General features: G+C 72.3%; 95 protein-coding genes, 1 pseudogene and 1 riboswitch (1 of these 97 cut by a window edge). Of the genes and pseudogenes, 49 read left to right on the top strand and 47 right to left on the bottom strand.

The genetic code is table 11. From position 1 onward, the window contains the following. Window positions 1-251: hypothetical protein (locus tag ABZ459_RS17240; protein WP_357971219.1), on the top strand; the 251-nt coding region annotated here is incomplete at its 5' end. Between the two features lie 65 nt (window positions 252-316). Here the strand turns inward: ABZ459_RS17240 and ABZ459_RS17245 are convergent. Together ABZ459_RS17245 and ABZ459_RS17250 are read right to left on the bottom strand one after the other, a co-directional pair. Further along, window positions 317-1372, bottom strand: a complete 1056-nt coding sequence (locus tag ABZ459_RS17245) for an LLM class flavin-dependent oxidoreductase (protein WP_357971220.1) — start codon at window positions 1370-1372, stop codon at window positions 317-319. A 55-nt stretch (window positions 1373-1427) separates the two neighbouring features. After that, window positions 1428-2513 carry a helix-turn-helix domain-containing protein gene (locus ABZ459_RS17250; RefSeq protein ID WP_357971221.1) on the bottom strand — a complete coding sequence of 362 codons (1086 nt, stop codon included), beginning with the start codon at window positions 2511-2513 and terminating at the stop codon, window positions 1428-1430. Between the two features lie 100 nt (window positions 2514-2613). Between ABZ459_RS17250 and ABZ459_RS17255 the strand changes: the two genes are divergently transcribed. Together ABZ459_RS17255 and ABZ459_RS17260 are read left to right on the top strand one after the other, a co-directional pair. After that, entirely contained in the window at window positions 2614-3816 is a 1203-nt protein-coding gene (locus tag ABZ459_RS17255) for an MFS transporter (RefSeq protein ID WP_357971222.1), read from the top strand. Between the two features lie 68 nt (window positions 3817-3884). Further along, window positions 3885-4406 carry a carbonic anhydrase gene (locus ABZ459_RS17260; protein WP_357971223.1) on the top strand — a complete coding sequence of 174 codons (522 nt, stop codon included), beginning with the start codon at window positions 3885-3887 and terminating at the stop codon, window positions 4404-4406. 19 nt (window positions 4407-4425) lie between these two features. On the opposite strand, the gene ABZ459_RS17265 is transcribed toward ABZ459_RS17260, so the two are convergent. After that, window positions 4426-5901 (bottom strand): SDR family oxidoreductase, encoded by a 1476-nt coding sequence (locus ABZ459_RS17265; protein ID WP_357971224.1) that lies wholly within the window; start codon window positions 5899-5901, stop codon window positions 4426-4428. A gap of 268 nt (window positions 5902-6169) precedes the next feature. Between ABZ459_RS17265 and ABZ459_RS17270 the strand changes: the two genes are divergently transcribed. Continuing rightward, window positions 6170-7420: a deoxyribodipyrimidine photo-lyase gene (locus ABZ459_RS17270; RefSeq protein WP_357971225.1), complete on the top strand. Its 1251-nt coding sequence runs from the start codon at window positions 6170-6172 to the stop codon at window positions 7418-7420. Window positions 7421-7435: 15 nt separating this feature from the next. Here the strand turns inward: ABZ459_RS17270 and ABZ459_RS17275 are convergent, their stop codons facing one another. From ABZ459_RS17275 to ABZ459_RS17285, 3 genes are read right to left on the bottom strand one after another with little or no spacing between them, the layout of a single operon-like run. Continuing rightward, a complete protein-coding gene (locus ABZ459_RS17275; protein WP_357971226.1) occupies window positions 7436-7702 on the bottom strand; it encodes a DUF3303 family protein in 267 nt (88 codons plus the stop codon). 8 nt (window positions 7703-7710) lie between these two features. Beyond that, the gene (locus tag ABZ459_RS17280; protein WP_357971227.1) at window positions 7711-8097 is read right to left on the bottom strand and encodes a hypothetical protein; all 387 of its coding nucleotides are present in this window, start codon (window positions 8095-8097) and stop codon (window positions 7711-7713) included. Continuing rightward, window positions 8094-8495: a rhodanese-like domain-containing protein gene (locus ABZ459_RS17285; RefSeq protein WP_357971228.1), complete on the bottom strand. Its 402-nt coding sequence runs from the start codon at window positions 8493-8495 to the stop codon at window positions 8094-8096. Before ABZ459_RS17285 ends, ABZ459_RS17280 begins: the two co-directional genes overlap by 4 nt. Before the next feature lie 97 nt (window positions 8496-8592). Here ABZ459_RS17285 and ABZ459_RS17290 point away from each other — a divergent pair, with 97 nt between their 5' ends. The 3 genes from ABZ459_RS17290 to ABZ459_RS17300 all read left to right on the top strand — a co-directional run bounded on the left by ABZ459_RS17290 (window position 8593) and on the right by ABZ459_RS17300 (window position 12817). After that, window positions 8593-11067: a LuxR C-terminal-related transcriptional regulator gene (locus ABZ459_RS17290; protein WP_357971229.1), complete on the top strand. Its 2475-nt coding sequence runs from the start codon at window positions 8593-8595 to the stop codon at window positions 11065-11067. 77 nt (window positions 11068-11144) lie between these two features. After that, a complete protein-coding gene (locus ABZ459_RS17295; RefSeq protein ID WP_357971230.1) occupies window positions 11145-11684 on the top strand; it encodes a SigE family RNA polymerase sigma factor in 540 nt (179 codons plus the stop codon). Beyond that, window positions 11681-12817: a CU044_5270 family protein gene (locus tag ABZ459_RS17300; RefSeq protein WP_357971231.1), complete on the top strand. Its 1137-nt coding sequence runs from the start codon at window positions 11681-11683 to the stop codon at window positions 12815-12817. Before ABZ459_RS17295 ends, ABZ459_RS17300 begins: the two co-directional genes overlap by 4 nt. A 22-nt stretch (window positions 12818-12839) precedes the next feature. Here the strand turns inward: ABZ459_RS17300 and ABZ459_RS17305 are convergent, their stop codons facing one another. Next, window positions 12840-13427 carry an XRE family transcriptional regulator gene (locus ABZ459_RS17305; protein WP_357971232.1) on the bottom strand — a complete coding sequence of 196 codons (588 nt, stop codon included), beginning with the start codon at window positions 13425-13427 and terminating at the stop codon, window positions 12840-12842. A gap of 134 nt (window positions 13428-13561) precedes the next feature. On the opposite strand from ABZ459_RS17305, the gene ABZ459_RS17310 reads away from it, so the two are divergent. Further along, window positions 13562-14383 carry an MBL fold metallo-hydrolase gene (locus ABZ459_RS17310; protein ID WP_357971233.1) on the top strand — a complete coding sequence of 274 codons (822 nt, stop codon included), beginning with the start codon at window positions 13562-13564 and terminating at the stop codon, window positions 14381-14383. A gap of 43 nt (window positions 14384-14426) precedes the next feature. On the opposite strand, the gene ABZ459_RS17315 is transcribed toward ABZ459_RS17310, so the two are convergent. Then, window positions 14427-15356, bottom strand: a complete 930-nt coding sequence (locus tag ABZ459_RS17315; RefSeq protein ID WP_357971234.1) for a zinc-binding dehydrogenase — start codon at window positions 15354-15356, stop codon at window positions 14427-14429. Between the two features lie 76 nt (window positions 15357-15432). Here ABZ459_RS17315 and ABZ459_RS17320 point away from each other — a divergent pair, with 76 nt between their 5' ends. Next, the gene (locus ABZ459_RS17320; RefSeq protein ID WP_357971235.1) at window positions 15433-16074 is read left to right on the top strand and encodes a TetR family transcriptional regulator; all 642 of its coding nucleotides are present in this window, start codon (window positions 15433-15435) and stop codon (window positions 16072-16074) included. Between the two features lie 25 nt (window positions 16075-16099). Here the strand turns inward: ABZ459_RS17320 and ABZ459_RS17325 are convergent, their stop codons facing one another. Continuing rightward, the gene (locus tag ABZ459_RS17325) at window positions 16100-16657 is read right to left on the bottom strand and encodes a TetR/AcrR family transcriptional regulator (protein WP_357971236.1); all 558 of its coding nucleotides are present in this window, start codon (window positions 16655-16657) and stop codon (window positions 16100-16102) included. A gap of 134 nt (window positions 16658-16791) precedes the next feature. Between ABZ459_RS17325 and ABZ459_RS17330 the strand changes: the two genes are divergently transcribed. Beyond that, window positions 16792-18243 (top strand): MFS transporter, encoded by a 1452-nt coding sequence (locus ABZ459_RS17330; protein WP_357971237.1) that lies wholly within the window; start codon window positions 16792-16794, stop codon window positions 18241-18243. A 207-nt stretch (window positions 18244-18450) separates the two neighbouring features. Here the strand turns inward: ABZ459_RS17330 and ABZ459_RS17335 are convergent, their stop codons facing one another. After that, window positions 18451-18861, bottom strand: a complete 411-nt coding sequence (locus tag ABZ459_RS17335; RefSeq protein ID WP_357971238.1) for a hypothetical protein — start codon at window positions 18859-18861, stop codon at window positions 18451-18453. Window positions 18862-19166: 305 nt separating this feature from the next. Here ABZ459_RS17335 and ABZ459_RS17340 point away from each other — a divergent pair, with 305 nt between their 5' ends. Then, window positions 19167-19652, top strand: coding sequence for a hypothetical protein (locus ABZ459_RS17340; RefSeq protein ID WP_357971239.1), 486 nt, complete (start codon window positions 19167-19169; stop codon window positions 19650-19652). Between the two features lie 16 nt (window positions 19653-19668). Next, window positions 19669-20220, top strand: coding sequence for an NUDIX hydrolase (locus ABZ459_RS17345; protein ID WP_357971240.1), 552 nt, complete (start codon window positions 19669-19671; stop codon window positions 20218-20220). Between the two features lie 99 nt (window positions 20221-20319). Here ABZ459_RS17345 and ABZ459_RS17350 read toward each other — a convergent pair whose 3' ends face one another. Then, window positions 20320-21063 carry a GNAT family N-acetyltransferase gene (locus ABZ459_RS17350; RefSeq protein WP_357971241.1) on the bottom strand — a complete coding sequence of 248 codons (744 nt, stop codon included), beginning with the start codon at window positions 21061-21063 and terminating at the stop codon, window positions 20320-20322. A gap of 102 nt (window positions 21064-21165) precedes the next feature. Continuing rightward, entirely contained in the window at window positions 21166-21723 is a 558-nt protein-coding gene (locus tag ABZ459_RS17355) for a GNAT family protein (RefSeq protein WP_357971242.1), read from the bottom strand. A 320-nt stretch (window positions 21724-22043) separates the two neighbouring features. Between ABZ459_RS17355 and ABZ459_RS17360 the strand changes: the two genes are divergently transcribed. Continuing rightward, window positions 22044-22295 carry a MarR family transcriptional regulator gene (locus ABZ459_RS17360; protein WP_357971243.1) on the top strand — a complete coding sequence of 84 codons (252 nt, stop codon included), beginning with the start codon at window positions 22044-22046 and terminating at the stop codon, window positions 22293-22295. 328 nt (window positions 22296-22623) lie between these two features. After that, a complete protein-coding gene (locus ABZ459_RS17365) occupies window positions 22624-23475 on the top strand; it encodes a polyprenyl synthetase family protein (protein ID WP_357971244.1) in 852 nt (283 codons plus the stop codon). A 4-nt stretch (window positions 23476-23479) separates the two neighbouring features. Here the strand turns inward: ABZ459_RS17365 and ABZ459_RS17370 are convergent, their stop codons facing one another. Beyond that, window positions 23480-24433: a hypothetical protein gene (locus ABZ459_RS17370; RefSeq protein WP_357971245.1), complete on the bottom strand. Its 954-nt coding sequence runs from the start codon at window positions 24431-24433 to the stop codon at window positions 23480-23482. Window positions 24434-24677: 244 nt separating this feature from the next. Beyond that, entirely contained in the window at window positions 24678-26363 is a 1686-nt protein-coding gene (locus tag ABZ459_RS17375; RefSeq protein WP_357971246.1) for an RDD family protein, read from the bottom strand. A 252-nt stretch (window positions 26364-26615) separates the two neighbouring features. Between ABZ459_RS17375 and ABZ459_RS17380 the strand changes: the two genes are divergently transcribed. From ABZ459_RS17380 to ABZ459_RS17390, 3 genes are all read left to right on the top strand, one after another. Beyond that, complete coding sequence (locus tag ABZ459_RS17380; protein WP_357971247.1) at window positions 26616-28436, top strand: M4 family metallopeptidase; 1821 nt, start codon at window positions 26616-26618, stop codon at window positions 28434-28436. 148 nt (window positions 28437-28584) lie between these two features. Continuing rightward, window positions 28585-29343: a hypothetical protein gene (locus ABZ459_RS17385; protein WP_357971248.1), complete on the top strand. Its 759-nt coding sequence runs from the start codon at window positions 28585-28587 to the stop codon at window positions 29341-29343. 123 nt (window positions 29344-29466) lie between these two features. Then, a riboswitch (SAM riboswitch) is annotated at window positions 29467-29559 on the top strand. 7 nt (window positions 29560-29566) lie between these two features. Further along, entirely contained in the window at window positions 29567-29950 is a 384-nt protein-coding gene (locus ABZ459_RS17390; protein WP_357971249.1) for a GNAT family protein, read from the top strand. A 45-nt stretch (window positions 29951-29995) separates the two neighbouring features. Here ABZ459_RS17390 and ABZ459_RS17395 read toward each other — a convergent pair whose 3' ends face one another. Beyond that, window positions 29996-30859 carry an alpha/beta hydrolase gene (locus ABZ459_RS17395; protein WP_357971250.1) on the bottom strand — a complete coding sequence of 288 codons (864 nt, stop codon included), beginning with the start codon at window positions 30857-30859 and terminating at the stop codon, window positions 29996-29998. A 44-nt stretch (window positions 30860-30903) separates the two neighbouring features. Here ABZ459_RS17395 and ABZ459_RS17400 point away from each other — a divergent pair, with 44 nt between their 5' ends. After that, window positions 30904-31878, top strand: a complete 975-nt coding sequence (locus ABZ459_RS17400) for a DUF5937 family protein (protein WP_357971251.1) — start codon at window positions 30904-30906, stop codon at window positions 31876-31878. Between the two features lie 74 nt (window positions 31879-31952). Here the strand turns inward: ABZ459_RS17400 and ABZ459_RS17405 are convergent, their stop codons facing one another. Next, window positions 31953-32540, bottom strand: coding sequence for a TetR/AcrR family transcriptional regulator (locus ABZ459_RS17405; RefSeq protein WP_357971252.1), 588 nt, complete (start codon window positions 32538-32540; stop codon window positions 31953-31955). Between the two features lie 101 nt (window positions 32541-32641). On the opposite strand from ABZ459_RS17405, the gene ABZ459_RS17410 reads away from it, so the two are divergent. Further along, window positions 32642-33082, top strand: coding sequence for a DoxX family protein (locus ABZ459_RS17410; protein WP_357971253.1), 441 nt, complete (start codon window positions 32642-32644; stop codon window positions 33080-33082). Between the two features lie 49 nt (window positions 33083-33131). On the opposite strand, the gene ABZ459_RS17415 is transcribed toward ABZ459_RS17410, so the two are convergent. Beyond that, the gene (locus tag ABZ459_RS17415) at window positions 33132-33647 is read right to left on the bottom strand and encodes a hypothetical protein (protein WP_357971254.1); all 516 of its coding nucleotides are present in this window, start codon (window positions 33645-33647) and stop codon (window positions 33132-33134) included. Window positions 33648-33823: 176 nt separating this feature from the next. On the opposite strand from ABZ459_RS17415, the gene ABZ459_RS17420 reads away from it, so the two are divergent. From ABZ459_RS17420 to ABZ459_RS17445, 6 genes and pseudogenes are all read left to right on the top strand, one after another. Further along, window positions 33824-34666: a universal stress protein gene (locus ABZ459_RS17420; protein ID WP_357971255.1), complete on the top strand. Its 843-nt coding sequence runs from the start codon at window positions 33824-33826 to the stop codon at window positions 34664-34666. 62 nt (window positions 34667-34728) lie between these two features. Continuing rightward, on the top strand, window positions 34729-35118 hold the full coding sequence (locus ABZ459_RS17425) for a hypothetical protein (RefSeq protein WP_357971256.1): 390 nt from the start codon (window positions 34729-34731) through the stop codon (window positions 35116-35118). A gap of 90 nt (window positions 35119-35208) precedes the next feature. Further along, window positions 35209-36768: a multicopper oxidase family protein gene (locus ABZ459_RS17430; RefSeq protein WP_357971257.1), complete on the top strand. Its 1560-nt coding sequence runs from the start codon at window positions 35209-35211 to the stop codon at window positions 36766-36768. A 109-nt stretch (window positions 36769-36877) separates the two neighbouring features. Continuing rightward, window positions 36878-37090, top strand: a complete 213-nt coding sequence (locus tag ABZ459_RS17435; protein WP_357971258.1) for a hypothetical protein — start codon at window positions 36878-36880, stop codon at window positions 37088-37090. A gap of 11 nt (window positions 37091-37101) precedes the next feature. Next, window positions 37102-37173: pseudogene (locus ABZ459_RS17440) on the top strand (hypothetical protein); the annotation flags it as partial. A 118-nt stretch (window positions 37174-37291) separates the two neighbouring features. After that, the gene (locus ABZ459_RS17445) at window positions 37292-37651 is read left to right on the top strand and encodes a hypothetical protein (protein ID WP_357971568.1); all 360 of its coding nucleotides are present in this window, start codon (window positions 37292-37294) and stop codon (window positions 37649-37651) included. A gap of 88 nt (window positions 37652-37739) precedes the next feature. On the opposite strand, the gene ABZ459_RS17450 is transcribed toward ABZ459_RS17445, so the two are convergent. From ABZ459_RS17450 to ABZ459_RS17460, 3 genes are all read right to left on the bottom strand, one after another. Next, window positions 37740-38144, bottom strand: coding sequence for a hypothetical protein (locus tag ABZ459_RS17450; protein WP_357971259.1), 405 nt, complete (start codon window positions 38142-38144; stop codon window positions 37740-37742). Window positions 38145-38297: 153 nt separating this feature from the next. Beyond that, window positions 38298-39269, bottom strand: coding sequence for a helix-turn-helix domain-containing protein (locus ABZ459_RS17455; RefSeq protein ID WP_357971260.1), 972 nt, complete (start codon window positions 39267-39269; stop codon window positions 38298-38300). A 166-nt stretch (window positions 39270-39435) separates the two neighbouring features. Then, window positions 39436-40050 carry a TetR/AcrR family transcriptional regulator gene (locus tag ABZ459_RS17460; protein ID WP_357971261.1) on the bottom strand — a complete coding sequence of 205 codons (615 nt, stop codon included), beginning with the start codon at window positions 40048-40050 and terminating at the stop codon, window positions 39436-39438. A gap of 3 nt (window positions 40051-40053) precedes the next feature. Between ABZ459_RS17460 and ABZ459_RS17465 the strand changes: the two genes are divergently transcribed. Continuing rightward, a complete protein-coding gene (locus ABZ459_RS17465) occupies window positions 40054-40548 on the top strand; it encodes a carboxylesterase family protein (RefSeq protein ID WP_357971262.1) in 495 nt (164 codons plus the stop codon). Window positions 40549-40633: 85 nt separating this feature from the next. Then, window positions 40634-41062 (top strand): calmodulin-binding protein, encoded by a 429-nt coding sequence (locus ABZ459_RS17470; protein ID WP_357971263.1) that lies wholly within the window; start codon window positions 40634-40636, stop codon window positions 41060-41062. Window positions 41063-41156: 94 nt separating this feature from the next. Here the strand turns inward: ABZ459_RS17470 and ABZ459_RS17475 are convergent, their stop codons facing one another. Genes ABZ459_RS17475 through ABZ459_RS17485 form a run of 3 tightly spaced genes read right to left on the bottom strand, consistent with a single transcriptional unit; the run spans window position 41157 to window position 46448 of the window. Continuing rightward, complete coding sequence (locus tag ABZ459_RS17475; RefSeq protein WP_357971264.1) at window positions 41157-44171, bottom strand: WD40 repeat domain-containing protein; 3015 nt, start codon at window positions 44169-44171, stop codon at window positions 41157-41159. Then, window positions 44168-45394 (bottom strand): hypothetical protein, encoded by a 1227-nt coding sequence (locus ABZ459_RS17480; RefSeq protein ID WP_357971265.1) that lies wholly within the window; start codon window positions 45392-45394, stop codon window positions 44168-44170. Before ABZ459_RS17480 ends, ABZ459_RS17475 begins: the two co-directional genes overlap by 4 nt. Further along, entirely contained in the window at window positions 45384-46448 is a 1065-nt protein-coding gene (locus tag ABZ459_RS17485) for a hypothetical protein (RefSeq protein ID WP_357971266.1), read from the bottom strand. The genes ABZ459_RS17480 and ABZ459_RS17485 overlap by 11 nt, the downstream gene beginning before the upstream one ends. A gap of 147 nt (window positions 46449-46595) precedes the next feature. Here ABZ459_RS17485 and ABZ459_RS17490 point away from each other — a divergent pair, with 147 nt between their 5' ends. Continuing rightward, window positions 46596-47480, top strand: coding sequence for a hypothetical protein (locus ABZ459_RS17490; RefSeq protein WP_357971267.1), 885 nt, complete (start codon window positions 46596-46598; stop codon window positions 47478-47480). Window positions 47481-47492: 12 nt separating this feature from the next. On the opposite strand, the gene ABZ459_RS17495 is transcribed toward ABZ459_RS17490, so the two are convergent. Both ABZ459_RS17495 and ABZ459_RS17500 read right to left on the bottom strand, forming a co-directional pair. Further along, window positions 47493-47870, bottom strand: a complete 378-nt coding sequence (locus ABZ459_RS17495) for a hypothetical protein (RefSeq protein ID WP_357971268.1) — start codon at window positions 47868-47870, stop codon at window positions 47493-47495. Then, window positions 47867-48412, bottom strand: coding sequence for a TetR/AcrR family transcriptional regulator (locus ABZ459_RS17500; RefSeq protein ID WP_357971269.1), 546 nt, complete (start codon window positions 48410-48412; stop codon window positions 47867-47869). Before ABZ459_RS17500 ends, ABZ459_RS17495 begins: the two co-directional genes overlap by 4 nt. A 76-nt stretch (window positions 48413-48488) precedes the next feature. On the opposite strand from ABZ459_RS17500, the gene ABZ459_RS17505 reads away from it, so the two are divergent. Beyond that, window positions 48489-49517, top strand: a complete 1029-nt coding sequence (locus tag ABZ459_RS17505; RefSeq protein WP_357971270.1) for an acyl-CoA desaturase — start codon at window positions 48489-48491, stop codon at window positions 49515-49517. After that, the gene (locus tag ABZ459_RS17510) at window positions 49514-51040 is read left to right on the top strand and encodes an MFS transporter (RefSeq protein ID WP_357971271.1); all 1527 of its coding nucleotides are present in this window, start codon (window positions 49514-49516) and stop codon (window positions 51038-51040) included. The genes ABZ459_RS17505 and ABZ459_RS17510 overlap by 4 nt, the downstream gene beginning before the upstream one ends. Here the strand turns inward: ABZ459_RS17510 and ABZ459_RS17515 are convergent. Continuing rightward, window positions 51037-51573, bottom strand: a complete 537-nt coding sequence (locus ABZ459_RS17515) for a helix-turn-helix domain-containing protein (protein WP_357971272.1) — start codon at window positions 51571-51573, stop codon at window positions 51037-51039. The genes ABZ459_RS17510 and ABZ459_RS17515 overlap by 4 nt on opposite strands. Window positions 51574-51709: 136 nt before the next feature. Continuing rightward, window positions 51710-52318: a TetR/AcrR family transcriptional regulator gene (locus ABZ459_RS17520; protein WP_357971273.1), complete on the bottom strand. Its 609-nt coding sequence runs from the start codon at window positions 52316-52318 to the stop codon at window positions 51710-51712. Between the two features lie 62 nt (window positions 52319-52380). On the opposite strand from ABZ459_RS17520, the gene ABZ459_RS17525 reads away from it, so the two are divergent. Beyond that, window positions 52381-52521, top strand: a complete 141-nt coding sequence (locus ABZ459_RS17525; protein WP_357971274.1) for a hypothetical protein — start codon at window positions 52381-52383, stop codon at window positions 52519-52521. Between the two features lie 115 nt (window positions 52522-52636). Here ABZ459_RS17525 and ABZ459_RS17530 read toward each other — a convergent pair whose 3' ends face one another. The 4 genes from ABZ459_RS17530 to mppP form a co-directional block, all read right to left on the bottom strand. Next, window positions 52637-53086 (bottom strand): helix-turn-helix domain-containing protein, encoded by a 450-nt coding sequence (locus ABZ459_RS17530; RefSeq protein ID WP_357971275.1) that lies wholly within the window; start codon window positions 53084-53086, stop codon window positions 52637-52639. Between the two features lie 113 nt (window positions 53087-53199). Beyond that, a complete protein-coding gene (mppR, locus tag ABZ459_RS17535) occupies window positions 53200-54051 on the bottom strand; it encodes an enduracididine biosynthesis enzyme MppR (RefSeq protein WP_357971276.1) in 852 nt (283 codons plus the stop codon). 33 nt (window positions 54052-54084) lie between these two features. Then, window positions 54085-55323, bottom strand: a complete 1239-nt coding sequence (locus ABZ459_RS17540) for a PLP-dependent aminotransferase family protein (protein WP_357971277.1) — start codon at window positions 55321-55323, stop codon at window positions 54085-54087. Further along, window positions 55320-56444, bottom strand: coding sequence for an enduracididine biosynthesis enzyme MppP (mppP, locus tag ABZ459_RS17545; RefSeq protein WP_357971278.1), 1125 nt, complete (start codon window positions 56442-56444; stop codon window positions 55320-55322). The genes ABZ459_RS17540 and mppP overlap by 4 nt, the downstream gene beginning before the upstream one ends. A gap of 275 nt (window positions 56445-56719) precedes the next feature. On the opposite strand from mppP, the gene ABZ459_RS17550 reads away from it, so the two are divergent. After that, window positions 56720-58141 carry a glycosyltransferase family 39 protein gene (locus tag ABZ459_RS17550; RefSeq protein WP_357971279.1) on the top strand — a complete coding sequence of 474 codons (1422 nt, stop codon included), beginning with the start codon at window positions 56720-56722 and terminating at the stop codon, window positions 58139-58141. Between the two features lie 5 nt (window positions 58142-58146). On the opposite strand, the gene ABZ459_RS17555 is transcribed toward ABZ459_RS17550, so the two are convergent. The 3 genes from ABZ459_RS17555 to ABZ459_RS17565 are packed head-to-tail and all read right to left on the bottom strand — an operon-like array spanning window position 58147 to window position 61579. Then, complete coding sequence (locus ABZ459_RS17555) at window positions 58147-58686, bottom strand: flavin reductase family protein (protein ID WP_357971280.1); 540 nt, start codon at window positions 58684-58686, stop codon at window positions 58147-58149. Further along, window positions 58683-59990 carry a cation:proton antiporter gene (locus ABZ459_RS17560; protein ID WP_357971281.1) on the bottom strand — a complete coding sequence of 436 codons (1308 nt, stop codon included), beginning with the start codon at window positions 59988-59990 and terminating at the stop codon, window positions 58683-58685. The genes ABZ459_RS17555 and ABZ459_RS17560 overlap by 4 nt, the downstream gene beginning before the upstream one ends. After that, window positions 59987-61579, bottom strand: a complete 1593-nt coding sequence (locus ABZ459_RS17565) for a tryptophan halogenase family protein (RefSeq protein ID WP_357971282.1) — start codon at window positions 61577-61579, stop codon at window positions 59987-59989. The genes ABZ459_RS17560 and ABZ459_RS17565 overlap by 4 nt, the downstream gene beginning before the upstream one ends. Window positions 61580-62016: 437 nt before the next feature. Between ABZ459_RS17565 and ABZ459_RS17570 the strand changes: the two genes are divergently transcribed. The 3 genes from ABZ459_RS17570 to ABZ459_RS17580 are packed head-to-tail and all read left to right on the top strand — an operon-like array spanning window position 62017 to window position 64070. Then, window positions 62017-62922: a winged helix-turn-helix domain-containing protein gene (locus ABZ459_RS17570; RefSeq protein ID WP_357971283.1), complete on the top strand. Its 906-nt coding sequence runs from the start codon at window positions 62017-62019 to the stop codon at window positions 62920-62922. A 20-nt stretch (window positions 62923-62942) separates the two neighbouring features. Continuing rightward, entirely contained in the window at window positions 62943-63155 is a 213-nt protein-coding gene (locus tag ABZ459_RS17575) for an MbtH family protein (RefSeq protein ID WP_357971284.1), read from the top strand. A 3-nt stretch (window positions 63156-63158) separates the two neighbouring features. Continuing rightward, a complete protein-coding gene (locus tag ABZ459_RS17580) occupies window positions 63159-64070 on the top strand; it encodes a TauD/TfdA family dioxygenase (RefSeq protein ID WP_357971285.1) in 912 nt (303 codons plus the stop codon). Between the two features lie 11 nt (window positions 64071-64081). Here ABZ459_RS17580 and ABZ459_RS17585 read toward each other — a convergent pair whose 3' ends face one another. After that, window positions 64082-65125, bottom strand: a complete 1044-nt coding sequence (locus ABZ459_RS17585) for a hypothetical protein (protein WP_357971286.1) — start codon at window positions 65123-65125, stop codon at window positions 64082-64084. Between the two features lie 251 nt (window positions 65126-65376). Here ABZ459_RS17585 and gntD point away from each other — a divergent pair, with 251 nt between their 5' ends. Together gntD and ABZ459_RS17595 are read left to right on the top strand one after the other, a co-directional pair. Beyond that, window positions 65377-66405, top strand: a complete 1029-nt coding sequence (gene gntD / locus ABZ459_RS17590) for a guanitoxin biosynthesis L-enduracididine beta-hydroxylase GntD (RefSeq protein WP_357971287.1) — start codon at window positions 65377-65379, stop codon at window positions 66403-66405. An 18-nt stretch (window positions 66406-66423) separates the two neighbouring features. Next, on the top strand, window positions 66424-76017 hold the full coding sequence (locus tag ABZ459_RS17595; RefSeq protein WP_357971288.1) for an amino acid adenylation domain-containing protein: 9594 nt from the start codon (window positions 66424-66426) through the stop codon (window positions 76015-76017). Window positions 76018-76023: 6 nt separating this feature from the next. Here ABZ459_RS17595 and ABZ459_RS17600 read toward each other — a convergent pair whose 3' ends face one another. Continuing rightward, the gene (locus tag ABZ459_RS17600) at window positions 76024-77193 is read right to left on the bottom strand and encodes an MAB_1171c family putative transporter (RefSeq protein ID WP_357971289.1); all 1170 of its coding nucleotides are present in this window, start codon (window positions 77191-77193) and stop codon (window positions 76024-76026) included. After that, the gene (locus ABZ459_RS17605; RefSeq protein ID WP_357971290.1) at window positions 77186-77728 is read right to left on the bottom strand and encodes a hypothetical protein; all 543 of its coding nucleotides are present in this window, start codon (window positions 77726-77728) and stop codon (window positions 77186-77188) included. The genes ABZ459_RS17600 and ABZ459_RS17605 overlap by 8 nt, the downstream gene beginning before the upstream one ends. Before the next feature lie 330 nt (window positions 77729-78058). Between ABZ459_RS17605 and ABZ459_RS17610 the strand changes: the two genes are divergently transcribed. Genes ABZ459_RS17610 through ABZ459_RS17620 form a run of 3 tightly spaced genes read left to right on the top strand, consistent with a single transcriptional unit; the run spans window position 78059 to window position 93127 of the window. Further along, entirely contained in the window at window positions 78059-90553 is a 12495-nt protein-coding gene (locus ABZ459_RS17610; RefSeq protein ID WP_357971291.1) for an amino acid adenylation domain-containing protein, read from the top strand. Window position 90554: 1 nt separating this feature from the next. Then, window positions 90555-91904, top strand: coding sequence for a serine hydrolase domain-containing protein (locus tag ABZ459_RS17615; RefSeq protein ID WP_357971292.1), 1350 nt, complete (start codon window positions 90555-90557; stop codon window positions 91902-91904). Beyond that, a complete protein-coding gene (locus ABZ459_RS17620; protein ID WP_357971293.1) occupies window positions 91901-93127 on the top strand; it encodes an MFS transporter in 1227 nt (408 codons plus the stop codon). The genes ABZ459_RS17615 and ABZ459_RS17620 overlap by 4 nt, the downstream gene beginning before the upstream one ends. 109 nt (window positions 93128-93236) lie before the next feature. Here the strand turns inward: ABZ459_RS17620 and ABZ459_RS17625 are convergent, their stop codons facing one another. Next, entirely contained in the window at window positions 93237-93827 is a 591-nt protein-coding gene (locus tag ABZ459_RS17625) for an XRE family transcriptional regulator (protein WP_357971294.1), read from the bottom strand. A gap of 73 nt (window positions 93828-93900) precedes the next feature. Here ABZ459_RS17625 and ABZ459_RS17630 point away from each other — a divergent pair, with 73 nt between their 5' ends. Then, window positions 93901-95064: an MFS transporter gene (locus tag ABZ459_RS17630; protein WP_357971295.1), complete on the top strand. Its 1164-nt coding sequence runs from the start codon at window positions 93901-93903 to the stop codon at window positions 95062-95064. 45 nt (window positions 95065-95109) lie between these two features. Here ABZ459_RS17630 and ABZ459_RS17635 read toward each other — a convergent pair whose 3' ends face one another. Next, the gene (locus ABZ459_RS17635) at window positions 95110-95532 is read right to left on the bottom strand and encodes a hypothetical protein (protein ID WP_357971296.1); all 423 of its coding nucleotides are present in this window, start codon (window positions 95530-95532) and stop codon (window positions 95110-95112) included. A 122-nt stretch (window positions 95533-95654) separates the two neighbouring features. Between ABZ459_RS17635 and ABZ459_RS17640 the strand changes: the two genes are divergently transcribed. After that, window positions 95655-96491 (top strand): helix-turn-helix transcriptional regulator, encoded by an 837-nt coding sequence (locus tag ABZ459_RS17640; RefSeq protein WP_357971297.1) that lies wholly within the window; start codon window positions 95655-95657, stop codon window positions 96489-96491. 29 nt (window positions 96492-96520) lie between these two features. On the opposite strand, the gene ABZ459_RS17645 is transcribed toward ABZ459_RS17640, so the two are convergent. Further along, window positions 96521-97111 carry a TetR/AcrR family transcriptional regulator C-terminal domain-containing protein gene (locus ABZ459_RS17645; RefSeq protein ID WP_357971298.1) on the bottom strand — a complete coding sequence of 197 codons (591 nt, stop codon included), beginning with the start codon at window positions 97109-97111 and terminating at the stop codon, window positions 96521-96523. 73 nt (window positions 97112-97184) lie between these two features. Here ABZ459_RS17645 and ABZ459_RS17650 point away from each other — a divergent pair, with 73 nt between their 5' ends. The 4 genes from ABZ459_RS17650 (at window position 97185) to ABZ459_RS17665 (ending at window position 101742) form a co-directional block, all read left to right on the top strand. Continuing rightward, window positions 97185-98435: an FAD-dependent monooxygenase gene (locus tag ABZ459_RS17650; RefSeq protein WP_357971299.1), complete on the top strand. Its 1251-nt coding sequence runs from the start codon at window positions 97185-97187 to the stop codon at window positions 98433-98435. Window positions 98436-98568: 133 nt separating this feature from the next. Continuing rightward, window positions 98569-99561 (top strand): zinc-binding dehydrogenase, encoded by a 993-nt coding sequence (locus ABZ459_RS17655; protein ID WP_357971300.1) that lies wholly within the window; start codon window positions 98569-98571, stop codon window positions 99559-99561. Window positions 99562-99591: 30 nt separating this feature from the next. Further along, the gene (locus tag ABZ459_RS17660; RefSeq protein ID WP_357971301.1) at window positions 99592-100713 is read left to right on the top strand and encodes an RNA polymerase subunit sigma-70; all 1122 of its coding nucleotides are present in this window, start codon (window positions 99592-99594) and stop codon (window positions 100711-100713) included. Between the two features lie 123 nt (window positions 100714-100836). Then, the gene (locus ABZ459_RS17665; protein ID WP_357971302.1) at window positions 100837-101742 is read left to right on the top strand and encodes a S41 family peptidase; all 906 of its coding nucleotides are present in this window, start codon (window positions 100837-100839) and stop codon (window positions 101740-101742) included. Between the two features lie 75 nt (window positions 101743-101817). Here ABZ459_RS17665 and ABZ459_RS17670 read toward each other — a convergent pair whose 3' ends face one another. The 4 genes from ABZ459_RS17670 to ABZ459_RS17685 form a co-directional block, all read right to left on the bottom strand. Beyond that, window positions 101818-103869, bottom strand: a complete 2052-nt coding sequence (locus ABZ459_RS17670) for a serine/threonine-protein kinase (RefSeq protein ID WP_357971303.1) — start codon at window positions 103867-103869, stop codon at window positions 101818-101820. Between the two features lie 584 nt (window positions 103870-104453). Beyond that, window positions 104454-106118 carry a TROVE domain-containing protein gene (locus ABZ459_RS17675; RefSeq protein ID WP_357971304.1) on the bottom strand — a complete coding sequence of 555 codons (1665 nt, stop codon included), beginning with the start codon at window positions 106116-106118 and terminating at the stop codon, window positions 104454-104456. Between the two features lie 789 nt (window positions 106119-106907). Beyond that, complete coding sequence (locus ABZ459_RS17680) at window positions 106908-107744, bottom strand: serine protease (RefSeq protein ID WP_357971305.1); 837 nt, start codon at window positions 107742-107744, stop codon at window positions 106908-106910. Between the two features lie 29 nt (window positions 107745-107773). Then, window positions 107774-109270 (bottom strand): alpha/beta fold hydrolase, encoded by a 1497-nt coding sequence (locus ABZ459_RS17685; protein WP_357971306.1) that lies wholly within the window; start codon window positions 109268-109270, stop codon window positions 107774-107776. Between the two features lie 198 nt (window positions 109271-109468). Here ABZ459_RS17685 and ABZ459_RS17690 point away from each other — a divergent pair, with 198 nt between their 5' ends. Next, window positions 109469-109822, top strand: a complete 354-nt coding sequence (locus tag ABZ459_RS17690) for a hypothetical protein (RefSeq protein ID WP_357971307.1) — start codon at window positions 109469-109471, stop codon at window positions 109820-109822. After that, window positions 109819-110322, top strand: coding sequence for a MerR family transcriptional regulator (locus ABZ459_RS17695; protein ID WP_357971308.1), 504 nt, complete (start codon window positions 109819-109821; stop codon window positions 110320-110322). The genes ABZ459_RS17690 and ABZ459_RS17695 overlap by 4 nt, the downstream gene beginning before the upstream one ends. Before the next feature lie 62 nt (window positions 110323-110384). Here the strand turns inward: ABZ459_RS17695 and ABZ459_RS17700 are convergent, their stop codons facing one another. Together ABZ459_RS17700 and ABZ459_RS17705 are read right to left on the bottom strand one after the other, a co-directional pair. Beyond that, window positions 110385-111278: a LysR family transcriptional regulator gene (locus ABZ459_RS17700; protein WP_357971309.1), complete on the bottom strand. Its 894-nt coding sequence runs from the start codon at window positions 111276-111278 to the stop codon at window positions 110385-110387. A 106-nt stretch (window positions 111279-111384) separates the two neighbouring features. Beyond that, entirely contained in the window at window positions 111385-111954 is a 570-nt protein-coding gene (locus tag ABZ459_RS17705) for a TetR family transcriptional regulator (RefSeq protein WP_357971310.1), read from the bottom strand. A gap of 97 nt (window positions 111955-112051) precedes the next feature. On the opposite strand from ABZ459_RS17705, the gene ABZ459_RS17710 reads away from it, so the two are divergent. Next, window positions 112052-112744 (top strand): SDR family oxidoreductase, encoded by a 693-nt coding sequence (locus tag ABZ459_RS17710; RefSeq protein WP_357971311.1) that lies wholly within the window; start codon window positions 112052-112054, stop codon window positions 112742-112744. A gap of 61 nt (window positions 112745-112805) precedes the next feature. Here ABZ459_RS17710 and ABZ459_RS17715 read toward each other — a convergent pair whose 3' ends face one another. Further along, window positions 112806-113173, bottom strand: the 3' end of a protein-coding gene (locus ABZ459_RS17715) for an MFS transporter (protein ID WP_357971312.1). The gene runs 910 nt beyond the window's last position; only the last 368 of its 1278 coding nucleotides appear in the window; its start codon lies off the right edge, out of view; its stop codon occupies window positions 112806-112808.

Genomic DNA, 113173 nt, shown 5'->3' on the forward strand with positions numbered 1-113173 from the left:
GGCCCGACATGTCGGACATCTTCTGGCCGCTCCGCGATAACTTCATTGTTGCGTGTCCCTTCTCGGATCTGGCCCGCCGCCGGCACACATCCGCGGTTTGTCGTGATCAAGCGAGTCCACCGCATTCGCCGTCGCCGCACAAGACGGTGACGGTGGACGCACCGCTCGCAGCGCGGCCTGTCTCCTCACTCGTAGACCTCGCTCCGGTTGTCGACGAGCAACGTGGCCAGGAGCTGGGGGTCTCGCCGTGACCCTGCTCGGCTCGGGCCTCGCTCCCCGGGCCAATGTGTGTCGGTGACGTTCACGGCCGGGCCGTTCAGGTGAGGAGGTCCGCCAGCCGGGCCATCTCGGCGGGTGGGTCGATCACCGGCTGGATGAGCAGTTCGTCGACGCCGGCCCGTTCCAGGGTGGCGATGCGGGCGCGGAGGTCGTCGCGGGTGCCGACCAGGGCCAGGGTGTTCATCAGCGAGGGCAGGATCAGGTCGCGGTCCTCGGGCGCGATGCGTCCGAGGTAGCCGGGGTAGAGCTTGGTGTGCCGGTCGGGTGCGGTGGCGGTGGTGCCGCGCCGGTCGAGAAGTCGCCGTACGGCCTCGCGTTCCTCGGGGCCGAGACGCTCGGCGAAGGCGGCTGCGTCGGCGGCCGTGTCGGCGGCGAAGGTCAGCAGCGACAGGACGAGGTGGCCGGTCGCGTCCCGGGCCGCGTCGCCGTGAGGGTCTTCGTCCTCCTCCAGTACGTGCAGTGCGGTGACCACGTAGGAGGCGGGTTCGCGGGGTGCGCCGTGGGCGGCGTGGCGGCGGGCGTCGTGCAGGGCACGCCAGGCGGCGGGGTCGAGCAGGCCGAAGGAGATCAGGCCGGTGCCGCGGCGGCCGGCGACGGCGGCGGCCTTCGGCCCGGTCAGCGCGGCCACGACGAACTCGATCGGGTCGTCCGTGTTCACGTGCGCCCCGGCGTGCAGGAACCGGACGTCGCGGGCCCGGTCGCCCTCGCGGTACTCGATGCTCCGCCCCGCGCACAGGTCCTGCAGCGCGGCGGTGAAGGACTCCATCGCCGCCGCCGTGGCCGGCCGCATGCCCAGCGTGCGCCGGGCGGTGTTCCCGGTGCCGACCCCGCAGCTGATCCGGCCCGGCGCCAGCGCGTTGAGGCTGGCCAACCCGCTCGCCGCGGCCGGGGCCGAGCGCAGCGCCGGCGAGGTCACGCCGACGCCCAGCCTGATGCGGCTGGTGGCCTTCGCGCACAACCCCAGGGCGACGAAGGGGTCACCGTGAACCATCGGGCTGTCGTTGACCCAGAAACTGTGCAGGCCCAGTTCCTCGGCCCGCACGGCGAGATCCTCCACACCGGGGTGTGCGGTGACCACGACGCCTGCACGCATCCGACCTCCACCGAACGATCGACTCGAACGTACTCAGCCTGACAGCCGAAGCCGCTCAGCGCAGTACGGCCGTCAGCAGGTCCGCGCCCAGCGCCGTCAGATCGGCGACATTGACGGTGTAACGGACATAACGCCCGTGCCGCCGGGCCGTGAGCAGGCCCGCGCGGCGCAGGACGGCGAGGTGGCGGGAGACCTCCGGAGGTGAGAGTTCCCAGGCGTGGGCCAGCTCACCGGTGGTGTGCGGGCCGCGGGCGAGGGTGCGCAGCAGCCGCAGTCGTACCGGATGCGCGAGCGCCTCCAGCCGCAGCGTGACCGTTTCCAGCGACACCGGCTCCGACGGATCCGCCTCGGCCACGGGGTACTGCACCACCGGCTGCCATCCGGGCGCGTGGACCACCACCAGGTGCGGCCGGCCGAAGACGCTGGGGAGGAAGGTGACCCCGGTGCCGTGGGCGGTGGTCGCGTTGTCCTGCAGCTTGTCCACGATGATGCGGTCGCCGTCCGGGGCCAGGGCGACGGCGCCGGACACGGACGCGAGCGCCGCCCCGATGCCCTGGCGCTTCAGCAGGTCGTTCTTCAGGCGCAGGTCGGTGGCGAGTTGCGCGGCGACGCCCGTCCAGGCGGCGTCGAAGAAGGCCCCGGCGCACTGTTCGAGCGTGTCACGCACCCGCGCCCGCACGGCGGCCGGGTCCGCGAGCAGCCGTTCCGCGAAGGCCTCCTGGAGCGCGCCGCGGGCCTGGGCCAGGTCGAGCGCCCGCTCGCGCGCCGTCGTGTCGGTGAGCGGCGACGGCGTGCCGAAGTGCACCCGGTTGCTGCCGCACGTGGTGATGAGCGCGGCGGTCACGTAGGTCTCGTCGTCGATCCGGTCGACATCGTCCAGCTCCTCGGCGAGGGTCGGCCGGGGACGCGCGGGGACCAGGAAGTCGGCGCGCGAGGAACGCCAGAGGAACTCCGCCTCCCTGAGCCGCTCGGCCAGCTCCGGCCGCAGCCCGGCCCAGACGTCCCCGGCCCAGCCGGCGAGCTGCGGGTGATGCCCCGGTTCGGCCAGCACGTGCAGCATCGCGGTCAGCTCGGCCAGCGGGGAGGCGACGAACCGCAGCCGCCCGGACGGCAGGCCGCCGATGTCGATCCTCAGCGTCATCCCCACATCATCGCTGGTCGGGCGGGCGACGACCGCGTCGATTGACGGTGTCCGTCAACTGACGGACCCGTCCCGGCGGGCCGAACGCATCGTTGACGCCATGGCAACCACCAAGATCCGGCCGCGCGTTCTCGTCCGCGCCTCCGGAGGCCCCCGCTATGCCGTCGCCCTGGCCGTGGACGCGCTCGGCACCGGCCTGCTGCGGCCCTTCCTGCTGCTCTACGGGGTGACGGTGCTGAGGCTGTCCGCGCCGGTCACCGGCATCGCCATGACGGCCGGCGTCGTCGTGGGTCTGGTGTGCATGCCCGCGGTCGGCCGGTGGCTGGACCGGGGCGCGCGCAGCACGGTCGTGGCCGCGTCGATGCTGGTGCGGGTGCTGGGCGTGGCGCTGCTGCTGGCCGCCCCGGCGGGGCACGTCTGGCTGTTCGCGACGGCGGCGCTCTTCCTCGGCATCGGCAACCAGGCCTGGCCGGCCGCCCACGCGGCCCTCGTGGCCACGGTCGCCCACGGCCGCGAACGTGACGCCGCCCTCGCGGCAGGCCGCGCCCTGCGCAACGCCGCTCTGGGCGTGGGCGCCCTCCTCGCCACCGCGTGCCTGGCGGGCGGCACCACCGCGTTGCGGGCGCTGGCGGCCGTCACCGGGCTCGCCTGTCTCGCCGCGGCGGCCTTGGCGTGGTCGGTCCACCTGCGTGCGCGTCCGGCCGCCGCTCCGGGCAAGGACATGATCGGCGGGCCCGCGCCCCGGATGCGCGCGCTGCTGGCCGCCAACGTGGTGTACGTCTTCTGCCTCAACGTCCCCGAGATCGCGGTGCCCCTGGTCCTGGTGACACAGATGCACGCGTCCCCGGTGTGGCCGGCGGCCGTCTTCGTGGCCAACACGGTGCTGGTGGTCACCTTGCAGGTGCCGGTCACCGTCCTGCTGTCCCGCTTCTCCCGGCGGACCGTGCTGGCTCTCGCCGGCGTGGTGCTCGCCGCGTCCTACCTCGGCTTCCTCGCGGCCACCTCACTGGGGCCCGGCTGGGGTGCCCCGGCCGTTGCCATGGTGTCCGTGGTCTGCACCATCGGCGAGATCATCTACGCCGGCAGCGCGACGGCGCTCGTCACCGCCCTCGCACCGGCCCATCTCCTGGGACGCGCCCTCGCCCGCTTCCAGCTCTCCACGGGCTTCGGCCTCGCCGTCTCCCCGGCGGTCATCACCACACTCGCCTCCCACGGACCGACCGCCCTCTGGGGCACCCTCTCCGCCGCAACCCTCCTGTCCGCCTCCGCCGTCGCCGACAGGGGCTACACGGCGAGGCAATAACATGTACAGTCAGTAGGGAATGTGGATTATGGCCGCGGGCCGCGGCACGTGACAGGAGGGCGTCCCCCATGAGCGTCACCGACCAGCTGATCGCCAACTCCGAGCGCTACGCCGCCGCCTTCGACTCCGGCGACCTGCCGCTGCCGCCCGCCCGGGGTGTGGCCGTGGTGGCCTGCATGGACGCCCGGCTCAACGTCTACGGCCTGCTCGGCCTGCGCGAGGGCGACGCGCACGTGATCCGCAACGCCGGCGGCGTCGTCACCGCCGGCGAACGTCGCAGCCTGGCCATCAGCCAGCGTCTCCTGGGCACCCGCGAGATCATCCTCATCCACCACACCGACTGCGGCATGCTGACCTTCACCGACGACGGATTCAAGCACGACATCTACCAGGAGGTCGGCGTCAAGCCCGACTGGTCCGCCGAGGCGTTCCAGGACCTGGAGGCGGACGTGCGCCAGTCGGTCAGGCGCATCCAGGCCGACCCGTTCATCCCGCACAAGGACTCCGTCCGCGGGTTCGTCTACGACGTCGCCACGGGCCGGCTGAACGAGGTCAAGCTGGACGCCGCCGCGCAGAACTCTCACGACTGATCACTCGATCAGGCGCTGGTCAGCTCGTAGCCGGTGACTGATCCCTGCGCCGGGCCGCGGCGGCCACGTTGACCGGCATCCGGCCGAAGATCAGGCCGTGGAAGGGCGAGATCGCCCACCAGTACAGATGGCCGAGCAGGCCGTGCGGATGGAAGACGGCACGCTGCGTGTAGACCGTCCGGCCGCCGGAGCGGGTGACGCCGAGCTCCAGCCAGGCCAGTCCGGGCAGCCGCATCTCGGCGCGCAGCCGCAGCAGCCGTCCGGGTAGCACCTCCTCCACCCGCCAGAAGTCGATCGAGTCGCCCACCCGCAGCCGGGCCTGATCGCGCCGGCCGCGCCGCAACCCGACGCCGCCCACCAGCCGATCGGCCAAGCCCCGCAGCTGCCACGCCACCGGCAGCGAGTACCAGCCGTTACGGCCGCCGATGCTCTCGATCACCTGCCACAACGCCTCCGGGCTCGCCTGCACGACCAGGCGGCGATCGTCCACGAACAGGCTGCCGCCCGCCCAGTCGGGATCGGTGGGCAGCGGATCGCTCGGCGCGCCCGGCGTGGACGCCGAGGACCAGCGCGTGGCGACGTCGGCCTCCTTGATCTTCATCAGCGCCAGGGACACCGCCCGGCGGAAGCCGACCAGCCCGCCCTCGGGGTCGGGTACGTGGCGGGCGATGTCGTGCTCGCCGCACACGGCCTCGTTGCGCAGCGACTCCACCAGTGGGCGGGCGATGCTCGCCGGGACGGGCGTGACCAGCCCCACCCACAGGCTCGACAGCCGGGGGGTGAGCAGCGGCACCGGAATGATCAACCTCGGCGGCAGCCCGGCCACCGCGGCATAGCCGTGCATCATGTCGGCATACGTGAGGACATCAGGCCCGCCGATGTCGAACCCCCGGTTGACCGTTCCCGGCACCTCCGCCCACGCCACCAGATAACGCAGCACGTCCCGCACCGCGATCGGCTGCGTACGGCTGCGCACCCAGCGCGGCGTCGTCATCACCGGCAACCGCTCGGTCAGGTAACGCAGCATCTCGAACGAGGCCGACCCCGACCCGATGATCACCGCGGCACGCAGCACCACCGCCGGCACCGCGCCCCGCAGGAAGATCTCCCCCACCTCGGCCCGCGACGACAGGTGCGGCGAGAGCTTCTCGTCCGCGGTCGACCCGCCCAGATAGACGATCCGCCGCACTCCCGCCTCGGCCGCCGCGGCCGCGAACGTGCGCGCCGCCAGCCGGTCCCGTTCAGCGAACCGGCCGCTCGTCCCCATCGCGTGGATCAGGTAGTACGCGACGTCCACCCCGTCCAGCGCCCGGCGCGTGCGCTCGGCGTCGGTGGCGTCGGCCTCGACGGCCTCCACCCGGTTCGCCCACGGCAGATCGCGCAGGCGTCCGGCCGAGCGCACCATGCACCGCACGTCGTGACCGGCGGCCAGCAGCTCGGGCGCCAGCCGCCCGCCGATGTACCCCGTTGCCCCGGTCACCAGGCACAATGCCATGCCCACGCACCTTCCCCGTCCCTCGGGCCTCATGCCGGAGCGGTCCGGTCACCGCCCCTCCCACAGGCAATGCCCCCGCGCGCGTGCGGGCGCGGCCGGCGGGGCATCTGTGAGGCATGGCTGAGGTGCACGGTTGTGGCAGGCCGCGGGTGGCGGCGGCGCCGGGCTGCCCGCTCGGCGAGCCGGTCCGGAACGACGGCGGCCACGGCCGCGCCCGCTGCCGCACCGGCCCGCGACCGCATCCCGTCTCGTCGTGCAGGGGCCGTCGATGGACACGGTGATCGTCCTGTTCAACAGGGACCTGCGGGTGCACGACCACCCGGCACTGACGGCCGCCTGCGAGCGCGCCCGCGCCGTGCTCCCCCTGTTCGTGCTGGACGAGGCCGTTCCCGCCGGCAGCCGCCATGGCTTCCTGCTGGAGTGCCTGGCCGACCTGCGGGCGTCCTTCCGGGCACGCGGCGGGGACCTGGTCGTACGGCACGGCGACGTCGTGACCGAGACCATGAAGCTCGTCCACGGCACCGGGGCCGAGGCGGTCTTCGCCAGTGCCGACGTCAGCCTGCTGGCCAGGCGCCGGCAGGACCGGCTGGCCCGCGAACGCCTCTCCTACCAGCTCTTCCCCGGGGTCACGGTGGTGCCGCCCGGCACGCTCACCCCGTCCGGGGGCGGGGATCACTACCGGGTCTTCACGCCGTACTGGCGCTCCTGGAGCCGGCACCGGCGCCGTGCGCTGCTCGCGGCCCCCCGCCACGTGCCGACGCCCCACGACCTCGACGCCGGGCGGCTGCCGGTCCCGGCCCGGCCGGGACCCGTGCCCGGCGGCGAGACCGCCGCCCGCGACCGCGCCCGGCGGTGGATCCACCGCGCCCTGCCGGGGTACGCCGACGGCCACGACGATCTGGCCGGTGACCGCACCTCCCGCCTGAGCCCGTACCTGAGGTTCGGCTGCCTGTCCCCGCTGGAACTGGCCCACCTGGCCGCGGGCAGCGAGCCGTTCGTCCGCCAGCTGTGCTGGCGCGACTTCTACCACCAGGTCACCTACGCCTTCCCGCGCATCAACCGGGACGACTACCGCCCCCGTGGCCACCGCTGGCGCGACGACGAGGACGCGCTGCAGTCCTGGCGGGCGGGCATGACCGGGCTCCCCATCGTGGACGCCGGCATGCGCCAGCTCCTCGCCGAGGGCTGGATGCACAACCGGGCCCGCCTCATCGTGGCCTCCTATCTGGTCAAGGTCCTCGGGGTCGACTGGCGCGCCGGCGCCCGGCACTTCTTCGAGCACCTCCTCGACGGCGACGTGGCCAACAACTCGGGCAACTGGCAGTGGATCGCCGGCACCGGCAACGACACGCGTCCCAACCGCGGCTTCAACCCGTTGCGCCAGGCGCAGCGGTTCGACCCGGCGGGCGACTACGTACGCCGCCACGTCCCCGAGCTCGACGGCGTACCGGCCGCCGACGTCCACCAGCCGTGGCGGCTGAGCACTCCCCCGGCCGGATACCCACGTCCGATGCTCTGACCGGCGACGTCCGGATCAGCCGTCGAGCGCGGCGGCGGTCGTGGCTCCGGAGACCACCGGCACGATCTCGAACTCGGTGAGGTCCGACCATTCGGCGACCCAGCGTTGCAGGAGTGCGATGTCGTCACACTCCATGAGCTGGAAGCACCGGCTGAGATCGGCCGTCACCCAACTGGAGACGAACACCAGACCTTCGCCGGTCATGCGGCCCCTCTCGCGGAATCGCCGATAGACGGCCTTCGCGTCCTGGCCGCGGAATCGTTCGATCACCATGAACAACATCCGCCCTCCTACGGCTCCTCGTCCGGGGCGGGCCGGAACCCCGAGCACAGGATGCGCAGCCAGGCGATGCCCTCGCCGGCGACGCTGTAGTAGACCTGCTGTTCGACCAGGTAACGGGTGGAGCCGGTACGGACCCGCAGGCGGTAGGCGAGATGTTCCCGGTCGCCCACACGCCCGGTGGCGACGTGCAGGAGACGTTCGATGTCGTCGCCGGGTTCGAACCACTGGCCGAGGATGATCCGGTCGACGACCTCTTCGGGATTGTCGGCGTCCCAGTGGGCTCCAGGGGTGAGTGCCTTGAAGTCGAGCGGGTCGCGGAGCAGGGCGCGCAGCGTGTCGCGGTCCTTGGCGGCGAGCGCCCGCGCGAACGCCGCTCCGTGCGCGTCCCCCTTCACCGGTTTTCCTGCTCCGCCTGGAGGGTCACGGGACGGCCGTGCTCCTTCCAGGCGTTGAGCCCTCCGTCGAGATGGGCGACGTCGGCGTAGCCGAGTTCCCGCAGCACCAGGGCGGCGAGCGCGGGACGGCCGCCCGACGCGCAGTACAGGATGGTCGTGGCGGCGGGATCGAACTCGGGCCGGTGGTAGGGACTGGCCGGATCGGCCCAGAACTCCAGCATGCCGCGCGGCGCGAGGACGGAGCCGGGAACTCTGCCGTCGCGGGCGACCTCGCTCGGTTCACGCAGGTCGATCAGGGTCACCGTGCCCGACTCCAGGGCCTCGGCCACCTCTGCGACCGACAGGTTGCGAACCTGGGCGCGAGCGTGAGCGATCATCTCGGTGACGGAGCTTGCCATGCGCGGGTCCTTTCAGGAGGCTTCCGCCATCACATCTCATGCTCGAAGCCGGCACATCCGTGCTCAGTACGGAGCTTTTCTGGGGGATGATCGCGTCATGAAGGACGCCGCGCTGCCGGAGGCGTTACGGTCCGCCGGGGTCACCAGGCGGGAGGCGGAGGTGTTCTGGCTGGTCGGTGACCGGCTGGCCAACCGTGAGATCGCCGACCGGCTCAGGCTGTCCGAGCGGACCGTGGAGAGCCATGTGTCGTCCCTGCTGCGCAAGCTCGGCCACCCGGCCAGGAGGGACCTGGTCGAGGGCGCGGCGCGGCTCCGGAGCCGGGCGCACACCCTGCCCACGCCGTTGTCGTCGTTCGTCGGCAGGGAGCGCGAGCTCCGCGACCTCGCCGGGCTGGTCGCCGGCGGCCGCATGGTGACCCTGACGGGCCCCGCGGGAATCGGGAAGACGCGCCTCGCCCTGCGCTTGGCCCACGAGGCCGCCGGGCCGGCTCCCGCGGTCCTGGTCGATCTGGCCTCGGCCGCGCCCGGCAGGCCGGTCGAGAGGGCGTTCGCCGACGCCCTCGGCGCGGGCGGCGACGGCAGGGACCTCGGCCCGCAGATCGTCGCCGCGATCCGGGCGAGCCCGTGCTGGCTGTTGGTCGACAACTGCGAGCACGTCGCCGACGCCGTCGCGGCCCTGCTGGCCGGGCTGCTGGCGGCGGCCGGCGGGCTGCGCGTGCTGGCGACCAGCCACGGGCCGCTGCGGGTGAGCGGCGAGGTCGTCTACCAGGTGCCGCCGCTGCCGGTTCCCGACGAGAGCGCCGATCCCGGCGAGATCCTGAGCTGCGCCGCCGTCCGGCTGTTCACCGACCGTGCGGCCGCCGTCGTGCCCGGCCTCACCGTCACGCCGGCCGACGCGGCGGTGCTCGCGACGATCTGCCGGCGCCTCGACGGGTTGCCGCTGGCCATCGAGCTGGCCGCCGCGCGCACCCGGTTCGCCTCGCCCGGCGAGCTGCTGCGCCTGCTCGACGACCGGTTCGCGCTGCTGACCGACGCGCCGCGGCCCAACCGCCACCGCACCCTCGAGGAGGCCCTGCGGTGGAGCTACGACCTGCTGGACTGCGACGAGCGTCTCCTGCTGGACCGCTGCTCGGTGTTCCCGGGCGAGTTCGACTACGACACCGCGACGCTGGTGCTGGCCGCGCCGCCGCTCACCGGCACCGGCCTCACCCGGCTCTTCCCGCGCCTGCTGGACCGCTCGTTGATCTCCGCCCGGCGCCAGGGCGGGGACACGCGGTACCGCCTGCTCGACAGCGTCCGCCAGTTCGCCGGCAACAGGCTGGCCGAACGGCAGGAGTACGAGGAGATCCACGACCGCCACGCCCGCCACCATCTGAGGCACGCCGTGTCGCTCGCCCCCGCGCTGCGCGGCGAGAACCAGCCGGCGGCCCTGCGCTGGTTCGCCGACCGCTGGACCGACCTGCGGACGGCCATGGGACGCGCCCTCGACGCCGGCGACACCGCCGCGGCCTGGGGCCTGCTCACCGGCATCGGCACCGGATGGGAGATCCTCGGAGCCCGCGGCGAGCTGTTCACCTGGGTGAACGCGCTGCTCGACCGTCCGCTCCCGGACGGCTCCGCGGGGGTCCGCGCCGCGATCACGTCCTGCCTGCTGCTCTGTTACCAGGACACCGACAGGGCGCTGGAGCTGGCCCGCTGGGCGGCGGAGCAGGCGACGACCGAGGAGGAGCAGGCGTCGGCCGCCCTGGCGGCCGGCCAGGTGGCCCTCTACCGGCGCGGACACGCCGAGGCGGCCCGGGCGCTCGACGCCGCGGCCGCGGTCTTCGAACGGCTGGGCGACGACTGGCATCACGCGCTGGCGTTGTCCGTGCTCGGGAGCATGGCGGCCGACACCGCGACCGCGGTGGACCGGCTCCGCGCCGCGGCGGCCCTGTTCGGCCGCCTGGGCGACCACGTGAAACGCGCCAACTGCCTCAACCACCTCGCGGGCCGCCTGATCCGCGACGAGGTTCGCCTGGCAGAGGCCGAGACCTGCCTGAACGAGGCGCTCGACCTCGCCCTGGGCACGGGAAGCGACCACGAACGCCTGCACGCCCAGCTCCACCGGGCCCGTCTCACCCAGCAGCGCGACGACCAGGAGGCGGCGACGGCGCTCCTCACCGAGCTCCTGCCGGAGTTCCACCGCATCGGAGACCTTCGCTGCGCGACCTACTGCCGTCTGGGGCTCGGCCGCGCGGCCGCCTCGCACGGCGACCACCGGCGCGCGCGACACCATCTCCTCAAAGGGGCCGGCACCGCGATCTCCCTCAACGACCACAACCTGATCGCCGCCGGCCTGCGGCTGCTCGCCGAGACCGAACACGCCGCCGGCTTCCCGGCCCGATCGGCCCGGTTGCTGGGCGCCGCGACACCCACCGGCCCCGGCGGTCCGGGCGACAGCCGGCTGCGGCACGCGCTCCGCGCGGAGCTCGGCGAGACGGCCTTCGCCTCCGCGCTCACGGCAGGCCGCGGAACGCCAACCGCCGAACTGCTCAAGGCCCTCATGGCCGCGGCCGACCCGGGAACCGGGTGAGCTCCAGGCGTCGAGCTTCCGGCCGGAATCATGCCGGTGTGACGCAACCTCCGCGGGTGCTCGCGCATGCAGAAGACATGCAGTTCGACATCACCCACGGACCGCCCCGTTCTCCGGCCGCCGCGGCGTCGGCGGACGCGGCGGTGACCGAGTTGTTCCTCGTTCACCGGCTTGCCCTGGTACGGCTGGCGTTCCTGCTGGTCGGAGACCAGGAGACCGCCGAGGACGTGGTCCAGGACGCGTTCGCCGCGGTGTATCGCAGGTGGAGCGCGCTGGCCGACCACGAACAGGTGCTGCCCTACCTGCGCACGGCCGTACTCAACGGATCCCGGATGGTGTTGCGGCGCAGGGCGGTCATCGGGCGGTTCCGCGGCCAACGCGAGGTCCCGCTCTGGTCGGCCGAGGCCGCGGCGCTGCTGGGCGAGACCCGGCGGCAGGTGTTCCAAGCGGTCCGGGATCTGCCGCGGCGTCAGCGCGAGGTGCTGGTGCTGCGTTTCTACCTTGAGCTGTCGGAGGCGGAGATCGCCCAGGTGATGGGGGTCAGCCGCGGAACGGTCAAATCGACGGCGTCCCGTGCGCTGCGGACGCTCGCCGCCGAACTGCAGGAGGAACGATGACCCGTAACATCGAGGACCGGCTTCGCGACGCCTTCACCGCCGGCGCGGAACTGGTGTCACCCGAGAGCCTCGCACCGGTCGCCTCCCCTGCCCCGGTCCAGCGGCGACGGGGCCTGCGCGGGCTGCCGATCCTGGCCGCGGCGGCGGTCGCCGTCGTCCTCACGGCGGTCGTGCTGGTCTCGAACCTGATCGCCGTGCCCGCCCCCGTGTCGAATCCCGCGCCGCCTCCCGCCGACGGGAACGAGGCACTGCGCCGCCTGGCGGCCCGCGTCGCGCGGCTGCCGGACGACCACGGCGTCTACTGGCACAGGTCGCTGCTGAACGACACCCTGATCCGGGTACGAGCCGGGGGACGCACGTTCAACGCGAAGGTCTCCTCGAAATCGGAGCTGTGGCTGCCACGCGACCCCAAGGATCCCGTGCAGACGCAGAACGGGGAGCCGATCCTGAGCCCCGCGACTCCGGCCGACGAGCGCGCCTGGCAGGCCGCGGGATCGCCCGGCAAGGTGGAGCGGGTGTGCACCTCCGGCACGAGAGCCGTCGACTGCGTGAAGCTGCCGATGCTCGCGAGGAACCGGGTCTGCCAGTACACCCGCGACGTCGCACCGAGCCGCGGGCCCGGCGCCGACGCGCTCGGCAGGTACACGACGGCCGAGATCCTGGCGCTGCCGGCCGACGAGAAGGGGTTGCGGGAGTGGCTGAGGGCCGAGGCGGCCAAGGAGGACGAGGGCAGGACGCGGCCGCCGGAGGAGGTCGTCGCCGGCTCCCGGTTCCTGCTGTCGACGCCCCTGCGCCCGGCGGTCCGGGCCACCGTCCTGCGCCTGCTGGCCGACCTGCCGACCACCGGCGTCCGGGGAATGGTCGAGGACCCGCTGAGCCGCGAGGGCCTCGCCGTGGACTTCGACAAGGGCAACCGGTACTTCAGGGAGTTCGGCGAGGACGACGAGGTGACCGAGGATCACACGACCGTCCTCGACCCGGCGACCGGCGAGATCCTGGCACAGGTCACCAGGGCGGGAGAGGACACCGTGGGCCTGCCCAAGGGACAGGTCGTGGACTCGCAGACCTGGACGCCCACGACGCGCTGGACCGACGACCGCCCGGAACGCCCGCGAAACTGCCGTCGCCTGTAGCCGGAGCGTGCTTCACGGCCGATCAGGTGCGGCGCGAGATGAACATGATGTACTCGCAGGGAGCGTTCGTCCGGTTGGCGAAGCCGTGGTCGGCGTCGGCCTGGAAGAACAGGGAGTCGCCGGTGTCCAGGGTCTCGTTGATGCCGCCGATCGCGACGGTGAGGGTGCCTTCGAGCACCACGAGCTGTTTCTCCGTACCCGGCGGATAGGCGGGCAGCAGCCCGGTGGACACCTGCGCGGGAAGGTGGTGGACGACCATCTCGGCCCCTCCCGCGCCCGGTGCCGCGGAGACCATGTGCCGCTCGAAGCCGGTTTCCGGGTCACGGAACACCGGACGATGGTTCTTGCGCATGACGACGGCCACACCGGACGCGGCCCCGGCCGGCGCACCGATCAGGTCCGAGAGCGACGCGTCGAGCGCGTGGGCGATCCTGGACGCGACGCCGATCGTCGGGCTCTTCTCACCGCGCTCGACCTTGGACAACATCGCCCGGCTGACCGACGACTGCGCGGACAGCTGCTCCAGCGTCAGGCCCGCCTCCTCGCGACGTCGCCGCACGTTGACGCCGAATGCGCCGGCCAGGTCGTCACCGTGCTGTGGTTCGTCCACGTTTCCGTCTTTCTCGACCACCGTGCTCCTCGATCGATCGGTACCTCGCTGTCCCACATTGTAGGGTTTCTTCTAAAGGAGATAGAGTCTTCTATCGAAGACGGGCGATGCGCGCCCGACACGACGGAGGTTCCATGCGTTTCATCTCGAGTGGCCGGCTCCATGCCACGTTCGAATTCGGCGAGCTGCAGGTGATCTCGCTGCGGGACGGGTACATCGACATGCCGCCCACACGGCTCCGCGACGAGGACGGGCGCACGCTCGGCGAGCTGCCGGCCGCCGTCCCGCTGGCCGGCGACAACCTGCGGCTGTCGGTCAACGCCTTCTACGTCACCGACGGCACGCGGTCGGTGCTCGTCGACACCGGCGCGTCCAACGCCTGGCACGACCCCACCATGGGGCTGATCTACGACGCGCTCGACGAAGCGGGGGTCGACCGCGCGGACGTGACCGACGCGGCCATCACCCACAACCACGAAGACCACGTGAGCGGCCTGATCGCGCCGGACGGCTCAGAGGCGTTCCCGAAACTCGAGCGCGTGTGGATCGGCGCGGGCGACACCTCGGTCTTCACCGGGCGGCGGCTGGAGCCGATCCGCGACCGGGTCGTCCCCGTGTCGGAGAAGGTGGCGATCAACGAGTGGGCCACCGCGCTCCCGACACCGGGCCACACCCCCGGGCACACCGTCTACGAGATCAGGAGCGACGCCGGCCACCTTCTCGTCTGGGGCGACACCGTTCACGTCCCCACGCTCCAGTTCGACCGGCCGAAGGTGTCCTGGGAGCTCGACGGCGACCAGCCCCAGGCCCGCGCCGCGCGGGCGGCACTGCTCGAACGACTGAGCCGGCCGCACCACTTCGTGGCCGGCGCCCACCTCGACTCGCCCGGCATCGCCCGCGTGACGCCCTCCGGCGAGGGTTACGCACTGGAATACCTCGCCCCACCGATCGGCTGACCGGGCGCCGGCCCGCCCGAGCACTTACTCCTCCAGCCTGCTCTCACCCCAGGTCGAGCACCGCCTTGCCGTGCACGCGGCGGTCGAGGAGGGCGGTCGCCGCCTCGGCGGCGTCGTCCCAGCCGCCGCGCCAGGTGATCTCCGGGCTCAGCGTGCCGTCCGCGACCTGTCCGGCCAGCCAGGTCAGGTCGCGGTGCAGGCCGTGGCAGTAGAGCAGGTGGAAGGTCACGAGCGAGCGGTCGTGGCGGTCGGCCCCGCCGAACAGCGCGCCGAACGGGAAGCTCTCGCCCTCGCCGGTGGAGTGGCCGACGGCGACCAGCGTGCCACCCTCGGTGAGCTGGTCGAACGCCTCGACCAGTGGAACGCCGCCGAGCATGTCCAGGACGCCGTCGAGTCGTCCGCCGCTCTCGGCGGGGGCGGCGACGACCTCGTTCGCGCCGAGCGCGCGCAGCCCGTCGCCGTGCCGGTCCGGGTCGCCGGTGGCGGCGATGACGTACGCGCCGCCGAGCCGGGCGAGCTGCACGGCGTACCGGCCGACGCCGCCCGTCGCGCCGGTGATCAGGACGCGCCGTCCCAGGATCGGCCCGAGGCGGTCGAGCGCGCGCAGCGCGGTGGCACCGGCGACCGGGATCGTGCTGATCGCGCCGGGGTCCGCGCCCTGCGGCACCACCCCGATCCGGTCGGTCGGGACGGCCCGCAGCTCGGCCCACCCGCCGTCCCAGCCAAGCGTGACCACGGGCGTGCCCGCGGCGGGCCCCGAGCCGTCGGCCGCGGCCTGGACGACGACCCCCGCGGCGTCCCAGCCGAGCACCGTGCCCTCGGGCGCCTCCTGGAGGGCGTGCCTGACCTCGCCGTAGTTGAGCGACGTGGCGGTGACGCGGACCAGCGCCTGGCCGGGCGCCGGCACCGGGTCGGGCGCCTGGCCCACCCGCAGGCCACCGGGAACGGAACGGTCGACGATCAGAGCGCGCATGACGACATCCTCCAAAGTGCCACTGAGTGGCATAAGCCTATAGGAGGCATATGCGCTCCGGATACACTGGGGGACGATGACTGCCGACCTGCTGCCGCTCCGCGAGCGCAAGAAGCTCAAGACCAGGGCCGCCCTGGTGGACACCGCACTCGCGCTGTTCACCGAGCGCGGCTTCGACCAGGTGACCCTCGACGAGCTGTGCGCGGAGGTCGAGGTCTCCAAGCGCACGTTCTTCCGCAACTTCGCCAGCAAGGAGGAGGTCGCCTCCGCCCCGCTGGAGGCACTGTGGACCGCGCTCCTCGACGACGTCGAGCACGCGCCGCTCGGCGGCCGTCCCGTGCTGGAGGTGCTGCAGGAGGCGATGCTCGCGGCGGTGCGGCGGATGTCGGCGGAGGGGCCGGAATGGGTGGCCCGCGTGCGGCTCAGCCAGGAGCTGTCGCAGCGTACGCCGTCCATCGCCGCGCACGGGCTGCAGTTCTGCGACCGCACCAGCGCGGCCTTCGAGACCACCCTGCGCAGGCGGCTCGGCCTCGGCGACCGCGACCAGCGGCCCAGGCTGGCGCTCGACCTGCTGGTGGCGGCCTTCCACGCCGCCCTGCGCGGCTGGACCACCGCCTCGCCGGAGCCCACGCTCGACGACCTGCTCGCCGAGCTGCGTACCGTCTTCGCGGCCGCGCCGGAGGCGGCGACGTTCACCGGCGACGAGCCGGGCCACTGAGCCCCGCCTCATCGGACCGGCAGGGTCAGACGTGCTCATCCACCCCGCGGTGGAGCCCGTCGAACATGACGGCCAGAAGCTGATCACGGTGTACGGGGGTCCGCTCCACCGCCCAGGCGACTGAAGCGATCAGGGAGAAGAGCGCGGACGCGTCGACATCGGGCCGGATCACCCCTGCCCCCTGGGCCCTGGTCAGCAGTTGCGCCCCGGCGGCCTTGACGGCCTGGCAGGTGGCGTGGAGTTCGGACGCGGGGTCGGCGAGGCTGTCGACGAGGGCGTCGACCAGGCCGCGATAGGCCATGGCGTGCTCGACCGCGGCCGTCATCCAGGTGAGCAGAGCCTGACGCGGGGACGGTGAGGCGAGCAACTCGTCCGAGCGCGCCTGCAGACCACGCAGGCTTTCGCCCAGCAATGCCTCCAGCAGCGCCTGGCGGGTCGGGAAGTGCCGGTAGAGGGTCACGTTGCCGACGCCGGCGGTGCGCGCGATGTCGTTCAGGGAGGCGCCGACGCCGTGCTCGGCGAACGCCGTACGGGCCGTCGTCAGGAGCCGCTCATAATTGCGCCGCGCGTCTTTGCGCCCCACGGGCCGAGCCTGCGTCGATCGATCCACCACCGCAACCCTCCACACATTTGCCAAAACGAGGAAGCTCCTCATATCTTAGCCCACCGAAAGCGAGGAGCTTCCTCGTTTATTTGGACACCATGCTGAGGAGTGCCATGACCGAGCACAGCACGCACGTGGCGAGAGCGGGATCCGGACCCGCCGGTGCCGCCCGACACCAGCGCAACCCCGGCCTGGTGCTGGCCATCGTGCTGATCTGCCAGACGATGTTCATCCTGGACACCAACGTGGTGAACATCGCCCTCCCCGACATCCAGCGCGACCTCGGCTTCTCCGCGACCGGCCTGTCCTGGGTGCTCAACGCCTACATGCTGGCCTTCGGCGGGCTGCTGCTGCTCGGCGGTCGCGTGGGCGACATCGTCGGCCAACGGCGGGCGCTCATCGGCGGGGTGGCCGTCTTCACCCTCGCCTCACTGGCCGGAGGGCTGGCCACATCGGCCGGGATGCTGCTGGCGGCCCGGGCCGGTCAGGGGATCGGCGCCGCCGTCGCCGCACCGACCGTGCTCGCCCTCATCACCGTAGGCTTCCCGGACCCTGCGCGCCGGGCACGGGCACTGGGGGCCTACGCGGCGGTCTCCGGCTCCGGCGCCGCGATCGGCCTCATCGCCGGCGGCATGCTCACCGACTGGATCTCCTGGCGGTGGGTGCTGTTCGTCAACGTGCCGATCGGCATCGTCCTGCTGATCCTGACCCCGCTGTTCATCACCGAGACCGATCGCCACCCGGGCCGCTTCGACCTGGCGGGTTCGCTGACCTCGACGCTCGGCATGACCGCGCTCGTCTACGGCTTCATCCGCGCCGCCGAGCAGGGCTTCGGCGACGCGATCACGCTCGGCGCGCTCGGCGTGGCCGCCGTCCTGCTGGTCCTGTTCGTGGCCGTCGAGTCCCGTGCCCGGCAGCCGATCGTCCCGCTGCGGCTGTTCGCCGACCGCAACCGCGCCGGCGGCTACGTCGTGCTGCTGTTCGTGCTGGCCGCGGGCAACGGCATGTTCTTCTTTCTCACCCAGTTCCTGCAGCAGGTCCGCGGATACAGCCCGCTGCAGGCGGGATTCGCCTTCGTGCCGCTGGCCCTGGTGATCCTGGCCTCGTCCGGCGCGGCGGCCCGGCTGCTGCCGCGCCTGGGCGCCAAGACGCTGATCGCCGCCGGCGCCGCGGCGATCAGCGTCGCCCTGCTGTGGATGACGCAGCTGACGCCCCAGACCGGCTACGCCTCCGCGCTGCTCGGCCCCATGATGATCGCCGGTCTTGGCATGGGCACCTTGCTGGTGGGAGCCACCACCGTGCTGTCCTCCGGGATCCGGGCCGAGGACGCCGGCGCCGCCTCGGGCCTGCTCAATGTCATGCAGCAGATCGGTGGCGCGCTGGGGCTGGCCATCCTCGTCACGGTGTTCGGCGCAGCCACACGCGCTTCGCACGGCCCGGCCCACCAGGTCCTCACGGAGGGGGTCACCGCGGCCTTCACCGTCGCCGCCGTATTCACCGCCGGCGCAATCCTCCTGGCCCTGACCATGAAGAACCGGCCAGCCACAGACGAGCTCACTCCATGACGACGGTCGCCTTCCAGCCAAGCTCCAACGGCTCAAGGGGCGGCGATGACTCGCTGGTCCGGTAAGTGGTGAAGGTGATCCGCCGATGGTCCGCAGCGCAAGCAGGCTGGTCATCTCGGGCGACGGCCGCGCCGGGCGTTGGGCGTTCTTGTCCGCGAAGACCGACCGAGTGGCCCTGTGCGGACGTAACCGATGCGAATCCAAGCCTCATCGGGCGTCACCGCCGCAGGTGGGCTGGAAGGGGTGACCCGGGAAATAGGTGGCCCAGTCCTCAGGCGTGAGGCCTCCGCCTGCCCGTTGGCAGATGGTGGCGGTCGCAGCCGCCGGGGTGAGGCCGAAGCGCTGGAAGGGGACGTGCTCGGCCGCGACGTAGAGGGTGTTGTCGTGCAGGGACATGGCGAAGATCCAGCTGCCGGGAGTGATGATGGGCGCTCCCACAGGTTGCCGGGTTTCGGTGTCCCACAGCTGAACTGCGCCGTTGCCCATCCCGACGGCGAGCACGCGCCCGTCCGCAGAGAAGGCAAGGGCGCTGACGTCTGCGGCAGAGATCGTGGATGTGAGGGTGCCGAGGTAGCGTCGGACTCCGCCGTCCCAGAGGGCGGTATGCCCGCCGTTCATGTGCATCTCAGCCGCTACGTCCGCCTGGGCGAGGAGACCTACGCCCGCATCTCTGCCGAGCAGGACCTCGCGGCCCGCGGGCGCTGACGCCGGGCGTCTGAGGCTCTGTGGGGGAGCCTCCAGCCTCACCCAGCTGAGCCCGCACTGCGTCTTTGCCGACGCCGCCAGCAGGGTAGGTAGCTACCGTACGATAGCGATCGATTGCAGATCGTAGCGAGCGCGGATATGGCACCGTTCACCGAGACGTGGATGCCGAGTCAAGTGGCTGCTGCCGCGCGAGGTAAAGCTCACAAGGAGAGGGCATCATGGCTACCAAGACAATTGACGTTGCTTTGGCGTCCATTCACAACGTAGGCACGCGAAGTGTCGCGCCAAAAGGTGCCCTCACCGCCAGAATCGTCCGCGCCGTGGACGACGAACAGACCTTTGAGGCCGAATCTCTATATCTGCACCTGAACCTCGAAGAGCCGTTGCATCCAAGTGGGGCGACACGCATCAAGCCAGGCGAGAGCCTCACCTACAACGTTACGAAGCGGCTTACAGTTTCACACTTCGAACAGGAGACCGAAGGGCATCTCAATCAAATGCTGGTATTCAACCAGGGCCTGGAAGAACATATAGCGTTTCTGAACGAGGACCTTCCTTATCAGGGCTCCTTCAACCGCAAGGTACGCTTTGACGAGATCAACGGTTTCCAGACGATCGAGTGCGACTATCATGCCTTCACGCAAGATGTCGACGCCAAAATCCTGGTGACCTATACGGTGAACCTCGTTTCTTCGTCCGGGTAACCGTAAAGTTGGGCGTGTGGGTGATGTCAGGGTCGGTGAGTGGACGCAGACGGGTGAGCTGGACGAGCCGGCCGGGTTCTTGAAGGTTCGTGGCCGCCGGTACCGCTACCCAGACGGCAGCGAGGACGTGTGGGACATCCTCGTGGGCGGCGCGACCGTCGCGATCGTCGCCGTCACCGACGACGAGCAGGTGGTGCTGGCCCGGCAGTACCGGCCGGGGCCTGGGCGCGTACTGCTGGAGTTGCCGGGCGGAAACGCGGACGGAGACGAGCCGGTCGAGGCCGCGGCGGCTCGGGAACTGCTGGAGGAGACCGGCTACGAAGCTGCGACACTCGAGGTGGTCATGCAGACCTTTCTGGCGTCGTACGCCTCACATCGCCGCCACGCGGTCCTGGCCCGCGGGTGCCGGAAAGTCGCTGAACCGAGACTGGACGACGCCGAGTTCGTCGAGACCGTGCTGATGCCGGTCGGCGCGTTCGTCCAGCACGTGCTCAGCGGACAGATGACCGACACCGACATCGCCTTCGCGGGGCTGGTCGCCGCCGGATACCTGAAGCCGACCAGGTGACTGTCCGTACGCGCTGCTGAGCGCCCGCACGGGCGCCGCGACGGTGATGATCCGTCCGGCCATGAGTGGCGGAAGCGGACGGGCTCGGGCTGATCCCGATCAGCTGCCTGCGGCGACGCCGAACAGGTCGAGGCAGCGAGTCAGACCTGTCACCTCCACCGGGCCGCGGGAGCGTCGTTTCCATGTGGCGGCGTCGATCGCCATGAGGTGCTGCACGAGTCGCTCGCCGTCCTGGGCGGAAACCTTGTGGCCATTGTCCTGATAGCCGAGTTTCCGCGACACGGCCTCGGACGCGAGGTTGCCGGCGACGTATGCCGTCCGCGCTTCGGCCGCGCCGAGGTGGGTGAAGGCCAGCTCGAGCACGGCCATGCGGGCCTCGGTGCCGTACCCCCGGCCCTGATGGGCCAGGCCGATCCAGGATCCGGTCTCGACGGTCCTGGTGATCGCGAAGTCTGTCGCCCACATGCTCTGCACGCCGATGGCGGTACCGTCCAGGCGGATGGCCAGGTGAAGGTCCCAGCTGTCGGGTCGCCAGTGGGCCAGTGCGCGCCAGTGCCGCTGCAGGAGTCCCCGTTCCCGTTCGGGAGACGAGGCGTACAGGAAGGACTGCTGGAAGCGGGCCTGGCCAGGGGGCTGGATGGCGGCGGCCGCGTCGAACAGATCCGCGAGGTCAGCGGAGGTGGGGACGGCGAGTTCAAGGCGTGCGGTGGCAAGGCGCAATCCGAGCAGCGGCCACACCGCCACCAGTGCGGTGTCGTGTCCCCCATGGTTCGGCTGAACGTCGTCGTCCGTGGCCCGTTCTCCTGAATGCGGGTCCTGGCCTCGGTGTCCGCTGCCGGTCACGTCGCCTCCTCTCGCACGTTGGCGGCGATGTGCTTCGAGGATCGCATCGCGGGACGCGTGCCACCAGGAAGTGCCCCTCCGCCGTGACGGACTCCGGCTCGATCAGCCGGACGCCGCCTTCCACTCGGGAGCCAAGATGGAGTGGACGACCGAATCCCGCCACCCGCCGGCCAGCTTCAGGTGCCCGCGGATGACTCCCTCCTCGACCATCCCCAGCTTGCTCATCACCCGCCCGGACGCCTCGTTGAACGGGCTTCGCGCGCCCCAGATGCGGTGGATGCCGAGCTGCTCGAACCCGAGCCGCAGGAGCAGACGTACGACCTCGGCGCCCAATCCCTGACGCCACCGGTCCGAGCGCAGCGCGAACCCGATCTGGGCACTGTTCTGCAGCGGGTGTCCGAAGTCGATCGAGATGCGCGCGAACGCCACCAGCTCGCCGTCCGGCAGCACCGCGGCGAGGCAGTAGTCCGTCCGCGGGTCGTTCCGGGCCGTCTCGATCACGCCGGCTATGGTGCTCTCGACCTGCTCACGGTTGCGGGGCTCGAAGCTCATGTGCTCGGTGACCCGCGGATCGCCGTAGACGGCCAGCAGCCCGTCAACGTCTGTCGGGACGAACTCCCGCAGGGCCAGCCTCGGGGAGGAGATCGTGACCGGGTACATGAACGCCGACCCTACTGGCCCGGACGGCCGGTCCGTGCGGCTCGCAAGCCTTCCGGCATGGACAGAGTCACGTGATGGCGGACGTGTCCATGCACCGGATCACCTGCTCGGGCACATCCCGTCCGAGAAGCAGCCGAGCGAAAGAAGCCGCGGCCCGCGACGAGCAGATCGGCTGTAGTCCTCGCCGGACCAGAAGCTGATCCGCTCCAGCCAGGAGACGTAGCCGATCGCCTCGGTGTCCCGTTCGGTGAGCAGGCAGGTGACCTCCGGGCGGGCCGGCAGCTGCCTACGAAACCGCGGCCCTGGAGCACGGCCTGAGCGTGGCGCAGGCCTGCGTGCTGGGGCGGCTGACCAGGCAGGTCGGGATGCGGGAACTGGCAGACGAGCTCGGTTGCGACGCGTCCAACATCACCCGGATCATCCGCCGGCTCGAGGCGCGCGATCTCGTCCGCCGTCGTCCTCACCCCGACGACCGCCGCTCCCGGCAGATCGTCCGCCCCCCAGCGGAACCAGCCTCTACGCCGCCTTCGAGCAGTCCTTCGAGTTCGCCCGGTCCGCCACCGCCAACCTGAGCGCCCACGAACAGGACCAACTGACCACCCTGCTCCGCAAGGCCCTCGACGGAACACGAGAACCCACTTGAGGCGTGGCGAGCGGCAGGGCAGGAGCTCTTCGGTGAGACGAAGTGGCGACACGCTCTCGCAGCCGTTCAGCTCGACCGCGCCAGCGCCTTTACTATGTAGATCAAATTCTGCCGGCGCCACATGGACGTGCCGGCCAGGACGACACACCGGCCCGCAACCCGCTCCCCCAGACACTGACCGCTTAACCTGCGGAAACAGCATCACACACCACGTCCATGGACGTGACCGTGCCCGGGAGAGAACGGAGCTGCCTGACGTGCCTGTCGCCCCGTCCGGACCTGCCCGTACCGCCGAGCAGATCCTCGCCGACACGGCGCGGATCACCGATCCGGCGCTCATGCGCGTGGTGAACCGCCTGCCGTCACCGCTGCGGGAGAGCGGCCCGGTCGAACGCGGCCTGCCCGCCGTCGTCGCCGGCAACCTGCTCATGAACGTGGCGACCCTCCACGACGACATCATCGACCTGGAAGCCCAGCGCCGCGGCCGGCCCACCGTGCCGGCGGCCTACACCACCGGGCACGCCATCATGGCCGGTGACGCCCTGCTGGCCCTGGCCTTCTCCCACCTGGGCGAGCACCCGCACCCCCGTACCCGGCAGGCGCTGCGGACGATGCGCGAGGGCTGGCTCCAGCTGTGCGCGGGCCAGGTCCGCGACGAGGAGCACGAGGGCCGCTGCGAGACCAGCCTCGACCAGGCCATCTCCGTGCAGGCGGCCAAGACCGCCGAGGGCGTGCGCGCAGTGTGCTGCCTGCCGGCCCTGCTGACCGACGCCTCCGGCGCGCAGGTGGAGGCCGTCGGCCGGTTCGGGTTCCATCTCGGCATGGCGGTGCAGTACCACAACGACCTGTCGGACCTGTGGCCGGCGGAGCAGCTCAGCCGGTCCCGCTACGGTGACGTCCGCCGTCGCAAGATCACGCCCACGGGCGCGGACCTGATCGACCGGTGCGGCGGCCGCGCCTGGACCCGTGAACAGAACCACGAGCACATGCGCCTGGCCCTTCAGAGTCTCCAGGAAGCCGACCCGCCGCCGGCCGTCCACCGCGACGCGGTCGCCCTCGCCGACATCTACCTGGTGGGAGATGCCGAGCCCACGCCCGCCCACACCTGAGCCGTCAGTGCGGCATGTCCAGGCCGGCGCTCTCGGCCGCGGCCATCGCCGCGGTGACGAACTGTTCGTACGTTCCCATACCGTTCTTCAGGCCGAAGAGGTCGGTCTGCCGGTACTCCACGACCACGTGCGACGCCTTGTACGGCGTCGTCTTCTGCCCCATGGAGTACGTGAACCATTCCGCCGGTCGCCCGGGGAAGCCCTCGTGCGCGGGGTAGCCGCGAGGCGGGGACATCGCATCGTAGGCGATGCCGCGCGGGCCGTCGCCGCTCATGTGAAGGGCCAGCGTCTCGTTGCCCTGGCCGGGGTCGCCGGCCTGGATCGACCGCAGCCACCAGAAGAGGCTGAGCTGGTTGTCGTACGTCTGCCGCCCGCCCAGACCGTACGGCCGGGGGCACACCCGGGAATCCTTGTCCCCGTCGGACAGGGCGTTGACCATGGCGTCGAAGGCGGACCGTTCCACCTCCGTCAGCGCGTTCATGTAGACCGAGCGCAGGTTCGTCCGCGGCAGCAGCGCGAAGCCCGCCTTCGGCCCGTCGCCGGAGGTGAGGTTCTGGTGGGCGAAGACCCACAGCATGTACTGGATCAGCGTGACGAACCCGATGAGGTTGGCCGTCTGGTGGCGCCCCCGCAGCCATGTGCCCACCCGGTCACTCGGATCGAAGCCGAGCATCCCCAGCCGGTCGGGCAGCTCCGCCAGCGGCACGTCCAGGGTGGCCTGAGCCGTGCCGTGGACGAGGTCCCTGCCGGCGGTCAAGGCCAGTACGTCGCCCTTGGCGTAGACGGTCGTCATCACCGGGTTGCCGGCGAGGTTGAAGTCGCACCTCTTGATGGGCGCCGCCAGGGACACGGTGATGATGTTGCCCACGTTGGTGTTCGGCACGAAGCGCAGGTCATCGGTCGGCTGGACGTCGTCGTAGGTCCTCAGGTGCCCCTGGGCCACGCGCACGGCCTGCATCTTGGCGCTCGTCCGGATCCTGCTCGACCGCCTGGAGCCGGTCGTCGCGTCGCCCTCCTGCTCGTCGGTCCGCAGGAACGTGTCAGGAAGCTTGGTGGAGTGCCAGAAACCTCAGCTCGTTACGCTGGAACTGCCATTCGAGCCCGATCCTGGGCATGGGCGCCTCCTGGGGATGTGTGTGGCCTCCCCTCCCGAGCGGGTCCGGCGTGCCTCAGATACGTGCCGATGGGTGGAGTTCCTTACGTCACCGGCTCCTCAGGCTGCCCGGTCTGTCGGCCACGAGGGTCCCGGAGAGCCGGTCGTGCAGACTGCACCCGGCGGGATCGAGCAGGGCCCACAGCCCGTCCAGAACCAGCAAGGCGATCCCGGCCTGCGGGACGAAGGCGAGCAGCGGGAAGACCAGCGCCCGCGCGGCCAACCTGCGCCACGCCGGCCGGCGGCCCGTACCGGCGGTGACGATCCGTACGCGCATGACCAGCTTGCCGACCGTGTGCCCGCTCGACGCGTAGAGGAAGACCGACAGCAGGACGAGCAGCCGCTCGTCGTCCGGGAACATCCTCTCCCGCCAGATCGAGTCCAGCAGCCCGTGATCGAGGGTCAGCGCGTCTGTGACGCCCAGCCTGGGCAGGGTGAGGAGAATCGTGATCACGACCAGGTAGTCGATCAGCAGCGCCGTCACCCGCCGCGACGACCTCGTTCGCACCGGCCGGTCGGCGGAGGGCATCCACCGTGCGGCGACCAGCATCAGCACGGCCGCCACCAGCAGGGACGCCGTGAGCCAACCGTCCGGCACCTGGACGCCGTTCTGCACGAGCTCGCCGTCCACGTAGAGCACGCCGACGTCCCGGATCCCCGGCGCCGGGCAGCAGAGGTCCGTGTCGAAGCGAAGGGTGAGCAGGAGCTGCCGGGCGACCGCGATCGCGGCCAGCAGCCCCGCCACCCGCCGGCCCACGGGAGCAGGGCTCCGCAGGCCGACGCAGGCCAGGACGGCGATGACGGGCACACCCCAGACGATCGCGAACTCCACCACGCGACCGGCGTCGCCGCGCAGCGTTTCCAGGACGAGCCTGAGCACGCCGGAGCCGGACATGTGAGGCGCCCACTCGGCGGGCACGGCCTCCCAGGACTGCCAGGTGGGAAAGGCGGCAGCGGCCACGGCCGCCGTCCAGATCAGCGAGATCCACGGCGGGACCGTGGATCTCCGGGGAAGGCTCGCCACCGCGGCAGGACGTGCCGCGAGCCGCCGCCTGAGCAGGACGTAGCCGATCAGCGCCGGCCAGAACAGCAGCCGGGCGGGCTCGTCCAGGAGCTCCTCGAAGCTGAGCCAGCGCAGCAGGCCGCTGTGCGTGCTGACCGCCCAGCCGTCGGTCAGAACGACGGCGAGGGTGACGACGTGGGCGACGACGAGGTAATCGATCAGGAACACCGCCCCCGTCCGCCAGATGGGCGTGATGGCGGGCTCCTGGTCGGGGCCCGGCGCGTGCGTCGCGAGCAGCACCAGCGCGGCGGAGATCAGCAGGGCGTTCTCCACGGGCCCCCAGGAGCCGATCACGGCCTGGAACCAGTCCAGGCCGAACGGTTCGAGCAGCTCGCCGCACGGCCCGTCGCCGCTGTACCAAGGGGTGAGCGGGGTCGCGATCGCGATCAGGACGAGGAGCCCCGCGGCCCGTCTCCCGGCCGCCGCCGAATGCCGGTGGCCCAGGGCGGCGAGCACGACGAGCGCCGGGAGTCCCCAGGTCGTCAGGAGTTCCGTCAGCGTGCCGAGGTCGCCGCGCAGCGGCAGGAACGGCGAGATGTGCTCAAGATCCCCGATCCCGCCCATGCAGACGTAGGGCTGCGACTCGAGGTCTTCGGCCTGCCAGGCGATCCAGGTCGGGTAGGCGGCAGCGGTCAGGGCGGCCACCCAGACCAGTAAGGCTGATCGCGACAATCGGGGCTCCAGTTCGTTCGGCGCGACAGCCTAGCGATGATCTTCAGGCGCCGCACGGAAGCGGCCCGCGCCCGGCCGGGCCGAGCCGGGAGCTCGCCTCGGCGCTCGAATCCCGGCTCGGCCAATTACAGGCCATAACGGTGATAAATCCCAATTTTTCCGCCTATTTACCTTGATATTGACCTCTTGTAGTTCATCAACTCAAATGCAGGTGACACATCCATCGCTCGCCGGCGCAAAAGGAGCGACCCCATGAGAAGCAATGCCGTGTTAGCCCTGGTCACGAGTGCCGCCTGTGTGCTCGTGGCCACTTCGGTCCCCGGCTCGGCGAACGCCGCCAAAGGCGATCCCGCCGACCTCCTGGTGAAGGCCAGGCCCGCACTGCTCCGCAGCTCGCCCGAGGACGCGTACGTCCGGCAGAGCCCGATCGAAGGAAAGGGCGGTCTGCGCTACACGCCCTACACCCGCACGTACGCGGGGCTGCCCGTCTACGGCGGCGACTTCGTCGTGGTCAGCGCCGCCTCCGGCGAGGTCCTGAGCACCTCCGTCTCCCAGGACAGCCCCCTGGACGTGGCCACCACGCCCAGGCTCAGCGCGGCCGAAGCGGCCCGGGTGGCCAGGAGCCGGCTGCCCGAGGTCTTCTCGATCGTCACGCCCCGGCTGGTGGTCATGGCGCAAGGACGCGGCCGGCTGGCCTACGAGGTGCTCCTCCACGGCGCGATCAGCGGCAGGGAGAGCAAGCTGCACGTCTTCGTCGACGCGCTGACCGGCGCGGTCGTCCTGAAGTCCGACGAGGTCAGGGAGGGGGTGGGCAACAGCTACTACAACGGCAACCCGGTCACCATCGGCACCATGGGGACCGGCTCCTCCTTCGCCATGATCGACCCGGTACGGCGGAACGTGCGCTGCGGCGGCCAGAACGGCTCCGCCTACACCGGCCCCGACGACAACTGGGGCAACGGCACCGGCACCAACTTCGAAACCGCCTGCGTCGACGTGCTCTACGCGATCGACACCGAGTGGGACATGCTCAGGGCGTGGCTGGAACGCTCCGGCTTCAACGGCGTCGGCGACGGCTACCCCGCCCGCGTCGGCCTGAACGCCGTGAACGCCTATTGGAACGGCAACTACACCGTCTTCGGCCACACCTCCGACAACCGCCGCCAGCTCACCGCGATGGACGTCGTGGCGCACGAGTACGGCCACGCCGTCTTCGCCACCACGCCCGGCATCGACCTCGGCGACAACGAGAAGGCCATACTCAACGAGTCCACCGGCGACATCTTCGGCGCGCTGACCGAGCAGTACGCCAACCAGCCCGCCACCCTCGACCCGCCCGACTACACGGTCGGCGAGGAGGTCAACGTCGACGGAACCGGCCCGATCCGCTACATGTACAAGCCGTCGCTGATCCCCGGTCACCCCGACTGCTTCAGCAGCGCGGTGCCGTCGATGCCGCCCGATGTCGGGGCCGGCGTCCAGAACCACTGGTTCTACCTGCTGGCCGAGGGCAGCAACCCGACCAACGGCCAGCCGCCCAGCCCGACCTGCGACTCCTCCTCCATCGTCGGGCTCGGTGCGCGCAAGGCGGGCCAGATCTACATGGGCACGCTGCTGCGCAAGACCACTTCCTGGCCGCACACCATGGCCCGCCGCGCCTCGCTGCAGGCGGCCCTGGACATGTTCCCCGGGTCGTGCCTGGAGTACAACACGGTCAAGGCCGCGTGGAACGCCGTCCGCGTGCCCGTCCGCGCCGGGGAGCCGTACACGTGCGACTTCTCGGTCGCGGTCGACCCCACCGCGGCGGCCGTGCAGCCCGGCCAGACCGTGAGCGTCACCGTCAGCAGCGCCGTCGTCTCGGGCGGCCCGCAGCAGATCTCGCTGTACGCCAGGGGGCTACCGGCGGGCATGACCGCCTCCTTCAGCCCGGCGAGCATCACCACCGGCGCCACCTCCACGCTGACCGTCACGGTCGGCGCGAGCACCGCGTCCGGCACCTACCCGATCACGGTGCTGGCCGACGGCGTCGCCCTCGACCACACGGCCACCCTCACCCTGACCGTGGCTCCATGAGCCGATGAGGCCGCCGCGGGGGTTTCAGCGACCTGACAGTCAATTCGGCCCGGCGCGCCGGAAGTATGCGCCGGGCTCATTTTCAAGGCCGTTGAAAGGGCCTATGCCTAATGTTCTGCGCGGGCCGTCATCTACCGCAAGGAGCGACATGAGGTTCATCGCAGCAACCGCCGCCACGATGGTGCTCGCCTCCTCCCCGGCCGCGGCCGAACCCGAGAGAAGCGACCGGGAGATCCCCCTCGCCTCCATCGAGTACACGACCGGTCTCACCGTGACCTTCTCCGACAGCCGGCCCTCCGACGAAGTGGGGATGTCCCAGCTCGGGATCATCGGCCGCGCGCCGCTCATCGCCTGGGACCGGAGCAACAGCTACCTGCAGACCTACCTGGAGATCACCCCGCCCGACGTGCCGGTGCCCCAGCGGCTCGTCGACGACCACGGCGCCGACCTGCCCGCCGGCCTGCGGGGACGGCGGATCACCAGCGAGCCGGTCACCGTACGCGGCCTGGCCGCTCCGGCCGGCGCCGTGCTCTCCGGCTCGTGCACCGCCGAACACTTCGGCTGGCACCTGTGGCACGAGAACGGCCAGGCCGGACTGGCGCCCAAGTCGTTCACCACCCTCGGCTTCGGCGGCTTCAAGGAGCGTCGCGCGGAGAGCTACGTCTTCAACTGCCTGCCGGCGGGTTCGCCCAGCTACCTGTGGGCCCGGCACCGCCTGTACTACTGGAACGGCACCAGCTGGTGGAAGCAGGTGGACAGGAAGGTCGGCCCCGGCCTCCAGTCGGAGGAGGTCAAGGGCAAGATCAAGCTGCACCGCAGGGTCAGCTATGACGACGGCTGGGGCTCCAGCCCCAACTGCCTCGGCGGGGCCTGCAAGTACACCCGTGAGGGACGTTTCACCAGCTGACGGCTGGACTGGTCCCTGACCGGAAACCCCAGCCGGGCCGTGCCCGGCTGGGGTTTCCGCGCCGCCGCCGTCGCCCTCACGTGTTGACGAGGTCGTCGGCCGTCGGAGATGATCGGCCTCAGTTGATCATCCAGAGGATCCGAGGGACCTGGCCCTGTGACGGTCCGGCAACCTGCCCAGCCATGGGCAAGGTGCCAACGCCAGGCACGATGAGGAAGGTCTGATGAGCGTTCAGCTCGATGTTCCCGTGCTCGCAGGTTCCTTGGTGCGGCTGGAGCCGCTGACGATGGAGCACGCGGTCGACCTGGCGGCGCAGGGCACCGGGATCAACGCCGAAGCGAAGCTTCTGCTGCTGCGGTACGCGTTCGAGAGCATCGGGGTCGCACGGGTCGATCTGAAGACCGACGCCCGCAACCACCGGTGCCGGCGGGCACTGGAGCGACTCGGCATCGGCTTCGAGGGCGTTCTCCGCAACTGGTCGATGTCCTGGGCACCCGGTGAGGAGGGGATGCTCCGGGACTCGGCGATGTTCGCGGTGGTCGCATCCGAGTGGCCGGCCGTCCGGCGAACCCTCACCACCCGCCTGGCCTCAGCGAGCGCTCAGTGAAGACCGGCAGGCGGTAGCCAGGGGCCCCTCGCCGGGCGGGGGCGCTCAGCCCAGGAACGCCGAGGTGGTGGCCACGAACCGGTTGGCGTCGTCCAGCCACGGGAAGTGCCCCGCCCCGGCCTGTACGACGAGCTCGGCGTGCGGGAACAGCGCGACGAGCTCGGTCATCGCGGCGGGAGGGGAGTTCAGGTCCACCTCGCCGGCGAGCAGCAGCACCGGCGAGGTGAAGCGGGTGAGCGCGGCACGGGTGGCGTCGGGGGCGAAGGCGCCGTCGGAGCCGAAGACGGCTGCCGCCTCGTCGTTCCGCTGCTCGTCCTCGGCGGCCTTGTGCGCCTGGGCCGTCTCGTCCCAGCGGCCGTACCAGAACGGCGCGATGGCCTGGAAGTCGTCACGGGTGGCCTGCCCTGACATGACCCTCTCCAGGGCCGCGTACGCCCCCGGGAACCACGGCTCGCCCTCGCGGGACCGGGCGGTCCCCCGCCGGACCTCTTCGGTGATCCCGATGCCGACGGCGGCGACGCTCGGAGTGACCAGGACGAGCCGTCTGACACGTTCCGGATGGCGGGTCGCGTAGAGCACGGCCAGATTCGTGCCCCCCGAATGGGAGAGCAGGTCCATCCGGTCGAGATCGAGATGCTCGCGCAGGGCCTCGACGTCATCGACCAGGCGGTCGCAACGGTACGAGGCGGTGTCCGGCGGCACGGCGGACTGCCCGGTGCCCCGCAGGTCCGCCATGATCAGCTGCCGGTGCGCCGAGAGGCCCCCGAGGTCGCCGAGGTAGGCGGAGGCCTGCATCGGCCCGCCTGGCAGGCAGACCACGGGGGGGCCGTCGCCGAACACGTGGTAGGCGAGCCTGGTGCCGTCGTAGGAGGTGAAGGAGTTCATGCCCGCCAGCCTGCGGGGGGACACCGCGCCTCGGCTATCGTTCAGTCACAGCTACATGATGAGGGCGGATGGCGGTCGAGATCAGGTTCACCGCGGCGTCGGTCGCGAAGGTGCGGTTCGCCGTCTCGCCGCTGGGCGAGACGGTGCTGGCGCTGCGGATCCTGTTCGGCACGGGCGGTCATGCCGTCCACCGGTCCTGGGTGCGCCAGGCGCGCCCGCTGCTGGCGGGCGAGAGCGAGCTGCCGCTGCTGCGCGCGCTGATCGCCGGGCCGCTGCCGTCGTTCCTGTTCCCGGCGCCGGCTCAGCGCCTGCCTTCCATCGCGACGGAGCTGGACCTGGTACGCGCCACGCAGGAGGACTTCTTCCGGCACGAGTACGGCGCGGTCCTGGGCATGCCGGCCGAGGACGCCCCCGAGCCCGCGACGGTACTGCCACGACTGGCCGAGGCGCTGCGTCGCTGCCACGAGCTGCTGATCGCGCCACAGTGGGGCCGGATGCGCGCCGTGCTGGAGGCCGACATCGGCCGGCGCGCGCTGACCCTGGTGGAGGGCGGGGTGCAGGCGCTGTTCGCCGAGCTGCACCGCGACATCGCCTGGGACGACGGCCAGCTGGTGGTCCACGGCCGGCGCACCCCGCACTCGGTGTACACGGTGGACGCCGGCGGGCATGGCCTGGTCCTGCAGCCCAGCGTCTTCAACTGGCCGGACGTGGGTGTCGACAAGGCCCCGGTCACCGCCGCGTCGATCCGCTATCCGGCGATGGGCGTCGGCCTGCTCCGGGAGTCGCCCCGACCGGCGCTGACGGGCCTGATCCCGGTGCTCGGCCGGACGAGAACGCAGATCCTCGCCGCCTTGGCCGAACCCCTGACGACCGCGGCCCTGGCCACCCGCCTGAGCATCACGCCGAGCGCGGTCTCACAACACCTGGGCGCACTGCGCGGGGCGGGCCTGGTGTCGACACAACGCAACGGCCGCACGGCACTCCACCTGCGCACGGAACGCGCAACCCACCTGATGGGCGACCCGGTTCCGAACGGTCGCTGACGGCGCCGGTGGCCAGGTCTCGGGGCGCCGGGGCGCGCCCGGGTTCGCGCCGCCTCGCGAGGGCGCCCGCCGTATCACGGGCCGTCCGGTCCGCCCGGCACGGCGCCGAGGACGAGGCGGAGCATAGAGCGGGCCAGGGCCTCCGGGTCGCCGTTCGCGCTTTCCGGCAGGGCGCCGCTCAGCCACAGGGTGGTGAAGCCGTGAGCCAGCGACCATGCGGCGATCGTGGTCGTCCGGTCGTGTTCCGGGCTCGGCGACAGCGAGTGGGCGCTGGTGTTGAGTACGTCCGCGGCGCGCCGCTGCGCGGATCGGACGCCGGGATCGTCCACGCGGTAGAGCTCGGGCCGGAACATCACCTCGAAGTAGGGCCGGTGGTCAAGGCCGAACCGGAGGTAGGCGACGCCGACCTCCCACACGTCGGGGGCCGCGTTCTCCAGAGCGTCGGCGAACATGGTGAAGCCCTCGGCGGCCACGGCCGTCAGCAGGCCCTGCTTGTCGCCGAAGTGGTAGGCGGGAGCGGCGTGTGAGACGCCGGCGCGGCGGGCCAGCTCGCGCAGGCTCCATCCGGCCGGGCCGGATTCGCCGATGGCCCGCAGCGCGGCGTCGATGATGACGCGCCGCAGGTTGCCGTGGTGGTAGGACGGCTGGCTGATCTTCCTCACCTCCGCGTTCCAGGGCTCAGCGTGACGACCACACCCTAGCTTGACATTGACAAGATGACGAACCTCCTCCAATCTGTCCAACGACAAGATTGGAGGACGGAATGGTTCCGTTCATCGCCCTCACCGGCGGGTTCATCGTCCTGCGGCTCGCCGGCCTGGTCGGCATCGACGCACTGGACGCCTGGCAGCCGGCCCTGCGAGGCGCCCTGGCCCTGATGTTCGTCTTCACCGGCGTGCCCCACTTCCTGCCCTCCTGGCGCCGCGACTTCGTCGCGATGGTCCCGCCGTCGTTCCCGCGGCCGGACCTGCTGGTCACCCTCACCGGCGTCCTGGAGCTGGCCGGCGCCGCGGGGCTGCTGCTCGCGCCGGTCGCGCCGTACGCGGCGATCGGGCTGGCGCTGCTCATGGTCGCCATGTTCCCGGCCAACGTCTCGGCGGCCCGCCGCGGCCTCACGCTGGCCGGGAAGCCCGTGACCCCGCTGCCCGCCCGCACGGGCCTTCAGGTGCTCTTCATCGCCGCCGCCGTCGCCGCGGCCGTATGAGCTCACCACTCGCCACCGGCCTCACGACCGCCGAGCTGGAGGCCGGGCGCTACAGATCGCCCAAAGCTGACAGAACCCGCCCGATCCAGGCGAACAACCGCAGGATCTGACGGAAGGGCCAGACCGCCACCCAGAAGACCGGTTCAAGCCACCGGAACGGGCCGAGGAGCAGGGCCAGGACCATCATGACCGCGTCCGGATCCAGTGACCGCAGAACCCAGCACCACCCCCGATGCCCCCACCTCCGGTGCAGCACCAACGACACCAGTGCGGGCGGCAACGTCAGAGCCGTCGCGAGCGCGAGCGCGAACGCGGACGGTCCCGGCAGCCAGATCCCGGCCGCGGCCCACAGCAGCCCGTACACCCCCCACGAGACGGCCAGGCCGCCCAGCAGCCGGCCCATCCCACCTTCCGACCGGACGTGCCGCGCCAGGCACGCGGGCAGGCGCACGCACACGTCGGGCAATGAGGTGTCGAGCGGGATCACCGGCCGCTCAGGCCCGGACGGCTCGCACGCCTCGGACGGGCCTTCCCTGCGGCTGAGCGGATGGAGAGCATCGTTCACCCGTCCTGATCTACCGGCGCCGCCTTGTGATCCACTGGTGATCACTGGTCACGCCCGCCCTCCCGACGGGCGTCCCGCACGTCATGGACGGCGCATTGCCCGACCCCGACCGGCGCCCGGATGGCGGTGGGCGGCTTCGGGGTAGGGGAAGGGCGGGGGCTCGGGGGAGGCGAAAGATGGCTGGACGGATCGTGGCGGGCGTGGACGGCTCTCCGCCCTCGATGGCGGCCGTCGAGTGGGCCGCGGCGGACGCCCGCAGGCGCTCGCTGGAGCTGCGGCTGGTGCACGTGTGCGAGCCGTGGACGGGCGACGTCGGGACGGCCGAATACTGCGCCGGGATGCTGGAATCGACCGCGGACCGGGCGCGCGGCCTGGCTCCCGGCGTGGAGATCGGCACGGAGATCCTGCCCGGCCCGGTGGTGGACGACCTGGTGCGGGAGTCGGCGCAGGCCGACAGCCTGGTGCTGGGCAGCAGGGGGCGGGGCGGTTTCGCCGGGATGGTGCTCGGCTCCACGAGCCTGGCGCTGGCCGGGCACGCCGCGAGCCCGGTGGTGGTCGTCCGCGAGGCCGCCACGATCCGCCACGGCAGGATCGTGGTCGGATACGACGGATGGCAGTCCCCGGCCGCCATGGAGTACGCCCTGAAGCAGGCACGCGCCCAGGACGCGGAGCTCCTGGCGCTGTACGCCTGGCGGCCGCCGATCCTGTCCTCGTTCGCCTCCGCCTACAGGATGCCGGGCGAGAGCTTCGAGGAGAACGCCCGCGACGCCGCCCAGCAGGTGATCCCGTGGCGGGGCGGGAACCCTGACGTGCGGATCGTCGACGAGCAGGTGTGCGATCATCCCGTCGCCGCTCTCCGGAACGCCTCCTCCACGGCCGACCTCGTCGTGGTGAGCTCGCGCGGGCTGGGCGAGTTCGCCTCGACGATGCTGGGCTCGGTGAGCCACGGCGTGCTCCACCACGCGGCGTGCCCGGTGGCCGTGGTGCCTGCCGGTGGGGCCTCCCCCGCGTCCCGTTGACGGGTCGGGCGCCGGCGGTCCAAGGCGTCCTGCCTGATACTGGCCGGGGGTATGCTGGCGGTGTGACTTCGAGGGGTGAGCGAGAGGGCCTGCTCCCGCTGTTGCTGCTGGCCGTGCTCGTCGCCCTGGGCCTGGCCGCGATGCACACCCTCGGCCACGTCGGCGTCCGGAACGAGCCGCCGCCCGTCCCTGCCGGGGTCGTCCATGCCGACGACGGCCGGTCCTCGATGCCCGGCCACGGCGGAGCGCCGGACGGCGGTCACGACACCGCCCCCGTCTGCCTGGCCGTCGCGGCCGGCCTCGTCGCGCTCGCCCTGCCGGTGCTCCATCTGGCGGGGCTGTTCGGCTCGTCGTCCAGCGGTCTTTCCCGTGTGGGGTGGCGTGTCGCCGGACGGCTTCGCGGGCCGCCCGACGCGCTCGTCCTGAGACGAACCGTCGTCCTGCGGACCTGAGTCACGGACGCGGATCGCCGTGGCGTTCGCGCCCCGGCCGGATCCGGCTGCGTTCATCCGTGAGCACGACTTCTCAGCGAGGCATCAATCATGCAGATCGATCGACGTACCATGCTGCGGGCCGCCGGGCTCGGCGTCCTGGGCAGCGCTCTCACCGCGTGCGCCGGTGAGCCCGCCGCCACCGGGCCGGCGTTCGTCACGCCGACCAGCGAGCAGGTCCGGCAGGTGGAGCGGGCGCGCCGCACGGGCGCGGTCCGCGACTTCCGCCTGACCGCCGCCGAGAGCCAGGTGGACCTCGGCGGCGTCACCGTGCGCACCTGGGCGTACGACGGCAGGGTCCCGGGGGCGCCCATCCGGGTCAGGGCCGGCGAGGTGGTGCGCGCCCGTCTGGCCAACCGGCTCCCCCAGAACACCAGCATCCACTGGCACGGCCTGGCGCTCAGCAACGAGGCCGACGGCGTGCCCGGCGTCACCCAGCAGCCCGTCGCCGCCGGGGCCGAGCACGTCTACGAGTTCGCCGCCCCCGACCCCGGCACCTACTGGTTCCACCCGCACTCCGGAACCCAGCTGGACCGAGGTCTGTACTCGCCGCTGATCGTGGAGGACCCCCACGAGCCGCTCGGCTACGACGCCGAATGGGTCGTGGTCCTCGACGACTGGCTGGACGGCGTCACCGGCACGCCCGAAGAGGTCCTGGCCGAGCTGTCCCGAGGCATGAGCATGGGCATGAACCACGGCGCCGCCGCCCCCACGGGCGACATGCCCGACATGCCGGGGATGGACCACGGCGCCACCGCCGCCCCCTCCTCCGGCCCGGCGAAGCACATGCTCATGGGCGCGACGAGCCCGCTGCTCGGCGGGGACGCCGGTGACGTACGCTACCCCCACTTCCTGCTCAACGGCCGGGTCCCCGCCGCCGCGGAGACCTTCCGCGCCAGGCCGGGAGCGCGGCTGCGCATCCGCATCATCAACGCCGGGGGCGACACCGCCTTCCGCGTGGCCCTGGCCGGACACCGGCTGACCGTCACCCACACCGACGGCTTCCCCGTCCAGCACGCCGGGACCGACGCGCTGCTGATCGGCATGGGCGAGCGCTACGACGTGCTGGTCACCCTCAAGGACGGCGTCTTCCCGCTGGTCGCCCTGGCCGAAGGCAAGAACGCCGTGGCCCGTGGCCTGATCCGGACCAGCGACGGCGCTTCCGCTCCCCAGGCCGGCGTACGCCCCCGGGAACTGGACGGCGACGTCGTGCGCTACGCCGACCTCAAGCCGGCCGAAGGCGTGCGGCTGCCGGCCAAGGAGCCCGACCGCACCGTCAGGCTGGAGCTGACCGGCACCATGATGGCCTACGACTGGGCGATCAACGGCAAGAAGTACGACCCGGAGATCATCTCACCGGTACGGTCGGGCGAACGCGTACGGCTGTCGTTCGTGAACCGGACCACCATGTGGCACCCGATGCACCTGCACGGCCACACCTTCGCCCTGGCGGACGGCGGCGTCCGGAAGGACACGGTGATCGTCCTGCCCGGCAGCACGCTGAACGTCGACTTCGACGCCGGCAACCCGGGGCTCTGGATGATCCACTGCCACAACATCTACCACGCCGAATCGGGCATGATGACCCTCCTCGGCTACCAGCAGACCTGACCCCTCACGGATACCGAAATACCCCGGACGGGTATGTTGCTTACGGCGGCGCAAGGCCTGCCGAGGGTGCGAACCCCCGGCAGGCGGCCCTCCACGCAGGGAGCGCGCTATGAGAAAGCTGCCATTGGCGATCTGGGCGATGGTCGTCGGAGCGTTCGCGATGGGCGCCGACGAGTTCATCGTCGCCGGTGTCGTCCGTGAGATCGCCCAGTCATTGAACGTCACGATCGGCGCCGTCGGCGCGCTGGAGAGCGTCTACGCGCTCGGCGTCGCGACCCGTCGCGCAAGGGACGTGCGGTGGCCATCGTCTTCTCCGGGCTGACGGCCTCCACGGTGCTCGGCGCGCCGATCGGGGCGGCGATCGGGCAGGCGCTCGGCTGGCGGTTCACGTTCTGGACCCTGGTGGTCTTCGGCGCGGTCGCGCTGCTCGGCCTGATCGGCTCGCTGGGCCGCCGCGACACGGCGGACGTCCGTCACGAACACCACCACGACGCCCGGCCGGGCGGCCGTCGCCCTGTTCGCGATGACCTTCGCCATCGAGAGCAGGCCGGCGACGGTCGTGATGATGCTGGTCTTCGGGAACGCGGCCTTCGCCGTGGTCGCCCCTCTGCAGCTGCGGGTCATGACGGCCGCGGGTCAGGCGCCGGACGTGGCCTCCGCCGCCAACATCTCCGCCTTCACGCTGGGCAGCGCCATCGGCATCCACCTGGGCGGGGCGGCCATCGACGGCGGCCTCGGCCTGAGCTCGGTCAACTGGGTCGGCGGCCTCCTCACCACGGCCGGACTGCTGACCGCCCTGGCCACCTGGAGACCGGCGGACCAGCGGCCGCCCGTACCAGCGGGCCACCATCACCACGCGCCGCCCGCCGCCCACCACCACTGACCCGACGTTCCGAAGACCTCCCCGCGCACGGCAGACGCGGGAGGCGGCCACCGGGCAGCCGCCTCCCGCGCGATGGTTCAGCCCGGCGTCACATCGTGTCGCAGGGAAGGCCCCAGCTCGAATAGCCGCCGCCGGGCTCGTGGTGCCAGAGTTCGGCGCAGATGTTGGTGCCCGCGGGCACCGGCCAGGGGTTGTTGAACGTCAGGGCGACGCCGCTGTAGGTGTAGGTGCCGCTGTTGGTGCTGCGACCGGGGCTCCAGACGCGGATGTGGTAGGAGCCGTTGGGGCCGCAACGGCTCTGGTGCTGGAGCTTGATCCTGCCGTCCTGGGCCCAGAGCCCGAGGCACCGGCTGATCCCGGCCACCTTCCTGGCATCCGCGACTTCGGCCGAAGCAGGCGAGTTCGCGACCGTCGTGGTGACCGCGAGAGCGGTCGCCATCGTCAGGAAGGCACCCAGAAGGCGGCCCTTCCTGAACGTTCCCGCTGTCTTCATAGGGGTTTCTCCTTTGCTCATGGGGTTCCCGTGACGCCCCCGTGTGACGCGATCGGAGGTCTCGGCGTTCTTGACCCCGTCCAGGCAAAAGAATGCCCGCCGCGGCCGGAGCGGGCCTTACGGCTGCGGGCACGGATGTTCAGCCTGCGGGCACTACCTCGCGCACTGCCGGCGGAACTCGCTCGGCGACAACCCGTAGGCGCCGCGGAACGCCTGGCTGAAATGCGCCGGGCTGGTGAACCCCCACCGGGCCGCGATCGCGTGGATCGGGTAGCCGGCCAGATGCGGCTCGGCGAGATCGCGGCGGCACTGCTTCAGGCGGCGCTCGCGGATCCAGCCGGCCACGGTGTGTCCGTCGGCGTGGAACAGCTTGTTCAGATACCGCAGGGAGATGTGGTGTGCCGCGGCGATCGCGGACGGGGTCAGGTCCGTGTCGCCCAGGTTCGCCTGGACGAAGGCGTGGATCCGGGCGAGCAACGCGCGTCGCCGGCTGCCCGGCGGTACCGCGCTGTGGGCGTCCAGAGCACCGGCCAGCGCGGCGGTCAGGACGTCGAGGGTCAGGGTGGAGACCCGGGTCGCCTCGGCCGGGCTGAACTCCTCCAGGTGCCGGGCCAGCTGGAGCAGGAACTGCGAGGCCAGCGCGCCCATCCCCCGGTCACCCCTGATCGGCACCGCGTTGAGCTCGCGCAGGCCCCGCTCGGGCAGCGGCAGCAAGGAGCGCGGGAACTGCAGCGACAGCACCTGGCCGTCGGCGGGGCCGCTCGACTCGAACGTGGTCACATAGGGCTGCGAACTGTCCCGGAGCATCAGATCGCCGACCCGCAGCTCCCCCCGCCGGCCGGCTTGCTCTCCGCCGGCGTGACCCCGGACGGCGCAGGTCACGAAGAAGGTCTCCGGGTCGGAGCGGCGGATCAGCCGGGGCGTACGCCGGATCGTCAGCGACGGCGCGGTCAGCAAGGTCGCCTGCACCAGGCCGAGCCCGCCGAGCGCGACGTGAGCCTGAAACGCGCTTTCCAGACGTGGTTCGCAGGACGCGTCCAGCGGCATCCACATCTTCGAGCTCATCTCGCGCCAGAAGGCGAACCGCTCCTGCGGCGGGACGTCGGCGAAGCTGACCACGTCCATGGGCCTCCACATCGAAGTGTCGCTCCGGGGCCGCCCCAGCATCACCCGCTCAAGGTGCCACACGCAACCCGCCCGGGGAGCTCCGCGCGGGGCTCCGCTGTTTCCGGACGCGGGGCCGCCCAGCCCCCGTTTTCGCAGAAGCCAGCGCGTTCACCGGGCTTTTCGGTCACGCGTTCCGGTTCTGCTCGGTGAACAGCCTGTCCAGGTGCAGGTCGATCGCGGTGAGGGCGTCCTGGGGGGTGATCACGTCCAGTTCGAGCAGGGGTGAGGCCGGTGAGGGCGAGGAGCAGGTTGGTCTCGGTCGCCGGGTCGCGGTCGGGGGGATGTGCCCGTCGGCGATCGCCTGGCGGACCAGCTGCTCGACCAGAGCCCGCCCCTGGACGAGGCCGCGGCGCGCCTGCTCGTGGACGGCCTCGTCGTGCAGCGCCTCCAGGACGTAGGCGGCGCTCATCCGGCTGGTCGCGCGGGCGTCGGCGTGCAGGGGAAGCATCTCCGCGAGCGTCAGTCGCAGCACGTCACGGGGGTGCGGACGGTCGCCGAGCTCGGCAAGGCCCTGCTCGACGCGCAGCGAGGTCTGCTCGGAGGCGAAGTCCATGGCGAAGGAGAGCATGGCGGCCCGGGAGGCGAAGTAGTGCTGCAGCTGCCCGAGGGACATGCCCGCCTCCTGCGCCACCACCCGTGTCGTCAGGTGCGTGACGCCGCGCTGCGCCACCACCCGCCACAACGCGCGGGCGTGCGGACCGCGGAAGGCGTGGTGCAGGGGCGCTGGCGGCAGGGGCACACGGTGTTCCGCGGCATCCCCTATGCCCAGCCCCCGGTGGGGGCGCTCCGGTTCGCCGCGCCCGCCCCGCCGCACCGCTGGGACGGCACGAGGCAGGCGGCGGAGTTCGGCCCCCCGGTGCCGCTGTCCTTGCCGGTCGACGTGGGTCCGCCGCGGGGCACGGACTGGCTGACGCTCAACGTCGGCACTCCGGATCCGGGCGCGGCCGGACTGCCGGTGCTGGTGTGGCTCCCCGCGGGCGGCTACGTCTCGGCGGCGTCGAGCGACCCGATGTACGACCCGGCGGCGCTGGCCGGGGCGGGACTCGTCGTGGTGACCGTCAACTGCCGCGTGGGCGCGGAGGGTTTCGCGTTCCTCGACGACGCGCCGCCCAACCGCGGGTTCCTCGACCAGATCGCGGCGCTGGAGTGGGTGGGGCGGCGACACGGGCCCCGGAGTACCGGGGAACGGAAGCGCACGCGGACGCCCATGCGGAGAGTGACTACGTTGTCACGGTGACGCCAGATGGTGACCGCCAGATCATGTGATTACTTAGCGTTGCCGATCACAACTCACTGTAGTCACACCTGGTGAAGGGATCTCCATGCGCAGCGTCCTGGCCAAGACCCTCACAGCTCTCGTCGCCGTTGCGGCCCTCGGCGTCGCCGGCCCCGCACCCGCCCAGGCGGCGGACGCGGCCTACTTCGAGATGACCGACGTCACCCACGAAAGGTTCGTCGTCAAGCTCACCGACCCTGCGAAGATTCAGCACGCCCGCGACCTGGTGAACGGCGAGACCACAGACCGGCCGCACGTCGTCGGACGCATCCTCAAGCGCGAAGCCGACTACAACCCGCGATGGAGCTACCACCTCAACACCGACACCATCGACTTCTTCGACCAGTTCATCGAAGTCTGCGACGCGACGATCCCCTACGTCGAGGACCACCTGGACGAGGCCGGCGGAGCGTTCCTCCCCGGCCTCGTCTGGTGCGACTGGTCTTCCAGGCTCGTGCGCGAGATCAGGCCGTAGCGCCTGGCATCGTCCGCCATCGCGGCCCCTGGAGGATCACTCCGGGGGCCGCCCGCATGCACCAGCGGCTACGACGAGCTGCGGAACCTCCCGCTCATGCTGGGCAGTACTCCGTGTCGGGTTCCCGGGTCAGCGAGCAGATGACGCGAAGGGGGTCAGCGGGAACGTCCAGGCGCCAGATCTGCACGCCGGACACGGTCGCGACCGCCAACCGCTCGCCCTTCTTGCTGAAGGCCAGGCTGGTGACGCCACCCGGTACGCGGAGCCCAGGAGCCAGCAACCCGCCGTCATCGACGTCCCACACATGAACCTCGCCGTTGCTGGTGCCGGCAGCCAGCATCCTTCCGTCGGGGCTGAAGGCGATGTGGTAGATCGAGGACGTCTTGACGACGAAGTTCCGGAGAGGCCGGCGGGTGTCGGCGTCCCAGATGGCCACCTGCCCGGTCTGGCCCTCGGCTGCGGCCACCAGCTTGCCGTCGGCACTCACGTCGACATCGACGGTGTGCGGCCAGCCCGTCTTCAGGACCTTTCCGGGCTTGTCCGGTTCCCGCATGGTCCTGAGTTCGACGTTGCCGCGGGAGTCCGCGGTGGCCAGGAGCTCGCCGCCCACCGCCAGGCCGAGGATGCCCGTGCCGAACGGCTTGGTGATGGGCTTGGCGCCGGCCGCGTCCCACACTTGCGCCTGTCCGCTGCCGCCGGTTGCGATGACACTGCCGTCCCGGCTGTAGGCGAGGTCGCTGTAGAGCCCGGAGGTCGGGGGCGATACGGCTCTCACTCCGCCGTTCGACCACAACCGCACGGCGTCCTTTCGGCCTGTGGTGGCCAGGGTTCGTCCGTCGGGGCTGAAGGCCACGGCCCTGACCTGCTGCGGGTGAGCGTACGACGTGTAGGTGCCGGCCGGCGGAGTCCATACCCTGACGTCACGACCGTCGGCGACGGCCAGTCGCCCATCTGGGTGGTAGGCCACGGCCACCGCCTCGTCCCGGGTGGGGAGCAGCTTGCCTTCCGGCTGCCAGGAGGTCGCGTCCCACAGCCATACGGTGCCGCCCTGGACAGCCGTGGCCAGTGTGCGGCCATCCGGGGCGAGCGCTACCGCCGTGAGGTATCGTCCCTGGCCGTTGAAGGGCGCGCCGCGCTGCCGCAAGGTCTCCATGTCCCACAGCCGGGCTGTCATGTCCGTGCTGGACGAGGCCAGAGTCGTGCCGTCGGCGCTGAAGGACAGGCCCGTGACGCTCTGGTCGTGGCGGAACGCGGCGACGGCCTTCCGGGTGCCGACGTCCCACAGCGTGACCACGCCGTCCGTGCCGCCCGCCGCCAGCCTGGCGCCATCGGGGGTGAAGGCCACCGCGTTGACGGACGAGTTGCCGCCGGACAGCGTCTTGATCAGCCGGCGCGTACCGAGATCCCAGAGCTGGACCTTGCCGTCGATGCCCCCGGTGGCGAAGACGTCGCCGCGGGGGCTCAGCGCGACGATGGTGATCTGCCCGGTTGGCTCCATCCTCAACGGCGGCACGGAAAGGCGTCGCCGCTCAACGTCCCACAAGCGAATCGTCCCCTCCTCGGTCACGGTGGCGAGGGTTCGGCCGTCACGGCTGAACGACACCGACAGAACGGGGCTGTCGTGCCGCAGCGGCTCGGACAGGGGACGCAGGGTCGCCGGGTCGAGAAGCAGTGCGGTCCTGTCGGAGAGGGCGACCGCCAATTGGGAGCCATCCGCGCTGAACGTCAGTCCCGAGATCTTCTTGCCGATGAGGCTCGTGGTGATCGCGTTTTCTCCGGTCTGCGGCTTCCACAGCTGGAGCACGCCGTTCATGCCGGCGGTGGCGAGCCGGTCGTTGGCCGGGCTGAATGCCATGACGATCTCCGAGTCCCCGACCGGCAGGATCGCCCGGACCCGAGTGGTGACCGTCCTGAGCATGCGGTAACGGGCCGCGGGCGTTCGGCGCAGCGACCAGGACTTCGCAGCCAGTTGCCCAGCGAGCACGAGATCTTGCTGCCATGCGTCGTCGCTCTGGCGCAGCAGCGTGGCAGCCTGGGCGGCGACGTGGTTCGTGTAACCGAACCCGGCGATGATGCCGAACGGCAGCACTGCGAGTGCCGCGCTGAGGGTCTTCCATCCGTGGGGGCGACGGGCCTGGCGGGCCGCGTGCTGCCAGGTTCTCGCCCCCCGCACCACGAGCCCTGGCGGTGCGAGGGTCTTCACCTTCGCCAGGTCCTGGGCAGGGACGATGAGCCGCTTGATGCCCGCCGCCGCCGCCAACTTCTCCCCGTATCCCTCGACGGGAGCGACGGAGCCGTCGTCCTTGAGGTCTCCGACGATCGCCAGGTGGGCACGCGGCCTGGACCACGTCAACGCGTGCCGCCGGCCGCTCCTTCGTTGCAGCTCGTTCAATATGAAGGCGAACGCTGTGCTCAGGGAGCCGCCCACGATCCGTGCCGCGGGTCCGGCCTGCAACTCGCCGGTCTGCGACTCGATCGTCCACAACACCTGCCCGGCCAGCCGTCCACCCGCCTGCCGCCATGCCGTGTCCAGCCCGCGTTGGAAGTCCGCATCGGCGGTGAAGAACGTCATCTGGGATGGATCGGGTGCCAGGCCGGGTGGGCGGCCGGGAATCAGGCGCGCCGTGAGCCGGCCCTGCAGCCCAGCGTCGTTCGTCGCGAACAGCACGCCCGTCGCGGCCTCCGGAGCGATGCCAGGATCATCGCCGGCGAGCCAGGCCAGCGCTGCGTCGGTGGCCGTCGGCCGCGGTACCGGGGAGGCGAACGCGCGCCGCTGCCAGTCCAGCCACGCCTCTACGCGCTGCTCCCTCCCGTCCGCCTCCAACAAGGTCAAGGCCAAACCGGCGAACCGGCGGGCCACGATGACCGCGGACGGCACAGACGTCTCGCCGTCCAGGAAATCCGGATAGAAGACCGTCGGCAGCTGTCCGAGCAGGTCCTCCAGGGCGGTGCCGCCCTTCTCGATCCGGGCGAGGGACTCCATGTCCCCGTCGGCGACACAGGCCCGGACGAATCTCGTGAAAGGCACCCCAGGCCCCACGAGGTCGACGGCCTTGTACTCGGCGGCGGCCGAGTCGTGGAGGAGCCTCCTGACGTCCTCGTCCTTCACAGAACATCCCCCGAGAGGCGGGCCAGCAGGGAGTGCAGGACATGGTCGTCACGCAGTTCGGCGGCGAGCTCGCGCCACAACCGCAGGGCGGGCCGGGGCAGACTCGCGGGGAGCGAGGGCAACAGGTCCTCTTCGCTCAGCCCAGCCACCTCGAAGCCGCCGATGGCGGGCAGGGTCACATCCACGTCGAACTCGCGAAGTGGCAGCCTCACAGGCAGCGTGCCGGACAAGCCGTCGGCATGCCGGTCCAGCGGGATGAGAAAGGTGCGCGGGCCCACGTCCACGCGGGAGACCACGACACCATACGTCTCGGCGACGTAGCCGGCACGGCCGGGATCGAGCCGTGCGGTGACACCGAGCTCCAAGACTCCGCTGCTGGTGACCACCGCCTCGACCTCCAAGGGATCCCTGCGCAGCCGATAGCGCATCCGACGCACGCCGGAAGTGTCGGCCGCGGGAGGAAGGGCGATCGGCACGCGCACGGCCCCCTCGCCGACGTCGGCCGCTTCCAGCAGTCTCTCCGCGCTCCGCGAGGCGAAGTGTGCCAACAACGGATCGCGGCTGGGGAGCTCCAGAAGCAGGAGAGACAACGCCTCACGCGTCACGGCGGGCACCCGCGCCGCCTGCAGCTCGGATATCCGGCTGCACAGTGCGGTGGCGCCGGCCCGAGCAGCAGTGGCGTCACCGAAGCGCAGGCCGGCCGCGAGCTGATCCAGTGCCGCGGTGAAGCGGGATCCGGCGGGGGCGAACCAGTGCCGTGACAAGATTCCGGGAACGGCCGCAGGCCCTCTCAGCGTCGCCCGTACCTGCTCGGCCAGCCGGGTCACCAGCTCCCACGGAAGCACGTGAAAGAGCTGCGGCGGCGGCTCGCCCTCTGTCACGAGCCGCGCCAGCAGCAGGTATCGCAGCGGCCGGTCCTCCGCTGCCAGCACGGCGATCGACTCCGCGTCCCACGGCGCGTGCGGCCACGCGTCCTCGATCCGTCGCAGTACGCGCAGCCCTTCCTGGGTGACCCGGATCGGAGTGCACGTCTCGTCCACCTCGACGAGCCTCTCGCCGGTCTGCTCGTGCACAAGGACGAGGGCCCCGTCCGCGCGGTCGTGCCGCCACCCGTGCGCGAAGTGCGGCAGCTGTCGCGCATCGGCCCTCTCGTCTCCGTCGTTGACGTCGCCGTAGGGGTCCGCGGCCGGGCGCACCCAGTTGCTGAGCGGCTTAGCCGGCATGACGGCCCCCCTCCCGTACGGCCTGGATCAGCGAGCCCGCCACCGCACCCAGCCGTTCCACCGCCCGCAGGGCTTCTGACGTCCGCTCCTTGGGAATGCACCGTCCCCAGAAGCCGAGCAGGCTGCGTCGCATGTCCGCGGGCAGTTCACCAGCCAGATCGGCAAGATGGCGATCTATCCACGCGGCTGCCTCCGACATGTCCGCGTCCGGTGATCGGACGGCGAACTTCACTGTTCGGATGACGACCTTCACGCGCTCGACGGGGTCATCCCCGGCGTAGACAGGCGCGAGCGTCCTGGGCATGGCGCGAAGATGTCGCACTCCTTGCCCCGACGGATCGATCAGGACGTGCCGCCGCAGGTCGTAGTAGAGACCGTTGATCGTCAGATCACGCGTGCCGACGTCGTCGAGCAGGTCGCCGCCTGAGGCGGGGAAACGGAACCCGTGCTGCGACAGCGCCTTGTACTCGATGATCCGCTCGGAGCCCGGCATGCCGTCCTGGACCGAAAGCACACGGCCGGGCGAGATGTGGGGGCGGTGGTCTCCCAGGCCGCTGAGCGCCAGCATCTCGGGGGCCAGGGCGTGGAGTTCGCCGGTCAGCATCGTGCCGGCGAAGTCGAGGTCGTTGACGGCCGGGGCCGGGTCGGCCACGAGATCCCGGACAGCACCGCCGATGAGCCACAGAGCGCAGTCCCGCCGCGCGAACTCCGCGACCAGCGATCGCACGAAACGGCCCGGCTCAGGGCGCTGGTCGATGGCTCTGCTCACCGCCGCGCGAAGCCCCGGCCTGACGTCGTCCGCGTCCGTCACATCCCCTTCCCCGATCCGGTGCGCGATCTGGGGGCCGCACCGCTTGATGCTCGGATCCTCGCGCGGCGGGATCGGCCGTGTCGGGATGCGCGCGCAGGCCTCGTCCCCGGCCAGGAGGAGGCGGTCATCGGGACCGGATTCGAGAGCCGTGGCGAACCCCGTCACCGGCACCCCGTCCACCTGGTCGCCCTTGACCAGCGGACCGTCGGCCTGCCGCTCGTAGTGCATGCGTAAATCGGCCATGCGCTGAGCCCACCCCACCCATGTTGCGTGATTTGCCTGAATGGCACGGCTGATCGGCGAGCAGCGCGGCTATGCTGCCGTCACGGCCGTGAGACGGCCAATAAAGCAGATGTCTGTCGCTGATAGATCGCAACCAGGGGTGCCATCGTGGCCAATGAGCCAGTCCCCACCCGGGCCGAGCTCGCCGGTCGGCTGCTGCGAACACTGCTCGACCGGCCGGAACACCGTCGGCGCTGGCAGCGCCATCAGCAGCGGTGTTCCCCGTCCGGTGTGCCCAGCCGGCGCGCGGTGGCCAAGGTCGTGGCTGCTCACCTGGTGGAGCAGGGCCTGTTAGCGGACACGGTCAAGGACCCGGGCAGGATTCTGAAGGACCGGATCGGCCGCGCCCTGGCAGGCACGGTCTTCAGTCCCGACACCCTCAGCCTGTTCGTGGACGCCTTCGAGATGAGCGACGAGGACGAGCGGGCTCTGCGGGAAGCCCTCACGGGCCCGCCGGCGGGGATCAGGGCCCCGCAGCCGCTCCCCCTGCGCCAGCGCCACCGCACGCTGATGCTTCTCGAACACCGCACGATCGACGCCGACGGCCGGGCGGCCGCCCAGCGCTCCACGAAGATAATCCGTGCCTGCGAGGACAACATCGACTGCTATCCGTGCTTCCTGTCGCCGAGAACCGCCGATGTCGAGACCGTCCACGAGGTCCGCCTGGAGCCGCCCGTGATGAAGATCCTGCTTCCGAGGCCGCTGCTGGCAGGCGAGGACACCCGCCTGGAGTACCGCCGCACGTTCCTTCCTTCCTCCGAGCCGGACACGGAATACCGAAGGGTCTTCCACGCCCGCACCGAGAGCATCAGCATCGCCGTCCAGTTCCACGTCGAACGGCTGCCGCGCCACACGTGGTGGTCGACCTGGGACCATCACCGTGCCGGCGCCGTGCTCGCCGAGGAACCTGTGGCGCTCGACAACCTTCATCGCGCTCACCGCTACGTCCCCGCCCTGGAGAACGCGGCGGCGGGCTTCCGATGGGCCTGGTAGCCCGAGGTGCGGTCACGATCGTCGGCCCAGGGCCTGGGCAGCGCCGGATGTCGGCGACCGGCTGACCGCGTCCAGGGCCGGCCCGGAGGCTCCCTCCGAGAGCAGCCCCACCTCCCTGAGCCCCTCCTCGTATCCGCCCTCCGTACCGGTCCAGAACCGCTCGGCGGCATCGACGACCATCAGCCGCCGGTCGACGCTCCAGGCTTCGATCATGTCCAGCAGGACGCGTCCTTCGGCCGCCCAGGTCTCCGGTGAGCCCAACGCGATCACCTGGGCCACTCCCCTGGCCAGCAACCGCGCCTTGGCCGTGCGTTCCGCGGCGCCCAGCCCGTTCACCGCATCCACGATCATCAGGCCCTGACGCAGGGTGAGTGGCGGCATCGTGGTCATCCGGCGGCGCCGGACCGTACGGCACGCAGCGCCTCCGTCAGCGTCTCAGCGGTGGGGGCGCGGTCGGGATCGATGAGGTGCTGCAGGATGAGCCCCGTCAGCAGGGTCAGGCACAGGGCTCCGATCGCCTGCCGCGTGGCCCGCGGCAACGTCGCCTCGGCGAGCCAGTGGGACAGCTCCTGGCGGGCGGTCTCCTGCGCGTCGGCCAGCGCCTGCCGCAGTTGTGGCCGGCGCTCGGCCTGGGCGAAGACCTCGATGTTGGCCACGAAGACGGGACGGTGCAGGTCGAGCAGCTCGATCGCCCGCCGCCACACGGACTCCGGCACGTCCTCCGCAAGAGCTTGACGCAGCTTGTCGGCCCACTCGGCGGTCGCCTCGAGCATGGCCTCGACCAGCAGCGCGTCCTTCGAGCCGAAGTGGTAGCCGATGGAGGCCAGGTTGGCGCCGCTGGTCCTGGCGATGTCACGGGCCGTGGTGTGGGCGTAGCCGCGTTCCTGCAGGCAGCGTTTGGCGCCCTCGATCAGCTTGTCTCGCTCCTTCATGCCGCCACCTTATCCAAACAAGCGTCACAAACAAGTGTTTTGCACGTTTGCGCCAAACGTGTGTATGTTCGGCGGCATGGCACAAGCATCCGCAACGGCCACGGCCGTGAGCGACTTCAGCCGACTGTCCAGCCGCATCAGGCAGGCCGGGCTCCTCGACCGCCGCCCCCGCTACTACCTGGTACGGCTCAGCGCGGTGACCGGTCTCTACCTGGCAGCCGTGGCGGCGTTCTTCCTGCTCGGCGACTCCTGGCTTCAGGTGCCGCTGGCCGCCCTCCTCGCGATCGTCTTCGCACAGGTCGCGCTCGTCCTGCACGATCTGGCCCACCGGCAGATCTTCACCGGCCGGCGCCCCACCGAGGTCCTCGGGCTCCTCGGCGGCAACCTCGCCATCGGGCTCGGCTACGGCTGGTGGATGAACAAGCACACCCGCCACCACGCCAACCCCAACCACGAGGACCTCGATCCGGACGTCGTGCCCGACGTCCTGGTGTGGTCCCCGGAACAGGCACGCGACAGCCGCGGCCTGGCCCGGCTCATCGGCGGCAGGCAGGCGTTGCTCTTCTACCCGCTGCTGCTGCTGGAGGGGCTCAACCTGCACCTGGGCGGCATCCGCGCCCTTCGGCGGCCCTGGCTGAAACACCGCGTCCTGGAGGGCGCGTTGCTGCTCGCCCACTTCGTCCTCTACCTGGGCGCGCTGGCCTGGGTCCTGTCGCCGGGCAAGGCGCTGGTCTTCTTCGCCGTGCACCAGGGACTCTTCGGCCTCTACATGGGCTGCGTCTTCGCCCCCGGGCACAAGGGCATGCCCACGCTCACCGGCGAGAACGAGCTGGACTTCCTGCGCAAGCAGGTGCTCACCACCCGCAACGTGCGCGGTGGCCGGTTCGTCGACCTCGCCATGGGCGGGCTCAACTACCAGATCGAACACCACCTGTTTCCCCATATGCCCACCCCCAACCTGCGTAAGGCCCGACCCCTCGTACGGGCCTACTGCCGCGGGCTCGGCCTGCCGTACCACGAGGCCGGTTTCGTGGCCTCGCACGGCGAGGCCCTCCGCCACCTGCACCACGCCGGTGCTCCTCTCCGCGAGAAAGGCCGCTCATGAGTGCCGGACGCAAACAATGGATCGGACTGGCCGTCCTGGTCCTGCCCGTACTTCTGATCTCCGTCGACCTGCACGTTCTGTCGTACGCGCTGCCGTTCATCAGCGCCGATCTGGCGCCGAGCGGCTCCCAGCTGCTGTGGATCATCGACATCTACCCGTTCATGCTGGCCGGGCTCCTGTTGCCGATGGGCGCGCTGGGCGACCGGGTGGGACGGCGACGGCTGCTGATGGCCGGCGCCGCCGCGTTCGGCGCGGCCTCCGCGGTCGCCGCGTTCTCCCCCAGCGCCGACCTGCTGATCGCCACCCGGGCCCTGCTCGGGGTGGGCGGCGCCACCCTGATGCCCTCGACGTTGTCGCTGATCCGCAACATGTTCCACGACGACGGCCGGCGCCGGATCGCCATCTCCATCTGGACCGGCGCGTTCGCCGGCGGCGCCATGCTGGGCCCGCTCATGGGCGGCGCGTTGCTGGAGCACTTCTGGTGGGGCTCGGTGTTCCTGGCCAACCTGCCGGTGATGGCGCTGCTGCTGGTCCTCGCGCCGCTGCTGCTGCCCGAGTCCCGTGATCCGCGTCCGGGACGGTTCGACCTGTTCGGGGTTGCCCTGTCGCTGGGCGCGATCCTGCCGACGATCTACGGGATCCAGCACATCGCACAGGACGGCCTCAGCGGGCCGCCGGTGCTGGCCATCGTCGCCGGGCTGGTGTCGGGCGCCGCCTTCGTCCGGCGCCAACGCGCGACCGCTGACCCGATGCTGGACGTGCGCCTGTTCGGCAGCCGCGCCTTCACCGCCGCCGTCACCGCGAACACCCTCGGCGTCTTCGCCATGGTCGGTTCCAGCCTGTTCACCACCCAGTATCTGCAGATGGTCATGGGCGCCCGGCCGCTGATCGCGGGACTGTACGCGCTGCCGTCAGCGGGGACGGCGATGCTCGCCGCCGGACTGGCCCCGATCCTGGTGCGCAGGATCCGTCCCGGGCTGGTGGTCTGCGCCGGGTTGCTCATCGGTGCGAGCGGTTTCGCCCTGTTGTCCCAGCTGGAGGTGACCGGCCGGAGCGGTCTGCTGATCGCCGGGATCATGCTGATGGCCGGCGGCGTCACCCTCGTCCTGACGGTCTCCGCCGACCTGATCATCGCCACCGCGCCGCCGGAGCGCGCGGGGTCGGTCGCCGGGTTGTCGCAGGTGGCCACCGAGTTCGGCGGCGCGCTCGGCATCTCCCTGCTGGGCAGCATCGGCACCGCCGTCTACCGGGAGCACCTCAGCGACGCCGGCGCCCCCGCAGCGGCCCGCGACACCCTCGGCGGCGCCCTGGAGACGGCGCGGCAGCTGACGGAACCGGACGCGACCGCCCTCGCCGCCGCCGCCCGCGAAGCCTTCACACAAGGCCAGCATTACGCCATGATCGCCGCGGCTGCCGTCCTGTGCCTGATGGCACTGCTCGCGCCCGTCCTGCTGCGTTCCGTACGGCGAGCGAGCCGGCCGCAGCCCGAGCCGGACCAGTCCGGACGGCACGCGATGCGTTAGCCGTCGGCCGCCGCGCCCAGCGACCGGATGCCCGCGGCCAGCTCGTGAGCCGTCGGGGCGTGGTCCGGGTCGATCTGCCACCGCACCAGCAGGCCGATGAACAGCGTCAACAACACCTGCGCGGCCGCCTCGTCCTGACGTGGCAGGCGCTGGGCCAGCTCACGCCGGGCCAGTGCCTGCCCTTCGGCCAGGCTGGTTCGTACGTCGGGAAGATGAGGCGCCTGCGCCAGCGTCTCGACGTTGGCGCGCCACACCATCGGACGGGAGCGGAAGGACGCGATCAGTTCCGCCCAGAACGCCTCGAACCACTCCTTGGAGTCGTCGGGGAACGCCTTCAGGACCTCCGCGACGGCTTCGCCGGTCACTTCGATCATCGCCTGGGTGAGCAGGGCGTCCTTGGACCGGAAGTGATAGTTGATCGCGGCGAGGTTGCTGCCGGAGACGGCCACGATGTCCCGGACGGTCGTGCGTGCGTACCCGCGCTCGGACAGGCACTGCTTGGCCGCGGCCAGCAGATCGTCAGGAACTCCCACGCGGGCGATCCTACCAAGGTCACAGACAAGCGTTTCAAACAACCGTTCCGAGCGAGCCGGCCTCCTGCGGCGCTCGCCGTCGCCACCCGCACGTCCCGCCCATCAAGGCGTCGCTTCCGACAACCGCCGACACGCCTCAGCGGTTCGTCGTGGCGAAGACGCGGGCGAGCTGGTGGTCGATCATGGCTACGGCGTCTGCGGCGGACCGCTGCCCCAGCAGGACGCTCGACTGGATCCCCTCGGCGCCCGCCAGCAGGAACGCGGCCTCGGCCGCGGCGTCGACGTCCCGGGGCGCCTGGCCGAGCTCCTGCCCCTGCGCGATCAGGCCGGCGACGAGGTTCTCCAGCGCGAGCGGCGCGTCGCGGGCGACCTCGGCCAGGGCGGGGTCGGCGAGGAAGCGGACGAAGTAGGCGGCGTACACCAGATGCCGGTTACGCCGCTCCTCATCCAGCGGCAGCAGCTCGAGCAGCACTCCCCGGACGATCGCCCGCATGCCGGGCGCGTCGCCGAGCAGCGCGAGGCGTTCGCGGGCCCGTCGCTCGGCGTCGTCGTTGAGGATCTTCAGCGCTCCGAGCAGCAACTGGTCGCGGGTGCCGAAGTAGTACTGCAGCAGCCGGGCGGAGACCCCGGCCTCGGTGGCGACCTGTCTCAGGGTGACGTCCTCCAGACCGCCACGGGTCGCCAGGCGCCATACGGCTTCGGCGATCTGGCGGCGGCGCTGATCATGGTCCACCTGTCTCGGCATGCCATCCGTCCCTTGCGAAGCGGCGCCTGGCCGACCGGCTCGTCGGGTACTGGACCAGGTTCGTGCGAACCGGCGACCCCAACGGCGCGGGCAGTACCGGATGGCCCCGGCTGGACGCCGCCGACCGCGCGCTCGCGCTCGCTCCTGAAGCGGTACGGCCGATCAACCTGAGGACCGCCCACCACTGCGGCCTCTGGTTCTGACGGCCGGCTGACGACGGACGACCTCAGCAGCCCGCTGCTCCCCATGGGGCCGCGGTGGAGCCGTTCGTGGCGTTCGGCGTGGTGATCGCGCCGGTCCTGTTCGACGCGTCGCGGGTCACTCTTCGGGGGCGTCGCCCTCGGCGGCGTCGGGCAGCCCTTCGAGCTCGCGTACGCGCTCGACCATCTCCAGGATCGCGGTCAGGCTCTTCGGCGAGAGCCCGGCCGCCCGCAGCGCGATGCCCCGGACGGAGGCGTCGCGCATCGCGGCGAGCAGCGACAGCTCGGCGTCGATGCGCTCAGCCGCCTCGTCGTCGAAGAAGTAGGCGGGCGGGACGCCGAAGAATCCCGCGAGCGCTTCGAGATGGCGCTTGGTGGGGTTGTCGCGCAACCCCTTGCGGAGCTGCCAGATGTACGTGCCCGAGATGGTGGGCCCGCCCGCCGCCCGCAGCGCGTCGGCGACGTCCTCGAAGCTGTATTCGCCGCCCTCTCGCGAGTGGACTGTGCGGAACAGGTGGTCCAGCTTCGCCGCTAGGGTACGGCGTCCCTCGGACGGGGTGTCGGGCATGATTCCTCTGCCGGATGCACGGAGGCGGCTGGGTGGAGAAGGGGACGCTGCTGCGAGCATACCAGAGGAATTAACTTCAGTTGACGACCGAATAGCGTTCCGTTAACGGGAGTCTACGCCGGCTCCAGTGCCCGGCCATGGTGCAGCGTCTCCGCGTACGAGAAGACGTACCCCCGGCCCACCTCGACCGGGGCCAGTTCGGCCAGGTCGGAGTCCGGCACGTCGGGGAAGCGCACCTCGGCGCGGCCCGTCCAGATCTCCGAGAACTCCACGTCGCTCACCTCCGAGGTCACCAGCCGCGTCACCGGTTCCTCCGCCGGGAGCCAGGCCGGGAACAGCCGCGTGTGCACCAGCGGGACGGTGTGCAGGCGGGGCGGCCCGTCGGCGCGGCCCTCGACGGTCACGGCCGCCTCGGCGACGCGCCTGCCGCCCGCCGACAGCGCGGCGTCGAAGCGGCCTCCGGGGGCGAGCCTGGGCCCCGCCCTGCCGACCCGGGCCGGCCTGATCTGGTGCACCTGACCGAACTGTTTGGGCATGCCCTGGATCCAGCCGCGTACCAGCGGCACCGGCTCGTCCACCCAGGCGAACGGGCAGCGGGCCAGGGGGCGGCCGCGGTACTCGCAGGCGAGCAGGATCAGGAACTCGGCGAACCGGCAGCGGGCGGGGTCGGCCAGCTCGGCGCCGTCGGCGGAACACCACTGCCACTCGGCGAAGACCGCGGCGGCGGCTCCCGGGTCGGGGCCCAAGGTGAGCTCCGGCGGCAGGAAGCGGGCGGCGGCCTCGGGGTCCACGCGGTAGTCGGCCATGATGACGTCACCGGAGAAGTGCCAGGGCGGCGGGGTGACCATCGCCGCACGCCCCGAGGGCGAGAGCGGGAGCGTGTAGCCGTGCGGGGACGCGCCACGCGACGGCAGGGCGGGCGGGGACGCGGCGGGCTCGGGTGCGGTGTGCGGGGGTGCGGTCATCAGGGGGTCATCTCCTGTCGGGGCATCGGGTTCTCAGGTCTCTCGGGGGATCGCGTTCCAGACCTCCGCCAGCCGTTCCGCGGCGGCGGCCAGCTCGTCCGGGCGGTTGAGTCCGTACGCGAGCCGTACGGCGCCCGCCGCTCCCCCGCCCGAGCCCGCCGCCGAGCCGGGGACGGAGGCGGGGACGGGAGCGGGGGCGAAGCGGGAGCCGGCGGCGACCAGGACGCCCGCGCGGCGGGCGGCGGCGAGCAGCCCCGCTTCCCCGCGGTCGGCACGCACCCACACGAACAGGCCGCCGGCGGGCCGGTCGAGGGCGAAGCCGTCGCCGAGCCGCGCCGTAAGGACGTCCACCAAGGCGTCGCGCCGTTCGCGCAGGCGTTCGCGCAGCCAGAGCAGGTGGCGGTCATAGTGGCCCCGCTCCAGCAGGGTGGCCACGGCCAGCGAGGTGGTGTGGTTCGGGCAGCCGCCGCTCTGGAACACGCCATGGGCGGCCAGCCGGTCGGCCACGGCGGGCTCGGCCGTCAGCCAGCCGAGGCGCAGCCCGGGGGCCAGGGACTTGGAGAAGGTGCCCAGCCTGATCACGCCCCGGTGCCCGTCCAGGCAGGCCAGGGCGGGCGGTCCGGCGTCGCCGTCGAGGCGCAGGTCGGCGTAGGCGTCGTCCTCGACGATCGTCGTCGCGTGCCGGCGTGCGACGGCCAGCAGCTCGCGGCGGCGACCGAGCGGCACGACCCGGCCGGTCGGGTTGTGGAAGGTGGGGTTGAGGTACACGAAGGCCGGGCGGATGCGGGTCAGGGCCGCGTCGAGAGCCTGCGGGTCCATCCCGCAGGCGTCCCCTGGCACCCCGTACGGCCGCAGGCCGCAGTCGGTGAGGATGAGCCTGCCCAGGTCGTAGCAGGAGTCCTCGACGAGCACCGCGTCGCACGGCCGGGCCAGGGCGGTGGCGAGCAGGTGCAGCGCCTGCGAGGTGCCGGCGGTGACCAGCACCCCACGCGGCCCGCCCGCGACCCCGCGGGCGGCGAGCGCCGCGCGCAGGGTGAGCGCGCCGCGGTCGTCGCCGTACGCCAGGGCGGCCGCGCCGTAACCGGTCATGGCCTCGGTGTACGCCTCGGCCAGCAGGTCCACGGGCAGCAGGCCGGGGCCGAGGTAGCCGGGGCCGAGGTCGGTCGTGCCGGGCGGCGCCACCGACTGCACGACGCCCGCCTCCCACCGCAGCGCGTGTGACCCGGGCCCGGCCCGCCCCCGCCCCGGGGACACGGCGGGGGTGAGGCTCATCGGGAGGACAGGACGAGGCGGAGGGCCCGCGTCGCCTCGTCGAGCGAGGCGGCCGGCCGGGCGAGCGCCACGCGGAGCATGTGGTCGCCCTCGGCCGGGTCGGCCCAGTGGAACTTCTGGCAGGGCAGCAGGTACACGTTGTGCTCGCGCAGCGCGGACCACACCTCCAGCGACGAACGCCGCCCGAGACGGACCCGTTCGACGCTGGCCCGGCTGGCGGGGTCGGGGAAGTCGACGTCCGGCAGGCCGGCGAGCGAGCGCCGCACCAGCGCGCGGTTGCCGGCGATGAAGCGGTGCAGGTCGGGCAGGCCGCCGTCGGCGGCGTCCTCGGCGAAGCGCTGCACCAGCGCCAGTACGAGCGGCGAGGCGCCGAGCAGGATGTCGGAGTAGACCTTGGCGACGGGCAGGCCGGGCCTGGCCGAGGTCACCAGCCAGCCGATCTTCAGCTCCAGCGTGGGCCAGAGCTTGCCGGTGTCCTCGATGACGATCCAGCGGCAGCCGCTGTCCTCCAGCACCCGGTAGTGGTCGAAGTGGGCCCGGGGGTCGAAGCCGCGGAACGAGGTGTCCAGTGTCAGGACGACGTCGTGCTCGGCGCACTGGGCGGCCAGGGCGCGCAGCCGTTCCTCCGTCACCACGCGGCCGGTGGGGTTGTTGGGCGTGGTGACGAAGACGCAGCTCACCGCGTCGAGCAGGGCGCGGGGCAGGTCGCCGCCGTGCAGGACGTCCTCCTCCAGGGGGAGCAGGTTCAGGCCCACGCCGCGCAGGATGTCGGGGATGTTGTCGAACGTCGGGTGGATCAGCGCGACCGTGTCGCCCTTCTGGGCCAGGGCCCTGGCGAAGATCTCCATGGCCACCGAGGAGGAGTAGCAGGCGAACACGCGGCCCTCGCCGACCGGGTGGCTGTGCTGGCCGAGCAGGCCCAGGTACGCGCGGCAGGCGTCGAGCTCCACCTCCTCGGGAGCCCGCGCGGCGGCCTTGGCGAACAGGTTGGGCAGGTCGTCGATGATCCGCGCCTGGCTCGCGGTGAGCGCCTGCCGGGCGTGCCCGTCGGCGAGGTTCAGCGGGCTGTTCAGCGCCAGACATTCGAATTCGGTGAGATTGTTCGCCTGGAGTTCCTGCATCACATTCACCTCACGTGCGTTTTGGAGTGGGATACCCGGACGCAAAATAAATCGCTCAATTCGTTTCCGTCAATGCGTGCCGGAGGACTCGGCCGACGAGCTGTGTGTTTTCCGGACGAGTCAATTCCGTTGTGTCTTCATCGACTCGATGGGAGGCTGCGACCAGCGGTTACACCTCCACACAAACGCTGGAAGGGGTTCTCGTGGACACCGTCGCAACTCTTTCTCCACCCCGGGCGGAGACATCTCCGAAAAGGGCCGTCATCGGTCTTTCGGTGGTCACCGTCGCGGTCCTCGCGGTTTTTCTGGCGTTCGCCGGCGGCCCCGGCTACTACGTCGACGAGCTCTATTTCCGGGTCGCCGGCGAGCACCTCGCGTGGGGGTACGTCGACCAGCCGCTGCTCGTCCCCCTGCTGGCCCGGCTGCAGATCGTGCTGTTCGGCGACTCGCTGACCGCGATCCGGGTCGTGCCGGCGCTGCTGACCGCCGTGTCGGTGCTGGTCACCGGGCTGATCGCGGGCGAGCTCGGCGCCGGACGCCGGCTCCAGGTGCTGACGGCGTGCGTCTGCGCCGCCACGCTGGCCACGCTCGCCGCCGGGCACGTGCTGCACCCCACCGCCGTCGACCACCTGGTGTGGGTCACGGCGTGCTGGCTGGTGATCCGCGTCCTGCGGACCGGCGACGAGCGGCTGTGGCTCGCCGTGGGCGCGGTCGTCGGCGTGGGGCTGCTGGCCAAGTACCTGGTGGTGCTGCTGGTCGTCGCCCTCGCGGCGGGGCTGCTCGTCGCCGGGCCGCGGCGCGTGCTGCGCGGCGGGTGGCTCCTGGGCGGCGCCGGGGTCGCGCTGCTGATCGCCTCGCCCGGACTCGTCTGGCAGGCCGCGCACGGATGGCCGCAGTTCACGATGGCGGGCGAGATGTCGGCCGGGCCGGCGGGTGCCGTCAACTTCCTGGTGGGCCAGGTGCTCATGATCGGGCCCTTCCTCACCCCGGTCTGGGTGATCGGGCTGGTGGCCCTGCTCCGGCGGGCGGAGTGGCGGCCGTACCGGTCGGTCGCCGCGGCGTACCTCGTCGTGGCGCCGCTGCTGATGCTGCTCGGGGCCGAGCCCCGCTACACCGAGGGGCTGCTGACCGTGCTGGTGGCGGCCGGGTGCGTGCGGGCGGCGACGCTCGGCCGCCGCCTGTGGCTGGGGGCGGCGGCGGTGCTCAACGGGGTGCTCGCGGCGCTCATGGTGCTGCCGGTCCTGCCGATCGCCACGTACGCCGGGAACCCGGTGCTGGCCGTGCTCGGCGAGGAGCAGTTCGGGGAGACCGGCTGGCCGGACCTGGCCGCGCAGGTGTCCGCCGTCCACCGCGCGCTGCCGGAGGACGAACGGCGGCGGGCCGTCGTGTACGCCCAGAACTACGGCGAGGCCGGGGCGCTGGCCCGGTACGGCGGCGCGTACGGGCTGCCCCGGACCTACAGCGCCCAGAACTCCTACGCCGACTTCGGCCGTCCGGCCGACGGCGTGGACGTGGTCGTCGCGGTCGGGGTGGACCGGGCGTCGTTCTCGGCGCTGTTCGGCCGGTGCGAGGCGCGCGGGCGGCTCACCTTCGCCGTCCCGCACTTCGAGGAGGGCAAGGAGCTGCTGGTGTGCCGGGGGCCGCGCCTGCCGTGGGCGCAGACGTGGCAGCGGTTGCGGTGGACGGGCACCTTCTGAGCCGGTCATGACGGCTCGGTCCCCGGACGCCAGGACGAGTAGGCGCGCAGGCCGTACAGGAGGGGTACGGCCGGCGCGCACCGCTCGATGCCGTACACCTCGCCGAAGACCACGATGTGGTCGCCGGCCTCCACGGTCCTGGCGACCCGGCAGTCGGCGACGGAGTGGGACTCCTCCACCAGGTGCGGCCCGCCGTAGGCGGGGCGGGCGGACCAGCGGACCCGGTCGAAGCGGTCGGCGGCGCCCGAGGCGAACAGTTCGGCGGTGTCGCGGGCGTGGGCGTGCAGCAGGTTCACGGTGAACTGCGCCGTCTTGAGCATGGCGTGCAGCGTGGGGCTGAGGCTGCGGGCGCAGACCAGCAGCGTCGGCGGGTCGAGGGTGACGCTGCACACCGACGAGCAGGTCATGCCGCGGGGGCGGCCGTCGGGGTCGGTCACGGTCACGACGGCGACGCCGCTCGGGAAGGTGGACATCAGCGACCGGAAACGGTCGGGGTCGACCGTCGGCGTCATGGGCAGGGCCTCCACCAGCGGGAGATCCGTCATCGCAAGCCTCCGTTCTGTGCGACGGGTACCGGGGCCGTCCCGCGCGGCCGTCGCGGCCGCTGGAGGAGGGCGTACGACGGGCCGGTCGCCGCCGTGGTCACCAGCGCCATGACGGCGAGCGCGAGGAACATGGCCGGGGTGAGGATCCCGGCCTCGTGGCCGATCTGCAGCGCGACCAGCTCGGTCAGCCCCCGGGTGTTGAGCAGCACGCCCAGGCGGAGCGCCGTCCCGGGCGGCTCGCCGCCGAGGCGGGCGCCCGCGTACGCGCCCCCGGCCTTGCCCGCCATGCCGAGCAGCGTGACCAGGACGATCGCCGACCAGGGAGCCACCGCGAACGGCTCGGCGAACACGGTGAACCCGGTGACCACGAAGAACACCGGGACGAGCAGCCGCCCGGCGCCCGCGACCAGCCGCACGGGCCCTGCCCACGGGTCCTCGCCCCCGCCCGCGGCAGGCCCATGGGCGGGAGCCGGGGCCGTCAGTGGCAGGGCGAGGGCGGCGAGCGCCGCGCCCAGGATCTCGGTCAGCCCCCACGAGCGCATCGCCGCCGCGGCGGCCAGCGCCCAGACGGCGAGGAGCACCGCCGCCGCCCGCGGGGCGCGGGCGGGCAGGCGCAGGAGCGCGGCCGTGCCCAGCGCGCGCCGTACCGCGACCGCACCCGTCAGGGCCGCGGCGGTGACGGCGACGAGCACGGCCACGTTCCCGAGGCCGCCGGTCGCCAGGCTCACCGCCAGCGCGATCAGCAGCCAGGCCACCACGTCGGTGACCGTGGCGACCGTCATCGACAACGCCCCCACCCGGGTGCCGACCAGGTGGGCTTCGGACAGGATCCGCGCCAGGACGGGGACGGCGGTGACCGACAGCGACACCGCCAGGAAGACGACCAGCGCGGACGCCGGGGCCGTGCCGCGCAGGCCGGGCTCGTCCCCGGCCAGCGCCCACACGGCCACGGCGGCGCCGGCCAGCATCGGGACGGTGAGCGCGCCCGGCGCGGTCCAGCCCACCGCCCGGCCGCGGACGAGCGGCGCGGCCAGGCGCAGCTCGTGGATCACGCCGACCAGGTAGAGCACCAGGCCGGCATGCCCGCACCAGCTCAGCCAGTCGAGGGGCAGCGCCCGCGCGGCGCCGGGACCGGCCACGGCCACGGCCAGCGGGCCCGCCGCCATCCCGAGCGCCACCTCGCCGATCACGGCCGGCTGGCGCAGCACGCCGGCCAGCCGCCGCCCTGCCCAGGCGAGGAGGAGGACCGCCGCGAGCAGGACGCCGAACAGGGCGATCCGCGCCGGTCCCTCGGCCGGGATCATCGTGTCCGGCTCAGCTCGGGTCGCCGTCCGGGCATGGCGTCGCCGTTGAGGGCGGCGATGTACTCGTACTGGCTGGGCAGTTTGGCGACCAGCGCCTCGGCCTGCTCGCGGACGAGCCGCAGCTCACGTTCCGCGCGGCCGTGGTCGAAGTGCCGCAGCGCGGGCGGGGCCTGCACCGGGACGCCGCCGAGCCCGAGCAGCATGGCGATGTAGGAGTAGGACTCGAAGCCGTGGTAGTGCGGGAAGATCGTCTCGTTGTCGGGCAGGCGCGCCTGCCACAGCTCCAGGCGTTCGGCCAGCCCGTCGGGCAGGGGCCGGGTGGCCGCGTCCTTCCAGTAGTCGTTGTCGGAGCGGGCGGCGGCGTGGTAGTGCAGCGCGAGGAACTCGCGCACGCCGTCCATGACGTTGCCGACCTGGTGGTTGTACGACTCTCGCAGCCGGTCGTCCCAGCGGTCGGCGGGGAAGTGCTTGACCAGTTGCTCGACGGCGTTCTGGATGAAGAACAGGCCGGTCGACTCCAGAGGCTCGACGAAGCCGCTGGACAGGCCGACGGCCACGCAGTTGTTCACCCAGGAGCGCTCGCTGCGGCCGATCCGCATGCGGATGTGGTTGGCCTCCAGGTCGTCCGCCTCGGGGCCGACGAACTCGCGCAGGGTGCGCTCGGCCTCCTCGGGGGTGCAGTAGTCGCCGGCGTAGACGTAGCCGGTGCCGACGCGGCCGTACAGGGGGATGGTCCAGATCCAGCCGGCGTCCATGGCGGTGGCGGTGGTGCAGGGGCGCAGGCCGCGGCCGGCCATGTCGGCGGGCACCCGCAGCGCCACCGCCCGGTCGTTGGGCAGGCTGTCCTGGTAGGAGACGAACGGGACGGACAGCGCCTTGTTCAGCAACATGCCGCGGAAGCCGGTGCAGTCGATGAACAGGTCGCCGGACAGCTCGCCGTGCTCCTTGGTGAGCACGTGGTCGATCCAGCCGCGCTCGTCCAGCCGGACGTCCACGACGTCGTCCAGGACGTGCCGGACGCCGCGCTCGGTGCCGAACCGGGTCAGGTAGGAGGCCAGCAGCGCGGCGTCGAAGTGGTAGGCGTAGGGGAACTGGGTGTTCTGCTCGGTCAGGGTGGTGCGGTAGGCGCGCTCGTCGGCGTTCTCGGTGAAGTCCTGCTCGAACAGCTCGCCCGACAGGTAGCGGGGCGAGCGCTTGGCCTCGCACAGCCAGCTGATGACGAAGCAGTCGCGATCGAAGCTGCCGCCGGGGCGGGCGTCGAGCCACCAGTCGGTGAGGGGGAAGCCGTCCACGACGCGCAGGCGTTCGAACGGGTGGTAGAAGTGGTGGCCCGGGGCGCGCCAGTTCTCGAACCGGATCCCCAGCTTGTACGTGGCGTGACACGCGGGCATCCACTCCCGCTCGTCCAGCCCGAGATAGTCGAAGAAGTGGCGGATCGTACTGAACGTGGCCTCTCCCACGCCGATGGTCGCGATGTTCTTCGACTCGACCAGAGTGACGGCGATTCGGTCGCCGAATGCCGCCCGGAGATATGCGGCGGTCATCCAGCCCGAGGTGCCACCGCCCACGATGACGACGTTCTTTACCATTCTTGAGCCCTTGTCCATGGCGTCGGGAAACGCGCGTCGGGAAGAACCGGAAATAGGACGGGAAGTGCGCCGACCGCCCTTTTTCGAGCGTGCCGGACGGTCCCGGCCGATTTCCAGCTCATTGACGCCGGAGCTAAACAGGGCGGTCAGACGGGTGGTGGCGGCACGGCCCCGCGGCCCGGCATGCGCCCCCTGTGCAGGGCGTTCACGGTTGCCCACAGGCGGTCATCAACTGGTGTAGATGCGAATTTCTTGATCCACCAACGCCAGTTGACTTCCCAACTGCCTCCGAGTTAGCTTGAGCAAAACTGGGGGCTCCCACCGCGGACGCCCTCATCGCCCAAGCCGCCCTGATCCACGCGGCCACCGCGTCGTGCGCATTTCTCCCGCGGCGCGGCGTGATCGACGAACCCGGAAAATGCGAAATGGGAGCCGCGGTGCTGCGGATTCATTTCACGGTCGAAGACCTGGCACGTCTCCGCATGGCGGCGACCCTGGGCCCGGTGACCGAGAGCGTGTTCGCCCTCGACCTGTTCGCCAGAAGCGGCGGCGCGGTCCACGGCGAGTGGCGCAGGGACGTGCGCGAGCGCATGAACGGCACGGCCGGCCAGGTGGATCGGCTGGCCCGCGAGCGCCGGCCGCTCGGCGACCTGCTCGGCCTGCTCGACCGCTCCCCCGGCGAGCCCGGCTTCCGCGCCGGGGACGCCGCCGTCCCATGGGCGACCGCGACCGTGCTGGCGTTCTGCCGGGCCGCGGTGCTGCCGTACTGGGGTCGGGTGCGCGCCTACCTGGAGCTCGAACGGGAGACGTTCGGCCGTATCACGATCACCAACGGTGTCGAGTGCCTGCTGGACACCCTGCACCCAAAGCTGGTCTGGAACCCGCCGGTCCTGGAGGTCCCGCACGACGAGGACCGCGACGTGTACCTCGACGGCAACGGCCTGCTGCTCAGCCCCTCGTTCTTCCTCCAGGTCAGGCACTGCCTGTTCCTGGACAGGGAGCACGAGACGGGGCTGCCCGCGCTCGTGGTCTCGGTCCCCTGGACGCCGGCCGTGCTGTCGGACCTGGTGGCCGAGCCCACGGCCGACGACGAGGCGCTCGGCGCGCTCGTCGGGCACACCCGGGCCGCCGCCATGCAGGCGCTCATGGACAGCTGTACCACCGGCGCGCTGTCCGAGCGGCTCGGCATCTCCCTGGCCGGCGCCAGCAAGCACGCCACCGTGCTGCGCAAGGCCGGGCTCATCACCACCGCCCGCAACCGCAACACGGCCCTGCACACGCTGACGTCGCTGGGCATGGCGCTGCTGCGCGGCGGCGGACACCTGATCTCACAACGCAACTGACCTTCACGGGAGGACGCACGATGAGCACGAACCCCTTCGAGGACCCCGACGGCATCTACCTGGTGCTCGTCAACGACGAGGGACAGCACTCGCTCTGGCCGGCCTTCGTGGACGTGCCGGCCGGATGGGCGGTCGCGCTGCCCGAGACCGACCGGGAGCGCGCGCTCGGCTACATCAACGAGAACTGGACCGACATGCGGCCCAAGAGCCTCATCGCGGCGATGGAGGAGTGAGCCGTGCTGATCGTCGAAGGCGGCGGCGAGCCCGTCCAGGACCGGATCAGGGCCGGGCACCGCGCGCTGCGCGAGAGCCTGACCAGCCACGGGGCGCTGCTGTTCCGCGGCTTCGAGGTGGGCGGCGTCGAGGGGTTCGACGCCGCCGTGCGCGCGTTCTCCGGGACGCCGCTGGCCTACACCGAACGGTCGTCGCCGCGCAGCGTGATCAAGGGCAACGTCTACACCTCGACCGACTACCCGCCCGAGGAGGAGATCTTCCTCCACAACGAGAACTCCTACCAGGCCGTCTGGCCCATGGTGCTGTTCTTCCACTGCATGCGGCCGCCGGAGTCGCAGGGGGCCACGCCCCTGGCCTCGACGCGGGAGGTGCACGACACCCTCGACCCGGCGGTGCGCGAGGAGTTCGAGCGGCGCGGCTGGATGGTCGTGCGCACCTACGACGACGAGCTCGGCATGCCGTGGTCGGAGGCGTTCAACACCTCCGACCGGGACGAGGTCACCGCGTACTGCGAGCGCAACGGCGTACGGGCGACCTGGCTCGGTGACGGGCGGCTGCGCACCGAGGCCGTACGCGCGGCGGTGCACCGGCATCCGGTGACCGGTGAGCCCGTCTGGTTCAACCACGCCACGTTCTTCCACGTCACGACGTTGCCCGAGGCCGTGCGCGAGGGGCTGCTGGAGATGTGCGGGGAGGAGGGCCTGCCGAGCAACACCTACTACGGCGACGGCGGCGCCATCCCCGACGAGGTCACCGACCACCTGCGCAAGTGCTACCGGGCGGCCTCCCGCCGCTTCGACTACGCGGCCGACGACCTGCTCGTCATCGACAACATGCTCACCTCGCACGGGCGCGAGCCGTACACGGGGCCGCGGCGGATCGCGGTCGCCATGGCGGAGCCGTCGCGGTCGTAGCTCCCGGAGCCTCAGCCGTCCCGGTCGTCGTTCCCGGCCCGCGCCCCCGGCCCGTCGCCGGGGTCGCGGGCCGGGGCGGTTCTGCGCAGGTGCCGGTTCGTCGTGCCGAGCACGGCCAGCACCAGCAGGTCAGCGACCAGCCCCGGCACCGCGGAGAACTGGTTCACGATGAACGCGAACACCTGGCCGAACAGGATGTCGACCAGGAGCGCGAGGTAGAGCGCCTGGAAGGCGGCCGCCCGGTTCCACCGTAACCGGGCCGCGCCCCACAGGCTGAGCAGCACCGTCACCGCCGCGGACGCCGCCAGGCCGATCACCGCTCCCCACTCCCGTTCCTGGCCGAGGGAGTCGTAGGAGCTCTCCAGGGCCAGCCCGGCCAGGGGCAGCGGGGCCCGTACGGCGAGGTAGACCACCGCGAGCACGACCACGACCGGCCGCCGGCACAACCGCTCCAGCCAGGCCAGGGCGGCGCGCACGGCGGGGAAGCGGGGCGGTTCGCTGGAGGGGACCATGCCGAGCAGCCGGACCGTGGCCGCGTCGAGCGGGTCGCCGGAGTCCTGGACCAGGCGGATCGCGCTGCGCCGCTGCTCGACCGTCAGCCCGGAGGTGACGCCGACGAGGGCGGCGTGCAGCGCGTTGGCGGTCCGCTCGGCGCCGGTGTAGCCGGTGCGGCCCTTGAGCCACTGGGCCAGCACGACGAGGACGGCGAAGACCAGGTAGATGATGCCGGCGGCGGGCCGGTAGAAGTAGTCGTTGCGCTCGGTGACGAACTTGCCGACCTCGTCGAGGAACGTGCCGAAACCGGCCCCGCCGAGCAGCGCGCCCCATGTCCTGGCCCGCTCGCCGAGGAAGGCGAGCGTGAGGCCGAGCCCGACCGCCATCAGCAGGCCGCCCCACAGGACGTGCGCGATGTGCAGGTCGCCGGTGCCGAGTTTCGGGTAGCCCGTGCTCGCCAGCCAGGTCCTGATCAGCAGCACCGCGCTGATCCCCGCGATGGCGAACACCTGCAGATGAGCCGCCGCACTGGTGATCCTTGCCAGTCGTGATCGGCGCACCGGGTCCTCCTCCGCTGTCAATGACGTCGTGGGAAGCGCCGACCAGGAGCCGGGTCGTCGGCGAATTTCACTTGCGCGGCGCTTCCGCCCGGGGGCCGACACCGGCGCGGGACGCTCGCTGATACCTTTTCGACGCTAGCACACCGGCTTCGTGACTGCCCTGTTTAGCTTGAGGCTCAAACACATTGAGCTCCGGCCCTCCGACGACCGAACCTTGACCGGACGGGTGTCGCCGAGGAAGGGAGCGAGTTGTGTCGACTTTCGAACTGCGGAAAGACGAGGCGACGGCGATCACGGAGCTGGCGGGCGAGCTCGCCCGGCAGCATCCGGGAGTCGAGTCCGCGCAATTCCAGAAAATCGGCCGGGTTTATGCCGACGAGCTGCCAAGACGCCTCCGCGCGGAGTTGCACGATTTCCGGCTGGCCGAGCCGTCGGGCCTGCTGGTGATCTCCGGGCTGCCGGTGGACGACGCCGCGCTCGGCCCCACTCCGCAGGACTGGAAATCGCGTCCCACGCCGTCGCCGACACTGTCGCTGGACATCGCGTTCTACCTGGTCATGAGCCTGTTGGGGGAGCCGATCGGCTGGGTGACGCAGCAGGACGGGCGTATCATGCACGACGTTTTCCCGATGCGCGGCTTCGAACGCGAGCAAATCGGCTGGAGCAGCGCGGAAACGCTGGTCTGGCACACCGAGGACGCCTTCCACCCGCTCCGCACGGATTATCTCGGGCTGTTCTGCCTGCGTAATCCCGACAAGGTGGAGACGACCTTCGCCGAGGTCGGTTCGATACATCTCGACGAGGCCACGGAAGCCTTGCTCCGGGAGCACCGATTTCTCATTCTGCCGGACGACTCGCACCGTCCGGAGAATCGTGCCCCGGATCGGGACGACGACCCGAGGGTGGCCGACCTGAAACGCCGCAGTTATCGCCAGGTCGAAAGCGCGCTGACCGATCCGAAGCCGCTGCCGGTGCTTTTCGGCGCCCCGGACGACCCGTATCTCTGCGTCGATCCGCACTATATGCAAGGAATACAGGGAGAGGCCGAGGAGAAAGCGCTCGCCACCCTCGCCGCGGCCGTGGACGCGGCCATGACCGGGATCGTGCTCGAACCCGGCGACATCTGCGTCATCGACAACTACAAGGCCGTGCACGGGCGCAAGCCCTTCCGCGCCCGGTTCGACGGGACGGACCGGTGGCTGCGCCGGCTGAACGTGGCCAGGGATCTTCGCAAGTCGCGCGAGTTCCGGCTGGACGCGCGGTCCCGCGTCATCTACTGAGGCTAGGAGCACCGGGTGATGGACAACTCGACACGTGACGTCCTCGATCTGTTCGCCGAGCGGGTCCGGCTGGCCCCCGGCGCGACCGCCGTCTCCTCGGCCGCGGGCTCGCTCGCCTACCGGGAGCTCGACGCGCGCGCGAACGGGTTCGCCCATCGCCTGCGCGGGCTCGGGGCGGGCCCTGACACGCTCGTCGCCGTCCACGCCGAGCGCGGCCCCGACCTGGTCGTGGCGCTGCTCGGCGTGCTCAAGGCGGGCGCCGCGTACCTGCCGCTGGATCCCGGCGTGCCGGCGAGCCGCCTCGCCGTCGTGATCGACGACGCGGACGCACCCGTCGTCGTCACCCAGCGGGCGCTGCGCGGGCGGCTGCCCGTGACGGCCGCGCGGGTGGTGTGCGTGGACGACGATCCCGCGCCGCTCGCCGACGCGCCGCCCGCTCCCCCGGGCCGTCCGGCGGACCTGGCGTACGCGATCTACACCTCCGGCTCCACCGGCCGCCCCAAGGGAGTGCTGGTCGAACGCCGGCAGCTCGCCGCCTACCTGGCCTGCTGCCTGCGGGACTACCCGGGGCTGGCGGGCACGGCGCTGCTGCACTCGTCGATCTCGTTCGACCTGTCGGTGACCACGTTGTGGGGGCCGCTCGTCGCGGGCGGGCGCGTCCACGCGGGGACGCTGGACGAGCCGGGCGGCGTCCGGCCGTCCTTCCTGAAGATCACCCCGAGCCACCTGCCGCTGCTGGAGGGCGGGTCGCCGGACGCCTGTCCGGAGCGCGGCGAGCTGGTGATCGGCGGCGAGGCGCTGCACGGCGACGCGCTCGCCCGCTGGCGCGCGGCCCGTCCGGGCGTGACGGTGGTCAACGAGTACGGCCCCACGGAGACGACGGTCGGCTGCGTGGCCTTCCGCCTCGAACCCGGCGACGGCACGCCCGGCGGCCCGGTGCCGATCGGCCGGCCGATGTCCGGGTCGCGGGCCTACGTCCTCGACGCCCGGCTGCGGCCCGTCCCGCCCGGCGAGCGGGGCGAGTTGTACGTCGCCGGCGCCGGGGTGGCCCGCGGGTACCGGGGCCGTCCCGGCGGCACCGCCGAACGGTTCGTCGCCGACCCGTACGGGACGGACGGCGAACGCATGTACCGCACCGGTGACGTGGTCCGCCTCCTGCCGGGCGGCGAGCTCGAATACCTCGGCCGGGCCGACGACCAGGTCAAGGTCGGCGGGCACCGGATCGAGCCCGGCGAGATCGAGGCCGCCCTGACCCGGCATCCGCGGGTGGCCGCCGCCGCGGTCGTCGCCGACGGCGACCGCCTGGTGGCCCACATCGTCCCCATCGCCCGGCCCACCGCCTCCTTGGAGGCACCGGCCGGCGTGTCCGTCAGGGAAGCGGCCGGGCCGTCGCCTGAGCAGTTGCGGGCCTTCCTCGCCCGGGACCTGCCCGAGTACCTGATCCCCTCGGTGTTCCAGCATCTCGACCGGCTCCCCCTCGCGGCCAGCGGCAAGGTGGACCGCGCCGCCCTGCCCGCCGCGGGCCCCCAGGGCGCCACCGGCTACACGCCGCCCGGCGGTCACGAGGAACGGGTGATCGCCGAGTTGTGGGCCGAGGTGCTGGGCCTGGACCGGGTGGGCGTGGCCGACGACTTCTTCGCCATCGGCGGCAACTCCCTGCTGGCCTTCCGCGTGGTGCCGCGCATCCGTGCCGCGCTCGGCACCAGCCTGTCCCCCCGGGCGATCTTCCGCGAACGCACGGTGGCCGCCCTGGCCGCCTCCCTGAAACCGGACGAGAACCGCGCCGGGGCGCACGCCGAGGGCGCGGACGTCGTCACCCCGCTCCCGCCCGGACGCGACGCGCCGCTCTCCTACGCCCAGCGGCGTTTCTGGTTCTTCCACGCGCACGACCCCGGCGGCACCGAGTACAACGTCCGGTTCGGCTACCGGCTGAGCGGGCCGTTCGACCCCGGGGCGCTGCGCACCGCGCTCGGCGAGCTCATCGCCCGGCACGAGCCGCTGCGCACGACGATCGAGGACGGCGGCCCCGATCCCGCGCGGGCCGAACCCGTACAGAAGGTGCATGCGGCCGTCGAGGTACCGCTGACCGTCACCGACGTCGCCGGCCTCCCCGGCGAGGAGCTGGACCGCATGGTGCGGCACGAGGTGACCCGGCCCTTCGACCTGGCCCGGGGCCCCGTGCTGCGCCTGGCCGTGCTGCGCCGGTCCGCCGAGGACCACCTGCTGGTGCTGAGCCTGCACCACTCGGTGATCGACGCCGTGTCCATGCGCATCCTGGCCGACGAACTGGGCCTGCTCTACGACGCCGCCCGCCACGGCCACCGGGCCGCCCTCGCGCCGCTGCCCGTCCGGTACGCCGACTACGCCGCCTGGCAGCGCGACCGCTGGACCGACGACAGCCTGGCGGACCAGCTCGACCACTGGCGTCGCCGGCTCGACGGGATCACCCCGCTCGACCTGCCCGCCGACCGGCCGCGCCCGGCCGTGCGCGGCTCGGCGGGGGCCGCGCACCGCTTCACCGTCCCGGCGGAGCTGGCCTCCGCGCTCGGGGACCTCGCCGCACGCGCCGGGGCGACGCCGTTCATGGTGCTGGTCGCGGCCTGCCAGGTGCTGCTGTCCAGGTACGCGGGCCAGCGGGACGTCTCGGTCGGCACCCCCGTCTCCGGACGCGACCTGCCCGAGCTCGAACCGCTCATCGGCTGCTTCGTCAACACCCTGGTGCTGCGCTCCACCGTGGACGAGCGCGCCACGTTCGCCGAGTTCCTGGGCGCGGTGCGGGAGACCGTGCTGAACGCCTTCGCCAACCGCGACGTGCCGTTCGACCGGCTGGTGCGCGAGCTGGACGCCGAGCGCGATCCCAGCAGGACGCCCCTGGTGCAGGCCATGGTGGCATTGCAGAACGCGCCGCCGAAGACGCCGCGCTTCGCCGGGGCGCGTACCGAGCCGTACCGGCTGCCGCACGTGTCCTCGATCTTCGACGTCACGCTGGAGTTCGTCGAGCGCGAGGACGGCGGCGCGCTCGACGCGATGATCGAGTACAGCACGGACCTGTTCGAGGCCGCGACCGCCGAGCGGATGGCCGCGCACCTGATCGCGCTGCTGGCAGCGGTGACCGCGGCCCCGGACCGCCCCCTGGCCCGCCTCCCCCTGCCCCCCGTTCCTGCTCCCGCGCCCGCCGACGCCGCCCTGACCGGACCCGCCCTGACCGGACCCGCGCTGACCGGACCCGCCGGTCCCGGTGCCGCTCGCGGCGGGACCGGCGGCGAGCGGGCCGAGCAGGCTGGGCGGGCTGGGCGGCCGGTGCATGTGCAGGTGAGTGAGTGGGCCCGGGTCGCACCCGACGCCGTCGCGCTGGAGTGGGACGGCGGCACCCGCACCTACGCCGACCTCGACCGGCGCGCCGACCGGCTGGCGCACCGGCTGCGCGGCCTCGGTGTGGGCCGGGGCGTGCCCGTGGTGGTGTGCATGGAACGCGGCCCGGACATGGTGACCGCCGCCCTCGGCGTGCTCAAGGCGGGCGGCGCGTACGTGCCGCTCGACCCCGGCATCCCGGCCGAGCGGCTGGCGTACGTGATGGCCGACACCGGCGCGCCGATCCTGCTGGCCGACGAGGACCACGAGGGGCTGCCGGTCGTACGCCCCGGCGACGCGGAGACGGGCCACGCCCCCTCCGACGCGGAGACGGGCGACCGTCCCGGCGCCGGGCCCGGGTGCGGGACGGAGCCGGGCGACCTGGCGTACATCATCTACACCTCCGGCTCCACGGGCCGTCCCAAGGGCGTCATGATCGAGCACCGCGGCCTGGCCGACCTGTGCGCCTGGCACGTGGCGGCGTTCGGGGTGGTGCCGCGCGACCGGGCGTCCCAGGTGGCCTCGCTCGGGTTCGACGCCGCCGTGTGGGAGGTCTGGCCCTACCTGTGCGCGGGGGCCCGCGTCGCCTTCCCCGGCCAGGACGCGCTGGACGACCCGGACGAGCTGGTGACCTGGTTCACCGCCATGGGCACCACGATCTGCTTCCTGCCGACGCCCCGGCTGGAGACCGTGCTCGACCTGCCCGCGATCGACGGGACGGCGCTGCGTACCGTCCTGACCGGCGGCGACGTGCTGCGCCGCCGGCCGCGGCCCGGCATCCCGTTCCGGCTGGTCAACAACTACGGCCCCACCGAGGCCACCGTCGTGGCCACCGCCGGGGACGTGAGCCGGGAGGGCGAGGGGCTGCCGCCGATCGGCCGCCCGCTGGCCGGCAGCGCCGGGTACGTCCTGGACGCCTACGCCAACCCGGTCCCGGAGGGCGTGCCCGGCGAGCTGTACCTGTCGGGGCCCGGCCTGGCCAGGGGCTACCTGAACCGGCCCGGCCGCACCGCCGAGCGCTTCGTCGCCGACCCGTTCGGCCCGCCGGGCGGACGGATGTACCGGACCGGGGACCTGGTCCGCCGGCTGCCCGGCGGCGAGCTGGAGTACCTGGGGCGGAGCGACGACCAGGTGAAGATCCGCGGCTTCCGGGTGGAGCCGGGCGAGATCGAGGCCGCCCTCCAGCGCCACCCCTCGGTGGGCGGCGCGGTCGTGCTGGCCTCCGCCGGACGCGACCGCCTCAACGGGTACGTCACCCCGGCGGGCGACGCCGAACCCGACCCCGCCGCGCTGCGCGCCTTCCTGGCCAGGTCGCTGCCCGACCACATGATCCCCGCGGTGATCATGGTGCTGCCCGCGTTCCCGCTGACCGAGCGGGGCAAGGTGGACCGGGCGGCGCTGCCCGAACCCGGCGCGCGGGCGGGGGCGGCGGCCTACGTCGCGCCCTCAGGGCCCGTGCAGCGGGAGCTGGCCGCGATCTGGGGCGAGGTGCTGGGCGTCGAGCGCGTGGGAGCCGAGGACTCCTTCTTCACGCTGGGCGGCGACTCGATCCTGGCCATCCAGGTCGTGTCCAGGGCGCAGCGCGCCGGGCTGCGGCTCACCGCGCGCGACCTGTTCCGGCGGCAGACCGTGGCGGCCCTGGCGCCGTACGTGCGGCGGGCCGAGCGGCCCGCGAACGCCACCGCCGAGGACGCCGCCGACGGCGGGCCCGCTCCGCTGACGCCGATCCAGCGTTTCCTGTTCGACCGGTTCACCGTGCCGGGGACGTTCCACCAGTACGTGGAGGCCGAGCTGGCGGAGGACGTGGACGTACGGGCGCTGGGCGTGGCGGTGTCGGCCCTGGTCACCCGGCACGCCGCGCTGCGCACCCGCTTCACGGGGCACGACGGCGGACGGTCCCAGCACGTCACGCCGCCACCGGCCGAGGACGTCCTGCGCCACGTCCGTCTCGACGGCGAGACCGGCGAAGGGGACGCGGCGGGCGCGGCGGCCCGCGGCGGCGACGCGCTGGACGTGATGGCGCGCGAGAGCGAGGCCGTGCAGCGTGGCATCGACGCCGAGCGCGGGCCCGTGTTCGCGGCGGTGCTGTTCACCGGCTCCGGCGCGCCGCGCCTGCTGCTCACCGCGCACCACCTCGTCGTGGACGGCGTGTCCTGGCGGGTGCTGCTCCAGGACCTGCACACCGCCTACGGGCAGGCCGTCCGCGGCGAGCCCGTCGACCTGGGCGCGGAGACCGCCTCCTTCGTGAGCTGGTCCCGGGCCCTGGCCGCGCACGCCGCCGCCGGCTCCTTCGACGGCGAGCTCCCCCACTGGACCCGGGCGGCCGGCGTCGCGGGCGGGGCGGACATCCCGCTGGACCGCGAGGGGGCGGGCCTCGTGGCGTCGGGACGGCGTACGACGGTGTCGCTGGACGAGGAGACCACCCGCGCCCTGCTGCGCGACGTCCCCGGCGTCTACCGTACGGAGGTCAACGAGGTGCTGCTGGCCGCGCTGGCCCGCACCCTGGGCGACTGGACCGGGCGTACGGACCTGCTGCTGGCCACTGAGGGCCACGGCCGGGAGGAGATCCTCCCCGGCACCGACCTGTCCCGCACGGTCGGCTGGTTCACCACCTACTTCCCGCTGGCCCTGCACCTGCCCGACGGCGGCGACGGAGGCGGCGGCTGGAGTGAGCTGCTGAAGAGCGTCAAGGAGCAGGTCAGGGCCGTCCCGGGCCGCGGCTTCGGGTACGGCGTGCTGCGTCACCTGCGCGGCACCGCGCCCGAGTGCCACCCCGGCGTCTGCTTCAACTACCTCGGCCGGTTCGACCCGCCTCTGGGCGACCTCTACCGGGACGTCGCGCCCATCGGCCTGTTCCAGGACCCCGGCGACGTCCGGCCGCACCTCCTGGACGTCGTCGCCGCGGTGCGCGCCGGCCGGCTGGAGGTGACCTGGGAGTACTCGGCCGACCTGCACGACGAGGCCACCGTCGCCCGGCTCGCGGACGGGTTCGCCGCGAACGTGACCCGGCTGGTACGCCACTGCGCAGAACCGGGCGCGGGCGGGCGCACCCCGTCGGACTTCCCGCTGGCGGGGCTGGACCAGGCGAGCCTGGACCGGCTGATCGGCGACGGAGGCGACGTGACCGACATCGCCGACGTCTACCCGCTCACCCCCGGCCAGGCCGGCATGCTCTACGAGTGCCTGGCGGCCGGCGACGACCTGTACGTGGCCCAGTTCGGGATGCTGCTCGACGGCGTCACCGACCCCGGGACGCTGGCGCGGGCGTGGCAGTCGGTCGTGGACCGGACGCCCGTGCTGCGCACGTCCCTGGCCTGGGACGGCCTGGACCACCCCGTGCAGATCGTGCACGGGCGGGCCCGGCTGCCGGTCGTCCGGCACGACTGGCGGCGCCTGCCCGAGGACGAACGGCGGGCCGCGCTGGCCGCCCTCCTCGCCGCGGACCGGGCCGCGGGCCTGGACCTGACGGCCGCGCCGCCGTCCAGGCTGGCGGTCATCCGGCTGGACGACGACACCGTGCGCGTCGTGTGGACCCTGCACCACATCCTGCTGGACGGCTGGAGCGTGCACCGGCTGCTGCGCGACGTCCTGGCCGCGTACGCCCGGCTCTCCGGAGAGGGCGACGGCGGCGCGCCCGAGCCGCGCCGCCCCTTCCGCGACTACGTGGAATGGCTGGCCGGCCGCGACCTCGCCGCGGACGAGACCTACTGGCGGCAGGCGCTGGCCGGGCTCACCGCCCCGACGCCGCTGCCCTACGACCGGCCGCCCGGCAGGCGACACCGTCCGAAGGCGGCCGGACGGGTCCGCGCCGCCCTGCCGCCCGATCTGACCCGGCGGCTGGCCGACCGGGCCGCGGCGGCCGGTCTGACGCTCAACACGGTGGTCCAGGGGGCGTGGTCGATCCTGCTGTCCCGGCACAGCGGCGAGCCGCGGGTGTGCTTCGGCGCCACGGTGTCGGGCCGCCCCGAGGAACTGGACGGCGCCGAGTCCATGATCGGCATCTTCATCCAGACGCTGCCCGTCCACGTCCACGTGGACGGCGCCCGCCCGCTGCTGCCCTGGCTGCGCGAGCTCCAGGAGTCGCAGGCGGGGGCGCGGGAGCACGAGGCGGCCTCGCTCACCCGGATCCGCGGGTGGAGCGACCTGCCGCCGGGGACGGCGTTGTTCGACAGCATCGTGGTCTTCGAGAACTACCCGATCGACTACTCCGCCCCCGGCCCGCGCCTGCGGGACGTGGACGCCGCCGAGGCGAACGGCTACCCGCTCGGCCTGGTCGTCTACCCGGGCGAGGAGCTGTCGTTCGTCCTGCTGCACGACGAGGAGCTGTTCGACGCCGCGACCGTGCGGCGGCTCGGCGAGGGCCTGTCGGCGCTGCTCGGGCAGCTCGCCGCGGACCCCGGCGGGACCGTCGGGTCGCTGAGCGCGGTGAGCACGCGGGAGCGGCGGCTGACGCTGACGGAGTGGAACGACACTGCGCGCGACCACCCGCGCCGGACGGTCTGCGAGCTGTTCGCCGAGCGGGCGCGGGAGCTGCCCGGCGCGGTGGCGGTGCGCGGCGGCGGCGCGGAGCTGACGTACGGCGAGCTCGACCGCCGGTCCGGGGAGCTGGCGGCGGTGCTGGCCGGGCTCGGCGTGCGCGCCGAGTCCAGGGTGGCGGTGTTGCAGGGACGCTCGCCGGACGCGCTGGTGTCGATGCTGGCCGTGCTCAGGGCGGGCGGCGCGTACGTGCCGCTGCACCCGTACTTCCCGGCCGGGCGCATGCGGTGGATCCTGCGGGACACGGGCGCGGTCGCGGTGCTGACCGACCGGTCGCTGGCCGGGCGCGCCGCGGACCTGGGCCTGCCCGCCGTCGAGGTGGACGGCGACCTGCCCGCCCCCGGCCCCGCCGCCCCGCTGTCCGCCGCCCTGCCGGGCTCGCTGGCGTACGTGATGTACACCTCGGGCTCGACCGGGTTGCCCAAGGGCGTCGCGGTCACCCACGAGAACGTGGTGAGCCTGGCCCTGGACCACCGCTGGCGCGGCGGCGGGCACGACCGGGTGTTGTTCCACTCGCCGCACGCCTTCGACGCGGCCACGTACGAGATGTGGGTGCCGCTGCTGGCGGGCGGCGAGGTGGTGGTCGCGCCCGGCGACCTGGACGCGCGGCGGCTGCGGGCGCTGGCGGCCGAGCACGGCGTCACGGGGATGTTCGTCACGTCGGCGCTGTTCAACCTGTTCGCCGAAGAGCTGCCCGAGTGTTTCGCCGGGCTGCGCGAGGTGTGGACGGGTGGCGAGGCGGCCTCGCCGCAGGCGCTCGCCCGGGTGATCGACCACTGCCCCGGGACCACGTTCCACAACGGGTACGGGCCCACCGAGACCACCACGTTCGCCACGACCCGGGAGATGACCCCTGAGATCGTACGGACGGGACGGGCGCCGATCGGCCGTCCCATGGACGACACCCGCGCCTACGTGCTGGACGCCGCCCTGGCGCCGGTGCCCGTCGGCGCGCCGGGCGAGCTGTACCTGGCGGGCGCCGGCCTGGCCAGGGGCTATCTCGGCAGGCCGGCGCTGACCGCCGAACGATTCGTGGCCGACCCGTTCGGCGGCGGCGGGCGGCTCTACCGCACCGGGGACCGGGTCCGCTGGACGGCCGGAGGCGATCTGGAGTTCCTCGGCCGGGTGGACGGCCAGGTGAAGATCCGGGGCTTCCGGATCGAGACGGGCGAGGTGGAGGCCGCGCTCCTGGCGCACCCCGGGATCGCCGAGGCCGTCGCCATGGCCAGGCAGGACGCCGCCGGACGCCGGACGCTGGCGGCGTACGTGGTGCCGGCGGCCGGCGGGCCCGCGCCCTCGCACGAGGAGCTGGCCGCGAGCCTGGGCGCGCGGCTGCCCGCGTACATGGTGCCCGCGGCGTTCGTGTCCCTGGACCGGCTGCCGCTGAACGCCAACGGCAAGGTGGACCGCGCCGCCCTGCCGGAGCCCGCCCCGCCACGGGAGAAGGCGGCATCGTACGTCGCGCCGCGCAACCCGACCGAGGAGGCGCTCGGCCGCATCTGGGAGCAGGTGCTCGGCCTGGACCGGGTGGGCGTGCACGACGACTTCTTCGCGCTGGGCGGCGACTCGATCACCAGCCTGCGGGTGACGTCGCGGGTGCGGCCGGCGTTCGGCGTGGAGCTGTCGCCGCGCGACCTCTTCCTGACGCCGACCGTCGCCGGGCTGTCGGAGGTGGTGCAGGACAGGATCCTGGACTCCCTGGAGGAGGCGGTCCACCGGTCGTGACGGGGCTCAGCGCGCGCCCAGCCGCCGGTAGGCGCGCGAGACGAGGCCGAGGAAGGCGGCGTCGCTGCTCAGGTCGACGCCGCCGGGCACGGCCGCCGGTCCGGCGCCGCCGTCGGGCGGCAGGCCGCGGGCGCGGGCGCGGATGGCCGCGTCCACCGCGGCGGCCTCGGCGAACGCCTCCAGCCGCTGCCCGCGCAGGCCGGACCGCGCGCCCTCCCGCCGGGCCGCGTCCGTCACGCGCGGGTCCAGGTACGGCTCCAGCGCGATCCGGCCGTCCCGGATCTCCACGAACCGCCGGTACAGCCGCAGGTCCAGGTCGCGGAAGGTGACCAGCTCGGTCAGGAAGGGGGCCGGGGCCAGCAGCGCGATGTCCGGGCTGGCCCGGTAGAGCGCCCGCCACAGGGGACGCAGCCGCAGGTGCAGCCGGAAGTCGCGGAACCAGCGCAGCCGCGCGGGCCACCACGACGGCAGGGCCAGGCCGAGCAGCACCGCGAGCGCGCCGAGCGGCACCAGCAGCATGTCCGCAGGCGCGCGCAGCAGGTCGGGGTAGTCGGCGCCGATCCGCCGGCAGGTGAAGTAGGCCGCCTTGTGCAGGTGGTAGAGCACGATCAGGGACGCGCCCACGGCGATCAGGCGCAGCCCCGCGCTCACCGCCCGGTTCTCCGTCTGGCGGGCCTCGCGCAGGGCGAACCAGGTGACGTGGCACAACACCGGCACGAGGTAGCACAGGAAGATGAGCCAGTATTCGAGCACGCCCGGCGTGTCCCCGTAGCGGACGGCGAAGCGCGGGCTGTTGACCGGCGTACGGGCCAGGGCGAAGGTCAGGCACATGCCGAGCAGCACGAGCGCCGGCCAGGCGGCCTCGCCCCACGTACGGCGGCGCGGCCCGTCCGGCGGCTGGCCGACCTGCCGCACGAACGTCTCGACCGACCAGGCGACGGCCAGCATGAACGCGTGGGACACCAGCCTGGCCAGGTTCGGCACGCCGGTCAGCCGCCAGACGGCGTCGTAGGCCCAGGGCGTGTTGACCGTCGTCGAGGCGGCGATCGCGGCCAGGATGCCGAACACCGCCCGCCCGGCCGGGTCCCGCCCCCAGGAGCGCACGGCGGCCAGCCGGTAAGCCGTCAGCGCGCAGGCCAGCACCGCGGGGCCGTTGAGCCGCAGCCAGTCACCCACGGCCGAGGCCGGACACCCCGCCGTGGAGCGCGTCGGCGGTCCCGGTGAGCACGGCGTCCACGCGCCGGACGTCCGACGCCCGCGGGCGCGCCTCCCGGCAGGCCCGCTGCCAGATGAGCGAGGCGAGCAGCTCGGCCTCCTGCTCCTCCTCCGACCCGTAGATCGAACGCCTGAGCACGCGGCGGACGAGGGCGGGGTTGAGGCTGGGGAACAACACGTGCCGCTGGGCCCTCGGGCCGGCCTCGGGGTAGTGGCCGCAGATCACGTGGCTCAGCTCGTGCAGGATGATGTGGTCCTGGTGCGGCGGCGTCGTGTCGGGCTTGTAGAAGATCAGGTCGGTCGCCTCGGTGGCCAGCCAGGCGCCCAGCATCTCGTCGTCGCCGGGCAGCTCCAGGAGCCGGATGGGCCGCCCCCGCTCGGCGGCGACCAGGTCGCAGAGCGTTCTGACGCGATAGGGCCGCGGCATGGGTAATCGGCGGGCGATCTCCGCGCAGCGACGCCGCATGAGCCTGAACTTCTTGCCGGCGGGAGTCATACCTCTCCAGGGCTAACAATTCAGCATCGACATCCGATCACGATCGTGTCGCATCCGCTTCGACCATGACAACGTCGTGCTTGCTCTGCCCCTTGGGCCGCCGGCCTAACCAGCTCCGCACCCGCTGCCCGTACCCGCCTCCGACCTGGTTCTTTAGCCGTCGGTTCAATGCTCTGGAGCGGCCGGGCGGCCGTTGACAACATCAGGAGGAGGCGGCGGGCGGCCTCGGACGACGCCCGCGAGGGCCGGGCCGCGCGCTTACCGCAGTTCATCGAAACGTCATCCAGGCGCGGACGGCCGACCGTCAACCGGAGGCTTGGAGACACCCCGATGCACATCTCTTCCCAGCGGGACGAGCGGATCGCGGCACTGCCGGAACACCTCCGTGACCAGATGCTGCGGAGACTGTCCGGCCGGTCGGCCGCCGACCCGATCCCGCGTACGGACACCACCGGCCCGGTCCCGCTCTCCCCCGCCCAGGAGCGGCTCTGGTTCATGTACGAGCTCGACCCGGACGCCGTGGACTACCTGGTGCCGCTGGCCGTACGGCTGAGGGGCGACCTGGACGTGCCCGCGCTGCGGACCGCGCTCACCCGGGTGGTGGCCCGGCACGAGACCCTGCGCACGACGTTCGGGTCCGTGGACGGGCGCGGCACGCAGCGGGTCATGCCCGCCGCCGAGGTGCCGCTGCCGCTGACGGACCTGTCGGAGCGGCCCGGCGAGCTGGATCGCCTGCTGGAGGAGGAGGCCCGCCGGCCCGTGGACCTGCGGGTGGGGCCGGTGTTCCGGGCCCGGCTGGTGCGGCTCGGCCCGCGCGAGCACGTGCTGACCGCCCACGCCCACCACATCGTCACCGACGGCTGGTCCTCGCGGGTGCTGCTCGACGACCTGGCCGCCCTGTACGCCGAGGCCGCCGGCGGCCCGCCCGCCGCCCTGCCGCCGCTGCCGGTGAGCTACGCCGACGTCAGCGCCTGGCAGCGGGAGCGGGCCTCGGGGCCGCAGGCCGGGGAGCAGCTCGCGTACTGGCGGCGCCGGCTGGACCGGCTGGCCCCCATGGACCTGCCGACGGACCGGCCGCGCCCGCCGGTCAGGAGTTCCGCCGGGGCGGCGTGCGCGTTCGAGGTGCCGGCGGACGTCACCGGGCGGCTCCGGGAGATCGGCGAGCGGGCCGGCGCCACGCTCTTCATGACGCTGGTCGCCGCGGTGCACACGCTGCTGGCCCGCTACACCGGCCGTCCGGACGTGGCCGTGGCCACCGTCGTCTCCGGCCGGGACCGGGTCGAGACGGAGAACCTGGTCGGCTTCTTCGTCAACACGCTGGTGCTGCGCGGCGAGGTGGACGAGTCGCGCCCGTTCGAGGAGCTGCTGGGCCGGACGCGCACGACGGTGCTGGACGCGTTCGCCCACGACCGGGTGCCGTTCCAGCGGCTGGTGGAGGCGCTGCGCCCGGAACGCGACCCGAGCCGCCCGCCGCTGACGGAGGTGGCGGTCAACCTGCGCAACCTGCCGCCCGGCACGGCCGCCTTCCCCGGCCTGCGGGTCACCGAGCTGCCGCCGCCCGTGCTGGCCGCGAGCATGGACCTGTCGTTCGACTTCACCGAACGGGACGGCGCCCTGGCCGGGAGCCTGGCCTACAACACGAGCCTGTACGGCCCGGACACCGCCGAGCGGATGAGCGCCCACCTGGTGCGCCTGCTCACCGGGATCGCGGCGGCGCCCGGCCGGCCGCTGGCCGGGATCCCGCTGCTCGGCCGGACCGAGCATCGGCTGCTGACCTCGTTGTGGCCCGGGACCGGCGCCGGGCCGGAGACGCTGACGGTGCCGCGGCTGTTCGCCGAGCAGGCGGCGGCCCGGCCGGCGGCCCAGGCCGTGGTGTGCGGCGGCCGCTCGCTCACCTACGGCGAGCTGGACGAGCGCGCCGACCGGCTGGCCCGGCTGCTGGCCGCCAGGGGCGCGGGGCCGGAGCGGTACGTCGCGGTGGCGCTGCCCCGGTCGATCGACATGGTCGTGGCGGTGCTGGCGGTGCTCAAGGCCGGGGCCGCGTACCTGCCGGTGGACGTGGGGCAGCCGGCCGGCCGGATCGCGGCCATGGTCGCCGACACCCGTCCGGTGCTGGCGGTGGCCAACCGGGAGAGCGCGTCCGCGCTGCCCGCCGGCCTGCCGTTCGTCGAGCCGCACGACCCGGCGCCCGCCGGACCGCCCGGCGGGGCCCCCGCCGTGCGGCCGGAGAACCCGGCCTACGTGATCTACACCTCCGGTTCCACCGGCCGGCCCAAGGCCGTGGTGGTCACGCACGAGGGCGTGCACGACATGGTGCGCGTCCAGCGTGAGCGCATGGACGCCGGGCCGGGCGCGCGGGTGCTGCAGTTCGCCTCGCTCTCCTTCGACGGCGCGTTCTGGGAACTGGTGCTCGCCCTGCTGTCCGGGGGCACGCTCGTGGTCGCCGCCGACGACGAACGCCCGCCGGGCGCGCCGCTGGCCGGGCTGCTCGCCCGCGAGCGGGTCACCCACGTCACGCTGCCGCCCACCGCGCTCGCGACGCTGCCCGAGGGCGGCGTCCCCCGGGGCGCGGTCGTGGTGGTGGCGGGCGAGACGTGCCCGCCCGAGCTGGTGCGCGCCTGGTCGCCGGGGCGGCGGGTGTTCAACGGGTACGGGCCCACGGAGACCATGGTCGGCGCCACGCTGAGCGAGCCGCTGACCCCGGCGGACGCCGACCCGGGGCCGGTGCCCATCGGGCGGCCGTTCCCGAGCATCCGGGCGTACGTGCTGGACGAGCGGCTCAGGCCCGCGCCCATCGGCGTGCCGGGCGAGCTGTACCTGGGCGGCACGCGCCTGGCCAGGGGGTATCTGAACCGGCCCGGCCTGACCGGCGAGCGGTTCGTGGCCGACCCGTACGGGCCGCCGGGCACCCGCATGTACCGCACCGGGGACCGGGCCCGCTGGCTGGCGAACGGCCGGCTGGAGCACGCGGGCCGCACCGACGACCAGGTCAAGCTGCGCGGGTTCCGGATCGAGCCGGGCGAGGTCGAGGCCGCGCTGTCGGAGCAGCCCTGCGTGGTCGCCGCCGCCGCCGCGGTCAAGGAGGACGCGAACGGGACCAGGCGGCTGGTGGGCTACGTCGTACCGGCCGAGGGCGGCGCGGACCCCGCGGAGCTGCGCGAGGCCCTGCGGCGGCGGCTGCCCGAGCACATGGTGCCGACGGCGTTCGTCGTCCTGCTCGCCCTGCCGCTGACGCACAGCGGCAAGGTGGACCGGCGGGCCCTGCCCGCGCCGACCGGCGCCCGCCACAGCGGCGAGGAGTACGCCGAGCCGCGCACACCCGCCGAACGCGCGCTCGCCGAGGTGTGGGCGCGGGTCCTGGGCGTCGAGCGTGTGGGCGTGCACGACAACTTCTTCGACCTCGGCGGCGACTCCATCCTCGGGCTCCAGGTCGTCGCCGGGGCGCAGGCGGCGGGGCTGGCGCTGACCCCGCGCCTGATGTTCCTCCGCCAGACCGTCGCCGACCTGGCCGCCGAGCTGCCCGTCGGCCACCCCGACGGCCTGCCCGCCGACCTGCCGGGCGCGCGGGACGCCGAGGGCGGCCCGGTGAGCGGCGACGTGCCGCTCACGCCGATCCAGCACTGGTTCCTGGAGAACCTGGCCGACAGCCTGCCGCGGTTCAACCAGGCGGTCGCGCTGGAACCGCCCGCCGAAGCCGGCGACGACGACGTCGAGGCGGCGCTGACGGCCCTGGTGGAACGGCACGACGCGCTGCGCCTGCGGCTGGAGCGGGACGGCGCCGGGTGGCGGCAGCACAACGCCGCCGCCGAGCACGGCCGGGTGCTGCGCCGCGTCGACCTGTCCGGCGTGCCCGAGGACGAGCGCGCCGGGTACGCCCACCGCGCGGCCGTGGAGGCGCAGACCTCGTTCGCGCTCGACCGCGGACCGCTGATCAAGGCCCTGCTGCTCACCGGCGACGGCCCCCGCCGGCTGTTCCTCGCCGCCCACCACCTGGTCGTGGACGGCGTGTCGTGGCGGGTGCTGCTGTCGGACCTGGACGTCGCCTGCCGCCAGGCCGCCGCCGGCGAGCCGATCCGGCTGGGCCCGCGTTCCACGTCGTTCCGCGAGTGGGCGCTGCGGCTGAGCGGCCACGCGGCGGCCGGCGGCTTCGACCACGAGCTGCCCCACTGGCGGCGGGTAAGGGAGCTGGCCGCCGAGGTCCCCCCGCTGCCCGTGGACGACGCCGAGGGCGCGAACGTCGCCGGCGACCTGCGGACGGTGACGGCCACGCTGGACGCCGGCCGCACCCGCCGGCTGCTGCGCGAGGTGCCGGAGGTCTACCGGACGCGCATCGACGAGGTGCTGCTCGGCGCGCTCGGCCGGGTGCTGGCCGGCTGGGCGGGCGGCGCCCGCGTCCTGGTCGAGCTGGAGGGCCACGGCCGCGAGGAGCTGTTCCCCGAGGTGGACCTGTCGCGCACGGTCGGCTGGTTCACCACCGTCTCCCCCCTGGTGCTGGAGCTCCCGGACGGCGGCTGGGGCGACCTGCTCCGGTCCGTCAAGGAGCAGGTCAGGGCGGTCCCGCTGCGCGGACTCGGGTACGGCGCGCTGCGCCACCTGTCCCCCGCGGGGGCCGAGCTGCGCGACGACCGGCAGCCCGAGGTCGCCTTCAACTACCTGGGCCGGATGGAGTCGCGCGGCATGCTGCCGACTCCCGAGGGCACCGAGCGCGACCCGCGCCAGGAGCGCGTGCACCTGCTGGAGGTCAACGCGGTGGTGCGCGGTGACCGGCTGGAGATGCGCTGGTCGTACTCGTGCCGGCGGCATCGGGAGGCGACCGTGGCGGCCCTGGCCGAACGGATGACGGCGGCGCTGGCGGAGATCGTCGAGCACTGCGCGGAGCCCGGCGCGGGCGGCTGCACCCCCTCCGACTTCCCGCTGGCCCGGCTCGACCAGGCCGCCGTGGACCGCGTCGCGGGCGACGGCCGCTCGGTCGAGGACGTCTACCCGCTCACGCCGCTGCAGGGCGGCCTGCTCTTCCACTCGCTGGCCGACCCCGGCGCCGACACCTACGCCTCGCACTTCAGCCTCCTGCTCGACGGCGTGGACGACCCGGACCGCCTGGCGCGGGCCTGGCAGCAGGTCACCGACGACATCCCGGCGCTGCGCACGGCGATCGTCTGGCAGGACGTGCCCGAGCCCGTGCAGGTCGTGCGGCGCGGCGTGCGCCTCCCGGTCGAGCGGCACGACTGGCGCGGGCTGCCGGAGGCCGCGCGGCGGGCCGAGACCGAACGGCTGTGGGCGCGCCGCGCCGAACGCCGCCTCGACCTGGCCACCGCGCCGCTGGCGCGGCTGATCGTCGCCCGCCTGACCGACACCCGGGTGCGGGTCTTCTGGACCGCGCACCACCTCATGCTCGACGGCTGGAGCGCAGCGCAGGTGCTGACCCAGGTGTTCGAGCGGTACGCGGGCCGTCCGGCCCCCGTGCGCAGGCCGTACCGGGACTACCTGGAATGGCTCGGGCGGCAGGACGTGGCGGCGGCCGAGCGGCACTGGCGGCGGGAGCTGGCCGGGTTCGCCGCGCCGACGCCGATCCCGTACGACCGGCCTCCGGCGCGGGCGCACCGGTCACGCTCCACCGCCGCCGTACGGGTGAGCCTGCCCGCCGACCGCTCCGCCCGCCTGTACGAGCGGGCCAGGAACGCGCGCCTGACGGTGAACACGCTGCTCCAGGGCGCGTGGGCGATCCTGCTGTCGCGCTACGCCGGGGAGCGGGAGGTGTGCTTCGGCGCCACCGTCTCCGGCCGGCCCGCCGGCCTGCGGGACGCCGGGTCGATCGTGGGGCTGTTCATCAACATGCTGCCCGTCCGGGTCGACGTGGACGGCGAGGCCGAGGTGTTCGGCTGGCTGCGCCGGCTCCAGGACCACCAGGCCGAGTGCCGCCAGTACGACTACCTGTCCCCCGCCCAGATCCACCGCTGCGGCGACCTGCCGGGCGGCGTGCCGCTGTTCGACAGCGTGCTGGTGTTCGAGAACTACCCCGAGGGCCGGCGCGACGGGCACGGCGTACGGGTGCTGGAGCACCTCGGCGACGAGCGCAGCAACTACCCGCTCATGATCACCGTGCACGCGGGCGACGAACTGACCATCGCCGCCGACTACGACCCGGCGCTGTTCGAGGAGGCCACCGCGACCCGGCTGCTGGGCCATCTGGAGACCCTGCTCGACGCCCTCGCCGACGGCACCGCCCGGCGGACGGCGGACCTGCCCGTGCTCACCGCCGCCGAACGCGGGCAGCTGGCCGCCTGGAACGACACCGCGGCGCGGTTCCCCGCCGCCCGCCCGGTGCACGAGCTGTTCGCCGAGCAGGCCGCGCGCACCCCCGGCGACACCGCCGTGAGCTGCGGCCCCGACAGCCTGACCTTCGCCGAGCTGGACGGGCGGGCCGACCGGCTGGCGCACCTGCTGATCGAGCGCGGCGCGCGGCCGGGCACGCTGGTCGGCGTCTGCCTCGAACGCGGCGTGGACGCCGTGGCCGCGCTGCTCGGCGTGCTCAAGTCGGGGGCGGCGTTCGTGCCGCTCGACCCGGACCACCCGCGGGCCCTGCTGGAATCCATGCTGGCCGACTGTGCCGCCCCGCTCGTGGTCACCCGTCCGGCGCTGCTCGACCGGCTGGGCGGGACGGAGGCCGTCCTGCTGGACGATGCCGCCCTCGCCGCCGCCCCCGCCCGGCCGCCGCGCGTGCACGTCGGGCCGGACGACCTGGCGTACGTGATCTACACCTCGGGCTCGACGGGACGGCCGAAGGGCGTGATGGTCGAGCATCGCAACGTCCACCACATGACCCACGCCTGGGACGCCCGCTACGGCCTGGCCGGCACCCGGCCGCGCTGCCTGGCGGTCTCCAGCCAGTCGGTCGACCTGTTCTTCGGCGACTTCCTGCTGTCGGCGATGTTCGGCGGCGAGATGGTGATCTGCCCGGCCGACCGCGTCGGCGACCCCCGCGCCATGGCCGACCTGCTGGTGAGCAGCGGCGCGCACCTCATGGTGACCGTGCCGTCGCTGGCGGCGGCGGTGACCGAGGAGCTGGCGCGCGCGGGACGGCGGCCGGAGGCGCTGCGGGTGCTGATGGTCGGCTCGGAGGGCTGGCCGGTGGCCGAGGCCGAACGGGTGCTCGCCCGCCTCGGGCCCGGGACGATCGCGGTCAACGCCTACGGCGCGACGGAGACCACCGTGGACTCGACGGTGTTCCAGCTCGGCACGGCGCCCATGGGGCAGGGTGCGTACGCGCCGATCGGGCGGCCGTTCGCCAACACCCGCGTGCACGTGCTCGACGCCGGGCTGCGTCCGGTGCCGGTGGGCGTGACGGGCGAGATCTGCGTCGCGGGCGACGGGGTCGCGCGCGGATACTGGGGGCGTCCCGAGCTGACCGCGAGCCGGTTCCTGCGCGACGCCGCCGGGGAGCGCGTGTACCGTACCGGCGACCTGGGGCGCCGCCGGGCGGACGGCGAGCTGGAGATCGTCGGGCGCGCCGACGACCAGATCAAGGTCCGCGGGTTCCGCGTGGAGCTGGGCGAGGTGGAGGCCGCGCTGGCCCGCCACCCCGGGGTGGCCGCCGCCGCGGCGGCCGGGCACCGCGACGAGGCCGGGCGGACGCGGCTGGTCGGCTACGTCGTGCCGGCCGGCGAGGACGTCCCGGGTCCGGCCGAGCTGCGCGCGTTCATGGCCGCGCACGTGGCCGCGCAGGCGGTGCCGTCGGCGTTCGCCCGGCTGGACGCCCTGCCGCTGACCGCGGGCGGCACCCTCGACCGGCGGGCGCTGCCCGTGCCCGACGGGCCGCTCGACGCGGCCGTGCCCCGGGTCGCCCCGCGCGACGCCACCGAGTCGCTGCTGGCCGGGATCTGGGCCGAGGTGCTGGGCCTGGACGTGGCGGACGTGGGCGTCGAGGACGACTTCTTCGACCTCGGCGGCGACTCCGTCCTCAGCATCCGGGTGATCTCGCGGGTGCGCGCGGCGCTCGGCGCGGCGCCCTCGCCTCGCCAGCTCTTCGACACCCCGACCATCGCCGCCTTCGCGGGCACGCTCACCGCCGCCCCCGTGCCCGACGCCGTGGAACGGGTCGCGGGCGACGAGGGCCTGCCGCTGTCCTTCGCCCAGCAGCGGTTGTGGTTCCTCAGCGAGTTCGAGCCCGGCGGCTCGGAGTACAACACCGTGTACGGGCTGCGCCTGTCCGGCGAGCTGGACGTGGCGGCGCTGCGTACCGCGCTCGACCGGCTGGTGGAGCGGCACGAGGCGCTGCGCACGGTCTACGGCGACGTGGACGGCCGCGGCACGCAGACGATCCTGCCTCCCGGGCCGGTGCCCCTGCCGGTGACCGACGTGTCCGGCGCCGGCGATCCCGAGCGGGCGATGCGGGAGGCCGTGGAGCGGGCCGCGTCCCGGCCGTTCGACCTGCGGCGCGGGCCCGTGCTGCGGGCCACGCTGGTGCGGCTGGGCGCCGCCGAGCACGCGCTCGCGCTGGTCATGCACCACATCGCGACCGACGGCTGGTCGATGGGCGTGCTCGGCGCCGAGCTCGGCGCCTGCTACGCCGCCGCGCTCCGGGGCGAGCGGGCCGAGCTGCCGCTGCTCCCGCTGCGGTACGCCGACTTCGCCTCCTGGCAGCGCCGGCACCCGTCCGACCCCGGCTACTGGGAACGCCGGCTGGCCGGCCTCACGCCGCTCGCGCTGCCGCTCGACCGGCCCCGCCCGCCGGTACGGGTGGCCGACGGCGCGATGCGCCTGCTCGACGTCGCGCCGGGGACGCTGGACCGGCTCAAGGCGCTGGCCCGCGGGCACGACGCCACGCTGTTCATGGTCCTGACCGCCGTGACGCAGCTCCTGCTGTCCCGGATCTGCGGCCAGCGGGACGTCGCCGTCGGCACCGCGACGTCCGGACGTGGCCGGGCCGAGCTGGAGGGGCTGGTCGGGTTCTTCGTCAACACCGTCGTGCTCAGGTCCACGGTCAGCGGCTCGTCGTCGTTCGCGGCGTTCCTGGCCGAGGTTCGTTCGACCGTGCTGGAGGCGTTCGAGCACGAGGACGTGCCGTTCGAGCGGCTGGTCGAGCTGCTCCGGCCGGAGCGGGACCCGAGCAGGAACCCGCTGGTGGACGTCATGGTGGTGCTGGACAACACGCCGTCGGCCGACCCGGACCTGCCGGGCCTGCGCGCCACGCCGCTGCCGGCCGTCTCCGACCAGGTCAGCCACGACCTGACGATCGACTTCCACGAGCACGGCGGCCGGCTGACGGCGGCCATCGGCTACAGCACCGCGCTGTTCGACCATTCCACCGCCGAACGGCTGGCCGGCCACCTGACGACCCTGCTCGACGCCGTCGCGGCCGACCCCGGCGCCCTCCTCGCCGACCTGCCGATCATGACGGACGCCGACCGGGACCAGGTCCTGACCGGCTGGAACGACACGCGTGCCGCGGCGTCGTCCGCGCTGTTCACCGACCTGTTCGCCGAACGGGCCCGCGCCGACGCCGCGCTGCCCGCGCTGGCCTTCCGCGACCGCGTGCTCACCTTCGCCGAGCTGGACGCCCGCGCCGACCGCCTGGCGCGGCTGCTCCGGGCGCGCGGGGCCCGTCCCGAGACGCTGGTGGGACTGGCCTGTTCGCGCGGCGACTGGACGGTCGTGGCCCTGCTGGCGGTGCTCAAGGCCGGGGCCGCCTTCCTCCCGCTGGATCCCGACCTGCCGGACGAACGGCTGTCGTTCATGCTGGACGACGCCGCGCCGGTGATCGTCCTGACCGACCGGGAGGCGGCGTTCGGCCCGCCCGTGCCCGGCGAACTGATCATGCTGGACGATCCCGCGCTGCTCGACGGCCAGCCGGACGGCCCGCCGGACTGGCCCGCGCCGCTCCCCGGGCACCCGGCGTACGTCATCTACACCTCCGGCTCGACCGGCCGGCCCAAGGGCGTGGTGCTCGAACACCGCGGGCTGGCCAACCTGTTCCTCGACCACCGGGCCGGCCTCATCCGTCCCGAGGCGGGCGGCGGGCGGCTCAGGGCGGGGCTCACCGCGGCGTTCAGCTTCGACACCTCGCTGGAGGGCGTGTTGTGGCTGGCCGACGGCCACGAGCTGCACGTGATCGACGACCTCACCCGGCGCGACCCGGAGGCGCTGCTGTGCTACATCGACCGGCACCGGATCGACGTGCTGGACCTGACGCCGTCCTACGCCGAGCAGCTCGTGCCGCTCGGCCTGCTCACCGGGGAACGGCACCGGCCGGCGGTGGTCATGCTGGGCGGCGAGGCGGTGGGCGAGGCGCTCTGGCGCGACCTGCGCACGGCCCCGGACACCGCCGGCTACAACTACTACGGGCCGACCGAGTGCACCGTGGACACCCTGTACTGCCGCCTGTCCGACAGCGAACGGCCCATCGTGGGCAGGCCGATGCGCAACACCCGGGCGTACGTGCTGGACGGGGGGCTGCGGCCGGTCCCCGTGGGCGTGGCCGGGGAGCTGTACCTCGCCGGTGACCAACTCGGCCGCGGTTACCTCGGCCGGCCCGCGCTCACCGCCGAACGGTTCGTCGCCGGGCCGTTCGAGCACGCGGGCGGGCGCATGTACCGCACCGGGGACCTGGCGCGGTGGCGTCCCGACGGCACGCTGGAGTACCTCGGCAGGACCGACGACCAGGTGAAGGTGCGCGGGTTCCGGATCGAACCCGGCGAGATCGAGGCGGTGCTCGGCGAACACCCGCAGGTGGCGCGGGCGACCGTCGTGGTGCTCGGGGACGGCCAGGGCGTGCCGCGGATCGCCGCGTACGTCGTGCCGGTGGCCGGGGCCGCGCCGGAGACCGCCGCACTGCGCGAGTTCGCCCGCGGCCGGCTGCCCGGCTACATGGTGCCGCACTTCTTCGTGACGCTGGACGAGCTGCCGCTGACCAGCAGCGGCAAGGTGGACCGGCGCGCCCTGCCGCAACCGTCCGCCACCGCGGCGGGCACGGCCGCGGACGGGCGGCTCGCGCCGCGCGACGGCGTGGAGTCGGCGCTGGTGGCGGTGTGGGCGGAGGTCCTGGGCGTCGAGGCCGGTGCGGTCGGGGTCGAGGACAACTTCTTCGACCTGGGCGGCGACTCCATCCTCAGCATGCAGATGGTCGCCAGGGCCCGGCGCGCCGGGATCGGCGTCACCGCCAAGGACCTCTTCCTGCACCAGACGATCGCCGAGCTGGCCCCGGTGGCTCGCGCCGCCCCCTCCTCCACGAACGCCGGCGACGTTCTCGAAGCCGGTGCGGTCGCCGGCGGGCCGGTGCCGTTGACGCCGGTGCAGCGGGCGTTCCTGGCCGGTCACCGGGTCGCGCCGCACCACTACAACCAGTCCATGCTGGCCGAGCTGACCGGCCCGGTGGACGAGGAGGCCCTGCGGGCCGCGCTCGCCGCGCTGGCGCGGCGGCACGACGCGCTGCGGTCCCGCTTCGAACGGGACAGCGACTTCCAACGGGACAGCGACTTCGAACGGGACAGCGACTTCGAACGGGACGGCGACTTCGAACGGGACAGCGACTTCGAACGGGACGGCGACGAATGGCGGCAGCACATCGCCCCCGCCGACGACGCGCGGCTGCCGCTGACCCGGCACGACCTGGCGCACCTGGACGCGGACACCGGCCTGCGGGCGGCCATGGACGAACGGGCCGCCGCCGCGGACGCCGGGTTCGACCTCGCCCGCGGCCCCCTGTGCCGGGCCCTGCTGTTCGACACCGGTCCCGGCCGCCGGCCGTGGTTGTACCTCACTGCCCACCACCTGGTGGTGGACGCCGTCTCCTGGCGCGTCCTGACCGAGGACCTGGAGACCGCGTACCGGCAGGCGGCCGGCGGCGAGCCGATCGACCTCGGCCCCGCCTCTTCGCCGTTCGGCACGTGGGCGACCAGGCTGGCCGGGTACGCCGCGGGCGACGGACCGGGCCGGGAGGCCGCGTACTGGACCGGGCTGCCGGAGCCGCCGCCGCTGCCGGTGGACCACGACGGCGACAACCTGGTCGGCTCGGTCGCCGTCGTGCCCGGCGCGCTGTCGGAGGAGGAGACCCGCGCGCTGGTCCGCGCCGCCCCCGCCGCCTTCCGCGTACGGCTCCACGAGCTGCTGGTCGCGGCCCTGGCCTGGACCCTCAGCCGGTGGAGCGGCGACGAGCGGGTGGTGATCGACATGGAGGGCCACGGCCGCGAGTACCTGTTCGACGACCTCGACCTGAGCAGGACCGTCGGCTGGTTCACCACGGAGTACCCGGCGGCCCTCACGCTGCCCGGCGGCGACGACTGGGCGAAGATCGTCCGGTCGGTGCGCGAGCAGCTTCGCGCGATCCCCGGCAACGGGCTCGGCTACGGCCTGCTGCGCCATCTCGGCCCGCCGGGATCCGCCGGGGCGCAGCTGTCGTCGCGGCCCGTCCCGCAGGTGGCCTTCAACTACCACGGGCAGGCGGACGCGGCCGGCGGCCCCAGTGGCGGCCCCAGTGGCGGTCACAGTGGCGGCCCCGGTGGCGGCCTCCTGCACGCCTTCCACGACCCGATCGGCCGCGAGCAGAACCCGCGGGAGCGGGCCGACCACCTGCTGGAGGTGGTGGGCGCGATCCGGGACGGCCGGTTGTCGTTCGACTGGTACCACTCGCGGAACGTGCACGACCGGGCCACGGTGGACCGGCTCATGGCGGACTTCCTGGCCTGCCTGCGCTCGCTGGCCCACCACCCGGGCCCCCGCCACCCGGGCCCCCGCCACGCCACCGGCTCCGACTCCGGCTCCGGCTCCGGCTCCGGCTCCGGCTCCGGCTCCGGCTCCGGCTCCGGCTCCGGCTCCGGCGGGGAGGGCTGACATGGACCGCCTCGACCTGCCGGGCCTGCTGGCCGAGCTGTCGCGCGGGCACCGCGTCCCCGGCGCCCAGCTCGCCGTCCACCGCGACGGCCGGACGACGACCGCCGAGTACGGCGTCGAGACCCCCGGCGGCCCGCCGGTGACGGCCGGCACCGCGTTCCCGCTCGGGTCGCTGACGAAGCCGTTCACCGCGACGCTGGCCGCCATGCTGGCCGACGACGGCGACGTGGGCTTCGGCACGCCGCTCGCCGGACCGCTGCCCGAGCTGGGCCCGTACGCCGCGGACCTCACCCTGGGCCGGCTGCTCAGCCACACCGCCGGCCTGGCGGCCAACGCCGAGGACGCCGACCGGGCGCCCAGCAGGCGGGCGTGGGCCGAAGGACACTGCGGGCCCGCCTGGCCCGGCATCGTCCCCGCGTTCTCCTACTCCAACGCCGGGTACGTCCTGGCCGGTCACCTGATCGAGTCCGTCACCGGGATGACCTGGTGGGAGGCGGTCGAGGACCTGCTGCTGGCGCCGCTGGAGATCACGCCCGCGTACGTGGCGGGCCCGCCGACGGCCCGCCGGGCGGCGACCGGCCACAGCGTGCACCCGTCCCGGGACGTGGTGGTGGCGGTGGCCGAGGAGGAGTCGCCCGTCGAGGCCCCGGACGGCGCGCTGGCGCTGAGCGCCGCCGACCTGGTCGCCTTCGCCCGCCTGCACCTGGGCGACCCGTCCCTGCCCGCCCTGCTCGGCGCGGACACGCTGCTGCGGATGCGCGTCGACCGGCTGGCCGGCGCCGCGATCGGCCCGTACGGCATGGCGGACGGCTGGGGGCTCGGCTGGGCGATCCACCGCCGCGACGGCGCCGAGTGGTTCGGCCACGACGGCACGGGCGAGGGCACCTCGTGCCACCTGCGCGCCGATCCCGTCAGCGGCACGGTCGTCGCGCTGACCACGAACGCGAACACCGGCCTGGCCGTGTGGCGCGACCTGGTGGACCGGCTGGCGGCGGCGGGCGTCGAAGTGGGCGACCACCGCCCGCTGGCCGCTCTCGGGGCGCCCGTGCCGGGTCCGCCGGGCTGCGCGGGAGCGTACGCGAACGGCGCGGCCAGGTTCGAGGTGGCCGAGGACGGCGCGGGCCGCCTGAGCCTGCGGTCCACGGGCGCGATCACGTGTTTCCTCGGCCTGGTGTTCGCCGTCGGCGAGCCGCCGCCCCACGGCCGCACCGCGCACGCCGGCCGGTTCATCGCCGACGACCACAGCGGCGCCGGTCTCAGCGGTGACGCCGGCCGGATCGGCCTGATCCAAGTGACCGGACGACTGGCCCGCCGCCTGCCGCCGGAGTCCTGGACGGGAGGAACACCATGAAGGATTCCACCGTCGAACCCGCGCCAGCCCCGCTGTCGCGCAACAGGAGCTACGCCACGCTGTGGAGCGGGCAGTTCCTCTCCGAGCTGGGCAACGAGATCAACTTCATCGCGATCCCCCTGCTGATCCTGGCCATGTCCGGCTCCGCCCTGGAGGCCGGGCTGGCCTCGTCGGTGGTGGCGGCCGGCCACATGATCGCCAACCTCCCGGCCGGGGTGATCGCCGACCGCTGGGACCGCAGGCGCACCCTGCTGATCTGCCAGACCGGGCGGGCGCTGGCCATGGCCTCCGTCGCCGCCGCCGTGTGGCTGGACGCCTACTCCTTCCCGCACATCCTGCTGGTGGCACTGCTCGACGGCCTGCTCGGGGCCGCGTTCGAGCCCGCCGAGCAGGCCGCGCTGCCGCAGGTGGTACCCGCCTCGCAGCTCTCGCGGGCGGTGGCGGCCAACACCGCGCGGCCGTTCATCGCGACCCTGGTGGGGCCGGCGCTGGCCGGTTTCCTGTTCGCCCTGCAGCGGGCGATCCCGTTCGTGGTGGACGCCGTCATGCTGGCCTTCTCCTCCGTCGCGCTGCTCTTCCTGCGGCTGCCCGCGCGTCCGGCTCCGGCCGGGGAGGAGCGGGGGCCGGGCGGTGACCTCGTGGCCGGGTTGCGGTGGGTGCTGGGCCGGCGGGTCATCAGGACGACGCTGCTGTGGATGCTGCTGTCCAACCTGGTCTTCACCGCACTGATCATCATCGTGCTGGCGACGTCCCACGAGGACCAGGTGGGCGCCGGGGTGATCGGGCTGAGCATGGCCTGCATGGGGGCGGGCGGGCTGCTCGGCGCCGCGCTGGCCGACCGGCTGCACGCCGCGCTGCCCGCGCCGGTCGTGATCGTGGGCTTCTCCTGGGTCACCGCCGCGCTGACGGCGCTGATGGCGGTCGTGCCGAGCGGCCTGCCGCTCGGGCTGCTGCTCGGCTGCGCCGCCTTCTTCGTCCCCCTGGCCAACACCACGATCCTGACCTACCAGATCACCGTCACCCCGGACGCGCTGCGCGGCCGGCTGACGGGCATCACGGGGCTGTGCGGCGGCGGCGCGGCGGCGCTCGGGCCGCTGCTCGGCGGAGCGCTGGTCACGGCGGGGACCGGCGGCATCCTGGCCTGCGCCGCCGCCCTCACCCTCGTGGCGACCGCGACCACGCTCAGCCCGACCCTCCGCCGCTTCCCCACCGCCCGCCCCTGACCCGCCTTCGCAGGGTCCCCGCTCTGTCCGCACGAGGGCGGGCCCGTGGCGCAGGTCGTCGGGACGGATCGGCGCATCGCAGGGTGGAGCCGCACGACAGACCGTTGGATCAGCCGGGGACCAGGCTCGCGTATCGAGGGTCCCGGGCGCCGGCATAGACCACGACCATCGTGAAGTGGGCCGGCTCCGGGCCCTGGCTGCTGTAGGCGTGCGGGCGGTCGCCTCGCATGCGGAGCGCGTCTCCCGCGGCGAGTTGGAAGAGCGCCCCGCCGACGGTGACCGCGACGCTGCCCGAGTGAAGCTGCAACAGTTCCCGGGTGCCGGTCGGATGCGCGGGCGTGGAGATCTTGTCGCCGGCGGGCAGCCGGAACTCCCAAAGCTCGGTGAAAGGCGGCTGGCTGTCGTTGATCAGGAGCCTGGCGCGGCCTTCAGAGCGAACCACGGCGTCGGCGGCACGGGAAACGCGGCCGAGCTCCTCCGGGGGCTCCACCAGCTCGCCGATCGAAACACCGAGCGTGGCGCTGATCCGAGCGAGCGTCGCGATGCTGGGGTTGGTGCGCATGGTCTCGATCTGCTGGAGCATGCCGCGGCTGACGCCGGACCGAGTGGCCAGCTCTTCCAGCCGCCAGCCTCGGGCTTGACGTGCGGCGCGCAGGTTCGCGGCGAGGGTGTGGCCTACGGCCTCGGCGGGATCGGTCATGGCGCAATGCTGCCCTAGGGTGCAAAATAGTGCGACTATGACACAAGATGCTGGTCGCACCGAGCGTCGAGCGGTGCGGCGGCTGCTCGGCGCCAGCTTCGTGGACTTCCTTGGCTCGGGGCTCTTCCTGGCCTTCTCGGCCGTCTACTTCACCGGCGTCGTCGGGCTCGCCGCAGGCCAGGTCGGGCTGGGCTTGAGCATCGCGGGTACCGCGGCCATGGCCGCCGCGATACCGCTGGGCCGGGCGGCCGACCGCTACGGTGTCCGGCGGGCACTGGTGCTGGTGCATGCCCTACGCACTGCCGGAACCGCCGCTTACGCCCTCGTCGGAGACTGGTGGGGGTACCTCGTCGTCGTCACGATCATCACGGTCGCCGACCAGATCGCGACCGCGCTGACCCAGGCGTACGTGGCAGAGATCGCCGAAGGAGACAGCCGGGTGAGGGTGCTGGCCTCGTATCGGACTGTGATCAACCTGGCGATCAGCATCGGCGGTCCACTCGGCGGACTGCTGGCCGGCACCGGCCTCTTCCGGACCATCATCCTGGCCAACGCGGCAGCCTGTCTTCTGGTCACTGCGGCCTTCGCCACCCTGCCCCAGCCGGTCCGAACCGAAGAGCCCGCCCCCGTCCGGCGAGGCTTGGGCGTGCTACGTGATCTGCGGCTGCTCTCGCTGGCTTGTGTGGATGGCGTACTGCAGCTTTGGCAACCGATACTCAACCTCGCCTTTCCGCTGTGGCTCGCTCGGGCGACCACATTGCCGGACGGCTCACTCGGGGCGCTGTACGCCATCAACACAGTCCTCGCGCTGGTCTTTCAAGCTCTCGTAGCCCGCCACGTCACAAGCCTCAGAGCTGCCCGGCGATGTCAGCCCGTCGCTGCGGCATTCGCTGCCGCCGCCTGTCTGTTGTTCTGGTACGCGGCCCACTCGGCGCCTCTCGCACTGTTCTGCGCTGCGCTGGTGATGCTCACCGCAGCGGAATTGATCGCTGTCCCCGCGGCCTGGACGTTGTCGTACGCCTTCGCTCCGGACGACCGAAGAGGTGAGTACCTGGCGGCGTTCGGCATGGGTCGCTCGGTCAGCCGCTACGTCCTCGGCCCCATCTTGATCACCGGCATGCTGCAACTGACGGGTGGTTGGACCTGGGGCATTCTGGCGCTGCTCTTCGTCGTCGCAGGCAGCATCGCACCCCTGACCATCAGGAACGCGGATGCGATGCGGTCGGCCGCAAGCTGACCGATATCGGCCCGCTGCCTGATGCTCGCCCCCTGCCCGTCCTCGTCATCTCGCACCCAGTCGCCGGAGCCCGGCGAACTCGAGCCCGGCATAGACGGCGACCACCAGCGCGCCGACCAGCATGAAGGCGACCCCCCAGCCGGTCAGCGGTATCACGTCCGCGAACACCAGGGCCAGCAGCGCCACGCAGGACAGCGCGTTGCCCGCCACGACGAACGCCACATGTCGCACAGGGATCCGCGGATGACCTGCGATGAGGCCGAGCGCCGCGGCCCCGCCCAGCATGGCCACGCCGAACGGGACGGACCAGGCGGTCGGCAGGCCGAGCGGGCCACTGAGCGGCTGGGCGGCGACGAGCATGACCACACCGAAGACAGCGGTGCTCCACCCGTCGATCCGCAAGATCGTGCGCAGCCGGCCTGTGGTGTCGTTCTCTGGATGCCGGGCGGTCGGGGTCGGCGTGCTCATCCGGGTCTCCTTCGACTGAGTAGGTCCTGACCGGACAAGACCATGCCATCGCGGTGGTTATGCGCTCAATAACCTCAGAGGTCATGACGTCGCCCACCTGGTGGTGGCCTATCCTCCTCGGCATGGACGCGGAACAGCCGTCCCGGATAGGGGCCCTGCTACGGGAGTGGCGTCAGCGCCGCCGGCTCAGCCAGCTCGATCTCGCCAACCTGGCCGACACCTCGGCACGGCACTTGTCGTACATGGAGAACGGCCGCGCCCGTCCGAGCCGCACGATGCTGCTGCGCCTGTCAGCAGCGCTCGACGTACCCCTGCGCGAGCGCAACACGCTGCTGCTGGCCGCCGACTACGCCCCGGCCTACCGGGAAAGCAGCCTTGACGACGATTACATGGCCTCGATCCGATCCGCGCTGGAGACCATGCTGGCGGCGCATGAGCCGTACCCGGCCGTCGTGGTCGACCGGGTCTGGAACGTGCTGCAGGGCAACCGCGCCATGGGCGTCCTGATGGACGGCATCCCGCCGCACCTTCTGGAACCGCAGCCGAACGTGTTCCGGCTGGCCCTGCACCCCGAGGGGTTGGCCGCGCGGCTGGCCAACCTGGAGCAGGTGCGAACGCTCTTCCTCGAACGGCTGTCACGCCAGGTCAACGCCACTGGAGACATCGAACTCCAGCGGCTGCACGAGGAGGTTTCCGGCTACCCCGTGCCATCGAGCGACGACGAGGTCCCGCGACACCAGCCGAGCCCGAGCCCGATCGAGGTGCCTCTGAGAATCCGCACCCCGTTCGGCGAACTGGCGATGTTCAGCACCATGGCCACCTTCGGCGCTCCGGCCGACGTGACGCTGGCCGAGCTGGCGATCGAGCTCTTCTATCCCCTCGACGACTTCACCGCCGACGTTCTCCGCGCCCACTCCGCGGCGGGGCTCGAACCGGTCGAGGGGCTCTCCGAACGCTGACGGCCCGCGGTGGAGCCCGTCGACCCCGGTCAGCGATCATCATCGGAGCTGGTTGCCCGCATTGCGGTGCGATGTACCAGGCCGTCCAGGATGAGGGTCAGGCCGGCCTCGAACGCCGACTCGTGGTCGATCACAGGCATGTCCGTCGGCGGATCCGAGCCGTCGCCGGCGTCCGCCTGTTCCTCCAGGACGCTGCCGACCGTGAACCGGCCGGCGGCCAGCATCGCCATTTGGGCGTCCCGCTCAGGCACTCCGGAGGCGATCAGGAAGTCCATCTTGCGGCGGATCCGGTCGAGGTCGTTGGCAGGGGTGCTGCCCGCGTGGAGGCGGGCGCCGTCGCGGCGCATCAGCAGGGTTCGCCGGAAGCTTCGCGTGTTGTCCAGGAACCAGTCACGCCAGTCGTCGCCGGGCATCGGCAGCGGGACGGCCGCATGCGGTGCCATCGCCGCCTCCGCCATGGCGGCGAGGAGGTCCTTCTTGGTGCGGAAGTACCAGTAGAGGGAGGGCTGTTCGACGCCCAGCCGCTTCGCCAGCCGCCGCGTGCTGACCGTGTCCAGCCCGACCTCGTCGAGCAGGTCGAGCGCTTCGGAGACGACGATCTCACGGTTGACCTTGGTCACGTTGACAAATCTATCACTGATAGATGACTCTGCAGAGGAATCATTCACTGATAGATTTTTTAGGAGCGACGGCATGGCCGACAGATCAGGAGCCCATCCCCTGCGGGTCCTCGTCACCGGCGGCGGGATAGCGGGCCAGGCGCTGGCTTTCTGGCTCACGCGAGGCGGCCACCAGGTGACCGTCGTCGAACGCTTCCCGGCGCTGCGGGCCACCGGGGCGCAGGTCGACCTCCGGGGACAGGGCATCGAGGCCGTCGAGCGGATGGGGCTTCTCGACGCCGTCCGCGGCAAGCTGGTGGACGAGGCCGGTGTCGCCTTCGTCGACGCGCGCGGCAGGACCAAGGCGACGATCATGGCCAACACCTCCGGCCAGGGCCGGCAGACCCTCACCTCCGAGTACGAGATCATGCGCGGCGACCTGGTACGCATCCTGCACGACGCGTCGAAGGACGACACCGAGCACGTCTTCGGCATGAGCGTGGACGGCTTCGAGCAGGACGAGCAGAAGGTCGTCGCGCACTTCTCCGACGGGTCCTCCAGCGAGTTCGACCTCCTGGTCGGCGCGGACGGGCAGGGATCGCGCATCCGGCGGGCGATGCTCCCCGCGGGCCACGACCCCTACTGGCGGCTCGGCATCCACATGGCCTACTGGTTCATCCCGCGCATCGCGTCCGACAGCAACATCCGGGACACCTACATGGTCCCGGGCGGCCGTCAGATCATGCGCCGCAGCCACAACCCGACCGAGACGCAGGTGTACTTCGTGCTGCGGGAGGAGTCCGCGGAGTCCTCGGCGATCCACCGCGAACCCGTCGAGCGCCAGCAGGAGTTCTGGGCGAGCAGGTTCCGCGACGCGGGCTGGCAGACCGAGCGCTTCGTCGACGGCATGCGGACGAGCCCCTTCTTCTACTCCCAGGAGGTCGTCCAGGTGCGAACCGGCACCTGGTCCAAGGGCCGCGTGGTCCTGGCCGGCGACGCCGCCCACTGCGCCTCCCCGTACAGCGGCATGGGCGTCTCCGGCGGTCTGGTGGGCGCCTACGTGCTGGCCGGCGAGATCAACAGGCACCCGGGCGATCTGCCGACCGCACTGGCGAACTACGACAGCGTGCTGCGGCCCTTCGTCGACGAGATCCAGGGCGAGGTGAATCCGCGTCTCCTGCGCCTGGGCATGCCGACGACCCAGCGTGCGATCGACGCCTTCCAGGCCGCCACCGCACTGGCGTGCTTCCTGCACGTCCCCGATCTCGTCGCGCGCTTCTCGAAGGAGGACCGCGGCGGCAACTGGCGGCTCCCCGAGAGCCCCGCGCCGCTCAGCGCCGCCTGAAAGCGACCGATGCGGTCCAGTGCGGAAGACCATCGGCCGATTCCTTTCGGTGGTGGCCGGGGTCTACATGGGGGATCGGCCCGCGCGCCGGGCCGATCCCCTATGTACGCCGAGAAGGAAGAGCTGATCGCCGATGAGCATTCCCGCGACCATGCGCGCGCTGCAGCAGACGTCCCTCGACGGCCCACAGGACATGCGCCTGATCGTTGACGCGCCGGTGCCGAGCCCCGGCCAGGGCGAGGTCCTGATCCGCGTCACCGCCGCCGGGGTCAACTTCGCCGACGTCTCGAAGGCCCACGGCACGTTCGCAGGCGGCCCGCGGCCACCGTACCTGGCAGGTTTCGAGGCCGCCGGTGAGGTCGTCGCGATGGGCCAGGCCGTGACCGGCCCCCGACCGGGGGCTCGCGTCGTCGGCGTGGGAACGGGCGCTTTCGCCGAGTACATGGTCCTGTCCGCGGCCGCGGCGGTGCCTGTGCCTTCGGGCTGGACGGATCAGCAGGCGCTGGGGCTGGTCGTGAACTGGCCCACCGCGCTGGCCGCGCTCAAGCCTCTGGGCGGCGTCGCCGCCGGGCACGTCGTGCTGATCCACGCCGCGGCGGGCGGGACCGGGCAGGCCGCGGTGAGAATGGCCAAGCACTACGGTGCGACGGTCATCGCCACCGCCTCGCCGGGCAAGCACGAGACCGTGCAGGCGCTGGGAGCCGACCACGTGCTGAACTCTCTCGGCGGCGACCTCACCGCCGAGGTGCTGGAGCTGACCGGCGGTCGCGGCGCCGACCTCGTGCTGGAGTCGGCCGGCGGCGCCGCCTTCCACGCCGGCCTGGCCGCGGCCAAGCCGGTCACCGGCCGGGTCGTCGTCTACGGCCTGGCGGGCGGCGAAGTCCCGATCACCAACTGGGGCCTGGTGTACAAGCACCAGGTCCACGTCATCGGCCTCAACATCGGCGTGCTGGCCCAGGCCGCACCGCAGGTCTTCGGCGAGCTCATGGGTGAGCTGTCCGCACTGATCGCGGCCGGCGTGCTCGCCCCCGGCCTGCCCACCGTGTACGAACTGGCCGACGGCCCGAAGGCGCTGACGGAACTGGAGGCCAGGGCCACCGTCGGCAAACTGGCCCTGCTGCCCTGACCGGAGGCGCCCATGACAGGAGTTGAACAGATGACCGCAACGGTGGACCCGCCCGTCAGGCAGACGGCGCGATTCGTCGTGACGCTGGACCGGGACGACACGGCTGCGCCGGAAGCCGCGCTCGGGTCCGGGACCGGCCGGCGCACTGCCGAGGACGCCGCTTCCACGAAAGAGGGCCCGCCAGGTCAAGACCAGTTCACCGCCGAGACCGAGCGGTTCCGCCGGGAACTGCTGGCGCACTGCTACCGCATGGTCGGCTCGGCGCACGACGCGGAGGACTTGGTGCAGGAGACGTACCTGCGGGCGTGGCGGGCCTACGCCGGGTTCGAGGGCCGGGCGTCGATCCGGTCCTGGCTCTACACGATCGCCACCAACGTCTGCCTGACGGCGTTGAAGCCGCGCCCGATCCGGGTGCTGCCGTCGGGTCTGACAGGTCCGCACGACGGCCCCGATCGCCCGCCGAGTCCCGTTGCGCCGGGCGAGGTCTCCTGGCTGGAACCGCTGCCGGACGCGTGGATCGCCCCGCCCGTCGACGATCCGGCCACGGTGGTGGTCGAACGCGAGTCCCTGCGGCTGGCGCTCATCGCCGGTCTCCAGCACCTGCCCGCCCGCCAACGTGCGATCCTCATCCTGCGCGAGGTGCTCGCGTTCTCGGCCGCCGAGACCGCGGAAATCCTCGGCACCACCACCGCGGCGGTCAAGAGCGGTCTGCAACGCGCCCGCGCCCGGCTCGGCGAACTGGAGCCCGAGCCCGCGGAACTGCTCGAACCGACCGACCGACGGGCACGCGCGCTGCTCGACGGCTACATCGCGGCCTTCGAGCGCTCCGACGTCCGCCTGCTGGAACAGGTGCTGCGCATGGACGCCACGCTGGAGGCGACGCCGTTCCGCGACTGGCGGTCGGGCCGGGCGAAGTGCATCCACCTGCTCGACGCGTACGTACTGGGCACACCGGGCGACTGGCGAATGATCGCGACCACCGCCAACGGCCACCCCTCCGCCGTCGTGTACCACCGGGACGCGGACGGCACGCTCCGGGCCGACGGCCTCGTGGTGCTGGTCCTCACCGCCACCGGCATCGCCCGCGTGATCAAGTTCCACGATCCCGCGCTGGTCACGACGTTCGGCTTCCCGGACGCGCTCGCACGCTGACCCGCCGACGGATGCAGGTCGGCCGGACGACGGGAGCGGCCGGTCAGGAGCCGGTGGGAAGACGGGTCACGCCTGCCGAAGGCGTTTTGACGTCTTCGGAAGAGCGGTGCTCTACTTCCTGCCATGACCCCCCTGACGAGCCTTCAGCCTGCCCCCGTCATCGACGAGACAGCCCGCCTGCTGACCGAGCACTACGTCTTCCCCGAGATCGCCGAGCAGCTCGCCGACCTGCTACGACGACGTCTCGCCGAGGGCGCCTACGACGTCGGCGATGCCGAGGAACTCGCCCGTCTGGTCACCGCGGATCTGCAGTCCGTCAACGGCGACAAACACCTGAGGCTGAAGCACCACGCTGACCCGGTGTCCCCCGAGCAGGGCGCGGCAACCCTGGAATCCATCCGCCGGGACTACGACACCTCGCTGGGCGGCGCGCCCCGGGTGGAGCTGCTCGACGGAGGAGTCGCCGTGGTGGAGCTGGCGCCGATGCTGTTCCCGCTGGAGTGGGCCGCCGAACCGCTGAGCGCCGCGCTCACCCTGGCCTCCCGCGCCCAGGCGCTGATCGTGGACCTTCGCGACAACCGGGGCGGCGACCCGGACACCGTCGCCTTCGTCTGCAGTTACCTCCTGGACGAGCGCACCCACCTCAACACCATGTACTGGCGCGGCGGCGAGCGCAGGGAGCAGTCCTGGAGCCTGCCGCACGTTCCCGGCGCACGTTTCGGCGGCAGCAAACCGTTGTACGTGTTGTCCAGTGACAGCACCTTCTCCGCCGCCGAGGAGCTGGCCTACGACCTGCAGCAGCTCGGCCGCGCCGTCATCGTCGGCGAGCCCACCCGCGGCGGCGCGCACCCGTGCCGGGGCTGGACCGTGCACCCCCACCTGGAAGCCACCGTCCCCACCGGCCGCGCCGTCAACCCCGTCTCCGGCGCGAACTGGGAGGGCACCGGCGTGCAGCCGGACATCCCTTGCGCCGCCGCGGAATCCCTCGACCGGGCACACGCACTGGCCCTCGCCCGCCTGGCAGGCTGACGCGGTCGAGCCTCGTCAGTGACGCACCGGACGCCGTTCGTGATCAGGGCGACCGGAGCTCCGCCCTCGGCCTGGTCACGCGTTTTCGACCGGCCACAGCCAGCAGCCTCCGGCATCCACGAACCAGCCTCCTGAGACCAGGAAGGTTCCATCGGGATGGAACGCCAGTGCGGCGGCCCTGCGGTCGGTCACGGTCGCCTTCGCCCGACCGGTCGCCGTGTCCCATAACCGGATGCCGTCCTTGTCGGCCACTGCCAGGGTGGCACCGTCCGGGCTGAAGGCGAGGGCGTCGACGTCCGCGCTGCTGATGGGGCGCAGCCCGGTTCCCTGACCGGATGTCAGGGAGCAGCCGTGGGCGCCGCCCAGCGCGTACTGCTTCCCGTTCGGGCTCACGGCGACCGCCGAGCCGTACCCGTCGGGGCCGATCGCCTCCAGGTCGCCGCTGTCGAGGTTCCAGCGCCAGAAGCCGTCCGTCCCGTCGGCTGCGGTGAGGTCCTCCCCTGCCAGCAGGATCGAGTGGCCGTCGTCGATGAACGCAGCCGAGTTCACCGCGGAACTGGCCCTCGTCGCGAACGGCAGCTTGCGCTTCGGCTCCTTGGCTGCGACATCCCACACGACACAGATCTCAGAGGCTTCCGGGTTGCCTACCGGGATGTTTCCCGCGACGACCAATTGGGCGCCGTCCGCGCTGAACGCCATCGTGTGGGCGCCCCCGACCGGCGAGGAGAGCGAGTGTGTCACCTTCCCGGTGGAGGGGCCGCGGAAGCTCAACGGCTCCTTCATCCCGGCTGTCACCAGTGCGGAGCCATCCGGGGTGAAGGCCATGGCGCCGTTGACGGAGTTCTCGGCGGAGAAGTCGGCGATCACCTCGTGCGAGTCGGCGGCCCACAGCCAGCCGTCGCCGTGGATGTTGCCTCCCGCGACGGTGCGCCCGTCGGGGCTGAACGCCACCGTGTACAGATCCCTGTCGGTCAGCCGGTTGCGGTGGGACCAGAAGTTCCAGCCGATCGGGACGGCCGCGGCACCAAGCGCAGCCACACCGCCGAGCAGGAACAGGCGCCGGGGCAGGCGGCGCCTGTCGGTGGGCAGGTCGGAGCCGCTGGGTGCCCGGTGACCCGGCTCATGCGAATACCGCTCCGTGCCGCCGGGAGTGCCCAGGGCTCGGCCGTGGTCGGCGTCGTCTCGGGTCCTGCCCTTGTGGGGGCCGGGATCGGAAGAGGGGAAAGGTGCCAGGGCCGGCGGGGTCTGCAGTTGGCGTTCGTCGACCATCGTCGCGAACGGTGGCGGAAGCCATTGGGTGGTCGTCCGGGCGGGGTCGGTGAGTTCCTTGAGAATGTCGGCCACGCCGGGGCGGTCGCCGGGGTCCTTGGCCAGGCAGCACTTCACCAGCTCCGCCAGGTGGGCGGGCAGGCCGGTCAGGTCGGGTTCGTCGTGGGCCACGCGGTAGACGATCGCCTCGGCCCGTCCCGTGCCGAACGGGCTGTGACCGGTGGCGGCGAACGCCAGGACGAGTCCGAGGGAGAACACATCGCTGGGAGGACCGATCTCGCGGCCTCGTGCCTGTTCCGGGGACATGAACGACGGGGTGCCGACCACCGCGCGGGAGAGGGTGTGGGAGGTGGCGTCCAGTGCACGGGTGATGCCGAAGTCGATGACGCGGGGGCCGTCGGCGGCGAGGATCACGTTGGACGGCTTGAGGTCGCGGTGCACCAGGCCGCAGGCGTGGATAGCGCCGAGCCCCTCGGCCAGTCCCGCTCCCAACACGGTGATCGCCTCCGTGGGCATCGGTCCGTGCGCTTCGACGGCCTGGTGCAGGGACGGGCCGGGAATGTAGGCGGTGACCAGCCACGGCGGGTCGGCATCGGGGTCGGCGTCGACCAGCTGGGCGGTGTAGAACCCGCCGACCCGGCGGGCGGCCTCTGCCTCCAGGGCGAACCGGCGCCGGAACCCGGGATCGTCGGCCAGGTCGGGCCGCACCAGCTTGACCGCGACCGGTCGGCCGCCGGGAGAGCGCCCCAGGAACACCTGCCCCATCCCGCCACCGCCCAGCCGCCCCTCCAGCCGATAGGCCCCCGCCCGGTGCGGATCACCCGGCCGCAAGGGCTCCGGCCAGAGCGGGAAGCTCATCGCACCTCCGTGTGTACGTCCAGGAAGCGTTCCAGCACGCGGTACGCCGTCGCCCGGCGGACGGAGCAGCGTTCGGCGAGGTGCTCCTTGACGAGGTGGCCCTGCTCTCGACTCGTCGGTTTCGGCTGCCTGCGATCCACCGGCGCACCCCCCATTCAGAAGAACACACGTGTCTGTCCACCGGAGATCCTTCCAGGAAACAGCCGCGTGCATCTCCAGCGAGCCAAGCCGGGAGTTCAGCCTTGCAAGAGCGCGAGGATGCCCAGCAGACAATCGAGAAGGGCGCTGCAAGCAGAGGCGCTCGGCTCTATTCGTCGTGCTCGCGCTCCGGGTGTTCCGGCGTCTTCGATTTGGAGGCGAGGTTTTGTTGGCGGTGATCTTAAATGGCGGTTCCGGGCGGGCACAGCCCAACCGAGGACGGCATTCAGATTGGTAAGTCCTCATAAGCAGCCCGGCGGCGAGCGTGCTCGCTCGTCGTGACGTACACCTCTTCGGGGTCGTACGTGGTAATGACCCCGGCCGGGAATCTCTTCCTGGCCGGGGCATACGTCTCCGGGAACCGGGAGTGACGCGTCAACGCCCTTTCAGGCGCGAATGAATCCGTTGACGATGAGCGGGAGCGACGCGTCCAGGCCGACCACGTTCAGGACGCCTTCGTCGTCAGGATCGCCGATCGAATATCCCGCTGCGGTCATCGCGGCGATGACCACGCGAGCGTTGGCGTTGACGGTGCGGCGGTAGGCGTCGAGGGCCTGCGCCGGGTGGGAGCGTCCCGCCCAGGTCTCGTTGTCGGTGAAGACGATGATGCCGTCCACCTCCATGTGCTGGTCACGGGCCCACGTGAACGGCAGTGACAGGTCCGTGCCGCCGCCCGACGGCTGCCAGGAGGCGATCTCGCGCAGGTTCGTGCGCGGGGTCACCTTCGAGGCGTGCACGGACGTGTCGACGTCGATGACGTGGAGGTCGCCCTTCTCGATACGCGACAGCATGACCGCCATCGCGTTGCCCACCTCGTACGGGGAGCCGATCGGGGAACCGCCCACCCGGACGCCGCCGCCCCAGCTCATCGACCCGGACGAGTCGACGGCGACGAGCAGCCGCTTCCCGGACGGCTCGACCGTGCCGAACGACAGCTCGTACGTCTCCTCCAGCGCGTCGAGGATGGCCGGGACGGGATGCCAGGTGTGCGGGTCGGCGCGCGGGTTGGGCTGCGCCTGCCCGGAGGCGTAGACGCGCATCGCGAGCCAGGCGTCCATCGGGTGGATGCGGGCGCGCAGGATGGCCTCCTGGTCGGTGAGCCGCAGCACCGCCCGCGACGTGGCGTCCGCCATCGGTTCGAGGGTGCCGAGCCGGGTCATGCGGGCCAGGTTACGGATGAGCGCGGTCAGGCCGACCGTCTCGATCAGCGCCTCCCACACCGACGGCTCCTTCAGCACCGAGTCCGGCAGGAACTCCCATGGCACCTTCGCCTCGGTGACCACCCGGACCGCGTCCTCGGCGGTGGTGACGGCCTTCGCGGTGAGGAACCGGTCGACGGCGGGCAGCTCGTCGCGCGCCTCGTCATCGGAGATGTTGCCGGCGATCCAGCCGAACAGCGTCCTGCGCTGGTCGGAGTCGGCGACCGGGTGGGCGATCCGCAGCACGTCCCGCAGCGCGAACGCCTCGCCCTGCGGCGTCTTGCGCTGGGCTGCCTTGCACGCCTTGAACGCGACCGCGTCGGCCTCACCGGCGAGGAACCAGGAGCCGAGCGCCGTGCGCAGGCTCCGGCCCACCGTGGGCGCGGTGCCCCGGCCGGTCGCCTTGCCTCCGAGGTTCTTGTAGTAGCCGAAGAACTGGGCCAGGTGGTCGGTGGTCCGGGCGACCTTCGCCAGCGCCCGCTTGGCCGCTTGGCGGGTGTCGGCGTCGCCCTTGGCGTAGCAGGCGGCGAGAGCGAACAGGGCTGGACGCTGCTTCGGCGCCCGCGGCGGCCGGGCCGTCGAGATGTCGGTGAGCAGCGTGACGACGCGCGGACCGTCCTCGGCGATGGCCTGGAACAGCACGCCGGCGTTCTCGGCGGTCAGCTTGTTCTCATCCACGTAGTAGGTGCCGCCAGTGGTGCCGAGAATGAGGAAGTCCTCCAGCTTGCGCCACACGTCCTTGGCGAACACGTAGCCGCCGGCAGCGTTCTTGACCTGGTCGGTACGGCCAGGGATCGGGTGCGTCTGCGGGGTCGCGATCGCCGAGACGCTCGCGAGAGGGTCACGTGCCATCGTTGGCTCCTTCCGTTCGACCCGCCCGAGGGCGGATATGACGAAGGGGCGCGGATGTGGTGACGTCCACCGGCCTTTATGACAGACGCTCTTCCGACCCGCTCCCCTGCCTTTGCGCGTCAGCCTTGCCGGCGGTACGGATGTGGGATTTCCGACCGGCCTTTCAGCGTGCTGCCAGTTACACCACGGGCCGCGAGTGCGGACCGCCGGGGCTCGAACCCGGACAACTCGAATGGGAATCGATAACCGATCAGGATTCGACCCGTACCGCCGGCAAGGCTGACGTGCGATCAGGTCTGGAACCGGCACGGATATGGGTGACCCACCGGCTGTTACGGTGCTCTGCCATTGAGCTACACGAACCGAAGTCCGTGACGGGATTCGAACCCGCAGCCGCCGGCTTATACGGCGATGACCGACGAGATTCGACCCGTACCAGCACCAGACCTGACTAGCTCGCGCGGCTCGGAAAGGCGCGGATGTGTGTGGCGGGCACCGGAGGGTTCTTTGTTGGAGAAAGATAACCGATTCCCATTCGACCCGCGCCTGTCCGGGTCTCGCGAAGCTGATCCATACAGTAGCGATCAACGTGCCGCATTACATCTGGATATTTCCGAAATGGGGAAATGTCAGCGCATCGTCCCGAGCGGTGCTCGTCCCCCGCCCGGGATCGGACCCCGCCCGGGATCGGATCCCGCTCACCCAGCGGTAGGCGGGACTCGATCAAGGACCGTTCTTCGTCGGCGAGTCTCCCCGCGCCGGCCGGATCGAACAGGGTGAACAGCGGCGTCACCGCGCGGAGGCCCGCGCATCCGGCCTGGGCAGCAGGCAGCCGGGGCGCTCCAGGTCGAGCTTGTTCCCCGCCCTGACGCAGGTGGCCAGCCAGTACGTCTGGGTTCCGTAGGCGATGCCCTTGCGCACGCTGATGGCGCCGTCGCGGTTCATCTCGCACGGGTTGTCCAGCGTGCACCGGCCGCCGCCGTGGTTGCTGGTGTTGTTGATGCCGATGACCTTGCCGCTCCTGGCGTCGAGGATCGGGGATCCCGAGGTGCCGTGGTCCGTGTCGCACCGCGGCGTGTAACGGATGACGTCCTTGGTCACGTTGCCCACCTCCAGCACCCGGTAGACCAGCGCGTCGACCTCGCACGAGAAGATCTTCTTCATGCTTCCGGAGACCACCCGGATGTCCGTGCCCGGCGTGGGACGCTCCGCCGACACCGTGAGCGGCCGGATCCGGTAGGCCCGCTCCAGCTGCCGGTAGGTCATGTCCAGCTGGTACAACGCGATGTCGGTGCCGGTCAACGTCACGTAGACCGCTCTGGAAACGTGCAGGGTGGCCACCGGCTCACCGGCGCCGTCGAGCAGGTCGACCACGCGGTGGGACGGCTGGTCCACCAGGACCTCGTCCGGCACCGGCCACGTGCCCTCGTAGCAGTGCCCGTTGGTCAGGACGAAGGCCCGGTCGTCGGCCGCGCTGACCGGCATCCGCACCAGGGATCCCGAGCAACCGTCCACGTTGACGGTGCCCGCCAGGTCCACGGTCGCCGCCCGCGCCGGGAAGGCCAGCAGGTTGAGGCCGAGGATGGCGGCACCCAGTACCGCGCCGATTCGCCGAAACACACGCATCTCATGTCCGTTCATGGGAGGGGCCGCGGTCAGCGCGTACCGGGGCAGGTGCCCGCGGTGGTACGGCCGGTGCGGAAGAAATCGATCACCTTCGCGGCGCAGGGCAGCCGGCGCAGCGAGGCGTGCGCGTCGTCCTGGACCGTCAGCAACGTGCCGCCGACGGCTTTCCACGTGTCCACCGTCCAGGCGTACGGCGTGACGTCTTCGCCGATGTGGCCGGACAGTTGCAGGGGGCTGGTTCCCCTGACCGGCTTCCACGGGCGCGCGGGCCACGGCCATTCCCCGCACCAGCCGCTGCGCTCGAAATAGCCGCCGGTCGCGGGGAAGGCGGCTCTCCGGGCCTGCGCGGCGGCCCACATCTGCTCGAAGTCGCGGCCGCCGACACCCTCGTTGCAGAAGATCGCCTGGTACTGGATCAGGTTCAGGCCCAGAGGGTTCTCGTCGAAGCCGAACACCTTCGCGGACTCCGGGGCGGGGCGCGCCGACAGCGGGACGCCGCCTTCGCGGACGGTGGCGAGATCCCTGGCGGAGGAGATCCAGCCGCTCGACCCTCCGCCGAGCATCGTCCTGACCCACTCGCCGTCGAGCACCGTGTTCTCGTCCACCTCACGTGGTTCACGGCGGAGCTCGTCACGCAACGCGAATATGGTCTCGCGGACCTTGGCGTCGGTCGTCCCGAAGTGATACTCGCCGTCGTGCCGCGCCAGCCATGGAACGAACGCGTCGAAGCGCTTCTCGTAGAGCGCGTCCATCGTGGCGTCCATGGCGGCGAGGTCGATGACGGGCGGCATCACCGAATCGACCCACATCGCGTTCACCCGGTCGTCGAACAGCGACCGGTAGTTGACGCCCACCGCGGTGCCGTAGGACACCCCGTAGAAGTTGATCTTCGATTCGCCGAGGGCCGCGCGGATCGAATCCACGTCGCGCGCTATGTTCGTGGTGGTCAGCTGCTGGACGAAGGCGGGATCCTTGGCGGCGCACCGCTTGTTGTACGCGGCTGTCTCGGCGAATCCAGCCCTCGCCTCCTCCTTGGGCGACGTGGTGGACGGCGACTCCTGACCGCCCCTCTCGTCCTCCGCGTCGCACTTGATCTTCTCGCTGTAGCCCACGCCCCTGGGATCGAACCCGATCAGGTCATGGTCGACGGCCAGCGGGCCGAGCTTGCTGGTGGCGTACGTCGCCGGCGCGTCGATGTTGCTGATGCCGGGACCGCCGGGACTGATGACCAGCACACCACGGCGCCTGCTCGGGTCGGCGGCCTTGACCCGGCTCACGGCGATCTTTATCTTGCGGCCCTGCGGGTTCGCGTAGTCCAGGGGAACCGTCAGCATGGAGCATTCGGTCCTGGTGTCGTGCTCGACGGGCCAGTCCTTGGCCGTCTTGGCGCATTCACGCCACGTCAGAGGCGCTTCGTCGGTGTGAGCGTCGGCCGCGCCGACGGCTCCGAAGCTCGCCAGGCCGATCAGGCACACGACCGCCACGCGCGCCGGACGAATACCTGGGAATACACGGGTGCTGAACATGGTCGCATCTTTCGACGGTCCTGCCCGCACACCTCCAGGCGCGCGGGGCACGCCGTCAGGCGTACGTCGCCCACCCTGAGGGGCGGAGGTTCCCGGATCGTCGCGACCCCGTGTCAACGACCGCGCGACCGTGTATCCGCTCTGCATCCACCACAGAGGCTTGCATCCGGTACCCAGGTACAGGTTTACCGTCGAGGCATGACACAGGACATCGCCTTCGGCCGGGGATGGGCTCCTGCCGCCTGCACCCTGCCCACGGCCGAGCAGCCGCTGCGCGTGGCCGAGTTCGACGCCTTGTTCGCCGACGCGGTGCGGGGCGTGGCGCGGCCGGAGCGCACCCGGCTGCGCCTGGACCTCGTCCTCAGCCCGGAGCACGCCGCACGGGCCGCCGAGCTGACGGCCCGGGAGAACGGCTGCTGCTCCTTCTTCACCTTCACCCTGACCATCGCCGACGGCCGCCTGTCGCTGGAGGTGAGGGTGCCGCCCGAGCACGTCGACGTGCTGGACGCCCTGGGAACCCGCGCGGTCGCCGAAGCGGGGCGGACGGCATGAGGCAGGACACGCAGAGGCTGGACAGGCCGTACCTGCGCAGCGGGCAGGTGGCCGAACGTGCCGGGGTCAACCTGCAGACCTTGCGTTACTACGAGCGGCGCGGCTTGATCGCCGAGCCGACGCGCAGCCCCGGCGGCCACCGGGCCTATCCGCCGGAGACGGTCACGCTGCTGACGGTGATCAAGGCGGCGCAGCGGCTCGGGTTCACGCTGGAGGAGGTGGCCGAGCTGCTCGACACGGGGCGGCGCGGCCATCCCACGCCGGATCTGCGGGCCCGCGCCCAGGCGAAGATCGCCGAGGTGGAGGCGAGGATCGCCGATCTGACCACCATCCGCGCCGCGCTGGCCGAGGTGGTCTCGGCGGGTTGCGACAGCCTGACCCACTGCACCTGTCCCGATTGTCCGCTGCCCTTCGCCGACCTGGCCGAAGGCCGCCTGCCGGAGCGGACGGCGTCGTCACCGCCCTGCTCGGGCGGGTCCGGCCGGACGGCGGGCGCGTGACCTGCCCTGCGGCAGGCGGGCATGGGACCTCATCGCCGAGGAGAACGGGCGGACTCGGCAGGTCAGTCCTGGGGTGGGAGAGGGCCGAGGTCGCGGGCGATCCCGGCGAGGGCCCGGACGAGTTCGTTCTCCGTGTCGCTGCGCCAGACCAGGGCGTACGGCAGCGGTTCCATGTCGGTGACCGGCAGGTAGGTGATGTCCGGGCGGATCCAGTAGCGGGTCATGTGGGCGGGGAAGAGCACGACGATCTCGGCCATGCCGGCGAGCGTGATCGCGTCTTCGGTGTCGTGGACCAGGGGTCCGCGTTCGATCGTGCGGCCGCGGCCGGTCTCGCGCGGGATGGCGGCGTCGTACCAGTAGCCGGGCCGGGTGTCGGAGCGCGGGTGCTGGAAGTCCGCGGCGATCTCCAGGGAGACCGACGTGCGGCGGGTGAGCTCGTGACCGGCGGAGACGGCGAGGACGCGCGGTTCGGCGAACAGGACCGGTCCGACGGTGAGATCGGGTTCGTCGATGGGCAACCAGGCGATCAGGACGTCGATGTCCCCGCGCCGCAGGGTGGCGAAGGCGTCGCTGAAGCGGCTGTTCTGCAGGCGTAGCTTCCACCGCGGGTGCCGTTCGCGGAAGGCGTCCCAGTAGGGGCGCAGGTCGTGGGCGTTGGCGGGCAGCATCCCGACGCGCAGCGTGCCGGTGAAGCCCTGGGCGGCGAGCCGGGCGCGTTCCATGCTGTCCTGCAGCCCGGCGTAGTAGGGGCGCAGGTCGTCGCGGAGTTGCTGCCCGACCGGCGACAGCCGTACGGTGCGGCTGTTGCGCTCGAACAACAGCGCGCCGACCTGCCGCTCCTGCTTCTGGATCGCCTGGCTGATGCGGGCGGGTGACACGTGCAGCCGGGCCGCGGTGCGGCCGAAGTGCAGTTCCTCGGCCAGGGTCAGGAAGATCTCGATGTCACGTAGTTCCACGCCTGCCCTGCCTGCTCCTACTGAAGATGAGCTTTCCAGGCTCATCGTTGGTCCGGCTGTGCACTGTAGTGATCCGCGAAACGCGCGAATCGCGTGCGATGTCCCTCTAGGGAGTGGTCCGGTCGCCGGTCAGTGCCGTGCGTGCGGCGGCGAGGATGTCCTCCGACAGCGGGTCGCCTGCGGTGGCGCGGGCCAGGACGAGGGCGCCGACCATGGTGCACAGCCGTACGAGGCCGTCCTGGTCGGCGGTGGCGAGCCAGGCCGCGGTGTCGCCGACCTGCTCGGTGAACACACGGCGAGCCTCGGCGTCCGCGTGACCGCGGGCGATGTCGACGGCGAGCCCGGCGGCGGGGCAGCCGTCGGCGGCGTTGTCGCGGTGCGTGGAGGAGAGGTAGGCGTCCATGTACGCCGCCTGGGCGGCTTCGCGATCTCCCGCGTGCCGTTCGAGCGCGGTGGCCCGAACGTCGGCGTGCTCGTCGAAGGCGCGCGCGGTCGCCTCGCCGATGAGGGCTTCCTTGGAGGCGAACTGCTTGTAGAAGCCGCCGTGGGTCAGCCCCGCGGCCTTCATCAGGTCCGCGACGCTGACCTCGGTGCCCTGCTCACGGAAGAGCCGGGACGCCGTGTCGACGACCCGCCGGCGGTTCTCCCGCGCCTGCGCCTGTGATCCGCGTCCCATCTGCGCCCCCTCTGTCGGATGTCAGTCGTCATCTATCCTATGCTGCAACAGATAGATTACCTTCATAATCTAACTAACCCGCATCAAGGAGACAGGCATGAATCTGAACGGCGCGGTCGCGGTGGTCACCGGCGCGAACCGGGGTCTGGGACGCCACCTGGCCGCACAACTGCTGGACCGCGGCGCATCGGTCTACGCGGCCGTCCGCCGCCCCGACGACCTGGACCTGCCAGGAGTCACCCCGCTGCTCCTGGACGTCACCGACCACGCGTCGATCCAGGCCGCCGCGCGGATCGCCACCGACGCGAACCTCCTGATCAACAACGCCGGGATCTCCACCGGCACGCCTCTCATCGGCGGCGACCTCGACGCGGTGCGCCGCGAACTGGAGACGAACTTCTACGGCCCCCTCGCCGTCACCAGAGCGTTCGCCCCGGTCATCGAGGCCAACGGCGGGGGTGCGATCCTGAACATCCTGTCGGTGATCTCGTGGTTGCACCCGGCGCGAGCCGGGGCCTACGCGGCAGCGAAGGCGGCCGCGTGGGCACTGACGGACGCGGCCCGCGAGGAACTCCAGCCCAGGGGGATCAGCGTCTCGGCACTCCATGTCGGCTTCATGGACACCGACATGACCGCCGGGCTGGACGGCGTCCAGAAGGCCGACCCCGCCGACGTCGCCACCCAGGCACTCGACGGACTCGCCACCGGCCAGGCCGAAATCCTGGCCGACGACCTCACCCGTCAGGTCCGTCAGGCTCTGGCACGAGGACCCGTCCCGACCGGCAGGTGATCGCCCGGCGCGAGCCGGGCCTGCCGTTTCGCGCGCCGCCTTCCGCCGCTCCCAGCCGGAATCACGCGGCGGGTGCGGCTGCGTCGGCGGCCGCGAGCGCGGCGGGGGTGGCGGTCTTCAGGAACGGCACGATGACGGCCAGGGCCGCGACGGCGAAAAGGGTGAAGGCGGCCTGCATGCCGAGCCACTGGGCGAGAAGCCCGACCAGCCCCGCCCCCAAGGGCATGGCGCCCCAGCTGAACAGGCGGGCGGCGGCGTTGTAGCGGCCCAGCATGCCGGGGTGGACGAGGCGCTGGCTGATGGTGCGGGCGTTGACGGTCCACAGGATGCCGCCCATGCCGCCGAGGAAGGCGGCCGCGGCCACGATCCACAGGTTGGCGGTGAACACGGGCGCGGCGACCATGGCGGCGGTGCCGATCAGGTCGGCGA

The sequence above is a fragment of the Nonomuraea sp. NPDC005692 genome (genome assembly GCF_040631115.1).
GTDB lineage: Bacteria > Actinomycetota > Actinomycetes > Streptosporangiales > Streptosporangiaceae > Nonomuraea.

What these genes read in the sequence shown, in the direction of transcription:
- ABZ459_RS17245 (WP_357971220.1), bottom strand. Translation starts at nt 1,372, where the DNA reads ATGCGTGCAGGCGTCGTGGTCACCGCACACCCCGGTGTGGAGGATCTC.
- ABZ459_RS17250 (WP_357971221.1), bottom strand. Translation starts at nt 2,513, where the DNA reads ATGACGCTGAGGATCGACATCGGCGGCCTGCCGTCCGGGCGGCTGCGG.
- ABZ459_RS17255 (WP_357971222.1), top strand. Translation starts at nt 2,614, where the DNA reads ATGGCAACCACCAAGATCCGGCCGCGCGTTCTCGTCCGCGCCTCCGGA.
- ABZ459_RS17260 (WP_357971223.1), top strand. Translation starts at nt 3,885, where the DNA reads ATGAGCGTCACCGACCAGCTGATCGCCAACTCCGAGCGCTACGCCGCC.
- ABZ459_RS17265 (WP_357971224.1), bottom strand. Translation starts at nt 5,901, where the DNA reads ATGGCATTGTGCCTGGTGACCGGGGCAACGGGGTACATCGGCGGGCGG.
- ABZ459_RS17270 (WP_357971225.1), top strand. Translation starts at nt 6,170, where the DNA reads ATGGACACGGTGATCGTCCTGTTCAACAGGGACCTGCGGGTGCACGAC.
- ABZ459_RS17275 (WP_357971226.1), bottom strand. Translation starts at nt 7,702, where the DNA reads ATGTTGTTCATGGTGATCGAACGATTCCGCGGCCAGGACGCGAAGGCC.
- ABZ459_RS17285 (WP_357971228.1), bottom strand. Translation starts at nt 8,495, where the DNA reads ATGGCAAGCTCCGTCACCGAGATGATCGCTCACGCTCGCGCCCAGGTT.
- ABZ459_RS17290 (WP_357971229.1), top strand. Translation starts at nt 8,593, where the DNA reads ATGAAGGACGCCGCGCTGCCGGAGGCGTTACGGTCCGCCGGGGTCACC.
- ABZ459_RS17295 (WP_357971230.1), top strand. Translation starts at nt 11,145, where the DNA reads ATGCAGTTCGACATCACCCACGGACCGCCCCGTTCTCCGGCCGCCGCG.
- ABZ459_RS17300 (WP_357971231.1), top strand. Translation starts at nt 11,681, where the DNA reads ATGACCCGTAACATCGAGGACCGGCTTCGCGACGCCTTCACCGCCGGC.
- ABZ459_RS17310 (WP_357971233.1), top strand. Translation starts at nt 13,562, where the DNA reads ATGCGTTTCATCTCGAGTGGCCGGCTCCATGCCACGTTCGAATTCGGC.
- ABZ459_RS17315 (WP_357971234.1), bottom strand. Translation starts at nt 15,356, where the DNA reads ATGCGCGCTCTGATCGTCGACCGTTCCGTTCCCGGTGGCCTGCGGGTG.
- ABZ459_RS17320 (WP_357971235.1), top strand. Translation starts at nt 15,433, where the DNA reads ATGACTGCCGACCTGCTGCCGCTCCGCGAGCGCAAGAAGCTCAAGACC.
- ABZ459_RS17330 (WP_357971237.1), top strand. Translation starts at nt 16,792, where the DNA reads ATGACCGAGCACAGCACGCACGTGGCGAGAGCGGGATCCGGACCCGCC.
- ABZ459_RS17335 (WP_357971238.1), bottom strand. Translation starts at nt 18,861, where the DNA reads ATGAACGGCGGGCATACCGCCCTCTGGGACGGCGGAGTCCGACGCTAC.
- ABZ459_RS17340 (WP_357971239.1), top strand. Translation starts at nt 19,167, where the DNA reads ATGGCTACCAAGACAATTGACGTTGCTTTGGCGTCCATTCACAACGTA.
- ABZ459_RS17355 (WP_357971242.1), bottom strand. Translation starts at nt 21,723, where the DNA reads ATGTACCCGGTCACGATCTCCTCCCCGAGGCTGGCCCTGCGGGAGTTC.
- ABZ459_RS17370 (WP_357971245.1), bottom strand. Translation starts at nt 24,433, where the DNA reads ATGCAGGCCGTGCGCGTGGCCCAGGGGCACCTGAGGACCTACGACGAC.
- ABZ459_RS17380 (WP_357971247.1), top strand. Translation starts at nt 26,616, where the DNA reads ATGAGAAGCAATGCCGTGTTAGCCCTGGTCACGAGTGCCGCCTGTGTG.
- ABZ459_RS17385 (WP_357971248.1), top strand. Translation starts at nt 28,585, where the DNA reads ATGAGGTTCATCGCAGCAACCGCCGCCACGATGGTGCTCGCCTCCTCC.
- ABZ459_RS17390 (WP_357971249.1), top strand. Translation starts at nt 29,567, where the DNA reads ATGAGCGTTCAGCTCGATGTTCCCGTGCTCGCAGGTTCCTTGGTGCGG.
- ABZ459_RS17400 (WP_357971251.1), top strand. Translation starts at nt 30,904, where the DNA reads ATGGCGGTCGAGATCAGGTTCACCGCGGCGTCGGTCGCGAAGGTGCGG.
- ABZ459_RS17410 (WP_357971253.1), top strand. Translation starts at nt 32,642, where the DNA reads ATGGTTCCGTTCATCGCCCTCACCGGCGGGTTCATCGTCCTGCGGCTC.
- ABZ459_RS17420 (WP_357971255.1), top strand. Translation starts at nt 33,824, where the DNA reads ATGGCTGGACGGATCGTGGCGGGCGTGGACGGCTCTCCGCCCTCGATG.
- ABZ459_RS17430 (WP_357971257.1), top strand. Translation starts at nt 35,209, where the DNA reads ATGCAGATCGATCGACGTACCATGCTGCGGGCCGCCGGGCTCGGCGTC.
- ABZ459_RS17435 (WP_357971258.1), top strand. Translation starts at nt 36,878, where the DNA reads ATGAGAAAGCTGCCATTGGCGATCTGGGCGATGGTCGTCGGAGCGTTC.
- ABZ459_RS17445 (WP_357971568.1), top strand. Translation starts at nt 37,292, where the DNA reads ATGACCTTCGCCATCGAGAGCAGGCCGGCGACGGTCGTGATGATGCTG.
- ABZ459_RS17450 (WP_357971259.1), bottom strand. Translation starts at nt 38,144, where the DNA reads ATGAAGACAGCGGGAACGTTCAGGAAGGGCCGCCTTCTGGGTGCCTTC.
- ABZ459_RS17455 (WP_357971260.1), bottom strand. Translation starts at nt 39,269, where the DNA reads ATGGACGTGGTCAGCTTCGCCGACGTCCCGCCGCAGGAGCGGTTCGCC.
- ABZ459_RS17470 (WP_357971263.1), top strand. Translation starts at nt 40,634, where the DNA reads ATGCGCAGCGTCCTGGCCAAGACCCTCACAGCTCTCGTCGCCGTTGCG.
- ABZ459_RS17480 (WP_357971265.1), bottom strand. Translation starts at nt 45,394, where the DNA reads ATGCCGGCTAAGCCGCTCAGCAACTGGGTGCGCCCGGCCGCGGACCCC.
- ABZ459_RS17485 (WP_357971266.1), bottom strand. Translation starts at nt 46,448, where the DNA reads ATGGCCGATTTACGCATGCACTACGAGCGGCAGGCCGACGGTCCGCTG.
- ABZ459_RS17495 (WP_357971268.1), bottom strand. Translation starts at nt 47,870, where the DNA reads ATGACCACGATGCCGCCACTCACCCTGCGTCAGGGCCTGATGATCGTG.
- ABZ459_RS17500 (WP_357971269.1), bottom strand. Translation starts at nt 48,412, where the DNA reads ATGAAGGAGCGAGACAAGCTGATCGAGGGCGCCAAACGCTGCCTGCAG.
- ABZ459_RS17505 (WP_357971270.1), top strand. Translation starts at nt 48,489, where the DNA reads ATGGCACAAGCATCCGCAACGGCCACGGCCGTGAGCGACTTCAGCCGA.
- ABZ459_RS17510 (WP_357971271.1), top strand. Translation starts at nt 49,514, where the DNA reads ATGAGTGCCGGACGCAAACAATGGATCGGACTGGCCGTCCTGGTCCTG.
- ABZ459_RS17520 (WP_357971273.1), bottom strand. Translation starts at nt 52,318, where the DNA reads ATGCCGAGACAGGTGGACCATGATCAGCGCCGCCGCCAGATCGCCGAA.
- ABZ459_RS17530 (WP_357971275.1), bottom strand. Translation starts at nt 53,086, where the DNA reads ATGCCCGACACCCCGTCCGAGGGACGCCGTACCCTAGCGGCGAAGCTG.
- mppR (WP_357971276.1), bottom strand. Translation starts at nt 54,051, where the DNA reads ATGACCGCACCCCCGCACACCGCACCCGAGCCCGCCGCGTCCCCGCCC.
- ABZ459_RS17540 (WP_357971277.1), bottom strand. Translation starts at nt 55,323, where the DNA reads ATGAGCCTCACCCCCGCCGTGTCCCCGGGGCGGGGGCGGGCCGGGCCC.
- mppP (WP_357971278.1), bottom strand. Translation starts at nt 56,444, where the DNA reads ATGCAGGAACTCCAGGCGAACAATCTCACCGAATTCGAATGTCTGGCG.
- ABZ459_RS17555 (WP_357971280.1), bottom strand. Translation starts at nt 58,686, where the DNA reads ATGACGGATCTCCCGCTGGTGGAGGCCCTGCCCATGACGCCGACGGTC.
- ABZ459_RS17560 (WP_357971281.1), bottom strand. Translation starts at nt 59,990, where the DNA reads ATGATCCCGGCCGAGGGACCGGCGCGGATCGCCCTGTTCGGCGTCCTG.
- ABZ459_RS17565 (WP_357971282.1), bottom strand. Translation starts at nt 61,579, where the DNA reads ATGGTAAAGAACGTCGTCATCGTGGGCGGTGGCACCTCGGGCTGGATG.
- ABZ459_RS17575 (WP_357971284.1), top strand. Translation starts at nt 62,943, where the DNA reads ATGAGCACGAACCCCTTCGAGGACCCCGACGGCATCTACCTGGTGCTC.
- ABZ459_RS17595 (WP_357971288.1), top strand. Translation starts at nt 66,424, where the DNA reads ATGGACAACTCGACACGTGACGTCCTCGATCTGTTCGCCGAGCGGGTC.
- ABZ459_RS17605 (WP_357971290.1), bottom strand. Translation starts at nt 77,728, where the DNA reads ATGACTCCCGCCGGCAAGAAGTTCAGGCTCATGCGGCGTCGCTGCGCG.
- ABZ459_RS17610 (WP_357971291.1), top strand. Translation starts at nt 78,059, where the DNA reads ATGCACATCTCTTCCCAGCGGGACGAGCGGATCGCGGCACTGCCGGAA.
- ABZ459_RS17615 (WP_357971292.1), top strand. Translation starts at nt 90,555, where the DNA reads ATGGACCGCCTCGACCTGCCGGGCCTGCTGGCCGAGCTGTCGCGCGGG.
- ABZ459_RS17620 (WP_357971293.1), top strand. Translation starts at nt 91,901, where the DNA reads ATGAAGGATTCCACCGTCGAACCCGCGCCAGCCCCGCTGTCGCGCAAC.
- ABZ459_RS17625 (WP_357971294.1), bottom strand. Translation starts at nt 93,827, where the DNA reads ATGACCGATCCCGCCGAGGCCGTAGGCCACACCCTCGCCGCGAACCTG.
- ABZ459_RS17635 (WP_357971296.1), bottom strand. Translation starts at nt 95,532, where the DNA reads ATGAGCACGCCGACCCCGACCGCCCGGCATCCAGAGAACGACACCACA.
- ABZ459_RS17640 (WP_357971297.1), top strand. Translation starts at nt 95,655, where the DNA reads ATGGACGCGGAACAGCCGTCCCGGATAGGGGCCCTGCTACGGGAGTGG.
- ABZ459_RS17650 (WP_357971299.1), top strand. Translation starts at nt 97,185, where the DNA reads ATGGCCGACAGATCAGGAGCCCATCCCCTGCGGGTCCTCGTCACCGGC.
- ABZ459_RS17655 (WP_357971300.1), top strand. Translation starts at nt 98,569, where the DNA reads ATGAGCATTCCCGCGACCATGCGCGCGCTGCAGCAGACGTCCCTCGAC.
- ABZ459_RS17660 (WP_357971301.1), top strand. Translation starts at nt 99,592, where the DNA reads ATGACCGCAACGGTGGACCCGCCCGTCAGGCAGACGGCGCGATTCGTC.
- ABZ459_RS17665 (WP_357971302.1), top strand. Translation starts at nt 100,837, where the DNA reads ATGACCCCCCTGACGAGCCTTCAGCCTGCCCCCGTCATCGACGAGACA.
- ABZ459_RS17670 (WP_357971303.1), bottom strand. Translation starts at nt 103,869, where the DNA reads ATGAGCTTCCCGCTCTGGCCGGAGCCCTTGCGGCCGGGTGATCCGCAC.
- ABZ459_RS17675 (WP_357971304.1), bottom strand. Translation starts at nt 106,118, where the DNA reads ATGGCACGTGACCCTCTCGCGAGCGTCTCGGCGATCGCGACCCCGCAG.
- ABZ459_RS17680 (WP_357971305.1), bottom strand. Translation starts at nt 107,744, where the DNA reads ATGCGTGTGTTTCGGCGAATCGGCGCGGTACTGGGTGCCGCCATCCTC.
- ABZ459_RS17685 (WP_357971306.1), bottom strand. Translation starts at nt 109,270, where the DNA reads ATGTTCAGCACCCGTGTATTCCCAGGTATTCGTCCGGCGCGCGTGGCG.
- ABZ459_RS17690 (WP_357971307.1), top strand. Translation starts at nt 109,469, where the DNA reads ATGACACAGGACATCGCCTTCGGCCGGGGATGGGCTCCTGCCGCCTGC.
- ABZ459_RS17695 (WP_357971308.1), top strand. Translation starts at nt 109,819, where the DNA reads ATGAGGCAGGACACGCAGAGGCTGGACAGGCCGTACCTGCGCAGCGGG.
- ABZ459_RS17705 (WP_357971310.1), bottom strand. Translation starts at nt 111,954, where the DNA reads ATGGGACGCGGATCACAGGCGCAGGCGCGGGAGAACCGCCGGCGGGTC.
- ABZ459_RS17710 (WP_357971311.1), top strand. Translation starts at nt 112,052, where the DNA reads ATGAATCTGAACGGCGCGGTCGCGGTGGTCACCGGCGCGAACCGGGGT.